Origin of the sequence: Gordonia sp. 852002-50816_SCH5313054-c (assembly GCF_001665925.1) — a bacterium.
Lineage (GTDB): Bacteria > Actinomycetota > Actinomycetes > Mycobacteriales > Mycobacteriaceae > Gordonia > Gordonia jacobaea.
In genome coordinates this window covers 1-115,343 of record NZ_LZTE01000029.1, presented here as the reverse complement: position 1 = coordinate 115,343, position 115,343 = coordinate 1, and the positions used below count along the sequence as shown (strand labels likewise).

General features: G+C 65.9%; 98 protein-coding genes and 1 pseudogene (1 of these 99 running past the window's edge). 51 read left to right on the top strand and 48 right to left on the bottom strand.

The window, feature by feature from the left end:
- On the top strand, positions 1 to 833 hold the 3' portion of the coding sequence (locus A5788_RS04895) for an MFS transporter (protein ID WP_064869950.1). The gene continues 580 nt to the left of window position 1, outside the view; only the last 833 of its 1,413 coding nucleotides appear in the window; its start codon lies off the left edge, out of view; the stop codon is at positions 831 to 833.
- Between the two features lie 102 nt (positions 834 to 935).
- Here A5788_RS04895 and A5788_RS04890 read toward each other — a convergent pair whose 3' ends face one another.
- The 8 genes from A5788_RS04890 to A5788_RS04860 form a co-directional block, all read right to left on the bottom strand.
- Complete coding sequence (locus tag A5788_RS04890; RefSeq protein ID WP_064869949.1) at positions 936 to 1,712, bottom strand: alpha/beta fold hydrolase; 777 nt, start codon at positions 1,710 to 1,712, stop codon at positions 936 to 938.
- An 18-nt stretch (positions 1,713 to 1,730) separates the two neighbouring features.
- On the bottom strand, positions 1,731 to 2,333 hold the full coding sequence (locus A5788_RS04885) for a hypothetical protein (RefSeq protein ID WP_231894190.1): 603 nt from the start codon (positions 2,331 to 2,333) through the stop codon (positions 1,731 to 1,733).
- The gene (locus A5788_RS24245; protein WP_231894189.1) at positions 2,334 to 2,528 is read right to left on the bottom strand and encodes a hypothetical protein; all 195 of its coding nucleotides are present in this window, start codon (positions 2,526 to 2,528) and stop codon (positions 2,334 to 2,336) included.
- Between the two features lie 44 nt (positions 2,529 to 2,572).
- Positions 2,573 to 3,715, bottom strand: coding sequence for an AI-2E family transporter (locus A5788_RS04880; RefSeq protein WP_064869948.1), 1,143 nt, complete (start codon positions 3,713 to 3,715; stop codon positions 2,573 to 2,575).
- A gap of 135 nt (positions 3,716 to 3,850) precedes the next feature.
- Positions 3,851 to 4,963 carry an NDMA-dependent alcohol dehydrogenase gene (locus tag A5788_RS04875; RefSeq protein WP_049698784.1) on the bottom strand — a complete coding sequence of 371 codons (1,113 nt, stop codon included), beginning with the start codon at positions 4,961 to 4,963 and terminating at the stop codon, positions 3,851 to 3,853.
- 43 nt (positions 4,964 to 5,006) lie between these two features.
- Positions 5,007 to 6,503 (bottom strand): aldehyde dehydrogenase family protein, encoded by a 1,497-nt coding sequence (locus tag A5788_RS04870; RefSeq protein WP_049698785.1) that lies wholly within the window; start codon positions 6,501 to 6,503, stop codon positions 5,007 to 5,009.
- A 175-nt stretch (positions 6,504 to 6,678) separates the two neighbouring features.
- Positions 6,679 to 7,326, bottom strand: a complete 648-nt coding sequence (locus A5788_RS04865) for a TetR/AcrR family transcriptional regulator (protein WP_049698786.1) — start codon at positions 7,324 to 7,326, stop codon at positions 6,679 to 6,681.
- Between the two features lie 55 nt (positions 7,327 to 7,381).
- Complete coding sequence (locus tag A5788_RS04860) at positions 7,382 to 9,055, bottom strand: sigma-54-dependent Fis family transcriptional regulator (RefSeq protein WP_064869947.1); 1,674 nt, start codon at positions 9,053 to 9,055, stop codon at positions 7,382 to 7,384.
- A gap of 103 nt (positions 9,056 to 9,158) precedes the next feature.
- Here A5788_RS04860 and A5788_RS04855 point away from each other — a divergent pair, with 103 nt between their 5' ends.
- The 7 genes from A5788_RS04855 (at position 9,159) to tuf (ending at position 17,325) form a co-directional block, all read left to right on the top strand.
- Positions 9,159 to 10,562 carry a carboxylesterase family protein gene (locus A5788_RS04855; RefSeq protein ID WP_064869946.1) on the top strand — a complete coding sequence of 468 codons (1,404 nt, stop codon included), beginning with the start codon at positions 9,159 to 9,161 and terminating at the stop codon, positions 10,560 to 10,562.
- A gap of 43 nt (positions 10,563 to 10,605) precedes the next feature.
- Positions 10,606 to 11,496 (top strand): exodeoxyribonuclease III, encoded by an 891-nt coding sequence (locus A5788_RS04850; protein ID WP_064869945.1) that lies wholly within the window; start codon positions 10,606 to 10,608, stop codon positions 11,494 to 11,496.
- 253 nt (positions 11,497 to 11,749) lie between these two features.
- A complete protein-coding gene (locus A5788_RS04845) occupies positions 11,750 to 12,388 on the top strand; it encodes a hypothetical protein (protein WP_064869944.1) in 639 nt (212 codons plus the stop codon).
- A 480-nt stretch (positions 12,389 to 12,868) separates the two neighbouring features.
- Positions 12,869 to 13,240 (top strand): 30S ribosomal protein S12, encoded by a 372-nt coding sequence (gene rpsL, locus A5788_RS04840; RefSeq protein ID WP_005170078.1) that lies wholly within the window; start codon positions 12,869 to 12,871, stop codon positions 13,238 to 13,240.
- Positions 13,241 to 13,246: 6 nt separating this feature from the next.
- The gene (rpsG, locus tag A5788_RS04835; RefSeq protein ID WP_005170081.1) at positions 13,247 to 13,717 is read left to right on the top strand and encodes a 30S ribosomal protein S7; all 471 of its coding nucleotides are present in this window, start codon (positions 13,247 to 13,249) and stop codon (positions 13,715 to 13,717) included.
- Between the two features lie 137 nt (positions 13,718 to 13,854).
- Positions 13,855 to 15,960 (top strand): elongation factor G, encoded by a 2,106-nt coding sequence (gene fusA, locus A5788_RS04830; RefSeq protein ID WP_064869943.1) that lies wholly within the window; start codon positions 13,855 to 13,857, stop codon positions 15,958 to 15,960.
- Positions 15,961 to 16,134: 174 nt separating this feature from the next.
- Complete coding sequence (gene tuf / locus A5788_RS04825; RefSeq protein ID WP_049698791.1) at positions 16,135 to 17,325, top strand: elongation factor Tu; 1,191 nt, start codon at positions 16,135 to 16,137, stop codon at positions 17,323 to 17,325.
- A gap of 73 nt (positions 17,326 to 17,398) precedes the next feature.
- On the opposite strand, the gene A5788_RS04820 is transcribed toward tuf, so the two are convergent.
- The 4 genes from A5788_RS04820 to A5788_RS04800 form a co-directional block, all read right to left on the bottom strand.
- Positions 17,399 to 17,782 (bottom strand): hypothetical protein, encoded by a 384-nt coding sequence (locus tag A5788_RS04820; protein WP_231894188.1) that lies wholly within the window; start codon positions 17,780 to 17,782, stop codon positions 17,399 to 17,401.
- A complete protein-coding gene (locus A5788_RS04815; protein ID WP_064869942.1) occupies positions 17,779 to 18,630 on the bottom strand; it encodes a DUF692 domain-containing protein in 852 nt (283 codons plus the stop codon). The genes A5788_RS04820 and A5788_RS04815 overlap by 4 nt, the downstream gene beginning before the upstream one ends.
- Before the next feature lie 49 nt (positions 18,631 to 18,679).
- A complete protein-coding gene (locus tag A5788_RS04810; protein ID WP_197494516.1) occupies positions 18,680 to 19,573 on the bottom strand; it encodes a TIGR04222 domain-containing membrane protein in 894 nt (297 codons plus the stop codon).
- A 449-nt stretch (positions 19,574 to 20,022) separates the two neighbouring features.
- Positions 20,023 to 20,901 (bottom strand): CDP-diacylglycerol diphosphatase, encoded by an 879-nt coding sequence (locus A5788_RS04800; RefSeq protein ID WP_064869939.1) that lies wholly within the window; start codon positions 20,899 to 20,901, stop codon positions 20,023 to 20,025.
- A 387-nt stretch (positions 20,902 to 21,288) separates the two neighbouring features.
- Here A5788_RS04800 and A5788_RS04795 point away from each other — a divergent pair, with 387 nt between their 5' ends.
- Entirely contained in the window at positions 21,289 to 22,227 is a 939-nt protein-coding gene (locus A5788_RS04795) for an alpha/beta hydrolase (RefSeq protein WP_064869938.1), read from the top strand.
- Positions 22,228 to 22,595: 368 nt separating this feature from the next.
- Here the strand turns inward: A5788_RS04795 and A5788_RS04790 are convergent, their stop codons facing one another.
- Positions 22,596 to 22,901 carry a LuxR C-terminal-related transcriptional regulator gene (locus A5788_RS04790; RefSeq protein WP_064862761.1) on the bottom strand — a complete coding sequence of 102 codons (306 nt, stop codon included), beginning with the start codon at positions 22,899 to 22,901 and terminating at the stop codon, positions 22,596 to 22,598.
- Positions 22,902 to 23,091: 190 nt separating this feature from the next.
- On the opposite strand from A5788_RS04790, the gene A5788_RS04785 reads away from it, so the two are divergent.
- From A5788_RS04785 to A5788_RS04735, 11 genes are all read left to right on the top strand, one after another.
- Positions 23,092 to 26,877 carry an nSTAND1 domain-containing NTPase gene (locus A5788_RS04785; RefSeq protein WP_064869937.1) on the top strand — a complete coding sequence of 1,262 codons (3,786 nt, stop codon included), beginning with the start codon at positions 23,092 to 23,094 and terminating at the stop codon, positions 26,875 to 26,877.
- Positions 26,878 to 26,950: 73 nt separating this feature from the next.
- A complete protein-coding gene (locus tag A5788_RS04780; RefSeq protein WP_197494517.1) occupies positions 26,951 to 27,730 on the top strand; it encodes an alpha/beta fold hydrolase in 780 nt (259 codons plus the stop codon).
- Between the two features lie 11 nt (positions 27,731 to 27,741).
- The gene (locus A5788_RS04775) at positions 27,742 to 28,770 is read left to right on the top strand and encodes an o-succinylbenzoate synthase (RefSeq protein ID WP_064869964.1); all 1,029 of its coding nucleotides are present in this window, start codon (positions 27,742 to 27,744) and stop codon (positions 28,768 to 28,770) included.
- Positions 28,771 to 28,900: 130 nt separating this feature from the next.
- On the top strand, positions 28,901 to 30,235 hold the full coding sequence (locus tag A5788_RS04770; RefSeq protein WP_064869935.1) for a cytochrome P450: 1,335 nt from the start codon (positions 28,901 to 28,903) through the stop codon (positions 30,233 to 30,235).
- Positions 30,232 to 30,891: a TetR/AcrR family transcriptional regulator gene (locus A5788_RS04765; RefSeq protein WP_064869963.1), complete on the top strand. Its 660-nt coding sequence runs from the start codon at positions 30,232 to 30,234 to the stop codon at positions 30,889 to 30,891. Before A5788_RS04770 ends, A5788_RS04765 begins: the two co-directional genes overlap by 4 nt.
- 118 nt (positions 30,892 to 31,009) lie before the next feature.
- Positions 31,010 to 31,642 (top strand): hypothetical protein, encoded by a 633-nt coding sequence (locus A5788_RS04760; RefSeq protein WP_082937959.1) that lies wholly within the window; start codon positions 31,010 to 31,012, stop codon positions 31,640 to 31,642.
- A 32-nt stretch (positions 31,643 to 31,674) separates the two neighbouring features.
- The gene (locus tag A5788_RS04755; RefSeq protein ID WP_231894187.1) at positions 31,675 to 32,199 is read left to right on the top strand and encodes a hypothetical protein; all 525 of its coding nucleotides are present in this window, start codon (positions 31,675 to 31,677) and stop codon (positions 32,197 to 32,199) included.
- A complete protein-coding gene (locus A5788_RS04750; RefSeq protein WP_064869934.1) occupies positions 32,196 to 32,846 on the top strand; it encodes a hypothetical protein in 651 nt (216 codons plus the stop codon). Before A5788_RS04755 ends, A5788_RS04750 begins: the two co-directional genes overlap by 4 nt.
- The gene (locus A5788_RS04745; protein ID WP_064869933.1) at positions 32,843 to 33,406 is read left to right on the top strand and encodes a hypothetical protein; all 564 of its coding nucleotides are present in this window, start codon (positions 32,843 to 32,845) and stop codon (positions 33,404 to 33,406) included. The genes A5788_RS04750 and A5788_RS04745 overlap by 4 nt, the downstream gene beginning before the upstream one ends.
- A gap of 84 nt (positions 33,407 to 33,490) precedes the next feature.
- Entirely contained in the window at positions 33,491 to 34,702 is a 1,212-nt protein-coding gene (locus A5788_RS04740; RefSeq protein WP_064869932.1) for an NAD(P)/FAD-dependent oxidoreductase, read from the top strand.
- A complete protein-coding gene (locus A5788_RS04735; RefSeq protein ID WP_064869931.1) occupies positions 34,699 to 35,439 on the top strand; it encodes a DNA alkylation repair protein in 741 nt (246 codons plus the stop codon). The genes A5788_RS04740 and A5788_RS04735 overlap by 4 nt, the downstream gene beginning before the upstream one ends.
- Before the next feature lie 34 nt (positions 35,440 to 35,473).
- On the opposite strand, the gene A5788_RS04730 is transcribed toward A5788_RS04735, so the two are convergent.
- The 5 genes from A5788_RS04730 to mftR form a co-directional block, all read right to left on the bottom strand.
- Entirely contained in the window at positions 35,474 to 36,829 is a 1,356-nt protein-coding gene (locus tag A5788_RS04730) for a chloride channel protein (protein ID WP_064869930.1), read from the bottom strand.
- Complete coding sequence (locus tag A5788_RS04725) at positions 36,826 to 37,218, bottom strand: DoxX family protein (RefSeq protein ID WP_064869929.1); 393 nt, start codon at positions 37,216 to 37,218, stop codon at positions 36,826 to 36,828. The genes A5788_RS04730 and A5788_RS04725 overlap by 4 nt, the downstream gene beginning before the upstream one ends.
- A 1-nt stretch (position 37,219) precedes the next feature.
- The gene (locus A5788_RS04720) at positions 37,220 to 38,275 is read right to left on the bottom strand and encodes a ferredoxin--NADP reductase (RefSeq protein WP_064869928.1); all 1,056 of its coding nucleotides are present in this window, start codon (positions 38,273 to 38,275) and stop codon (positions 37,220 to 37,222) included.
- A gap of 147 nt (positions 38,276 to 38,422) precedes the next feature.
- Positions 38,423 to 39,577: a lipase family protein gene (locus A5788_RS04715; protein WP_064869927.1), complete on the bottom strand. Its 1,155-nt coding sequence runs from the start codon at positions 39,575 to 39,577 to the stop codon at positions 38,423 to 38,425.
- 149 nt (positions 39,578 to 39,726) lie between these two features.
- On the bottom strand, positions 39,727 to 40,365 hold the full coding sequence (gene mftR / locus A5788_RS04710; protein ID WP_064869926.1) for a mycofactocin system transcriptional regulator: 639 nt from the start codon (positions 40,363 to 40,365) through the stop codon (positions 39,727 to 39,729).
- 170 nt (positions 40,366 to 40,535) lie between these two features.
- On the opposite strand from mftR, the pseudogene mftA reads away from it, so the two are divergent.
- The 4 genes and pseudogenes from mftA to mftD form a co-directional block, all read left to right on the top strand.
- Positions 40,536 to 40,610, top strand: a pseudogene (gene mftA / locus A5788_RS24240) (mycofactocin precursor MftA); the annotation flags it as partial.
- Positions 40,610 to 40,948 carry a mycofactocin biosynthesis chaperone MftB gene (gene mftB, locus A5788_RS04700; RefSeq protein WP_064869925.1) on the top strand — a complete coding sequence of 113 codons (339 nt, stop codon included), beginning with the start codon at positions 40,610 to 40,612 and terminating at the stop codon, positions 40,946 to 40,948. The pseudogene mftA and the gene mftB, both read left to right, overlap by 1 nt.
- Positions 40,949 to 41,047: 99 nt before the next feature.
- Positions 41,048 to 42,328 carry a mycofactocin radical SAM maturase gene (gene mftC, locus A5788_RS04695; RefSeq protein ID WP_049698809.1) on the top strand — a complete coding sequence of 427 codons (1,281 nt, stop codon included), beginning with the start codon at positions 41,048 to 41,050 and terminating at the stop codon, positions 42,326 to 42,328.
- Positions 42,329 to 42,418: 90 nt separating this feature from the next.
- Complete coding sequence (gene mftD, locus A5788_RS04690) at positions 42,419 to 43,621, top strand: pre-mycofactocin synthase MftD (protein ID WP_005203889.1); 1,203 nt, start codon at positions 42,419 to 42,421, stop codon at positions 43,619 to 43,621.
- 384 nt (positions 43,622 to 44,005) lie between these two features.
- Here the strand turns inward: mftD and A5788_RS04685 are convergent, their stop codons facing one another.
- Together A5788_RS04685 and A5788_RS04680 are read right to left on the bottom strand one after the other, a co-directional pair.
- Positions 44,006 to 44,821, bottom strand: a complete 816-nt coding sequence (locus tag A5788_RS04685; protein WP_064870174.1) for a mycofactocin-coupled SDR family oxidoreductase — start codon at positions 44,819 to 44,821, stop codon at positions 44,006 to 44,008.
- A gap of 52 nt (positions 44,822 to 44,873) precedes the next feature.
- A complete protein-coding gene (locus A5788_RS04680; protein WP_064870176.1) occupies positions 44,874 to 46,049 on the bottom strand; it encodes a CaiB/BaiF CoA transferase family protein in 1,176 nt (391 codons plus the stop codon).
- A gap of 219 nt (positions 46,050 to 46,268) precedes the next feature.
- On the opposite strand from A5788_RS04680, the gene mftE reads away from it, so the two are divergent.
- From mftE to A5788_RS04645, 7 genes are all read left to right on the top strand, one after another.
- On the top strand, positions 46,269 to 46,979 hold the full coding sequence (gene mftE / locus A5788_RS04675; protein ID WP_064870178.1) for a mycofactocin biosynthesis peptidyl-dipeptidase MftE: 711 nt from the start codon (positions 46,269 to 46,271) through the stop codon (positions 46,977 to 46,979).
- Entirely contained in the window at positions 46,976 to 48,424 is a 1,449-nt protein-coding gene (mftF, locus tag A5788_RS04670) for a mycofactocin biosynthesis glycosyltransferase MftF (RefSeq protein WP_064870184.1), read from the top strand. Before mftE ends, mftF begins: the two co-directional genes overlap by 4 nt.
- Positions 48,425 to 48,446: 22 nt before the next feature.
- Positions 48,447 to 49,754: a mycofactocin system GMC family oxidoreductase MftG gene (gene mftG / locus A5788_RS04665; protein ID WP_231894265.1), complete on the top strand. Its 1,308-nt coding sequence runs from the start codon at positions 48,447 to 48,449 to the stop codon at positions 49,752 to 49,754.
- Positions 49,755 to 49,784: 30 nt separating this feature from the next.
- Positions 49,785 to 50,462 (top strand): FadR/GntR family transcriptional regulator, encoded by a 678-nt coding sequence (locus A5788_RS04660; protein ID WP_064870190.1) that lies wholly within the window; start codon positions 49,785 to 49,787, stop codon positions 50,460 to 50,462.
- On the top strand, positions 50,459 to 51,706 hold the full coding sequence (locus A5788_RS04655; RefSeq protein ID WP_082938047.1) for a CynX/NimT family MFS transporter: 1,248 nt from the start codon (positions 50,459 to 50,461) through the stop codon (positions 51,704 to 51,706). Before A5788_RS04660 ends, A5788_RS04655 begins: the two co-directional genes overlap by 4 nt.
- 166 nt (positions 51,707 to 51,872) lie before the next feature.
- The gene (locus A5788_RS04650) at positions 51,873 to 53,933 is read left to right on the top strand and encodes a cytochrome c oxidase assembly protein (RefSeq protein ID WP_064870180.1); all 2,061 of its coding nucleotides are present in this window, start codon (positions 51,873 to 51,875) and stop codon (positions 53,931 to 53,933) included.
- Between the two features lie 66 nt (positions 53,934 to 53,999).
- Positions 54,000 to 54,572 (top strand): zf-HC2 domain-containing protein, encoded by a 573-nt coding sequence (locus A5788_RS04645; protein ID WP_064870182.1) that lies wholly within the window; start codon positions 54,000 to 54,002, stop codon positions 54,570 to 54,572.
- A gap of 22 nt (positions 54,573 to 54,594) precedes the next feature.
- On the opposite strand, the gene A5788_RS04640 is transcribed toward A5788_RS04645, so the two are convergent.
- From A5788_RS04640 to A5788_RS04595, 10 genes are all read right to left on the bottom strand, one after another.
- The gene (locus A5788_RS04640) at positions 54,595 to 56,850 is read right to left on the bottom strand and encodes a heavy metal translocating P-type ATPase (protein ID WP_442902895.1); all 2,256 of its coding nucleotides are present in this window, start codon (positions 56,848 to 56,850) and stop codon (positions 54,595 to 54,597) included.
- A 230-nt stretch (positions 56,851 to 57,080) separates the two neighbouring features.
- Positions 57,081 to 57,788, bottom strand: a complete 708-nt coding sequence (locus tag A5788_RS04635) for a vitamin K epoxide reductase family protein (RefSeq protein WP_049698814.1) — start codon at positions 57,786 to 57,788, stop codon at positions 57,081 to 57,083.
- Between the two features lie 40 nt (positions 57,789 to 57,828).
- Entirely contained in the window at positions 57,829 to 58,566 is a 738-nt protein-coding gene (locus A5788_RS04630; RefSeq protein WP_049698815.1) for a DsbA family protein, read from the bottom strand.
- A gap of 169 nt (positions 58,567 to 58,735) precedes the next feature.
- A complete protein-coding gene (gene sigC / locus A5788_RS04625; protein ID WP_049698816.1) occupies positions 58,736 to 59,320 on the bottom strand; it encodes an RNA polymerase sigma factor SigC in 585 nt (194 codons plus the stop codon).
- Positions 59,321 to 59,344: 24 nt separating this feature from the next.
- Positions 59,345 to 60,073: an aspartate/glutamate racemase family protein gene (locus tag A5788_RS04620; RefSeq protein ID WP_049698817.1), complete on the bottom strand. Its 729-nt coding sequence runs from the start codon at positions 60,071 to 60,073 to the stop codon at positions 59,345 to 59,347.
- 120 nt (positions 60,074 to 60,193) lie between these two features.
- Positions 60,194 to 61,852, bottom strand: coding sequence for an NCS1 family nucleobase:cation symporter-1 (locus tag A5788_RS04615; RefSeq protein ID WP_049698818.1), 1,659 nt, complete (start codon positions 61,850 to 61,852; stop codon positions 60,194 to 60,196).
- 127 nt (positions 61,853 to 61,979) lie between these two features.
- The gene (locus A5788_RS04610; RefSeq protein WP_049698819.1) at positions 61,980 to 62,708 is read right to left on the bottom strand and encodes a DUF1275 family protein; all 729 of its coding nucleotides are present in this window, start codon (positions 62,706 to 62,708) and stop codon (positions 61,980 to 61,982) included.
- Positions 62,702 to 64,165, bottom strand: coding sequence for an amidase family protein (locus tag A5788_RS04605; protein ID WP_049698820.1), 1,464 nt, complete (start codon positions 64,163 to 64,165; stop codon positions 62,702 to 62,704). The genes A5788_RS04610 and A5788_RS04605 overlap by 7 nt, the downstream gene beginning before the upstream one ends.
- Entirely contained in the window at positions 64,162 to 65,301 is a 1,140-nt protein-coding gene (locus tag A5788_RS04600; RefSeq protein WP_231894072.1) for an acetamidase/formamidase family protein, read from the bottom strand. Before A5788_RS04600 ends, A5788_RS04605 begins: the two co-directional genes overlap by 4 nt.
- Entirely contained in the window at positions 65,298 to 65,969 is a 672-nt protein-coding gene (locus A5788_RS04595) for a FadR/GntR family transcriptional regulator (protein WP_064868441.1), read from the bottom strand. The genes A5788_RS04600 and A5788_RS04595 overlap by 4 nt, the downstream gene beginning before the upstream one ends.
- Positions 65,970 to 66,124: 155 nt before the next feature.
- Here A5788_RS04595 and A5788_RS04590 point away from each other — a divergent pair, with 155 nt between their 5' ends.
- Together A5788_RS04590 and A5788_RS04585 are read left to right on the top strand one after the other, a co-directional pair.
- Positions 66,125 to 67,381: an amidohydrolase family protein gene (locus A5788_RS04590; RefSeq protein ID WP_049698822.1), complete on the top strand. Its 1,257-nt coding sequence runs from the start codon at positions 66,125 to 66,127 to the stop codon at positions 67,379 to 67,381.
- The gene (locus A5788_RS04585) at positions 67,374 to 68,006 is read left to right on the top strand and encodes a DUF1097 domain-containing protein (RefSeq protein WP_049698823.1); all 633 of its coding nucleotides are present in this window, start codon (positions 67,374 to 67,376) and stop codon (positions 68,004 to 68,006) included. Before A5788_RS04590 ends, A5788_RS04585 begins: the two co-directional genes overlap by 8 nt.
- Here the strand turns inward: A5788_RS04585 and A5788_RS04580 are convergent.
- From A5788_RS04580 to A5788_RS04565, 4 genes are all read right to left on the bottom strand, one after another.
- A complete protein-coding gene (locus A5788_RS04580) occupies positions 67,977 to 68,687 on the bottom strand; it encodes a GntR family transcriptional regulator (protein WP_197494452.1) in 711 nt (236 codons plus the stop codon). The genes A5788_RS04585 and A5788_RS04580 overlap by 30 nt on opposite strands.
- On the bottom strand, positions 68,680 to 70,728 hold the full coding sequence (locus A5788_RS04575; protein WP_152930050.1) for a S9 family peptidase: 2,049 nt from the start codon (positions 70,726 to 70,728) through the stop codon (positions 68,680 to 68,682). The genes A5788_RS04580 and A5788_RS04575 overlap by 8 nt, the downstream gene beginning before the upstream one ends.
- Complete coding sequence (locus A5788_RS04570) at positions 70,725 to 72,527, bottom strand: N-acetylglutaminylglutamine amidotransferase (protein ID WP_049698824.1); 1,803 nt, start codon at positions 72,525 to 72,527, stop codon at positions 70,725 to 70,727. The genes A5788_RS04575 and A5788_RS04570 overlap by 4 nt, the downstream gene beginning before the upstream one ends.
- A gap of 79 nt (positions 72,528 to 72,606) precedes the next feature.
- On the bottom strand, positions 72,607 to 73,128 hold the full coding sequence (locus tag A5788_RS04565; protein WP_049698825.1) for a hotdog fold domain-containing protein: 522 nt from the start codon (positions 73,126 to 73,128) through the stop codon (positions 72,607 to 72,609).
- A 36-nt stretch (positions 73,129 to 73,164) separates the two neighbouring features.
- On the opposite strand from A5788_RS04565, the gene A5788_RS04560 reads away from it, so the two are divergent.
- Positions 73,165 to 74,727 carry an anion permease gene (locus tag A5788_RS04560; protein WP_049698826.1) on the top strand — a complete coding sequence of 521 codons (1,563 nt, stop codon included), beginning with the start codon at positions 73,165 to 73,167 and terminating at the stop codon, positions 74,725 to 74,727.
- 3 nt (positions 74,728 to 74,730) lie between these two features.
- Here the strand turns inward: A5788_RS04560 and A5788_RS04555 are convergent, their stop codons facing one another.
- From A5788_RS04555 to A5788_RS04540, 4 genes are all read right to left on the bottom strand, one after another.
- Complete coding sequence (locus tag A5788_RS04555) at positions 74,731 to 75,480, bottom strand: succinate dehydrogenase/fumarate reductase iron-sulfur subunit (RefSeq protein WP_049698827.1); 750 nt, start codon at positions 75,478 to 75,480, stop codon at positions 74,731 to 74,733.
- A gap of 24 nt (positions 75,481 to 75,504) precedes the next feature.
- The gene (locus tag A5788_RS04550) at positions 75,505 to 77,490 is read right to left on the bottom strand and encodes a fumarate reductase/succinate dehydrogenase flavoprotein subunit (RefSeq protein ID WP_049698828.1); all 1,986 of its coding nucleotides are present in this window, start codon (positions 77,488 to 77,490) and stop codon (positions 75,505 to 75,507) included.
- 2 nt (positions 77,491 to 77,492) lie between these two features.
- A complete protein-coding gene (locus tag A5788_RS04545) occupies positions 77,493 to 78,272 on the bottom strand; it encodes a succinate dehydrogenase cytochrome b subunit (protein ID WP_049698829.1) in 780 nt (259 codons plus the stop codon).
- A gap of 161 nt (positions 78,273 to 78,433) precedes the next feature.
- Entirely contained in the window at positions 78,434 to 79,018 is a 585-nt protein-coding gene (locus A5788_RS04540; RefSeq protein WP_049699040.1) for a TetR/AcrR family transcriptional regulator, read from the bottom strand.
- Positions 79,019 to 79,139: 121 nt separating this feature from the next.
- Between A5788_RS04540 and A5788_RS04535 the strand changes: the two genes are divergently transcribed.
- The 3 genes from A5788_RS04535 to A5788_RS04525 are packed head-to-tail and all read left to right on the top strand — an operon-like array spanning position 79,140 to position 81,432.
- Positions 79,140 to 79,847, top strand: coding sequence for an alpha/beta fold hydrolase (locus A5788_RS04535; protein WP_049698830.1), 708 nt, complete (start codon positions 79,140 to 79,142; stop codon positions 79,845 to 79,847).
- 44 nt (positions 79,848 to 79,891) lie between these two features.
- Entirely contained in the window at positions 79,892 to 80,968 is a 1,077-nt protein-coding gene (locus A5788_RS04530; protein WP_197494451.1) for an aldo/keto reductase, read from the top strand.
- 35 nt (positions 80,969 to 81,003) lie between these two features.
- Positions 81,004 to 81,432 carry a tautomerase family protein gene (locus A5788_RS04525; RefSeq protein WP_049698831.1) on the top strand — a complete coding sequence of 143 codons (429 nt, stop codon included), beginning with the start codon at positions 81,004 to 81,006 and terminating at the stop codon, positions 81,430 to 81,432.
- 54 nt (positions 81,433 to 81,486) lie between these two features.
- On the opposite strand, the gene A5788_RS04520 is transcribed toward A5788_RS04525, so the two are convergent.
- On the bottom strand, positions 81,487 to 81,951 hold the full coding sequence (locus A5788_RS04520; RefSeq protein ID WP_049698832.1) for a GNAT family N-acetyltransferase: 465 nt from the start codon (positions 81,949 to 81,951) through the stop codon (positions 81,487 to 81,489).
- 425 nt (positions 81,952 to 82,376) lie between these two features.
- Here A5788_RS04520 and rpsJ point away from each other — a divergent pair, with 425 nt between their 5' ends.
- The 11 genes from rpsJ to rpsQ are packed head-to-tail and all read left to right on the top strand — an operon-like array spanning position 82,377 to position 87,683.
- Positions 82,377 to 82,682: a 30S ribosomal protein S10 gene (gene rpsJ, locus A5788_RS04515; protein ID WP_003938093.1), complete on the top strand. Its 306-nt coding sequence runs from the start codon at positions 82,377 to 82,379 to the stop codon at positions 82,680 to 82,682.
- Between the two features lie 20 nt (positions 82,683 to 82,702).
- Positions 82,703 to 83,359 carry a 50S ribosomal protein L3 gene (rplC, locus tag A5788_RS04510; protein WP_049698833.1) on the top strand — a complete coding sequence of 219 codons (657 nt, stop codon included), beginning with the start codon at positions 82,703 to 82,705 and terminating at the stop codon, positions 83,357 to 83,359.
- Positions 83,356 to 84,042 (top strand): 50S ribosomal protein L4, encoded by a 687-nt coding sequence (rplD, locus tag A5788_RS04505; protein WP_005203933.1) that lies wholly within the window; start codon positions 83,356 to 83,358, stop codon positions 84,040 to 84,042. The genes rplC and rplD overlap by 4 nt, the downstream gene beginning before the upstream one ends.
- Before the next feature lie 2 nt (positions 84,043 to 84,044).
- Positions 84,045 to 84,350 carry a 50S ribosomal protein L23 gene (gene rplW, locus A5788_RS04500; RefSeq protein ID WP_005203935.1) on the top strand — a complete coding sequence of 102 codons (306 nt, stop codon included), beginning with the start codon at positions 84,045 to 84,047 and terminating at the stop codon, positions 84,348 to 84,350.
- A 29-nt stretch (positions 84,351 to 84,379) separates the two neighbouring features.
- On the top strand, positions 84,380 to 85,216 hold the full coding sequence (gene rplB, locus A5788_RS04495; RefSeq protein ID WP_049698834.1) for a 50S ribosomal protein L2: 837 nt from the start codon (positions 84,380 to 84,382) through the stop codon (positions 85,214 to 85,216).
- Between the two features lie 20 nt (positions 85,217 to 85,236).
- Positions 85,237 to 85,518, top strand: coding sequence for a 30S ribosomal protein S19 (gene rpsS / locus A5788_RS04490; protein ID WP_005203946.1), 282 nt, complete (start codon positions 85,237 to 85,239; stop codon positions 85,516 to 85,518).
- Complete coding sequence (rplV, locus tag A5788_RS04485) at positions 85,518 to 85,928, top strand: 50S ribosomal protein L22 (RefSeq protein WP_005170314.1); 411 nt, start codon at positions 85,518 to 85,520, stop codon at positions 85,926 to 85,928. The genes rpsS and rplV overlap by 1 nt, the downstream gene beginning before the upstream one ends.
- Positions 85,929 to 85,930: 2 nt before the next feature.
- Positions 85,931 to 86,743, top strand: coding sequence for a 30S ribosomal protein S3 (rpsC, locus tag A5788_RS04480; protein ID WP_005203947.1), 813 nt, complete (start codon positions 85,931 to 85,933; stop codon positions 86,741 to 86,743).
- Between the two features lie 3 nt (positions 86,744 to 86,746).
- On the top strand, positions 86,747 to 87,163 hold the full coding sequence (gene rplP, locus A5788_RS04475) for a 50S ribosomal protein L16 (protein WP_005203950.1): 417 nt from the start codon (positions 86,747 to 86,749) through the stop codon (positions 87,161 to 87,163).
- Positions 87,163 to 87,396: a 50S ribosomal protein L29 gene (gene rpmC, locus A5788_RS04470; RefSeq protein ID WP_005203954.1), complete on the top strand. Its 234-nt coding sequence runs from the start codon at positions 87,163 to 87,165 to the stop codon at positions 87,394 to 87,396. Before rplP ends, rpmC begins: the two co-directional genes overlap by 1 nt.
- Positions 87,393 to 87,683 carry a 30S ribosomal protein S17 gene (gene rpsQ, locus A5788_RS04465; RefSeq protein ID WP_005203958.1) on the top strand — a complete coding sequence of 97 codons (291 nt, stop codon included), beginning with the start codon at positions 87,393 to 87,395 and terminating at the stop codon, positions 87,681 to 87,683. The genes rpmC and rpsQ overlap by 4 nt, the downstream gene beginning before the upstream one ends.
- A 131-nt stretch (positions 87,684 to 87,814) precedes the next feature.
- On the opposite strand, the gene A5788_RS24235 is transcribed toward rpsQ, so the two are convergent.
- From A5788_RS24235 to A5788_RS04440, 5 genes are read right to left on the bottom strand one after another with little or no spacing between them, the layout of a single operon-like run.
- Positions 87,815 to 89,365 (bottom strand): ABC transporter permease, encoded by a 1,551-nt coding sequence (locus tag A5788_RS24235; RefSeq protein ID WP_231894071.1) that lies wholly within the window; start codon positions 89,363 to 89,365, stop codon positions 87,815 to 87,817.
- A 50-nt stretch (positions 89,366 to 89,415) separates the two neighbouring features.
- Entirely contained in the window at positions 89,416 to 90,270 is an 855-nt protein-coding gene (locus tag A5788_RS04455) for an ABC transporter ATP-binding protein (RefSeq protein WP_064868435.1), read from the bottom strand.
- Positions 90,271 to 90,279: 9 nt separating this feature from the next.
- Entirely contained in the window at positions 90,280 to 91,356 is a 1,077-nt protein-coding gene (locus tag A5788_RS04450) for an ABC transporter substrate-binding protein (RefSeq protein ID WP_231894070.1), read from the bottom strand.
- Positions 91,353 to 92,813, bottom strand: coding sequence for an FAD-binding oxidoreductase (locus A5788_RS04445; RefSeq protein WP_064868431.1), 1,461 nt, complete (start codon positions 92,811 to 92,813; stop codon positions 91,353 to 91,355). Before A5788_RS04445 ends, A5788_RS04450 begins: the two co-directional genes overlap by 4 nt.
- Positions 92,814 to 92,826: 13 nt before the next feature.
- Positions 92,827 to 94,107 carry an amidohydrolase family protein gene (locus A5788_RS04440; RefSeq protein ID WP_064868429.1) on the bottom strand — a complete coding sequence of 427 codons (1,281 nt, stop codon included), beginning with the start codon at positions 94,105 to 94,107 and terminating at the stop codon, positions 92,827 to 92,829.
- 184 nt (positions 94,108 to 94,291) lie between these two features.
- Between A5788_RS04440 and A5788_RS04435 the strand changes: the two genes are divergently transcribed.
- Positions 94,292 to 95,284, top strand: coding sequence for a LacI family DNA-binding transcriptional regulator (locus A5788_RS04435; protein ID WP_082937825.1), 993 nt, complete (start codon positions 94,292 to 94,294; stop codon positions 95,282 to 95,284).
- Positions 95,285 to 95,478: 194 nt separating this feature from the next.
- On the opposite strand, the gene A5788_RS04430 is transcribed toward A5788_RS04435, so the two are convergent.
- From A5788_RS04430 to A5788_RS04415, 4 genes are all read right to left on the bottom strand, one after another.
- Positions 95,479 to 95,835 carry a GNAT family N-acetyltransferase gene (locus A5788_RS04430; protein WP_064868423.1) on the bottom strand — a complete coding sequence of 119 codons (357 nt, stop codon included), beginning with the start codon at positions 95,833 to 95,835 and terminating at the stop codon, positions 95,479 to 95,481.
- An 82-nt stretch (positions 95,836 to 95,917) separates the two neighbouring features.
- On the bottom strand, positions 95,918 to 96,733 hold the full coding sequence (locus tag A5788_RS04425) for an ABC transporter permease (protein ID WP_064868420.1): 816 nt from the start codon (positions 96,731 to 96,733) through the stop codon (positions 95,918 to 95,920).
- On the bottom strand, positions 96,730 to 97,557 hold the full coding sequence (locus tag A5788_RS04420) for an ABC transporter permease (RefSeq protein WP_064868417.1): 828 nt from the start codon (positions 97,555 to 97,557) through the stop codon (positions 96,730 to 96,732). The genes A5788_RS04425 and A5788_RS04420 overlap by 4 nt, the downstream gene beginning before the upstream one ends.
- Entirely contained in the window at positions 97,554 to 98,639 is a 1,086-nt protein-coding gene (locus A5788_RS04415) for a daunorubicin/doxorubicin resistance ABC transporter ATP-binding protein DrrA (protein WP_064868415.1), read from the bottom strand. The genes A5788_RS04420 and A5788_RS04415 overlap by 4 nt, the downstream gene beginning before the upstream one ends.
- 434 nt (positions 98,640 to 99,073) lie before the next feature.
- Here A5788_RS04415 and A5788_RS04410 point away from each other — a divergent pair, with 434 nt between their 5' ends.
- Positions 99,074 to 107,080, top strand: coding sequence for a non-ribosomal peptide synthetase (locus tag A5788_RS04410; protein WP_064868411.1), 8,007 nt, complete (start codon positions 99,074 to 99,076; stop codon positions 107,078 to 107,080).
- A 21-nt stretch (positions 107,081 to 107,101) separates the two neighbouring features.
- Positions 107,102 to 115,343: non-ribosomal peptide synthetase (locus tag A5788_RS04405; protein WP_156525446.1), on the top strand; the 8,242-nt coding region annotated here is incomplete at its 3' end.

Here is a 115,343-nt window from a genome sequence, read left to right as displayed (position 1 = left end):
GAATCTCGCGTCGCGACGTCGGACGTACTGCGCGGCTCGATGTTCCCGGCGCGGTCACCGTGACGCTCGGCGTTGCTGCCCTTGTCTATGCAGTGAGCGCTGGTGGCGATCGTGGGTGGGGATCGTGGCAGGCAGTCGGCGGATTCGTCGCGGCTGCAGTGCTATTGGCGATCTTCGTGGCGATCGAGCGATCGGCGTCGCATCCGTTGATGCCTCCGGGCCTGATGCGAGAACGAAGCGTGCTGGGCGCCAACCTGTTCGGATTCATGGTCGCCGCGGGGCAGCTCGCAGCCTTCTACTTCTGCTCGCTCTATATCCAAACCGTATGGGGTGTCGAGAGTGCGCTGACGGGAGTGCTCTTCCTACCGTTCTGCGTCTTCGTCGTCGTCGGAATCTCGGTGGCACAACGACTTTCCGCGCGCATCGGAGCGCGGATGGCGATCGTGGCTTTCGGAATTGTTGCCGCCATTGGCCTCGGGCTGTTCGCGACGATGCCTGCGCACTTCGACTTCTGGCTCGGAATCCTGCTGCCGTCCGCGGTGACGGCTGTCGGGATCGGCGGCTCGATGGTGCTGATCGGAGCGGTCGCAACCGAAGGGGTGTCACCCGACGACGTCGGCGTGGCCTCGGGTGTGGTGAACAGTTCGCGGCAACTCGGCGGCACCATCGGACTGGCGGTCCTGGTGGCCGTGGCCAGCGGGTACGCGGTGCCGCGCGAGGGTTTTCAGGCGGGCTTCCTGCTCGGCGCGGTCCTGCTGGTCGTCGGGAGCCTCGCGGCGTGGCTCATCCTGCCGCGGCGTCGGAGCGTCGAGGTAGCGGGAGCGTCGGCGTAGCGCACGGTCGGCGTTCTAGAGCGCCCAGTCGACGCTCTCGAGCGCACAGTCGACGGTTTGGAGCGCACGGTCGACGCTATAAGGCGCCCAGTCGATCCCGTGTCAGTTGTTCCGGGCAGCGATGACGCGGGCGGTGGCGGTGGGGTCGGGGCGGTGTCCCACGGACTCGGGGACGCGCACGAGTTCGGCGCCGCTGATCGCTTCGGCCAGGCGTGGCGCGGCCGCTTCGAGGAGCGGGAAGGTGTCGGAGCCGAGGAGGACCGTGACCGGCATCGCGACGGTGAGCATCTGCGGGGTCGGTTGCGAGAGGTCGCGCGCGAGCGTCGCGTCGTAGACCACCGACTGTGCGATCGCCAGCAGGCCGTCGAACATCGGACTGTCCCGGATCTGCTCGACGATCGCGGGTGGGAGGCCGACGCCTTCGAGCTGGAACGTCGTCACGGCGTCGGCGCGCCGGCCGTCGTCGACCATCTGTTGGAGTCTGTCGGGGAGGTCGGTTGCGGGGTCGTCCTCGCCGAAGCGGAACGGAGGTTCGGAGAGGAAGAGGTGGTCGATCGGTACGCCGCGCGACGCGGCGAACAGTGCGAGGATCGCGCCCGACGAGTGCCCGAGCACAGCGGCCGTGCCGCCGGTTGCGGAGATGACGGCAGCCAGATCCTCGGCCTCGCGATCCGGCGAGTATGGCCGGGTGTCGCCACTGTCTCCACGGGCGCGTCGATCGAAGACGCCGCCGGTGAAGCCCGCGTCGGCGAGTGCCTGCGCCAGCGGCGCGGCGTCGGACGCTTTCGACATCGCACCGTTGACCACGACGACCACAGGGCCGGTGCCAATCGTGTCGTACGCGATGGGTGTGCCGTCTTCAGATGTGACGTGGGCCATATCACCATTCAACCAAAATCAGCCCCGCTCGACGTCGAGGAGATACTCGCGGAGACGATCGCGGTGCTTGCTCACCCACCAGACACCGAACCGATGCGCGCCGTACCAGATCGCCGCGGTGACCAGGACAGCCAGCATCGCGCACAGCGCGAACTCGGTGTCGGTCTGTGCGGTGTCCCATCCCTGGCGGTTCGTGAGCTTCCAGATGGCGACCGGAGCGACGACGATCAGGGCGAACGCGAGCGGGAAGATCAGATTCGGCATGGCGATCAACAGCCCCCAGCGGACGATCACCTGACGGAAACGCCGCCTGTTCTGCCAGCGCCACCGGAGAGAGCGTTGATGGTAGGGAAACGTGACGCCGACGAGGCCGCTCACCGCGAGCGCACCGAAAGGCACCACCGCGACCGCGAGTATGACCTCGATGGCGAACCGCCAGTGCGTGTGTTGCGTCAGCGCGATTGCCACCGCGATGACGGTGCACAGTGGACCGATGATCAACCAGACGGCCAGAACCTTCGCGCGCAGCAGTGCGGTGAGCTCGGCGGGATCGTCGATCGCGGCGAGAGCTCGTTCCGGGTCGCTGGTCAGCACGTTGGTGACGAACGCGTCGGTGTACATTCATCCCGCGAGCGCGTATGGGAGTCCCTCAGGACCGGTGAAGGTGAAGAACCACGATCGGGGGACGACATACCAGAGGAACAGCACGATCGCTGCGCTCGACGCCACGGACAACAGGAGATCGCCGGGATGCCGCACGATATGCGTGACTTCGGCTCGGATCGCGGCACGCGTGGTGGGTGTGACCGCCTGCATGCGGTGAGGATAGTTGGTCGAGCTGCGAATTTCCGGCGGCCGTCTCAGGTTCCGTCGGCCGCGGGAATGCCCACATCACCGTCGGCGTCGGGTTCACCGGAATCGACGTCCCCAGCAGCGCTGCGATGAGTGCGGATGACTTCCACCGACTTGACCGTCGCTGCGAGAAGTGGGGCTCCGAGGACCATGCCGAGCAACCCGGCGGCGGTGCCTGCCACCATCGTCGCGAGCAACACGGCCATCGGGTGAAGCTGCAACGACGAGCCGAGTGCCCACGAACTGACGGCGCTCTGCACGGTGCCGTTGGAGATGACGAAGGTGATGGCGAGAATCAGTGCGGCAGTGGGGCCGTTGGAACCCAGCGCGATCAACACCACGAACGCCCCGGTGATCCAGGCGCCGACGAACGGGATGAAGGATAGGAAGAAGTACAGCACGAAGATCGGAATTGCCAGCGGCACACCAAGAATCACCAGCGGGACCATGAAGATCGGTGCCGTCAGCACAGCCGTGAGCGCTGTGCCCCTGAAGTAGCCGCGAACCGATTGCCGGGTCACGCTGACGACCCCGTTGATCTCGGCCGGATCCGCGCCGGTCATGCGTGCCAGGAATGCGGGAAAACGGTCGGCATCGCGCAGCGCGAAGAAGAGGAAGAAGAGTGCGAAGAAGATGCCGATCAGCAGCGTGATGGCGCCATAGAACGTACTGCTGAGCGAGGCGAGAGCACCGAGCCCAACCTCGCGGGTGTGACTCTCGAGCGCGGTGCGCGCGTCCTCGAGCCACCGCGGGTCGATGTCGAGTTCGCCTACCCAGTGTGTGAACGAGCGCCAGCCGAGCAGCGCTTGACCGTAGATGTCCGACCACTGGTCGACGACGCCCCAGATCACGATCGTGATCGTCCCGGCGCCGACGAGGATCGCGACGAGCAGCGCGAGGAAGACCGCGACTGTGGATGGCACGCCCATGCGGGTCAGTCGAGCGACGAGCGGTTCGAGTACCACGCTGATGATCACCGCGACGACGAGCGGGATCAGGATTCCACTCACCGCACCCAGCGCAAGCGCAGCGACGACTACTAGGGCAATGATGCCGAGTACGCACCAACTGGCCACCCCGATACGACGCAGATTCAGCGTCGCCTTCGGGCCGGGATTCGCAGTAGCTGACGTGGCAGATGGCTCTTTCACCCCAGCAGGCTATCGGCAGCGCGCCGAATCGGCGCCTCAAATGGAACGGCCCGGCCGCGTCGGGGTGTCCGTCGCGGCCGGGCCGGGTAGGGGGGTGGAGTCACGGCGGGGCGAGCCCGTGACGCCAGGGGGCGATCAGTCGTCGTGGATGATCACGCCGCGAATGTTCTTGCCGTCGCGCAGATCCTGGTAGCCCTCGTTGACCTGCTCGAGCGTGTAGGTCTGGGTGACCAGTTCGTCGAGCTTGAGCTGGCCGGCGTCGTAGAGGCGGAGCAGGCGGACGATGTCGTACTGCGGATTGGCCGAACCGAACAACGAGCCCTTGATGGTCTTCTCGTTGAGGGTGAGGTCGATGCCGGGCCAATGCACCGTGAACTTCGCGGGACTCGAGAGTCCGACGATCACGACCTGGCCGCCCTTGCCGATGGAGCCGATTGCCGCGGACACCACGTCTTCGTCGACGGTGCCGACGGTGACGATCGCGGCGTCTGCACCCTGACCCCAGGACAGTTCGGTGATCTTCTCCTGAGCCTCTGCCGCAGATGCGAAAGCGTGTGTGGCGCCGAACTTCACGGCGGTGTCACGTTTGAACGCGACAGGGTCGACGACGACGACGTACTTGGCTCCGGCGTGCACAGCGCCCTGCACCGCGTTGATACCGATGCCGCCGATGCCGTAGATGACCACGATGTCGCCCGCGCGGACGTTGCCCGCGTAGACCGCCGAACCCCACCCGGTCGGCACACCGCAGCCGACGAGGACGGCCTTGTCCAGCGGCAGCCAGTCGTCGACCTTGACCACGGAGTGCTCGCTGATCGTCGCGCGCTCGCTGAACGTGCCCAGCATGCACATGCCGCCGAAGTCCTGGCCGCCGCCGTGGAAGCGGAACGTGCCGTCGGGCAGCATGCCTTCGAGGATGGTGGCGCCCATGTCGCACAACGACTGTCGGCCCGTCGAGCAGTAGCGGCATGTGCCGCAACTCGGTACGAACGAGCAGACCACGTGATCGCCCGGCTTGACCTTGGTGACGCCCGGCCCGATCTCCTCGATGATGCCCGACCCCTCGTGGCCGCCGACCATCGGATAGCGCGGCGGCAGGTCGCCATCGGTGAGGTGTAGGTCGGAGTGGCACAGGCCCGCGGCGGTGTACTTGATCAGTACCTCGCCTTCCTTCGGACCGTCGAGGTCGAGTTCCATGATCTCGAACGGCTTGCCCGCGTCGAGCAGTACGGCGGCTTTGGTTTTCACGGCTATATCTCCTTGTGAATCAGTGGTGGATCAGGGTGCCGAATCAGAGCGCGACGTTGACGGCTTTGGTCTGGGTGTAGAGCTCGATGGCCGACTGGCCCAGCTCGCGTCCCCAGCCCGACTGCTTGTAGCCGCCGAAGGGCATTGCGGTATCGAAGCCGTTGTATTGGTTGACCCACACCGAACCCGCCTTGAGCTGACGAGCGGTCTTGTGCGCCTTCGACAGATCGGTGGTCCAGATGCCTGCGGCGAGCCCGTAGATCGAATCATTCGCTGCCGCAGCCACTCCCGTGTCGGCGTCGAACGGCAGTGCCGCGACGACGGGACCGAAGATCTCCTCACGGACGATGGAGAAATCGGGCTCGACGTCGACGAATACTGTGGGCTCGATGAAGAAACCCTCGTCGCCCCAACGCTTTCCGCCGGTCAGTGCGCGAGCGCCGTCGGCGAGGCCCGCCGCGAGGTAGCCCGAGACACGGTCGAATTGTTCCTGGCTGACGAGCGGTCCCAGTTCGGTCGTCGGATCGAGGCCCGGCCCGATCTTGGCCTTCGACGCCGCTTCTGCGACGGCGGCGGTGAAGTCGTCGAAGATGGGTCGTTCGACGAACAGTCGAGTTCCGGCGACGCAGCACTGGCCGTGGTTGAACATCCACGCTGCGACCGAACCGGCGACGGCCTGCTCGAAGTCGGCGTCGGCGAAGACGATGTTGGGGCTCTTGCCGCCGAGCTCGAGCGAGACCTTCTTGAGATTGCCCTTCGACGCGTCGACGATCTTCTTGCCCACCTCGGTGGAACCGGTGAAGGCGATCTTGTCGACGTCGTCGTGCGCGGCAAGCGCGGCGCCCGCGTCGCCGAAGCCGGTGACGATGTTGACGACGCCGGGCGGGAAGCCCGCTTCGGTAAACACTTCGCCGAGCAACAGCGCTGTCAGCGGTGTCTGTTCGGCCGGCTTGAGGATGACAGTGTTGCCCGCAGCGAGCGCCGGGGCCAGCTTGAACGACGCCATCAGGAGCGGGAAGTTCCACGGAACGATCAGGCCGCAGACGCCGACGGGCTCGCGCAGCGTGTAGGCGTGGAACTCGCCGCCCGGCACGAACGGCATCGAGACGTCGACGGTGCTGCCGGTGATCTTGGTTGCCAGACCGGCGTTGTAGCGGAAGATGTCTGCCGACCAGGCGGTGTCGACGGCGGTCGCGATGGTGGCGGCCTTGCCGTTGTCGAGGGCTTCGAGCTGGCCGAACTCCTCGGCGCGCTCGTTGAGGATGTCGCCGACGCGCCAGAGCAGACGCTCACGCTCGTTGGGCTTCATGCGCGACCACGGGCCGTCGTCGAATGCCTTGCGCGCGGCGCGCACAGCGCGGTCGATGTCGGTGGCGTCGCCGCGGGCGACCGATGTCAGCGTGCGTCCGTTGGCGGGATCGATGGTTTCGAAGGTCGCACCGGATGCGGCGGTGACCCACTCACCTCCGATCAGCATCGGTCGATCGGTCGAGATGAAATCCCGGACCTTGGTTGCCAGTTCGGGTGCGACAGCGGTCATGCGTCCTCCTGCTCGAGCGTGCAGATCGTGATCTGCGTCATAGACGCGGATCTCTCTATAGTTCTGCCACCGCTAACGCGAGACGAAGTGTCCAGAAACTGAACACTGCGATGAACACACGTCGGGACCGTGCCGACGGGTGACCCGCGAAGAGGGGGCCGGCGCGTCGAACCGTCTAATCGGAGTCGGCCCGCGGCAGGCTGCCCACCGTGTGGAGCGCGATGTCGACGTACTTCTCCGCCACCAACTGCGGGGTCAGCGGCCCGTCGTCGTGAAACCAGCGCGGGATCGATTGGCACATGGCGAGAACCGCTCTGGTGGTTTCGGCGACGTCGCTGACGTGCATGACGCCGGTGGCTGTTCCGGTCTGCACGATGTCGAGGACCAGATCTTCGATCCCCTTGCGAAACACGCGATACCGCAACCGGTTCTCGGAGCTCGCATATCGAATCTCGCCTTCGACAGCCGCCAGCCGGACTCGACCCGTCATGACCAGGACGATCGATTCGATGACGTTCGCCAACTCGGTGACCGGGTCTCCCGCTGCAGCAGCCCTGGCGGCGTGGGCGCGCGCGAGCACGTCGCCGGTCGAGTACTCCAGAAGGGCCAGCAGGATGCCCTCTTTGCTCTTGTGGTGGTAGTAGAGGGCAGGGACCGTGACACCGACCTTCGCGGCGATCTGCCGCACGGAGGTGCCATGAAATCCGTTGTCGTAGAACGCCTCGAGCGCTGCCTGCAGGATCGGTGACAGCTCCGGTGGGTCGACGCGACGCCAACCGGGCGGCGTCGTGTCAGCATCCGCTCCCGCGGTCGACGCCGTCATGAGGACCCTAACTATCGCTCGATAAGTTCGGGTTCATCGTAGCGCGAGGCGGCCCTCAGATCCCCAGTGCGCGGATGCGCGCGTACAGGGTGGTGCGGCTGATGCCCAGGTCGCGGGCCGCGTGCACCTTGTTGCCGGTGTGCCGGTCGAGTGCCTCGAGAATGGCTGCGCGCTCAGCCTGTTCGCGTCCGGAGAGGTGGGCGGCCCGGCTGGTCGTGCGATGGTCGGCGGGCAGATCGGCGGGTTCGATCGCCCGCGCGCCACGAGCCTCGCACGAACGCACGGCCCGCTGCAGCACCGAGGACAGTTCGACGAGGTTCCCGGGCCACTCCTGGCAGACGAGGGCGTCCAGCGTCGGCGCGCTGACCGAGTGCACTGCGTGTGCACCGGGTGCTGCGTGTGGATCGAGTGCTGTTCCCGGGGTGATGTCGGTGAGCATCTCGTCGACGATGTCGGCCAGTTCGGAGGTGCGGTTGCGCAGCGCGGGGACGTCGATACGCGTGGCGCACCTGGCCGTCAGCGCCGCGACGGTGGTTCGCGACTGATCCGGCGGCCCGGCGACGAGGACGAGCGGGGCTGTCTTGTCCGCCGTGCGGCACGCGGCCGCCAGGATGGTGAGCGACCTGTCGTCGAGCAGGTCGACGCCGTCGACGATCAGCGCGCGTGAGCGGCGTCGTGAATCGCCGATCAGGGCGCCGATATCCGGCTGATCGCCGGTGATCAACAGCTCGGCGACGTCGACGGTCATGGCGTCGGGTCCGGCCATCGAGCGAGCTCTGGTGCTGCGTCCGGTTCCGGGTTCGCCGGTGATCGCGGTGGTGGCCTGTCGCGTCGACGGCAGGTCGGTGCGGACCATCGGCCGTGCGGTCGACGCGTTGGGTCGCAGACCGAACAGCGCTGCCCCGCGGGCACCCACGACGGGTGTGGCGAGCACCTCGACGTCGACACCAGACGCAAGGACCAGTTGCAGGGTGGTCTCCCGTAGTGCGGGGTCAGCGGCGACCGCACGTAATGCCGCGATATCGGTCGGCGAGAGTAGTTCTGCTGCACGCGAATTGGTGAGCTGCAGGTCTTCGCTGATCGCTGCGACGGCGACGTCGCGACGGGGTGCCGCGCGCTGGAATGCGTCGAGAACCCGACGCTGCTGGGCGCGCGAGCGGTCGAGGAGTCGGTCGGCGATATCGCCGACGATGCCGGTCACGAGGGGTACGGCAAGAGGGTTCATGCGGTCGGCGATCTCCGTCATGCACAGGATGCCAGCGAGACGTCGGGTTGCCGGATGGATGATGGGCGCGCCAAAGCAGCTGAGCGACTTGAACTGCTCCAGATAGTGCTCGCGTCCGTTGACGGCCAATCCTCGACGTATCTCGGCGGGCGTGCCCAGCGCCGTGGTGCCGACGGTCTCCTCGCCGAGGTCGACGCCGGGTGTTGCGCCGACTCTGTCGAGTGCACGGTCGACGGTGGTGCCGAGGCAGACGCGGGAGACCATCCGGCACTCATGGTCGACGAGCAGTAGTGACGTGCCCGTGTCTGCGAGGCGTGCGGCGGCGTCGTCGAGAACCGGGCGAGCGGCGTCGAGAAGGACATCCGACCGCGAGGCGTCGTCGACGAGGTCGGGTAGCGGGCTGTCGGGTTGGACGCCGGACAGCGCGGAGCGGCGCCACGACTGCGCGATCACAGCGCGTTGCGGCGCACTCTCCGATGAGGCGAACGATGTGTCGATGGTCACAACATGACACAGAATCGTCGCGAATGAAAGGTTGCGTGCCAGGGTCGTCGCCGGATGCGCGCACCGACCCGTTCATGGCCGAACTGTTCACTACGGTGGGGGAATGGCAACTCCGGCACCTGACGGCGTCCAATCCACTGACGACGTCGAATCCACTGATGACGTCGAGTCCACCGATATCGCGAGCTTCGATGCGCCCTGCGGTCGGGTCGTCGGCACGGTCGACGGTCCAGTCATTCGTGCGCGGGCTATCCCGTACGCCCGTGCCGATCGGTTTGCGGCGCCGGAGCCGGTGGCGCCGTGGACGGTTCCGCACCGCAGCGAAGAACCCGCGGCCGCGTGCCCGCAGGTGTCCAGTCCGCTCGTGACGATGATGCTCGGCGGTCCCGCGACCAGTCTCGTCGCCGACGAGGACTGTCAGCGGTTGACCATCACGCGGCCCACTCGGGAGTTCGACGCCCCGCTACCGGTCCTGGTGTGGGTGCACGGCGGATCGTATGTGCTCGGCGCGGGCGACGAGCCGCACCACGACCCGAGCGCGCTGGTGTCTGAGCACAACGTGATCGTCGTGGCCGTCACCTACCGGCTCGGCGTGCTCGGGTTCCTCGGGGACGGCTCGCAGGAGCGTCCGGCGAACCTGGGACTACTCGACCTCATCGCGGCGCTGGACTGGGTGCACGAGAACATCGCGGCGTTCGGTGGCGACCCCGATCAGGTCACCTGCGCCGGGCAATCCGCAGGCGCCGACGCAGTGGCGCACCTGATGACCGTGCCGCGTGCTGCCCGGCGCTTTCGACGGGCGATCCTGCAGAGCGCACCCTTCGGTATCCGCTGGAACCGCAGTGACATGGCCCGCGAGGTATTCGCGCGCACAAGCCATTTCGACGCCGAGACGCCTATCGGCGAGATTCTCGCGACACAGCAGAAGCTGATCGTCGACGGACCGCGGTACGGGCTGACGGGAGCGATGCCGTTGGGCGTGCAGTACGGGATGGAGCCGCTCCCCGCGGAGCCCGACGTCGAGGATGCGTGGGCGGCGTCGGCTCCCGACATCGACCTGCTGGTCGGCTGCACCCGCGACGAGATCGAGTTCTTCGTCCCCGGCGTTCCGATCGCCGAGACGGCGTCGCACTTCCCGGTGTTGGGCAGACCGATTCGACGCTTCGCCACCTCACTGATCACCCGCAAGGTCTACACCGCACCGACCGCCGATTTCGCGCGTAAACACGCGGCGGCGGGCGGCAGCGTCGTCGACTATCGGTTGCACTGGCACGCACCGGGGAACGCGCTCGGCGCCGCGCACTGCGTCGATTTGCCACTGCTCTTCGGCGTCGAGGAACAGTGGGCGGGTGCGCAGTTGCTCGAGGGTGCGACGTGGTCGCAGGTCGACGAGGCCGGCCGGATACTGCGCGCCATCTGGGGTCGCTTCGTCCGTGGTGAGGATCTCGGCGAGCGCCAACCCGACGACGCGCGATCGGTGCTGCGGTATCGGCGGGTGTCGGCGTAGGTCGGCGGCGTCTGGGCACCACGACCTGACTAGCGTGGTGTGTATGCGCGTGGCGACCTGGAACGTGAACTCAGTCAAACAACGCATCCCGCGACTGCTGCCGTGGCTCGACGAACGCTCACCCGACGTGGTCTGCCTGCAGGAGACCAAACTTTCCGACGACGTGTTCGACACCGTCCTCGGCCCCGAATTCACCGAGCGCGGTTACCAATTCGCGCATGTGGGACAGGGGCAGTGGAACGGGGTCGCGATCCTGTCGAAGGTCGGACTCGACGACGTCGTCGCCAACTTCGACGGCGCGCCCGGCTTTCCCGACGCGGCGTCGGCGCCGGAGGCCCGCGCGGTCTCGGCGGTGTGCGGGGGAGTGCGCATCTATTCGCTGTACGTACCCAACGGCCGCGAACCCGACTCGGATCACTACCAGTACAAGCTGTCGTGGTTGGAGCGGTTGCGCGAGGTCGTCGCGGCCGGCACGGGCGTCGACGCGCCGTCGAACACGATGCTGTGCGGCGACGTGAACATCGCGCCCGCCAACGCCGACGTCTACGACCCGGCCGCGTTTGCCGGCCACACGCACGTGACCGTCGCCGAGAGGTCGGCGCTCGAGGACATCGAGGGACTCGGACTGCGCGACGTCGTGCGCGACCGCTGGCCCGACGAGCGGGTGTTCAGCTACTGGGATTACCGGGCGGGCATGTTCCACAAGGACCTCGGCATGCGGATCGACCTGATCCTCGCCGGCGCCGATGTGGCCGCCCGGGCGAAGGCCGCGTGGGTCGACCGCGCCGCACGCAAGGGCACCAAACCCAGCGACCACGCCCCGGTCGTCGTCGACCTCGACACCGCTCCCGACGGCGACATCGGGCCGATGGTGCCCCCGCCGTCGAACCCCGCCCGCAAGGGCGCCACCGCCCGTCTGCCGCAGGCGAAGTAGGCGCGGGGACCTGCCCATAACGCTAAATGTGTGTCGTATCGAAAGATGTGGGTGCTGCAGCACACAAATCCTTCGATACGACACACATCTAGCCCGGCCGGGATGGGGCTCGATCAGCGGGTGGGGCTCGACAAGCGGGAGGGCGCGGCGGTGTCTGGCCGTGCGGAAAGTAGGGGAAACAGCGTTGACGCCAGTTATGCCCCGCATCCGTCTACTCGCGCCCGCGTCCGTCGTGGCGTGACAGCATCGGGCGATGACCTCGCAGAGCCGGCCGACCCGACGCACCCCGCGCGCCGAGTGGCGCGGAATTCTCACCAGGCGTCGCGGAGACCCGCTTCCGCCCAGGCGCGCGGCGTCGAGATTGTCGGCGTACGTCTACGGCAACATCATGGTGCTGGCGGCGCTGGTGACGGCGTCGGCGCACGCGGTCGAGAACGGCGATGCGACCTGGCTGGTGCTCGGGACCGGCCTGACCACCTACGTCGCCCACGTCTTTGCCGACCTGGTTGCGGGCAGCAGCATCCCGGAGGCGCACGGTCAGGACACCCAGGCCGACGGTTCGCCGGCCCCCGACGCCCAGGCCCCCACGCATGAGCGACCGGGCGACGCCGCCCGTCGGCACGTGCGCCACGAGCTGCGTGATGCGACGCCGATCATCTCGTCGGCGATCCTCCCCGCGATCGCGCTGGCACTCGGCTGGGCGGATGTGTTGCCGACGGCGTGGGCGCACGGGATCGCGGGAGCGGTCGTGGTGCTGCGCATTGCGAGCGTGCCGATCGTCGTCGCGCGTGTGCGCGGAGAAGAGGTCAGCATGAAGGTGATCGTCGCGGGTCTCCTCACGGCTGCTCTTGCCGCCGTGGTCGTACTGCTCAAGGTTCTTCTCGCGCACTGACTCTGCGGCACCCTCGCGCGTATCGGGTCCCTACCAGCGACGATGCCGGGAACAAGAGGCCGTATACGGTCGTTGGAAGCCCGTATACGTCACCGTCTGTTCAGCTCCCGGAGAGCTGCAGGTCGGACTGTGGATCCGTTTTTTGACCTGTGGAAATCAGGTCGGTAGAGTGGATCGTCGGTGCCCGGCTGCCCGGGCAACGTCCGCATGCCCTCGCCGGGTTACCGGTGGCGATCGGATCGAGATCATTCTCTCTCAGAGAAGGCCTCGGCACACGCCAGGCGCGCCGGACTACACCAAGCCAGTCCGCTGTCGGGTGCTTGACACGCCCGACCTCGGGGTAGCAATAACTGTACTGACCAGCACAGAAGTGCCGGTGGGGCGAGTTGTGGAAGCAACCAGAATCGGATTTATCCGCTCTGAGCGCTTGCCCGGAGCACAAACCACGACACAACGACAACAGAGGAATGAAACTCACAAGTGCCAACGATTAACCAACTGGTCCGCAAGGGCCGTCACGACAAGACCGCCAAGAAGAAGACGGCGGCCCTCAAGGGAAGCCCGCAGCGTCGCGGCGTGTGCACCCGCGTCTACACCACCACCCCCAAGAAGCCGAACTCCGCGCTCCGTAAGGTCGCCCGCGTGCGCCTGACGAGCTCCGTCGAGGTCACCGCTTACATCCCGGGTGAAGGCCACAACCTCCAGGAGCACTCGATGGTGCTCGTGCGCGGCGGTCGTGTAAAGGACCTCCCCGGTGTTCGCTACCGCATCATCCGCGGCTCGCTCGACACCCAGGGTGTCAAGGACCGCAAGCAGGCTCGCAGCCGCTACGGCGCCAAGAAGGGAAGCTGATAAGCGATGCCACGTAAAGGACCCGCACCCAAGCGCCCCCTCGTCAACGACCCGGTCTACGGCTCGACGCTGGTCACCCAGCTCGTGAACAAGATCCTCCTCGACGGCAAGAAGTCGACTGCCGAGCGCATCGTCTACCAGGCCCTCGAGCAGGCTCGTGAGAAGACCGGCACCGATCCGGTCGTCACCCTCAAGCGCGCGCTCGACAACGTCAAGCCGACCCTCGAGGTCAAGAGCCGCCGCGTCGGCGGTGCCACCTACCAGGTGCCCGTCGAGGTCAAGCCGAACCGCGCCAACACCCTCGCACTGCGTTGGCTGGTGACCTTCAGCCGCCAGCGTCGTGAGAAGACCATGGTCGAGCGCCTGGCCAACGAGCTGCTCGACGCCTCCAACGGCCTCGGCGCTTCGGTCAAGCGTCGCGAGGACACCCACAAGATGGCAGAAGCCAACCGGGCGTTCGCGCACTACCGCTGGTGACGTAACCGCCCACGGGCACTGGCCGCTCGGAGCGGAGCGAAGAGCGGCCAGTCCACCCGAGCTTGCGAGGGTGGGCTGCGCAGCCGCGGCTAGAAACAAGACAGCCTTTAGTCCCAAGATTTCCCGAAGGGAACGGAATGGCACAGGAAGTGCTCAGCGACCTGAAAAAGGTTCGCAACATCGGCATCATGGCCCACATCGATGCCGGCAAGACCACCGCGACCGAGCGAATCCTCTTCTACACCGGTGTCAACTACAAGATCGGTGAAACCCACGACGGTGCTTCGACCACCGACTGGATGGAGCAGGAGAAGGAGCGGGGGATCACCATCACCTCCGCCGCCGTGACGTGCTTCTGGAACGGCAACCAGATCAACATCATCGACACCCCCGGCCACGTCGACTTCACTGTCGAGGTCGAGCGCAGCCTGCGCGTGCTCGACGGTGCCGTTGCCGTCTTCGACGGCAAGGAAGGCGTCGAGCCGCAGTCCGAGCAGGTCTGGCGGCAGGCCGAGAAGTACGACGTCCCGCGTATCTGCTTCGTCAACAAGATGGACAAGCTGGGCGCCGACTTCTTCTTCACCGTGCGCACCATCGAGGAGCGCCTCGGCGCGAAGCCGCTGGTTCTTCAGCTTCCGATCGGCGCCGAGGACAACTTCGACGGCGTCGTCGACCTGATCGAGCAGAAGGCGATCACCTGGCGCGGCACCGTCGAGATCGGTGCAGAGCCGACCATCGAGGAGATCTCCGCTGATCTCGTCGACCAGGCTGCGGAGTACCGCGAGAAGCTGCTCGAGATCGTCGCCGAGAGCGACGAGGCTCTGCTCGAGAAGTACTTCGGTGGTGAGGAGCTCTCGGTCGAGGAGATCAAGGGCGCCATCCGCAAGCTGACGATCGCGCGTGAGTACTACCCGGTCATCTGCGGCTCGGCCTTCAAGAACAAGGGCGTTCAGCCGATGCTCGACGCGATCATCGACTACCTGCCGTCCCCGCTGGACGTGCCGAGCGTCGAGGGTCACGCCGTTGGCAACGAAGAGGAGATCCTCTCTCGTAAGCCCAGCGCAGATGAGCCGTTCTCCGCACTGGCGTTCAAGATCGCCGCGCATCCGTTCTTCGGCAAGCTGACCTTCGTTCGTGTGTACTCCGGCCACATCACGGCGGGCACCCAGGTGCTCAACGCGACAAAGGGCAAGAAGGAGCGCATCGGCAAGCTCTTCCAGATGCATGCCAACAAGGAAATGCCGGTCGAGGACGCCACCGCGGGCCACATCTACGCGATGATCGGTCTCAAGGACACCACCACCGGCGACACCCTGTGCGACCCGAGCGCGCCCATCGTCCTCGAGTCGATGAGCTTCCCGGACCCGGTCATCAACGTCTCGATCGAGCCGAAGACCAAGTCCGACCAGGAGAAGCTCGGTACCGCGATCCAGAAGCTCGCCGAAGAGGACCCGACGTTCTCCGTGCAGCTCGACGACGAGACCGGCCAGACCGTCATCGGCGGTATGGGTGAGCTCCACCTCGACATCCTCGTCGACCGTATGAAGCGCGAGTTCAAGGTCGAGGCCAACGTGGGTAAGCCCCAGGTTGCCTACCGCGAGACGATCCGCAAGGCCGTCGACAAGCACGAGTACACGCACAAGAAGCAGACCGGCGGTTCGGGCCAGTTCGCGAAGGTCATCATCAAGCTCGAGCCCCTCGTGGATGCCGAGGATGGTGCGACCTACGAGTTCGTGAACGCCGTCACCGGTGGTCGCGTCCCGCGCGAGTACATTCCGTCGGTCGACGCCGGCGCGCAGGATGCCATGCAGTACGGTGTCCTCGCCGGCTACCCGCTGGTCAACTTGAAGGTCACGCTGCTCGACGGTCAGTACCACGACGTCGACTCGTCGGAAATGGCCTTCAAGATCGCCGGTTCGCAGGCCCTCAAGGAAGCTGCGAAGATGGCGAGCCCGGTCATCCTGGAGCCGATCATGGCCGTTGAGGTCACGACTCCTGAGGATTACATGGGCGACGTGATCGGCGACCTGAACTCCCGCCGTGGCCAGATCCAGGCCATGGAGGAGCGCAGTGGCGCACGTGTCGTCAAGGCACAGGTGCCGCTGTCGGAGATGTTCGGCTACATCGGCGACCTCCGGTCGCGGACCCAGGGCCGAGCTAACTACTCCATGGTGTTCGACTCGTACGCCGAGGTTCCGGCGAACGTGTCGAAGGAGATCATCGCCAAGGCCACCGGCGAGTAATTCGCCGGCCGGTCTCCGGCTTTGACCGCGCGCCAACGGCGCACGCGTCGTGCGGGCACGCAGTGTGTTCCGCGCGGGCACGCAATACGGGTGTTCGTACGACGCGGACAACGTAAGAGAAAACCCCTGCTGGGATCCGCCCAGTAGAGCAACACAGTCCAGGAGGACAAACAAGTGGCGAAGGCGAAGTTCGAGCGGACCAAGCCGCACGTGAACATCGGCACCATCGGTCACGTCGACCACGGCAAGACCACCCTGACCGCGGCCATCACCAAGGTCCTGCACGACAAGTATCCGGAGCTCAACAAGGCATCTGCCTTCGACGAGATCGACAAGGCTCCGGAGGAGAAGGCTCGTGGTATCACGATCAACATCTCCCACGTCGAGTACGAGACCGAGAAGCGCCACTACGCGCACGTTGATGCCCCGGGTCACGCCGACTACATCAAGAACATGATCACCGGTGCTGCTCAGATGGACGGCGCGATCCTCGTGGTCGCCGCCACTGACGGCCCGATGCCGCAGACCCGCGAGCACGTGCTGCTGGCCCGCCAGGTCGGTGTTCCTTACATCCTGGTCGCCCTGAACAAGGCCGACATGGTCGACGACGAAGAGATCATCGAGCTCGTCGAGATGGAGGTCCGCGAACTGCTGGCCGCCCAGGACTTCGACGAGGACGCTCCGGTCGTCAAGGTGTCGGCACTCAAGGCTCTCGAGGGCGACGCCGAGTGGGTCAAGTCCGTCGAGGACCTGATGGACGCTGTCGACGAGTCGATCCCGGATCCGGTTCGCGAGACCGACAAGCCGTTCCTGATGCCCGTCGAGGACGTCTTCACGATCACCGGCCGCGGCACCGTGGTCACCGGTCGTGTGGAGCGCGGCGAGGTCAACGTGAACGAGGAAGTCGAGATCGTCGGCATCCGCGAGAAGTCGACCAAGACCACGGTCACCGGTATCGAGATGTTCCACAAGCTGCTCGATTCGGCTCAGGCAGGCGACAACGCCGGTCTGCTGCTCCGCGGCCTCAAGCGTGAGGACGTCGAGCGTGGCCAGGTCATCGTGAAGCCGGGCACCACGACCCCGCACACCGAGTTCGAGGGCCAGGCATACATCCTGTCCAAGGACGAGGGCGGCCGTCACACCCCGTTCTTCAACAACTACCGTCCGCAGTTCTACTTCCGTACCACGGACGTGACCGGCGTCGTTACCCTCCCCGAGGGCACCGAGATGGTCATGCCGGGCGACAACACCGAGATGAGCGTCAAGCTCATCCAGCCTGTCGCCATGGACGAGGGCCTGCGCTTCGCCATCCGCGAGGGTGGCCGCACCGTTGGTGCGGGTCGAGTCACCAAGATCATCAAGTGATTTCGTTTCACCGATGATCTGACTCACTGAGTCAGACGAAAGGCGCCCGGTCACGAAAGTGGCCGGGCGCCTTTCATTTTGCTCGCCCCCGCCAGAGGATTCGACGACGCGCTCGGGGTGGCGACCACAGCCCGGTGTCGGTCAGGTGTGCGATGAAACCAGTTGCGTCGCGCGAGGATCCGGCCGGTGCCCGCCCGCGTGCCCAGGCGACGAACGCGTCGTCGAACTGTGTCCCGAGATGTGCACGAAGCTGCGGTAGCCGCCGCGCGACTTCGCCACATCGCTTGCCCAGCAACGCATTTTCCGCTGCCTTCAGACGATCGACGTCGAATCCCGGCGGAGGCGAGCCGCCCGAGACGAGCGCGCTCACCAGAGCGCTCTGGCGTTCGGCGAGCGTCGGCATACCGTCTAGGTGTGATCCGACGGGGTGCGATTCGATGGTTTTGCGCGCGTTCATGATGCGTTCTCCCAGGGGTGATTCCACATCGGCCGGTCGACGCCCGCGGCGTCGGCGATGGCGTTCAACTCGTCGACGAGTTCGGTTGCCGGCGGATAGTGCCCGTCGCGCTCGAGCAGGAACGCACTGGTACGACCTGTTGCCGCGAGTTGCGTGACCAAGGCGAGCACGTCGTCTGGCACCGGGGCCGTGTGGGTGTCGTGGTAGAGCCGGCCGTCGGGCTCGCCGCCTGCCACATGGCAGTACGCGACCCGCTCCAGCGGGAGTCGGGCCAGGTCTGAGGCGGGGTCGGAACCCCGATTGACAGCGCACGCATACACATTCGCGACGTCGATGAGGAGATACACGCCGGTGCGCTCGACGAGTTCGGCAAGGAACTCGCCGTCGGTGTACTCGTCGTCGGGCCACTCGAACAGCGATGCGATGTTCTCCACCGCCAGTGGCACGGGTAGGTAATCCTGGGTGCGTCGAATATTGTCGGTCAGCGCATCGAGGGCCTCGCGACTACGTGGGACCGGGAGGAGGTGTCCCGCCTCGACGCCGCCTGCTCGGACGAAGGCGATGTGTTCGCTGACCAATGGTGCGTTGAGAGTCTCGGCGCAGCGAGTCAGTACTGAGATCCGCTGTGCGGTAACGGGTTCTGCGCCGCCGAGGGAGAGTCCCACGCCGTGCGGGATGATCGGGACGTTCAGTGCCATGAGGTCGGGAAGCCAGGAGTGGGGATCGTCGAGTGCGGGTACCGACTCCGCGATGACCTCGCAGAATCCGAGGCCCGACAGTTGTGCGATCACCCCGGAGATCTCCGGACGCCACCCGATGCCGATTCCGGCAGGCAATTCAAGTGTCATGGGACTGCTCCTTTTCGTGTTGTGATCCGGGTAGGTGGGTGGGACTTGCTCACCCGCCGCAGCCTCCGCCACCGCCCCCGCAACTGCTTGACGAACCGCAACTGCTCGACGTACTGCAACCACTCGTCGAATCGAAACCGCCTCCGAAATAGCCGCCCGTGCCCCACGAGGCTGCGATGTGGCCCCTCGACACTGTCGCGTTCGCTGCAAAGAGGGGGTCGATGAGCTCGACGATGCGAATTCCGAAGAGCGCGACGCCGATCGCTGCGGCCGTCGGACCATACGTGCGTACGGCCGGCCGCAGTTCAGGTCGAAGGTGTCGGTTCCTCGATCTCGCGGCGTCCAGGGCTTTGTCGCCGCGGATCGTGCGTCGTTGCTGGAGCCCTGACACGAACATCAGGGACACCATGTCGACGACGAGGACGGCGACCAGCAGGCCGGTCGGCTTTGCGTTACTCAGCCCTGCGAACATCCTGATCACGCCGACGACCATGAAGAGCGCCAACGCAATTCGCACACCTCGGGCCGTGGGCTCGGTGAGGTAGCCGCGTACGCGCAGTTCGTTTCGTAGGTCGACGCGGGCGGACCGGGTTGTTCGCGCCACATCTTTGTGCCTTCCCGACTGGTTACGGAGCGCCTCGAGTGTCGTGCGGGACAATTGATCGAGTCGGGATTTCGTGCGTGACGGCGTCGGGTTCGGCTGGCCGTCGGAGTCGATGTAGCCCTGGGTGAGCAATTGGGTGAGCGCCGCGAGGTGAGCGTTGCGATCGGAGACCAGCATGCCGATCTCGGTGGGTGTCAGTCGGTCGATCGGATCGTCGAGGCGGATGCGTCGTGCGAGGTAGATGTCGCAGAGCGCCCAGACCAAGCATGCGACGGAGGCTGTGGCGAAAATGGTGAGGAAGACCGGGCCGGAGATTCCCCAGGTGTTGTGACTGTGCATGTGTTCCACCACCTTTCGTGAAGGGTCGACCATGTGTCGCCATCGGAGCGGTAACGCGTCATCGCGCACATCCGCGGCGCTGGCAGGTCGATATGTGGGGTGCCCGACAGGCCCCGTGGCGGGGTCGGGCAGATGGGAGTGCGGCGTACGGGGCGTGGCCATCAGCCGTGTCGGGAGTTGTTGCCGCGCTGGATGACCCGTGGACCAGAAAGGTCAGAGCTGGGTCGCATGGAGGTGATCGTGTACGTCATCTGTTGTCTCGGTGTCGTTGTTCATGACCACCTCCTTCTTCTTCGTATCGAAGAGCTGCGTGGCGTGGAATGTTCACCGCACCAGGTCATCTCAGTATCGGGGTGGCGTCGCAAATCGCCACTTCTCGGCGCACTTCGTCACCGATTCGTGACCGTCGACCAACTGTTTCGACGACACGCTGTCGAGCGCGTGAACGACTACACGCCCCAGCCGTAGACGTAGTCGGCGAGTCCGGTTCCGTGGGCTGGTGAGACGCCCGGCAGATTCGGTGTGCTGTTGAGGACGTAGTACGTGTTGGGCGTGCCGGCGTCGATGACGGCGATCGACTGCGTGTACATCGCCTCGCCCTTGGGAAGTTGCTTGTGCAGGACTCGGAACAGATTCGGCAGCGAGCCCGTGTACTTCACGACGCGGAACTGCGCGCTCACCTTCGTCTTATGCGGATCATTCACCGGGAGGTTCACGTTGGTCGTGGTCCACCTATCGAGGTTCCGCTGTGGGTTCTTGATCGCCTTGAGCGCCGACACGGTCGCGGGATTGGCCACCGCGAGATGGATGTGAAGCTGATCCTTGCCACGCGCCTCCGCTGAATTCACGCCAATGGCAAGGGGTTTCGCGGGTACCTTGGCGACCCACTTCTGGGCCTCCGCCCACGCGGAGTACCAGAGGTTCAACTGCGAACCGTCCCACAGATACGAGCATTCGATGCCCTTGATGCGATTGGTCGGAACCAGCAGGTAGTCGTCGCCGTGCCCGGGATGATCGCCGCCGAGGCGTATCGCATAACGCTTGGGGTGCTTTTTGTCGGGTTGGTACTTCGCCGCGGGCGTCACGACGTCGAGGTTGCCGGGCTTGAACGGCTTGACGCCCGTCTCACCCTTCACATCGTCCCAGAGCGTGAATCGGGGGTCCGTCTTTCCGGAGTCCGAGTCGAGTCCGCAGCCTGCCGGTGGCGGCGCGACCGTGGGTGCGGCGGTGGCGATGCCCCCTCCGAATGCCGTGCTGATGGCGATCGCCGCACCGATGGCGAGTGTGGCGAGTCGTCGACTCCCGCTCGTTCGTGGTCGTGGCGCCATCCGAAGCGACGTCTCCCGCAATCGAGACTTCATGTCTGGCCTCTCGCCAATTCAGGTCGCCTACTGCGCCGGTTCAGGTGGCCTACGGCGGCTCGTGCGGGAATCATCGTTCCACGTTCAGGCACGGTCCAGCGGTGGAAAAGGGCGAATCCGTGTCCTGCGTTCGGCGGACATCAGCGGAGTTCCGGCGTTGTCGACTCGACTGCAGAGGCGTCATCGAAACCAAGCAAACGAGTAACTCTAATTAACACAAGTCACATCCGCCACTTTGGTAACTGACCGGTCTCAATGTCGGAGACCTGTGGTCACGACGCCCGATTGGCCTGGCCCGGGTGTGGGCGGTCGCAATACGGTTCACCGGTGCGTAGGAGATCGTGGTGGTCCGTCATGTCCGTGCGACGTGTGATCGTTCTGGTGGTACTCGTGGCGACGGCACTGTGTGTCGGACTGGTCAATGCTGGATCGGCTAATGCCGCATCCTTCGGACGGTTCTACGTCGGCGGCTGCGGGATGCCTGCCACCCCCGTTGACATGTGGACGCGTGCGGGCAATTACAAGACGGTCATCGCGCTCGACGGACTGCGCGCCACGAGCGATATGAGTGGATGGCGCCACGAGACGCACATCCAGCGCATGGCGGATTCCGGAGTGAATGTCATCCAGCCGGTCGGCGGCCTCGCGAGCTTCTACTCCGACTGGGAGGCCAAGAGCCCGGGAAACAAGATCGCCTACCGGTACCGCTGGACCTGCCGCCTCGACAGCATCATCCGCGCACTCGACGCACGCGGTCTCGCGGTGGGTCCGAAGCAGAAGTACGCCATGATGGGGATCTCGATGGGCGGCAACGCCGCGATGATCTACGGCGCCTACCACCGCAACCGCATCTCCGACATCTTCTCGATGTCGGGCTACCTCAACCTCTCCGCGCCGACCATGCGCGAGGCGATTCGCGTCGCGCTCATCGACGCCGGTGTCGAGGCGGGCGTCGGACCGCTGAGCGCGGACGCAATGTGGGGTCCGCCGTGGAATCCGCGCTGGGAGCGCAACGACCCGCTCGTCCAGCTACCCAGGATGCGAGGGATGAAGATCCGCATCGCCTCGGGTTCGGCAACGTGGGGGCGCCACAACACCGATGCGGTGTCGTCGATCAAAGGAACCCCGCTAGAGGTCGCGGCGCTGGCACAGACGCGCGCCTTCGAGGTCGCCGCTGCCCTACAGAAGATCCCCGTCACAACCGACTTCCCGAGTACCGGCACCCATACGTGGGCGTACTGGGAAGACATGGTCTGGCGGGCCAAGAACAGCAGGTGGTTCCACGACAGGTGACCGATGCTTCCGCGCGTTTTCAGGGGATGCGACGCGCGGATCGGTCAGAGTCTCGTGGACGTCCTGTGCGACGCCGATGTCACGCCCGTGACCGAGGATGGGGAGCGGTTGCCCGTCACACCAACGCGGCCGCGGGCGTGACATCGACGATCTGCGATGAGGACGATCGGCAATGTGGACGATCGGCAAAGTGGACGATCGGCAATATGGACGATCGGCAATATGCACGATCCGTCATACCGACAATCCGCAACACCGACGATCCGTCATACCGACGATCCGTCATACCGACGATCCGTCATACCGACGATCCGTCATACCGACGATCCGTCATACCGACGATCGGCGATCCGACACCGAAGCCGGCGTCACCAATCGGCGAGGTCGACGTAGCCGTCCTGGATGGCCCGGACGAACAGCGCGGCCTTCGACGGGGCGGGCCTGCCGACGGCGGTGTACTTCGCCCGGATTCGGGAGATGTGGGTGTTGACGGTCGTCGCACCCAGATACAGCCGTCGAGCGGCCTCCTCTTTGGACTCCGAGTGCAGCCACGCCACGAGCACCTCGACCTCGCGCGCGGACAGGCGCGCGCGCAACGGCATCGGGGCGGCAGCATCGGCATCGATCTGACGGAGAGGTACTGGTCGATTCTGGACTGACGGTGTCTTGTGCATGGACTCCCTGCGTTCACGCCGAGTGCGAATGGGCGCCGTGAGGTCGACGGTGATTGTGCTAGCAAGGTGTCGTCTCAACGGTTGAATTATCTTCACCGCACTGCTTCCGACGCGGTGTCTGTGGCGCGTCCGTACGCCAAGTCGATACGACTGTCGATACGCTGACCTGCACAAAAGCGCAGGAGGTTTGATGAGGCCGGAGTCGGTGACGACGCGCGACGAACTCGGTCGCGCACTCACGGAACTGCGTGTTCGTGCGGGTCTGAGTGTGCGTGATGTCGCGGCTGATGCCGACGCATTACTGGGGACCGTCGCCGGTTGGTTCGCGGGACAGCACGCCCCGACCCGCGCGAGCCGTCAGATGTTCGAGAGAGTTCTCGGCGTCTGCGGTGTCACGGAGCCCGACGATGTTGCCGCCTGGTGGGAGGCCGTCGAGCGCAGCGCGCGGAGGACCGGCCGTCGACGCACACGGCCCGACTCCCCGTACCGCGGATTCGCGACGTTCGACGCTGCCGACGATCGCTACTTCTTCGGGCGCGACGTCCTCGTGGCCCGACTCGTCGATCTCATCGTCGCGACGCGCAGCGCCGATCGCGAAGCCAGCGATATGGCGCGCGGTGTGATGGTTGTCGGAATGTCGGGTGTCGGAAAGTCGTCGCTCGTCCGTGCGGGTCTGCTTGCACAGGTCGTCCACGAGGGGCCGCTCGCCGGTTGGCGGTGCACGGTGATGACGCCGGGCGACGACGCGTTGGCGGCCCTCGACGCCGCGATGGACGAGCTGGCCGCGCACGAGCACACCGACCGGCCCGCGCTGCTCGTGATCGACCAGTTCGAGGAGATGTGGACGCAGAACTCCGACGACGTGCGCAAGCAGGCGATCACGCGGATTCTCGACGCCGCGCAGTCGCCGGGCTCCGACATCGTCCCCGTCGGGGTGTTGCGTGCCGATTTCTACGGACGCGTCGTGCCGTGGGTGCCCAAGACGCTGGAGAACTCCCAGTTGGTGGTTCCGCCGATGCAGCGTGAGCAGTTGCGCGAGGTCATCGTCGGACCAGCGCGCGTCGCCGACGTCGAGGTCGAGCCCGACCTCGTCGAGATGCTCCTCGACGACGCCGTACCCGCGGCGGGGTCGACGGCAGCCGGTGATCTGCCCCTGCTCTCCTACGCGCTGCTCGCGACCTGGGACCAGTCCGACGGTCGGCGGATGACGGTGCGCGACTACCTCGCGACCGGGCGCATCGGTGGCGCGGTCGAGCAGGCGGCGGAGAAGGTATACGGAGAGCTGTCCGCGGACGAGCAACAGATCGCGCGACGCATGCTGCTCGCGATGGTCAACGTCGACGAGGATGGGGTGACCCGACGTCGGGTTCCGCTCGACGAACTGACCGCGGACGGGGATTCGCCCGCCGCGCACGTGCTGGAGAACTATGCGGCGTCTCGCCTCGTGACGGTGTCGTCGTCGCATGCGCAGGTCACCCACGAGGCGTTGCTGACCGCGTGGCCGCGGTTGCGCGAGTGGATCGACGACGACCGGGAACAACTCCTGTTGCGTCGGAGACTGCGTGCGTACTCCGAGCCGTGGGACGCCGACGGCAGGCCGGACGACATGCTGATCGGTGGGCCGCGATTGGAGGTCTTCGATCATCTGGCGCAGGAGTCCGACGACGATCCGATCGACCCGGTCAGCAGCGAGTTTCTGGCCGCCGCGACCGCTCGACGGTCCGCAGAGGCCGACCGCGAGAGGCGTCGATCCTCTCAGTTGCGGCGCGTGGCACTGTTTGCCGCGGTGTTCGGGGTCGTCGCGGTGATCGGTGCCGTCGCCGCCGTAGCAGCGGGTATGAATGCGGTCCATCAGCGTGAGGCTGCCGAGAATGCGAGAAACGAGGCACTGAGCCGCCAGTTGTCGGTGCAGTCGGCAGAACTCGGCGAGCGCGATCCGTTCATGGCGGCGCAACTGGCGATGATCGCCTACGAGGCATCACCGACGCTGGAGGCGCGATCGCGTCTGATCGACGCGACGGGCCGCGGCGTGCCGACCCGATATCTCGGCGACCCGGGCTCGGTGCTCATGTCGCGCGTCGGCTCACTGATCGCGGCCGCGGGCGCGGGCGGTCAGGTCCGCCTCTTCAGAGTCGACGACGACGGGGTGCAGTTGAAGGTCGCCGAGTTCCGTGCGCCCGGCGGTGGCGGGCGGTTGGCAGGTGTCGCACTGATGCCCGACGCCCGCACACTGCTACTCGGCGGACGCGGAACGATCACCGCCTGGGACATCGCTGATCCCGCACATCCGGTGCGGCGCTACGACTTTCCCGACGTCGGTGGAGACATCAACCGACTCACCGTCAGTCCGGACGGCCGGTTCGTCGTCGCGTCGGTTCCGGACAGGGGCGTCGAGGCGTGGGTGGCCCAGGGGCAGACGTGGCGGTCGCTTCCGTTGCCCCCGAAGGTCGCGGGAGTCGCGGGGGCGGCAGCGTTCAGCTCCGACGGGAAGTCGCTGGCGACCAGCAGCGCGAACCGTCGGGTGGACCTCTGGCGGGTCGACGGTGACGCGCTCGTACCGACGGGCGAGATCCCACTCGACGAATGGCGTGACAACGAACTCGCGCAGGGACTCGTCTACACCCGCGACGGAACGCGACTCCTCGCGGGGCTGCGGAGTCGGGTGATCCAGGAGTTCGACGTTGCGAATCCCGCAGCACCACGCTCGGTGGCGCGTTTCGGCGGCTTCAACAGCTACGTCAATGCGGTGGCGTTGAACGGTGACGATACGAAAGTCGTTGGCGCGGGTGCCGACAACACGATTCGGGTGTTCGACCGCACCAATCCGGCTGCGGCGCCTCGAGTGTTGACCGGGTCGTCGAACTCGGTGTCAGTGGTCTTCGCGGGCGATCACATCGTCTCGTCGAGCGAGGACGGGCGCGTCCAGGACTGGCCTCCGGTCCTCGGCATGACGTCGGTCGGTTCCAACAGCGTCTACCAGATACCGGCGAACCGCGACGCGACGACGATCGTCGCGGCGGACACGGGCACCGACGGTCGGATCACACAGTGGCGCGTCGAGCCATCCGCGATCGTGCGTGGTGGGCCGGATCTGATCCCCGCCGAGGGACTCGTGTACTCGGGAGCGGTGGTGATGTCTCCGTCGGGTCGCGTGGTCACCACCGGAACGGTCACCGGGACAGTACAGTTCGCCGACTACTCCGACCCCCGGCAGCCACGCGTCGTCGGCAGTGTCGCAGCACAACCGACGCTCAACGAGACCGTCGACTACAGCGAGAAGTCGGGCCTGGCGATCACCGGCGCCACCGATGGCAACAATCTGACGGTCATCGACGCCACGACGTTGTCGGCGCCGCGTGTCGTCTCCAGGTTCGATGCCGGAGGCGGGATCGCGTGGGCGTCTTTGAGTCCCGACGGGCGTACGGCTGCCGTGGCAACGGTGACGGGGCCGGTGCGACTCATCGATCTCTCCAATCCCGCTGCGCCGCAGGCATATCCCGATCCGATCAGGTTCAAGGCCTCGGCGCTCTCGGTACGGTTCGACGCCGCGGGCACCTCGATCGTCGCGACGTCGGAGGAGCGCAATGTCGAGGTGGCCGACATCTCCGACAAACGCCATCCGCGCAGGACGATCGAGCTTTCCGGACCTGCGGGACAGCTCTACAGTGCCGGATTCTCCGCGGACGGCAAGCGGGTGATCGCGGGCGGAAGCAACTCGGAGGTGTGGGTGTGGAACCTCGCCGACGGTCAGGCCGATGTGGTGCTTCGGTCGTATCCCGGACGCGTGTACGACGTCCGCTTCCTCCCCGGTGACCGCATCGTCGCGGCAGGGCAGGGAGGCTTCATGGAGACCTGGACGCTGGGCCCGGCGCAGATCATCGACGAACAGTGCGCTCACGGTGCCGACCCGATCACCCCGGAGGAGTGGCGGACCTATATCCGCGGGCTCGACTACACCTCGCCGTGTAGGCGGTGACCGGCCGCCCGCAGGTCTGTGGCACGCCCCGTGACTACTCTTGGTAGACGTGCGTACTTTCCGTCGGCCCCGCATCGACACCGATACGACGTCCGGAGCTACGACGTCCGGACACACGAGGTCCGGAGCGCAATCGCTCGCCGTCGAGGTGTCGGGGTCACTCGACGACGGCGTGCCGGTGGTCCTGGTGCATGGCATGGCCTCCGACCACACCACCTGGCGGACGTTCGCCAAGTCACTACGACGCCGCGGCCGCGCTGTGGTGTCGATGGATCTGCGTGGGCACGGCGTGAGCAGTCGCGAGCAGGCGTACGGGCTCAATGATTTTCGGTCCGACGTCGCGTTCGTCCTCGACGAGCTCGGCCTCGACACCGTCGACCTCGGCGGGCACTCCCTCGGTGCGCACACCGCGCTGCGTGTCGCGATGGACCAACCCGAGCGAGTCCGACGCCTCGTGCTCGAAGAGGTCCCGCCGATGCCCCGCGACGACGCCGACCTCGCCGAGGAGATCGCGGTCGACGCGACACTCGGCGAACGCATACGCGGCCTGGGGCAGTTGCTCGCCGATCCGCGGCCGTTCCTGCGGTACGACCGGTCGGTCACCGATCAGGTCAATGCCGAGTTCGCGGTCGCCGCGCCGCAGTGGTGGGCCGCACTCGACGACGTGAGTGCGCGCACGCTGGTGATCTCCGGTGGCGAACGGAGTTTCCTTCCGCCCCGGCATCTTCGGTCGCTGAGCGAGCGAATTCCCGACGGCTCGTTCGAGATCATCGACGCGGGTCATTCGGTGCACCGCGATCAGAGCTCGCGGTTCGTGAGTCTGGCAGGCGACTTCCTCTCGGCGGAAACATGAACGGCGGGGACATGACGGCCACAGATGCCACCACGAGCGGGCCGCGGCTGCCCCCCGTCGAGGAGATCCTCGAGACCGCACGGGTCGTCGCGTTGCCGATGCGGACACGGTTCCGAGGTATCACCCGCCGCGAGGCGCTGATCTTTCGTGGACCGGCGGGATGGGGCGAGTTCGGCCCGTTCGTCGAGTACGACGACGAGGAGTCGGCGGCATGGCTTGCGGCCGGTATCGAGGCCGCCTACCTCGGACCACCTGCAGCACAACGGGATTCCGTACCGGTGAACGCGACCGTGCCTGCCGTCGCGGCCGATCAGGTCGCCGACATCCTGGCGCGCTATCCGGGAGCGACGACGGCGAAGGTGAAGGTGGCCGAGCCCGGTCAGTCGCTGTCCGACGACGTCGACCGTGTTGCGGCTGCGCGTGCGGTGATACCCCGGGTCCGGATCGACGCCAACGGTAAGTGGACTGTGGCGCAAGCAATCTCGTCGATCCGTGCGATCGGCGATGTCGAGTACGCGGAACAGCCGTGTGCGACCGTCGACGAGTTGGCCCAGGTGCGTCGGGCGGTCGAGGTACCGATCGCCGCCGACGAGTCGATCCGCAAGGCCGCCGACCCGATGCGGGTCGTCGCCGCGGACGCTGCCGACGTCGCGGTACTCAAAGTGGCACCCCTCGGTGGCATGCGTGCGGTACTCCGGTTGGCCGACGAGATCGGTCTGCCCGTCGTGGTGTCGAGTGCACTCGATACCGCGGTGGGAATGGCTGCGGGCGTGGCTGCCGCGGCGGCGCTCGACCGTCTCGACCTCGCGTGTGGACTCGGCACCGGCTCGCTGTTCACCGTCGACGTGGCCGAGCCGTTCCTGCCCGAACACGGCGTCGTCGCCCCGCGGTGGTTCGGCCCCGACGTCGAACTCTTGTCCGGCGGAGACACGAACGCCGACGCCGATCCGGATCGGGTGACGTGGTGGCACGACCGCCTGCGCCGATGCCACGACGTGCTGCGTCGACGCGGAGTCGACGCAGACTTCGCGAAACCGTAGAGACATTTGCGCCGATCTGTTCCAATGAGGTGAGAGCTGGATCACATCGGCTGCGGGTTTTCCGTGTAAGTGCGGGTCGGTTGTATTGCTGGTCCACCTGCTCTGATTCACCTGGACGGAAGGCTGCGACATGACGATCATCGCTCCGGCGCCTGCGGGAAGTGGACTGCGTGCGGTGCCGTGTGCCGACCGCAACGGAATGCTCGAGGTGCTGTCGATGCGCCGTGACCCGTTCGGCTACTCGGCTGCGCGTCGCGCGACATACGGCCCCATCTACGGGATCAACGCACTCGGGCTGAGAGTGGTGGTCGCATCCGGAGCCGATGCCGCCGACGAGATCCTGCGCAATCGCGACCGTGCCTTCGCCAACGGGCCCGCGTGGAGTTACTTCATCGGTCCGTTCTTCAATCGCGGTCTGATGCTGCTCGACTTCGACGAGCACCGTCACCACCGGCTGCTCATGCAGCAGGTCTTCTCCAACACGGCACTCAAGGGTTACATGCAGGAGATGTCGCCCATGATCGGCGATCGCATGCAGCGGTTCCCCACGGGAAAGGTGCTGTTGGCCAACGAGTTCAAAGCACTGACGCTCGACGTCGCGCTCGAGGTGTTCCTCGGCGTCGAACTGCCTCGCGACGAGGCAGACCGTCTCAACAAGGCGTTCATCGAGACGGTGCGCGCGGGAGTTGCGTTGGTGCGCAAACCCGTTCCCGGTGGACGTTGGTGGAAGGGTCTGCGATCGCGTCGAGTTCTCGAAGAGTTCTTCTCGTCCGCGATCGCCGACAAACGGGCGCGGGAGACCCCTGACCTGTTCTCGGTGCTCTGCCACGCCGAAACCGAAGAGGGGCAACGCTTTACCGACGACGACGTGGTCAACCACATGATCTTTGTGCTGATGGCCGCACACGACACCTCGACGATCACCATGACCCAGATGGCGTACCACCTGGCCCGCCACCCCGAGTGGCAACAACGTGCACGCGACGAATCCGACGAGCTGCCAAACGAACTCGGTTATGACGACCTCGGCTCGCTGACCACTCTCGACCTCGTGATGAAGGAGTCTTTGCGGCTGTGTCCACCGGTACCCTCCCAGCCGCGGGCGGCGATCGCCGACACCCGCATCGGCGACTTCTTCATCCCTGAGGGCACGATGGTCTCGATCTCGCAACTGACCAATCATCGCGACCCTGAGATGTATTCGGAGCCAGACAGATTCGACCCCGAGCGGTTCGGGCCCGACCGTGCCGAGGACAAACAGCACCGCATGGCGTGGGCGCCCTTCGGCGGCGGCGTGCACAAGTGCATAGGCCTGTACTTCGGACAGATGGAGATCAAGACGATCATGCACCAACTGCTGCGCGGCTACGAATGGTCGGTGCCCGGCGACTATCGGATGCCGATGGATTACAGCGCATTACCGGTTCCCAAGGACCGGCTCCCCGTCACGCTGTGGCGGCGATGACCGCTCGACGGGCCGAACACACCGCGAACTCCGGACACGCTGGGGAGTCGGGGGAGCCGCCCCGCGACCTCCGACAGCGCAAGCGGCGCAACACCCGCAGTCCCGCGGATCAGGAGGAGGCGATCCTCTCCGCCGCGGCCGACGAGTTCACGGTCGCCGGGATCGCGCAGGCGAACGTCGATGCGGTGGCCGCGCGCGCCGGGGTCAGCAGAAGCACGCTGTATCGCCGGTTCCCGAACAAGGACGCTCTGCTGCACGCGGTCGCGGCCGACCGGTACGAGCGCGGGATGCGCACACTCGACGCCGCGGTGGCCGGACTCGGACCGTCCGACGCCGTCGTCGAGGCGTTCTATCGGGGCGCTCAGATGATCTCCGACGATCCGCTCCTGAACCGGTTGATTCTCGCCGATCATGGCGTGAAGCGTCTCACCGCCGAACTCGGTGCGCTCTTCGTCGAGGTCGCTACGGCGCGTATCGCTGCCGTGCTGCGTGACGCGGGCGCGCAGATGCCCGCCGACGATCTCGCTCAAGCTGTGGAAATTCATGTGCGACTGGTCATCTCGTATCTGGAGATGCCGTCGTCGGACGATTCGCGGCGCGAGCCGAGCAGTGTGCGTCACTTCGCGGCGACGTTCCTCGCTCCGATGATCTGGTGAGAGTGCATTCGCACGCCCTAGGGTGGATGCGACGTTGCATCGGCGGGTCCAGTGGACGAGGAACTGAGCCGGCAGCGCGGCTCTACACACGCAAAACGAGACAGGGAGGGCGTGCGTCATGACGCGGCGCGCAGGTTCGGGTTCGTCGACGGGAGGTGCGTCCGTCGACGGGTCCGTGGCGAGCGATCGGACGCTCCTCGAGAACGAGCGCGGTGCGCGCGCGGAATTGAGCAGCGCGCTCGACGACCTGCTCGACGCCGAGGTCGACGCGGGGCTACGGCCCGGTGTGCGTCGGATCTGGTGGGTGCTCGTCGGGCTGGTGGTGATCTGTGCCGTCGTCGCTGCGGGCGTCGGCGTGGCCGCGTGGGTGCGGGCGGCGCATGCGTACACCGACGACGACTACCGGGAGACCGCCACCGAGGTCACGTCGCTGTTGTTGTCGGCCGACCCTGCCGACCCCGCCCGCGCACGGCGCATCCTCGACCGCGCCACGGGCGGATTCCACGACGAATTCGCCCAATCCGCGAGCAGCTACACCGAGTACGTGCGACGCACCGGAACAGTCGGAGATGCGACGGTCGACGCGTCGGGGGTCTCGGCGCGCTCCGGCGACGACGCGACGGTCCTCGTGTCGGCCGCCGTCAGCTATCGCGGTCAGCAACGGACGCCGGTGCGGGAGTTCCGGTTGACGATGCTGGTCGTGCCCGACGACGGGGCGCTCAAGGTGAGCGCCGTCAAGTACCTGCCATGAGTGCTGGGAACACGAGCTCAGCGGATTCTCGGGTGCCAACGAGTGAGGCTCGCCGACAACGGTTTATCGGAACCCGGATCATCGGAACCCGACGTGCCGTCGTCCTCGTGCTGTGTGCCGCGCTTCTGCTCGTCGCCGTGGCGGCGGGCGTCGTGGTGGCGTCGCGCGCGGTGACACACAACAGGGCCGTCGAGCAGACGCGCACCGAGTTGCGTGCGCAGGCGGGGCCGACGGTGGCGGAGGTCTTCACCGTGCACTCGGCGACGTGGCAGGCCGACCGTGCCCGCGCCCGCAGTCTCGTCGCTGGCGACTTCGCGGAAGGCTTTGCCGCGCAACTCGGCCGCGCACCCGAGGGCGGCGTGACGGCCGTCGAATGGCGGCCCGGCGACGTCGCGGTGTCGAGTGCGCAGGCAGACAGCGGAACGGTGCTGATGACCGCAACGGTCACCACGACTCGTGCAGATGCCGCTCCGGTCACCGAGAAGCGAAAGGTCAGTGCATCATTCGTCGAGATCGACAGTCGCTGGCTCGTGACCGGAGCCGAGGTGCTCGCGTGAGCGACATCAAGAAATCCGAGAGCGGCGAGCCGGGATCGTCGGATAACGAGCGTGTTCGGGCGGCTGCCTCTCGGGTCGACGAGGCAACTCTGACGGCGCGACGCGCGCGGATCGCCGCGGCGGATGCGCTACGCGCGCGTGCCCGACGCCGGTCTCGCTCGCTGCGTATCGGATTGGCCTGTGCCGCAGTGCTCATCGTCTGCGGACTGGTGGCGATCGCCGTCCTCGCAGTGGTCGATCACCGGCAGGACGAGCGCGCAGCCGGGCAGCGTGACGCGCTGAACGCCGCACGCGGCGCGGTGACGGCGATGCTGACCGCAACGCCGAAGGACGCGACCGGATACGCAGACCGGATCATCGCGAACAGTACTGGTGCAGAGCATGATCGGCTCAGCAAGGCACGAGATGCGCTCGTCGCCGCGGTGTCCTCTACCGAAACCGGAATGTCGGGGCGCGTGATCGCGGCGGGCTTGATCAGCGACCCGACGTCGACGTCGGACGGGGCGCGGGCCGACGCGCTCGTCACCGCGCAGGCTTCCGATCCCGCTCTGCTCGGCGCCGACCCGGACACCGACGTGCTCACGGTGCGCCTGTCGCTGCAACGCGTCGGCGGGACGTGGAAGACCGCCGAGGTGGTGGTGAAATGAGCGCTGGCGCCGGCATGAGACCGCTCGTCGTCCACCACAGCCTGCCGCGTCGTGCGCGCAGAGTGCTTCTCGCGGCGTCGCTGATCGTCGTCGTGGCGTTGGTTGTCGCGGTGGTGTCGTGGACCCGCGCGTACACAGATAGGCCAGCACCGGACGACGCGGCGCGCTCGGCGCTGCTGACGGCCACCGAACGGATCGTCGAACAGACGTTGCGTGTGGCACCGAATGCGTCGGAGAAGCAACGAGACACGGTGGCCGCCGGGCTGACCGATCCACTCGCAACCCGGTACGCAGTCCGTGGTCCCGACGCCGTGCTGCCCGGCGCCGTCGCGGGCGGGCTGACCGTCGGAGCCGACGTCGTCGATGCGGGTGTTGCGTCGTACACCACGTCGGCCGCGCGTGTCCTGGTCTTCGTCGACGAGACGCTCGGGAACTCTGTCCGGTCGAGCGACGAGAATTCGCCGACCAGAACCCCTATTGCTCGGTGGGCGTACATGCGTAATGTCGACGGGAACTGGTTACTGGCCGACCTCACACCCGTCGGGGACGTTACTCGCTGATGCAGAGGCATCGCTTGGACGCGGGGCATCATTCGCCGACGGCCGTTTATCGGGGAGTGTGATCTTGCCGAACGAGAGGATCTCATGAGCGCAACATCGGGTGTCGTGATCGTCGGGGCGGGGCTCGGAGCGATTCGCGTGGCCGAAAACCTCCGCGCCGACGGGTACGACAAGCCGATCACGCTGATCGGTGCCGAACCGCATCCGCCGTATGATCGTCCGCCGCTGTCGAAGTCGGTGCTGCTGGGCAAGGACGACCGGGTCGACCTCAAACCGGCTGCCTTCTATACCGATTCGGCTATCACGCTGCGTCTCGGTACCACCGTCGGCTCCGTCGACACCGACGCGAAGACGGTGTCCGTGGTCGACGAGGCGGGTGAGCGCAGCGTCGTCGAATACGACACATTGGTGCTGGCGACGGGTCTGCGGCCCCGTGCGTTCCCGGGCACCGATGCGATGTCGGGTGTGCACACCCTGCGTACGTTTGCCGATGCGCTCGCGGTGCGATCGGCCATCGATGCGGCCCAGAACGCTGTGGTGATCGGCGCCGGATTCATCGGCTGCGAGGTGGCGGCGAGTCTCTCGTCGCAGGGCATCGACGTCACCATCGTCGAACCGGCACCCACACCGCTAGCACTCGCGCTGGGGCCGCGAATCGGAGCGCTCGTCACGCGGATGCACGAGGCCAACGGGGTCACGGTGCGCACGGGCGTCGGCGTCGCCGAGATCGTGGCGGGCGAGGGCGGCGCAGTCCGCGAAATCACGCTCGACGACGGGTCGGTCCTGCCCGCCGACCTCGTCGTCGCCGGGATCGGATCCACACCGGTGACCGATTACCTCGGCGGGTCGAACATCGAGCTCGCGCCCCGCGAGGTCGGCGGCGGAATTGCTTGCGACGCACAGGGACGCACGTCTGTGCCGGGCGTCTACGCGGTCGGCGACGTCGCCAACTGGCTCGACGACGCAGGCGATCCACGACGGGTCGAGCACTGGAACCACACGGTCGAGCAGGCTGCGGTCGTGGCCGCCGACATCACCGGCGGAGAAGGTGTGACTGCCGCCGTGCCGTACTTCTGGAGCGACCAGTTCGACGTCAAGATCCAGGTGCTCGGCGATCCGCGAGCAGACGACGACGTCCACGTCGTCTCCGACGACGGCAAGAAGTTCCTCGCCTACTACAGCAGGGGCGGCATGCTCACCGCGGTCGTCGGCGCGGGCAAGGTCGGCGCCGTGATGAAGACACGTCCGAAACTGCAGACACCGACGCCGATTTCGGAGCTTGTGCCCGACGCGTGAGTCCTCGTACAGCTGGCGCGGGAGGTTCCGCCGACAACGTGATCGCCGCGATCGACGAACTGGCCGATCCGGAGCGCGCCACGTCGATGGCGTCGTACTTTCAGGCGCATCCGGGTGGCTACGGCGGCGACGACGAGTTCCTCGGTGTCCGCGTGCCCCAACTGCGCGCAATCGCCAAGCGGTTCCGCGGGATCAGTCGCGGCGAGGTCCGTACTCTGCTCACCTCGCGCTTCCACGAAGTGCGACTGGCCGGATTATTCTGCGCGCGTGACGGATTCGACCGTGCAGATGCCGCGGAGGCCGACCTGTGGGTCGCGGACTACCTGGCGGCGGTGGCTGCGGGGGCGGTGAACAACTGGGACCTCGTCGACTCGTCTGCCGACCCGATACTCGGTGAATGGTCCTGGCAGCACGGCGATGTCGATGTGCTGGTGGACTTCGCTGCGCGAGATGATCTGTGGGAGAGGCGGATCGGCATCATCGGGACCTTCGCATGGATCAAACACGGCGACGCGCAGGCGCTTGCGGCGGTTGCGCCGCTGGTGATCGACGACCGCCGACCGCTGATCCAGAAGGCATTCGGGTGGATGCTGCGCGAGATGGGCAAGCGCGTCGACGCCGCGGCGCTCACGTCCTACCTCGACGACCACGCCGCCCACATGGGCCGTACCGCACTGGGATACGCCGTCGAACATCTCGATCCGGAGGCGCGGGCGCACTACCGGTCGCTGCGCTGAGCGCACGGTTGCTGCAGCGCTGGGCCCCCGGTTGTTACTGCGTTGAGGGTGGCTGCTTGGCCGCTTTGTCGGCTCGTAGCATGCGTTCGCGGAGGTCGTCGTAGATCGGTGGGCTGCGGACGAGCGAGGCGATCACGACGGCACCGGCACCGGCAGCGAGCATCGGCAGGGCGGCGCTGGTGACCGTCGTCATCTCGATCACCAGGATGATGCCGGTGAACGGGGCCCTGACCACGGAGGCGAACAGGCTCGACATGCCGACCAGTACGAGGGGCAGTGCGAGCTCGGTGGCGAGGGTGGACGAGAAGAGGTTGATCAACCAGGCGAAGAGAAGTCCGGACAGTGCGCCGAGCGCAAGCATCGGTGCGAAGAGTCCTCCCGGTGTGCCTGCCGAGTAGGAGAGCGGGCCTGCGACGAACCGTATGGCCAGAAAACCGAGAAGTGACAGGATCGCGATCCGGTGGCCGTCGAGGATGCGTTGGGTGAGTGAGTCGCCGCCACCGGCCAGGTCGGGTGAGATCAGCAGCAGTGCGCCGATGGTCGCCCCGATTGCCGCGGCCTTCACAACCGCCGGAATGCGGTGCAGCGCTTCGAACCACGACAGGCATGCTCTGATCAGCCAGTTGTAGCCGACACCGAGAAGTCCGACGAGGACGCCGAAGACGACGAAGAGCGGCAACGTAGCCAGCGCAGGAGCGGATACGTTCGAGACCTTGAAGTCGGGCATGTCACCGAGGACGACGCGCGAGCACGTGACCGCTGTCGCGACCGCTGCAAGCGTCCACACGACCTCGCGGATGCGGACCTTCTTGGCGACCTCCTCGAAGACGAACATCGCGCCGCCGATCGGTGCGTTGAACGCCACGGCCAGGCCGGCGCCGGACAGGACTGTCTGTAGGCCACGGATCTCGTCGGTCGTCGCGCGTGCGAAACGTCCTGCCGCAGCGCCGATTGCTGCGGCCATGTGCACCGTCGGGCCTTCGCGACCGAGTACGAGGCCACCGACGCCGATCGACAGCAGCCCTCCGACGAAGCGGGCAGGCACGACCATCAACGTGGGTGGCTCGGCTTGTCCACGTTCGACGGCTTCGACGTGTTGGATTCCGCTTCCCGCTGCGCGTGGCACCTTGATGGCGATCCACGTCGCGGCGGCCGCGGCCGCAGCCGAGATGGCCAGCGGGACAAGCCACCCCACAGGTCCGTGATGATCAGACCAGTCGACGACGTCGACCCGCCAGGCGTCGAGTCGGGTGAGCAGCCAGCGGAACGCGCCGCCCACGAAGCCGGCGACCACGCCCGCCGCGGCAGCGACAAGAGTCAGCAGTACCAGCGCCCGCGCGTCGAGGCGGTCGTCGTCGGTGCGGTGAAAGCTGTGGTCGTCGGTGGTCACTTCGAGTGGCGGAAGACTTTCACGGCTGCTGCGATGAGTGGAATCTGAAGGGGGAGTCGGCCTATCGCGATCGCCTTGTACACCGGAGGCCTGTGCCACCACATGCGGACCATGTTGATGTTGGCCGGGTAGACCGCGACGAACAGTGCGGCAGCCGATCCCGCCGCAAGTCGACGGGTCTGCGGTACAAGCAATCCGGCGCCGATGCCGACTTCGGCGACACCCGACGCGTAGGTCAGTGTGCGGGCGTCGGTGCCGAGTGCTCCGGCGATCTCGGGTGGCACGATCTCGTCGAAGGGTTTGGGTGCGGCGAAGTGCAACGCGCCCATTCCGAGCAGCATGCCGCCGAGCACGCGTGCCAGACGGTTGGAGGAGACGTCTGGCGCCATGTCAGAACTCGATTCGCAGTCGGTCGGATGTGGGGTGTGCCTGACAACCCAGGATGTAGCCGTCCTCGATGTCTTCGGGGTCGAGCGCGCCGTCGTTGTCCATCTCGACGCTACCCTCGGTCAATGTGCAGGCGCACGAACCACATTCGCCCTCCTGGCAGGAGTACGGGGCGTCGAGCCCGGCGTCGAGCATGATGTCGATGAGCGATCGGCTCCGCGGCCAGGTGAGTTCGTGTATCTCACCGTCGAGTTCGACCTCGACGGTGGCCGCTGCGGCCTGTTCGTCGGCGGAGACCTCGGCGAGCTCGTGGTCGGCGAAGGGATCGCCGGACAGTGAGTTGTACACCTCGGTGTGAACGTCGTGGTGTGCGAACCCGGCGGTGTCGAGAGCGCGGTGTACCGCGTCCATGAACGGGCCGGGACCACACATGTATGCGGTGTGCCCGACATAGGGAGAGAAGATCTCGGCGAGCGCGGCGTCGGTCGGGAGGCCCCTGTCGGTCTCGAGCCAGTGGACGACGGTCAGCCGATCCGCGTTGTCGCCGACGAGTTCGTCGAGTTCCGTCGAGAAGATGACGTCGTCGACGCTGCGGTTGGCGTAGAAGAAGACCACCGGGACGCTCGACGACGCGAGGGCGGTCTTGAGGATCGACATCACCGGAGTCACGCCACTGCCCGCCGCGATGAGGAGCAGCGGGTCGTCGAGAGTGCGCGGAGTGAACACCCCCGACGGTGGGAGCACCTCGATCTGCGTGCCCGCGGCGAGGTTGTCGCAGACCCAGTTCGAGCCGTAGCCGTCGACGGTCCGCTTCACCGTCACCTTGGGCAGCGCGTCGGTCGCGGGCGAGGAGGCCAGCGAATAGCAACGCGCGACCGAGCCGGTCTGCTCGCTGGGGATGCGAAGAGTGAGGAACTGGCCCGGCTTGTAGTCGGTGAACGCGTCTTTGTGTTCGTCGGGGATCTCGAACACGATCGAACGCGCATCGGCGGTCTCGTCGATCACGTCGGCCACGGTCAGGATCACACTGCGTGATCCGTGCGGGGTCAGTTCTGCCATCTCGCGGACTCTCCTGCGTGCTGTCGTTCTCGACTCATAACGAGAACACGTTCTAGTTCAGGCTAGCGTAGCCGATCGGCCCAGGGTATCGGCTGGACCGTGGGCTTGTCGGGGCAGGACCGCCGGGGAGCGAGAGTCTGGCGCGAACTAGGCGAGTGCCGTCCGCAGGAACTCGTCCCACGCCGCCCACTGGGCTGCGTTCATCTCGGTGTGGCTACCGGTCCCCAGGACGGTCCGATGATCGACGCCGTTGGCGACGAAGTCGGCTTCGAGCTTGGCGTGCAGCGGCGAGGGGACGGTGAGATCGAGTGCGTTGAACAGCAGCAGCGTCGGCTTGGTGTACCCCGACGTCGGCACCGACATGTACCTGTCCAGAGATGCACGCAGTTCCGGAGAACCGAGCGGCTTGGCGAGCAGGCTGCCGAACGCGGTTCCCGCTGGAACGGTCGGGGCCGGGCAGCCGTTGCCGACCTTGTCGACGAGGCTGCGTCCATACGGCGACAGGTAGCTGTTGACGTCGACGGCCGGGTCGGCGACGCGATTGCCCGCGAGGACGGCGAGCAGGTAGCCGTAGGCCTTCTCCAGTACGGCAGGCGCCGGCGGGACGTACGGCCCGAGGAAGGCCATCACCTTCTCGACGTCGGACTCGGGGTCGACGGCGATGGCGCCGCGGAAATCGGTTGGCGCGCCGTACCTGCTCTGCATGTGCGCGGTGGCCAGTGCGGCCTGCCCACCCTGCGACGGACCGGCTACCACCCACTTCTTGGCGAGACTCGGTTCGACGCTGCGTGCCGCGTGCAGGAGGTCGATGGTTGCCGCGCCCTCGGAGTCGTTGTTCAGGTAAGGGTGCACGCCGGTTTCGAAGCGCCCGAGGCCGACGTAATCGGGCGCGACGACCGCATAGCCGGATGCCAACAGGCGCGAGGTGAACCTGTCCGCCTTGGCGTCCGGGCCGCTCTGACCGCCGCAGCCCGGCCCGTAGCCGGACGTGCCGTGGGTGTAGGCGACGACGGGCCAGCCTCCGGCCGGCGCCTTGCCCGCGGGCAGTAGGAGTCCGCCACTGGCGGGCACAGGCTTGCCGTCTGCCCCGCGCGTCCAGTAGTCGATCGCGACGCCCTTGGCGGCACCGCGCCAACCGTCGGGCCGCGCCTGGGTGCCGATAATCGTTCCGGCGGAACCGGATTGGGATGCGGCCGGCGCTTGCGCGGGAGGAGCGGCGTCGGCGAGCGGCGCCGCCACCGCCAGGCTCAGTGCAGCGGCGGCCGCGGCGAGCGCCGCTCTGGTGGATACGGCGACTCTCACGACTGCGACCTCCGGAAGAACGATGTTGTTAGGCCAGCGCAGAATACGTGGGCGGTGACGCAGAAACACGTGTTTCTGACAGATGCGCAGGAAGCTTTGCTCGCGTTTGTCTGAAACACGTGTATTTGCACGCGGGGTGGGCGGGCTTATCAGCGCAGAGCGCTCACTCCGTCGGCCAGGGTCTCGCAGCCCGACACGATCAGTGCGGTGAGGTCGGAGTCGGGGTGTGCGAGCCACTGCTCGTAGGCGGCGAGGGTGGTGCCGAGGCACATCCAACCGATGGTTTGCGGAACGTGGTCGTCGACGTCGAGTCCCAGTCTGCGCGCACAGAATTCGGCAACCACACGACGCCACTCCGCGTACATCAGCATCGAATGTGCCTGCAGCGCGGGTACTCCCAGGAGAAGTGACATTCGACGACGATGGTGTTCGAGGTAGTCGTCGTCGACGGCGTTGAACGAGACCAGAGCGTCGGTCAACGCCGCAGCGATGGGGAGGTCCGCGGGGATCTCGGCGAGTAGGGTGCGCATCTCGTCGAGATGTGCGTCGAAGTCGCCCCAGCAGATCGCGTTCTTCGACGGGTAGTACCGGAACAGTGTGCGCCTGGCGATGCCGGCGGCGTCGGCGATGTCGTCGACGCTGGTGTTCTCGAAGCCCGACTCGGTGAACATGTCGATCGCGATCGTGCTGATCTCGTCGCGCGTCGTGATCGGCCTGCGACCCGGTGACCCTGCGGCTCTGCCGCCTGGAGCGACAGCGCGGGTCGGGGTGGGGTCCGAAGGGTTCATCCTCACCTGTCCATCCGGATAGTTTTCGCTTTCAGGTGTTTTCCTGCACCCGGTGCCATTATAGTGTGGCGTGATCCACTTCACTTCACCAACACAAGGAGGTCTGGATCATGGCAGATCAGTCAGCCAAGTCTGCACAGGATGTTGCGGCAACCACCGGCGTTCCGGCAGATGTCGACGCCGAACTCGTGGGCGAGTCGCTCGTCGAAGAGGTGTCGATCGACGGGATGTGCGGGGTCTACTGATGTCCGCACCGACATCCCTTCCGGTCACCGGGGGTCGCGACGCGGCCACCGGTGATCCGGTACCGACGTCCCACTCGTTCGACCCGACGCAGGCGTGGCAGCTCAACCCGAAGGTCGCGCTGCGGCCCGAGCCGTTCGGCGCGCTGCTCTATCACTTCGGAACCCGCAAGCTCTCGTTCCTCAAGAATCTCGCGGTGGTCGGCATAGTCGAGTCCCTGTGCGATCACGACAGCGCCGACGACGCGCTGCACGCCGCGGGCATCGACAGCGCTTCGCGACCGCTCTACCTCCAGGCCCTCGGCGCGCTCGCGTCGTCGGAGATGATCTGTCGGCGCTGATTTTTCCGACAGTGAATTTCTGGCGTGGCCTGAACTCCAGCCCGCAGAAGACCAGCCCTCTTCGTGCCTGCTCGTCCACGCAAGCTTCAAGGAGCCACCATGACCACACTCGAGTTGCCGCCCAGCGCAACTGAACTCGCTGCGACCACCGCGATCGCGACGTCGGCCCGCCCGCCGAAGGTCGGTCGGCTCGTCGACCAGTTCGAGAAGGGCCTCGACGCCCCGATCTGTCTCACCTGGGAACTCACCTACGCGTGCAACCTCGCGTGCGTGCACTGCCTCTCGTCGTCGGGTAAACGCGATCCCCGCGAGCTCTCCACCGAGCAGTGCAAAGCGATCATCGACGAGTTGCAGCGCATGCAGGTCTTCTACGTCAACATCGGCGGCGGCGAACCGACTGTGCGACCGGACTTCTGGGAGCTCGTCGACTACGCCACCAGTCATCAGGTGGGAGTCAAGTTCTCCACCAACGGTTTACGTATCGACAAGGCGGTCGCACAGCGCCTGGCCGCGTCGGACTACGTCGACGTGCAGATCTCGCTCGACGGCGCCACCGCAGAGGTCAACGACGCCGTGCGTGGACCGGGCTCGTTCGACATGGCGGTACGGGCGCTCGAGAATTTGTCCGACGCCGGCTTCCGCGACGCCAAGATCAGCGTCGTGATGACGCGGCAGAACGTCGCGCAACTCGACGAGTTCAAGGCGCTCGCAGATCGCTATGGCGCCACGCTGCGCATCACGCGGTTGCGTCCGTCGGGTCGCGGCGCCGACGTCTGGGATGACCTGCACCCGTTGCCGTCTCAGCAGCGCGAGCTCTACGAATGGCTTGTGGCACATGGTGAGAACGTGCTCACCGGCGACTCGTTCTTCCACCTCTCGGCATTCGGATCGGGTAGCGGCGGAGGTCTGCCCGGCCTGAATCTGTGCGGCGCCGGACGCGTGGTCTGCCTGATCGACCCGGTCGGCGACGTCTACGCGTGTCCCTTCGCGATTCACGAGAACTTCCTCGCGGGCAACATCGTCTCTGACGGTGGGTTCAAGGAGATCTGGCAGAACTCCGACCTCTTCACCGAACTACGCGAGCCGCAGAACGCCGGCGCCTGCACGAAATGTGCGCACTTCGACGCCTGCCGCGGCGGTTGCATGGCGGCCAAGTTCTTCACGGGTCTGCCGCTCGCGGGTCCCGACCCCGAATGCGTGCAGGGTTTCGGTGAAGAGCTGCTTGCCGGCGAGCGATCCAAACCCACTGCGAACAAGGATCATTCGCGTGGGACACCCCTGACCCTGATGACTCGCAGGCCCGACGGCGACCTGGCGCCGGTCGGCGGCCCGCCGTCGAAGAACTGCGACGAGAACCCGCTCGCGGGCTTCTCGCTGTAACAACCCAGCACGAGCACGCACCCCGCTCGGTCCGACGCCGGGCTTGTCCGAATGTGCCCGCGGCATGATGAAATAGGTAGGAACACAACCATGGTCAGCAATCCCTGGGCGCGCAACCCCTGGTTCGAGACGGTCCAAGAGGCGCAGCGTCGAGCAAAGAAGCGCTTGCCGAAGTCGGTCTACTCGTCGTTGATAGCGGGAACGCAGGGTGGACACACCACCCACGACAACGTCGCCGCGTTCGACGAGATCGAGTACACGCCACATGTTGTCGGTGCCCAACCCGATCGCGAGTTGGCGACCACCGTCATGGGCCAGGAACTCTCGTTCCCGGTGATGATCTCCCCGACGGGCGTGCAGGCCGTCGATCCCGACGGCGAGGTTGCGGTTGCTCGGGCAGCAGCGGCCCGTGGAACCGCAATGGGGTTGAGTAGCTTCGCATCTCACCCGATCGAAGAGGTCACGGCTGTCAACGACAAGATCTTCTTCCAGATCTACTGGCTCGGCAGTCGCGACGACATCCTCGCCCGCGCGATGCGCGCGAAGGAGGCTGGCGCCAAGGGGCTCATCGTCACCACCGACTGGGTGTTCAACATCGGTCGCGACTGGGGGAGCCCGGAGATCCCGGAGAAGGTCGACTTCAAGGCGCTGCTGCGGCTGGCACCGGAGATCGCGGTCAAGCCACGCTATGCACTCGACTGGATCCAGGACGGCAAGATCATCATCCCCGACCTGACCGCGCCGAACGTGTCGAAGGGCAAGGGACAGCCGGGACCGACGTTCTTCGGTGCCTACGGCGAGTGGATGAACACCCCGCCGCCCACCTGGGACGACCTGCAGTGGCTGCGCGAGCAGTGGGGCGGACCGTTCATGGTCAAGGGCGTCACGCGGCTCGACGACGCCAAGCGCGCCGTCGACATCGGCGCCACGGCGCTGTCGGTGTCCAACCACGGTGGCAACAACCTCGACGGCACTCCCGCCACGATCCGCCTTCTTCCGGGCATCGCCGACGCCGTCGGAGACCAGATCGAGGTGCTGCTCGACGGAGGTATCCGACGCGGCAGTGACGTCGCCAAGGCCGTTGCCCTCGGCGCTCGCGCGGTGATGGTCGGCCGCGCCTACCTGTGGGGCCTGGCCGCGAACGGCCAGGCGGGCGTCGAGAATGTGCTCGACCTGCTTCGCATGGGACTCGACGGCGTCGTGATGGGCCTGGGCCACAAGAGCGTTCACGAACTCTCGCGCGACGACCTGATCATCCAGCCGGGCTTCGAGCGGTCATTCGGCGACGCCTGACCCCGCACGCGGGCGCACGGTCGAGCGCGCACTTCTGCGCGTCGACTGTGCGCTCCGTCGTGCCGACTGTGCGCTTAATACTGCCGACTGGGCGCTGCATTTTGCCGAGCGTGCGCTGCGTCGTGTCGACTGTGCGCCTCTGACCGTCGAGTGGGCGCTTGATCCCGTCGAGTGTGCGCTGGATGTGACCTGCTTGCTGAATAACCAAGTGGGGGAGCGACGTTCGGCTGTGGCAAGCGCGTTTCGATGCTCTGCCCTGCGACGCACAGTCGACGCTCTCGAGCGCCCAGTCGACGGTATGGAGCGCCCAGTCGACGCTCTGCGACGCACAGTCGACGCTCCCGAGCGCCCAGTCGGCAGTGCGGAGCGCACGCCCGACGCGGCTCAGACCTTCGAGTTGCCCATGTCGATCTGGAACTGGGCGCCGGTGACGGCGCGGGCCAAGGGCGAGGTCAGGTACAGCACGGCGTCGCTGATGTCGTCGGTGGAGGCGACGGGGAAGTGGTCCATCATCGAGATGAAATACCTTGTGTACTCGCCCATCTCGAAGATCCGCATGGCGGAGGTGTCGGCGATGCCCATCGGGGTGTCGACCGCGTACGGATGCACGGAGTTGACGCGAACATTCTTGGGCGCCAACTCTTTCGCGGTGGTCTGGGCCAGGCCGGTGAGTGCATACTTCGACGCGCTGTAGGCGGCTTGCATCGGCATGGCCTTGAGTCCCGCGACCGACGAGACGACCACGATCGACCGGTTGTCGGCGTCGTTGTCGAGCAGTGCTGGGATGGTGGCGCGCAAGGTCTTCCACGTGCCGGTGACGTTGACGTCGAGAACGTCGGCGAACTGTTGCTCCGGTAGTTCCCACGTGAAGCCCCACGACAGGATGCCTGCGTTGGCGACGACATGGTCGAGTCGGCCGAACTGTTCGACGCCGTCGGCGACCAGTTGCTCCTGGAAGGCGAGGTCGCGCGTATCACCCTGGCGGGCAAGGATTTTGCCGCCGACTTCCTCGACGAGCCTTACGGTCTCGGCGAGGTCGGCCTCTGTCGACGGCGGGTAGGTGATGTAGTCGGCAACGGTGTCGGCGATGTCGAGACCGATGATCGATGCGCCCTCACGCGCAAAACGGATGGCGTGGTTACGACCCTGACCGCGCGCGATACCCGTGATGTAGACGACTGTGCCGTCGAACTGTCCCATGGGCAGAACTGTAACACGTTCTAGTTATCGCGCGCGGTCGGATCTGTCGAGCTCAGTCCGTCCAGACGGTTGCGGCGTCGACGGCCTCACGATCGGGGCCACGCGGGGTCGATGGTGCGGTCCGCGAGAACCGTGGAGCCACCTGTGCCTGGCGGACTCCGTCGATCTCCACGAGGTTGGCGCGGGCGGCCATATGCGGATCGTCGGGCGCCTCGGCAAACGTGAGCACCGGTGACACGCAGGCGTCCGTTCCGTCGAAGATCTTGGCCCACTCGTCGCGAGTACGCGACGCAAACGTCTCGGTGAAGATCTGCCTCAGCTTCGGCCAGTTGGCGACGTCGTTCTGCCCGGGAAGATCGGCATCGGTCAGGCCGAGGCCGCGGAGCATCTCCGCGTAGAACTGCGGCTCGATAGCCCCGGCGGCCATGTACTTGCCGTCCGACGTCTCGTAGACCTCGTAGTACGGTGCGCCGGTATCGAGCATGTTCGTGCCCTGCTCGTCGCTCCACAAGCCGGTGCCTCGAAACGCCCAGATCATCTGTCCCAGAACGGAAGCGCCGTCGACCATCGCGGCGTCGACAACCTGTCCGCGACCCGACGACGCGCGCTCGACGAGCGCCGCGAGGACACCCATCACCAAGAACATCGAACCGCCGCCGAAGTCGCCGACGAGGTTCATCGGCGGCACCGGACGCTCGCCTGCCCGACCGATTGCGTGCAGCATTCCGGTCAGCGAGATGTAGTTGATGTCGTGACCGGCCTGCGGCGCGCGCGGGCCCTCCTGGCCCCAACCGGTCATGCGTCCGTAGACGAGGCGCTCATTGACCGACTCCAGATCCGACGGACCAAAGCCCAGTCGTTCCATCACGCCGGGACGGAAACCCTCGAGCAGAACGTCAGCTTTACCGATGAGTCGCAGGATCTCCTCCCGGTCGGCCGGATCCTTGAGGTTGGCCTCGACGACGCGCCTGCCCCGCAGGAGTGCGTCGGCGTTGCGCGCCGGATCGGGTAGCTGACCTGGCCGCTGGATGCGGATCACGTCGGCTCCGAGGTCGGCCAACATCATCGCGGCGTGCGGACCGGGACCGATGCCCGCGAACTCGACGACCCGTACACCGTTCAGCGGACCACCTGTACCAACGCTTTTCGACGATGCGCCCGCGTTCTGCTCACCTGCCGCATCGGATGCCGGCCGGCCTGCCGCGTCGGGCGTCGACGGTGCGTTCATGGAATTCCTCCCACTCGAATTGGTGCGCCCACCTGTGTGGTGGGCGTCACGCCGTGGCCTCAGAATGCCATACCGAGCGATCGTTCGGCAGAGCCGGGGGCGATCGATCACCGTGGGCGCACGTCCGCAGAACGCCTCGATGCGCACTCAGGAGAAATAGGTCAACAAAGTTTTCGGCGGCGGTTACCTCGCGCGCTTCACATCGGTAAAGTCGACCCAATGACGCGTCCGGCGACTTTGAGTTCGTGCACTTGGCCGGAACTGGAGAATTCTGCGACGACGCTCCTGGTCGCGGTCGGATCGCTCGAACAACACGGGCCACATCTACCGCTCGACACCGACACCCGCATCGCCAGTGCGGTGGTGGCGCGTGTTCACGCGAACCTCGACGACCCGTCGACCCTCATCGCGCCGCCCCTGGGCTACGGCGCGAGCGGTGAGCATGAGGGCTTTCCCGGCACCATCTCTCTCGGCCACGACGCGCTGCGCAGCGTGCTCGTCGAGTACGGGCGTAGCGCCTGCCGGTGGGCGCAGCGCATCGTGTTCGTCAACGGCCACGGTGGTAACGCATCGACTCTGGTCGACGCGATCGGTCTGCTCCGCTACGAGGGCCGCGACGTCGCGTGGTATCCGTGCGCCTTCGACGGAGCCGACGCGCACGCGGGTACGACGGAAACATCGGTGCTGCTTCACCTTTCGCCGGATTCTGTGCGTCGGGACAGCGTCGTGGTCGGCAATCGTGCGCCCGTGGCGACGCTGCTACCGGCGATGCGTGACGGGGGTGTGGCCTCGGTGAGTGCGAACGGCGTTCTGGGCGATCCGACGACGGCGTCGGCGAACGAGGGTGCCGCGCTGGTCGATGGACTGGTGAGTCGACTCGGTGCCGCGATCCGAGAATGGGACGTCGCCGAGAACGGGCGCCTGCGATGAACGCACCCACCGATGCGCCCGCGGCGCCCGCACCGAGCCGCGACCTTCCGAACGGCTTCCAGGTCCAGATCGATCTGCGATGTGCCCGGCACGGCGATCTGCGCTACCTCGTCGGCGGCTCGCCGACTCGCTTGATGCGGCTGTCCGACGCCGCGCTGGGAATGACGTCGGTCGACGGTCGGATCGAGGTGTGCGACGGCCCGACCCGAACGCTGGCGCGACGCCTCCTCGACGCGGGAATGGCCAACCCCCGCCCCATGCACGGACCGTCGACCGACGATGTCACGATCGTTGTTCCGGTGCGCGACAACCAATCCGGCGTCGACCGGCTCCTGAACGCCGTCGGTGGCGTCAAGGTGATCGTCGTCGACGACGGTTCGCGGACTCCCATCGTCGCGCAGGGTCCGCAGGTGCGCGTGCTCCGTTTCGACGAGAACCACGGACCGGCGGCCGCACGAAATGCGGGCGCCGCAGCTGCCGACACCGAGTTCATCGCCTTCCTCGACTCCGACGTGGTCCCGCACAGCGACTGGCTGATGATGCTGCTCGGTCACTTCTCCGATCCGGCAGTGGCAATCGCCGCGCCGCGCATCGTCGGGCTCGACCGCGACGACGAGCGCGGCGACCACCACAAGCGATCACTCGCCGAGCGCTACGAGAACGGCCATTCTTCCCTCGACATGGGGCCCAGCGAGGCGGGCGTCGTCCCGGGAACTCCGATCGCGTACGTGCCGAGTGCGGCAATGTTGGTGCGTGCGAGTGCCTTTGACGGATTCGACGAATCGCTGCGCGTCGCCGAGGACGTCGACCTGTGCTGGCGGACGCATGAGAACGGCTGGCGTATTCGCTACGACCCGATCGCGACGGTCGCGCACGATCATCGCACCAGCATGCGCACCGTGCTCGGACGACGACGGTTTTACGGCACCGGCGCGGCGTTCCTCGCCGAGCGTCATGGCGAGTCGGTCGCTCCGGTCGTGATGTCGATGTCGATGGCCGCAGCGGTGGCGGCTTTGCTCACGCACACCAGGATCGGTCTCGCGGTGGCGGTGGTGATCCTGCTCCGCGTGGGGCATCGGCTCCGCACACGACTGGGCGAACTGCCCGAGGCCACACGTGTGTCCGCACAGATGACCTCGCGGGCAACCTTCTTCGGACTGCTGCAGGCGGCGGGCGCGGTGTGTCGTCACTATTGGCCCGTCGCGTTGCTGCTGGCGCTGATCTCACCGAGATTCCGACGGATCGTCATCGAGATCGCGATCGCCGAAGGCGTCGTGGAGTGGATTCGCTCCGTCGCCGCGGAACCGGCGGTGGCGCCGACCATGGGGCCGTTCGGCTATCTGCTGTGCCGACGTCTCGACGATCTCGCGTACGGCACCGGGCTCTGGCAAGGGGTGGTCACGCATCGTGACCTCGCGGCGTTGCGTCCAGTACTGACGCCGTAGCGGCGTCGAATTCGACTGTGCCGTGCCCACATCGACTGCGAACCGAGACAGCGTCGACGTCGTGATCGTCGGCGCGGGCAGCTCCGGATGCGTGCTCGCCGAGCGACTGTCACGTCACGAGAAGCGATCGGTGCTCGTGCTCGAGCAGGGACCGTCGGAGTGGCCGGATGCCAGTGTCCTCGACCTCCGTAGGTTGCCGATCTCCGACGGCGAGCGCTATGTCACCCAGCATCGTGAGTCGTCCGGATTGCCGGTGGTCCGTGGGCGTGGACTCGGCGGATCGTCGGCCGTCAACGGCGCCTACTGCATGCGCTTTCATCGTGACGACTTCGACGCCTGGCAGGGGCCGTGGACACCCGATGTCATCGACAAGGCGTACGCCGAAGTCGACGAGAAGATGGGGGTGCATCCCTTCCCCGACGCTGATCTCGCCCCCACCGCGCTCGCGTTCGAGAGATATTGGGGAGAAACATATTCGACCCGACAGCTCGACGACCCGTGGCCGCTGGTAGGGGTCAATCGAGTGCGCTCGAACAGCGTCGACGGGATTCGACGGACCGCCGCGGACGCCTACCTGCGTCCCCACCTGAACCGGCCGAATCTGCGGGTCCGTACGGGCGTGAAGGTCGACAGGGTGTTGCTCGCCGATGCGAAGGCTGTCGGTGTGGTGTGCGACGGTCGGGACATCCGCGCACGCGAGGTGATCCTGTGCGCCGGAACCCTCGGCAGCGCCGCGGTGTTGTTGAGGTCTGGCGTCGCGGGCGAGCACATGCGCGTACACGAGCACCGCGAGGTGCTCGTCGGATATCGCCTCCGCGAGCAACCCGAACCGGGCCCGTTGCTGCAGACGGTCGTGCACACCGGCGATGGGCTCGAGATCCGCTGTTACCGAGACGATTTCGCACGGTACGTCGGAGGTCTCACGCCATCCGGTCCGGCTGTCGGAGTGGCGGCGATGGCGCCGGGTGCGCCAGGCGAGGTGTATCTCGACGGCGTGGACGCCGGGGTTCGGCTCGACCGGCCGGACGATCGAGTACTGCGCGATATGGCGCGAACCGCGCACGAGGTGGTCGAGATGTTGAGGTCGTCGGAGTTCGGTGGGCTCGTCGTCGCCGACTCGATCGCCATCGACCCCGTGCTGCGCACCTCACAACATGCCTGGGGGTCGATGCCGATGGGCGGGCGCACCGACTGGCTCGGCGCAGTGCGAGGGGTCGGGCACCTTCGCGTTGTCGACGGTTCCATCCTCCCGGCCGCAGGCCGTAGCGGACCTCATGCCACCACGATGATGGTCGCGGCGGTGATCGGGGACGTGGTCGCCGCGGACTGAGCCGCAAACATGGGATGTTAGGATGTGCTCATGTCTGAGGTCATCGAGCGTCCCAAGCGCACCAGTGAACTGGTGGTGGAGCGGATGGAGCAGCTCATCCGCGACGGCGTCTGGCCCGTGGGAGCGTGTATCCCGGCAGAGCCCGAACTGGTCCGTGATTTCGGAGTGGGGCGCAACACGATTCGCGAGGCTGTGCGTGCGTTGGAGCACTCGGGCATGCTCGTGCCGCGCCGCGGCGATGGCACGTATGTCCGTAGCGCCAACACATTTGCCGCTGCGATGACTCGCACTGCCACGTCGGAGATGCTCGACCTGTTGCAGGTTCGTCGTGCACTGGAGTCGGAGGCTGCCGCGGGCGCCGCACGCGACGCAACCGCAGACGCCAAGCGCACACTACGCGAGGCGCTCGACACGGCGGAGGGCATCCTGGCGACGGGCGATATCGACGCGTACGCGCGCGCCGACATCGACTTCCACACCGAACTCGTTGCGGCGTCGGGCAATCCGCTGCTCATCGAGATCTACTCGGGTGTTCTCGAAGTGATGCACCGCTCCCACGCCGACATCGCCGGATTGTCGGTGGCGGCGAACGCCCATCCGGCAGGCCATCGTGACGTGGTCGCCGCGATAGATGCCGGCGACGAGCAGGCCGCACGTGCTGCAGTCGTTGATTACCTGGCCGAGGCAGAGGGCAGCGTGCGCCGATGAGCCGGACGTCCACATCGCCGACCCCGTCGACGTCCGAAACGCCCTCCGAACATTCGATCAGGCTCAACCCGGGTGAATTGCGAGGCGGCGCAGCAATTCTCGCGGCTGTGGCGATCATGTTGGTTGCGGCCAATCTGCGACCGCCCGTCGTGTCGGTCGCGCCGTTGATCGACGTGATCCGCGACGACCTCGGATTCTCCAGTGCCACAGCGGGTCTGCTCACCACTCTGCCGGTGCTGTTCTTCGGACTGACCGCGCCCATCGCGCCACGGATCGCAGCTCGATTCGGAATCGAACGCACCATCTTCGCGTCGCTCGCGTTGCTGATCGTCGGAATCCTGTTGCGTCTCATACCCTCTGTGGCGACGCTGTTCCTGGGATCGGCCGTTCTCGGCGCGGCAATAGGTGTGTGCAACGTGGTGTTGCCCGCCCTCATCAAGCGCGATTTCGCGCATCGATCCGGTCTGATGACCGGCCTGTACTCGATGACCCTGTCGGGTGGGGCGGCAGTGACCGCGGCGGTCATGGTGCCGATGGACACAGCCCTTGACGAGAACTGGCGGGCGTCGTTGGCGATGTGGGCGCTGTTGGCCGTCGTCGCGATGGCGGTGTGGGTACCGCAGCTGCGTCGGGTGCATACGGTCGCGGTGGGGCCCCGTGCGCCTGGCCTCTGGGCCAATCCGATCGCATGGGCGATCACGGTGTACATGGCGGCGCAGTCGTTCATCTTCTATACGTTCAGCGCATGGCTGCCGCAGTACCTGATCGACAACGGGAGCACGCCGTCGAGCGCGGGCAATGTGCTGGCGATCGGTCAGGTGGTCGCGCTCATCATGTCGCTGGTGGCTCCGATCGTCGCGGGGCGGTTCGCCGACCAACGTCTGGTGACCCTCGCATTTCTCGCGGTCTGTACGGCGGGGTTCGTCGGGCTGGTCTTCACCGATCATGCGACGGTGCTCTGGGTCTGCATGGTGATGGCGGGACCGGGCGCGGCCATCAGCCTCGCGCTGCTGTTCATGGTGCTGCGCAGTTCGTCTGCCACGCAGACCGGCCAGGTGTCGGGGATGTCGCAGTCCGTCGGCTACATCCTCGCGGCAGCCGGCCCGATCGCCATCGGATGGATTCACGATGTGACGGGATCGTGGTCGCTCGCCTTCGGAGTGCTCGCGCTCGCCGTGATCCCGCAGGCGCTCGCGACACTTCTGGCTGCCAAGAACGTACGAATGCCTTCTCATCTCGATTGATCGAACGGCCCGCCAGTGCCCGGAGTTCTCCGCTGACCTGCGTGTGACCCGGACCTCCCGCGCTCGCCCGGGCAGCGGGACCCACGACGCGGGGTCGTAGACTGGCCAAGACGTCAGGCCAGCGAAACGTCGTACTCGCTGGTTCTCGGCGGGCTAGGAGGAAGAGATGACCGCCGCCGACAGTGAAACGCAGGCCGAAGGTGCAACGCGGGCCGACAGCGCAACGCGCGTCGACGCGGCACGCATCCGGCCAACCGTGATTCTCGGCGCAGCGTTCGCCGTGGCCCTGGTGGGCGTCGTGATCTACGCGCTCATCAGTGGAAACGCCCGTCATCTCGAAAGCGGCGACCCGTTCCCGGGTACCTTCACCGCCACAGCCGACGTCGTCGGCTATTTCCTCGGCTTTCTCGCTGCCGCACTGACCCTCGGTGGCCTTGTCTTCATCATCACCGCGTCGAATCCGGATGAGCACGGCAGCATCGATGTGACGGGATACCGGGCGCATCTGATGCTCGGCAGGCTCTCCATCGGCTGGGCCGTGCTGTCGTGGCTCATGGTCAGCGTCGCCGCCGCCGACGCCTCCGGAACGACCCCGTGGCGATTGGTGGGTGAGGGGTTCCTCGGGCAGGGGATCGGGGTCAGCGAGGCCGCTGTCGCGTGGATCGTGATGGCGGTGTGCGCCACCGTGATCGCGGTGCTCATCAGGTTCTCGCTCGGGTGGATGATGCACGTCGTCCTCCTCATACCCGCGGTGATCGCGATGGTCGCCCTGCCGCTTGCGAGCAACGCGGGGCAGGGGCCGAATCACGACTACAACACCAGTCTCGGTATCGGGTTCGCGCTCGCCGTCGGGGTGTCACTCGGGTTCCGAGTGGCGTGGGCGAACGCGCCGCGCATCACCTCCGACGTCGCGCGGGCTGTGGTATCCCGGCGCAGCGCGCTCATCCTCGTCATCAGCGACGCCGTTGCGCTCGTGTACGGCTTGGCGCTGACTCTCTTCCTCCTGCCGGTGCGCTACGCATTCGACACCGCCTTCGGCTTGGCCGCGATCGTCATGATCGTGCTGGTGGCCGTGGCACTCGCGACGAGTGTCTCCGCCTACCGTGCATCCAAGCAGAACGACGTCTCGCCACAGGGCGACGCCGATACCGAGAGCAGCGCGGGGCGTCGGATCGTGAGCGCAGGCGCTGTGCTCATGCTGGCGGCGGTCGCGTGCTGGACCGTCATGGACACCCGCGTCGCGCCGGGGCTGCTGGCACACAAGTTCACCGGATGGGACGTGTTCCTCGGATACGAACTGCCCGGCCCGGCGACGACATGGACGTTGGCGACCTTCTGGCGCCCCGACCTCTTGATCGGTGTCGCCGCTCTTGCCGCAGCAGTTCTGTATCTGGCCGGTGTGCGCCGACTGCGGCGTCGTGGCGATGAGTGGCCGGTCGGCCGCACCATCTCGTGGGTGCTCGGCTGTCTGGTCGTCGTGGTGGTCACGGGGTCCGGGGTGCGTGCCTACGGCTCGGCGATGTTCAGCGTGCACATGGCAGAACACATGGCGCTCAACATGTTCGCGCCGGTACTCCTGGTGCTCGGCGCGCCCGCGACCCTTGCGTTGCGTGCGCTCCCGGCGGCTCACGGCGACGAGCCTCCCGGCCCGCGCGAATGGCTGTTGCGCGTGCTGCACTCGAAGGTGACGGCGGTGCTGTCGAATCCGATCGTGGCGCTGGTGGTGTTCGTACTGTCGCTCTACGTCGTCTACTTCACCGGAATCTTCGGCACCCTCACCCGGTATCACTGGGGCCACGTGCTGCTGACCGTGCACTTCATCATCGTCGGCTACCTCTTCTACTGGGTCATCATCGGTATCGACCCGGGGCCGCGTCGAATCCCGTTCCTCGCCCGTATCGGATTGTTGTTCGCGGTCATGCCATTTCACGCGTTCTTCGGCATCGCGTTGATGACGATGTCGACGGTGGTCGGCGACAAGTTCTACAGCGAACTGATGTTGCCGTGGGTGACCGACCGACTGCACGACCAGTGGCTCGGTGGCGCGATCGCATGGGGCGCGAGCGAGGTGCCCGTCGTGCTGGTCGTCGTGGCCATCGTGGCGCAGTGGGCCAAGGTCGATCGGCGCGAGGCCAACCGCGGCGATCGTCATGCCGATACCTACGAGGACACCGAACTCGACTCCTACAACGCGATGCTCGACGAGTTGTCGAAGTCGCGTCGATGAGCAGGCTCCATCTGGTCTGTCGGGTCGAGACGTTCGACGGCTTGACCGCGCGAGGAGAATGACACCATGCGATGTGAGGTGGCGCGGGAGTCGCTGTCGGCGCGAATCGACGGCGAGCGTGAGTCGGTGCCCGCTGCGCGCGTCGATGAGCACCTCGCTCAGTGCCCCGCATGCCAGCGCTGGTACAGCACCGCACAGGGCATGAACTTCGCGGCGGCCGACCTGGCGCCGGACCTCAGCACGACGATCCTCGAGGCGTCGCAGACATCCGAACCCGATGGCACACAGCGTCGTCGAAACGCCGACGGCATCACGCGTCGTCGCAACGCCGACGAGATGAGCCGGGTGGTCGTTGCCCTCCACGCCGCGTCCGTCGCATGTGCCGTCGCCGCAGTCGTCTTGAGCGTCGGCTATCTCAGTGGCTCCGCGCCGCTGTGGTATCCCGCGGTGCAGATCGCGCTCGCGGTCGTGGCAATCGTGCTCGCCGTTGCCGCGCGGGTCAGTTCACGACGTCGTGGCCGGGTGGCACGTCAGATACCCAGTGCCGCAACGAATGTCGACGACGCCGCTCGTGACGGCGACACGGCGTCGGACGTCACCGACCTTGCCGCGCTGCGCGCAAAGCGCAACGCGGGATAGCACCCGACACCGTGGACCGGCGCTACTTCCGTGCGCCGAAGTGCTGTAGTCGCAGGCTGTTGGAGACGACGAACAACGACGACAGGGCCATCGCCGCGCCCGCGATCAGCGGGTTGAGCACGCCGGCCGCGGCGATCGGGATGGCCGCGACGTTGTAGCCGAACGCCCAGATCAGGTTGGTTCGGATCGTGCGCTGGGTGGCACGCGCCAGGCTCAGCGCGGCGGGGGCGGCCCGCAGGTCGTCGCGCACCAGCACGACGTCGGCAGCCCCGATCGCGACGTCGGTGCCGCGACCGATCGCGACGCCGAGATCTGCGGTGGCCAGGGCTGGACCGTCGTTGATGCCGTCGCCGACCATCGCCACCGAGTGCCCAGCCTCCTGCAGTTCGCGGATCGCGTCGACCTTGGCGTCGGGAAGCACCTCGGCGACCACGTCGGTGATACCGACCTCGTCGGCGACCGCGTGTGCGGCGCCGGAGTTGTCGCCGGTCAGCAGCACGGTGCGCATGCCCGCGGCCTGCAGGGCGGCGATGGCGGGTGCGGCACTGGACTTCACGGTGTCGGCGACGGCGATCAGTCCGCTCAGTCGGTCGTCGACGGCCACGTAGATCGCGGTCTCGCCCTTGGCTTCTGCGTCTCGACGACGACGAGCGGTCGCCGCCGGAATCACGCCACCCGCGTCGTCGACCGACTGCGACACCCAGCGAGGTGACCCGACGGTGACCCGATGCCCGTCGACCGTTCCGACAACGCCGCGTCCGGGTTCGGCGCGGAAGTCGGTGACCTCGAGGCGGTCCGCCTCGTCGACCGCGGCGACGATCGCCGAACCGACGGCATGCTCGGACGCGGATTCGACGGCACCCGCCAGCGCAAGCAGGCGCTCATCGGAGAGCTGCGCCTCGTCGTCGCTGTACACCTGCGTCACCGACAGTGCGCCCTCGGTGACGGTTCCGGTCTTGTCGAAGACGACGGTGTCGATGTAGCGGGAGGTATCGAGCGCCTGATAGCCCTTGAGGAAGATGCCCAACTGGGCACCGCGGCCGGTCGCGACCATCACGGCGATCGGCGTGGCGAGACCCAGGGCGCACGGACATGCGATGACCAGCACTGCCAGTCCTGCGGCGACCGCACGCTCGACGGGACCGCCTGCGAGCAGCCACGCACCAACCGTCACCACGGCGATCGCGACGACGACCGGCACGAAGACACCGGCGACACGGTCGGCGAGGCGCTGGGCGTTGGCCTTACCGGTTTGAGCCTCCTCGACCAGACGCATCATGCCTGCGAACGCGGTATCGGGTCCGACGGCCGCGGCCTCGACGATCAGGCGCCCGTTGAGTGCGGTGGTTCCGCCGATCACAGGTTCACCCGGCTCGACGTCGACCGGCTTCGATTCGCCCGTCATCGCGCTCATGTCGACGGCGGCAGATCCCTCGATGACCAGGCCGTCGGTGCCGATCGTCTCGCCCGGACGGACGACAAAACGCTGGCCCTCCGACAGTTCACCCGCGGGGATGCGCATCTCGGTGCCGTCGCGCAGCAGGACCGAGACGTCCTTGGCGCCGAGCGCGGCCAATGCCCGCAGTGCGCCGCCCGCACGGGAGCGTGCTCGCGCCTCGAAGTAGCGGCCGGCAAGGACGAGCACGGTGACGCCGGTCGCGACCTCGAGATAGATCGAGTCGGCGCTCCAGATGGCAGCCCACACACCCTGCGACGCCGCCGATTCGGTGTCCGTGGCGAAGAACATCGAGTAGAGCGACCACCCGGCCGCGGCGAGAACACCCAGCGTGACAAGCGTTTCCATGGTCGCGTTGCCGGTGCGGAGGTTCTTTGCGGCGACGCGGTAGAAGGGCCACGCGCACCACGTCAGGATCGGTAGCGCCAGCGCCAGGAGCAGCCACTGCCATCCCGTGAACCTCGTCGACGGCACGACGGCGAACACGATCGACAGGTCTGCGAGAGGGATGAAGAGGATCAGCGCGACGGCGAGTCGACGGAACAGGCGTTTGGCCTCGTCGCCATCGGTGTCGGGAATGGGGGTGGGAGTGTCGCTGCGGACGCTTGCGCCGTAACCGCTCGCGTCGACGACCTCGCACAGCGTGTCGGCGTTCACGTCGTTGGCGGCGTCGATCGTCGCGACGCGCGTTGCGTAGTTCACCGACGCCTTGACGCCGTCGACCTTGTTGAGCTTGCGCTCGACCCTCGCTGCGCACGCGCCGCAGGTCATACCCGTCACGTCGAGCTGGATTCGTTGCAGTGCGTTCCCGGCGTCGGCGATTCCTGCGTGGGCCGACTCGGGTTCTCCGGTCGAGCTCGTGCGGGATTCCAGCGTGGTCACATCGTCCTCGATCTCTTCGTCCGTATACGCGCGCCGCGGCGTCGGGGATGACCCGACCGTTTGCGACCACCCGTCTACGACGATCCGCCGGCCGCGCACGTACTCCTACAAGTATGTCGTCTGCGGGTGCCGGACAGTTCCCGAGGATTTTCCCGAAGGCGTCTACCGCGTCAGATCAGGGTCTGCCAGTAGTCCCAGAATTCGACGAGGATGGCGACGATCACGATGGCGTACCAGACGGGCAGCGCGACCCACAGCCAACCGCGAATCTCGCGGCCGCGTGGGCTGTCGCCGATGACACGGTTGATGCTCAGCACGAGAATGATCGGCACGACGACCCACACGACCAGGCAGTACGGGCACAACGCGTGGATCTTGTACAGCGCGGAGTATGCGAGGAAGTTGACGAACACGAAGCCCGCGAGGCTTCCGAGTGTCATGCCGAGCCAGTACCAGCGGGGGAGGGCGATCCCGGCTACGGCGAGCACGCCTGTGACGATGACCACCGCGAACGCCGCGATGCCGATCAGCGGGTTGGGGAACCCGAACAGACCCGCCTGCCAACTCTCCATGACCGAGCCACACGAGATGACCGGGTTGAGCGAGCAACTCGGCACGTAGTCGGGGTTCTGCAGAAGGTGAATCTTCTCGATGGCGAGCGTCGACGCCGCGACGAATCCGAGGACCCCGAGGATGAGTAGCACCCACCCGGTGGGTCGGCTCACGTGCACGAGGCCGGTCAGACCTCGTGAACCCGACTGTTCGCCGGTGTCGGACCGGGCGACCTCCGAGTCGGCGTCGGCGCGCGTTGCGTCGATTGACTCCTTGTCGGTGTCGACGGGGACGTGCGCGTTGTCGTCGGCGTGTGTCGTGCTCATGGTTGGTGCCTCGCGTATCGGGTGCGATGGTGTCGGTCGGCTACTGCTTGTTCGCTGCCTCGTTGACCGCTGCAATGAGGGCATCCGGGGTGCTGAGCTGGACCGGCTGTCCGTTGATCTTGATGGTCGGCGTCGAGTTGACTCCCGAGTTGAGCGCCTTCTGGGTGGTGTCCTTCACGAAGCCGCTGAACTGCTCGTCGCCGATGCACTGCTTGAGGTTTGTCGCTCCGACCTGCTTGGCGATCGAGTTGAGCTCATCGTTGGTCAGGCCGGGACCACCCTCTTCGGGCTGCTGGGCGTAGAGCGCGTTGTGGAACTTGATCCAGGTGTCGAAGTTGCCGTCACCTGCGGTCGATTGCGCGACGCACGCCGAGGCATTGGCTGCGCGTGACGAGTAATTGGTGGTCGACATCCGGTCGAGGATGGCGATCGGCATGTAGTCGACGGCAACCTTCGGATTGCTGCGGATCTGCTCCATGGCACCGGCGAACTGGGTCTCGAAGGAGCGGCAGGCGGGGCACTGGAAGTCCTCGACAACCGTCACCGTGACGGGCGGGGTGGTGCCCTTGGGTGCTGTGGTGACGCGGTAGGCGTTGTCGGTGGCGACGGTGACATTGCTCGACGATCCGGTGGCCGACTCGTTCGAGACGAGCACCCAGACGCCGATTCCGACGGCCAGGGCGACCAGCACTACGGCTGCACCGATCTTCATCAGCAGGGAACGGCGCTTCTCTGCCGCTCGCGGGTCAACGATCGGCTTGCGACGCTTGTCGGCCACAGGTCCCTCACATCTCTTTCGCTCGTCATCTGGGGTGAGGACCGACCACATCGTCGCGACACGAATGCGCCGATACGGCTGGATAACGGTCCGTCGCCGTTCTCAAGGGTACGCAAACCTGCCTGAGAAAAGGCATAAGGCTTAGGTCCTGACCGGCGTCGCCTGCAGGTCAGCTGGTGCGTTCACCCCGATGAGGAGTGTTGGCCGCGCCGATCAGCGCTTCGCGTGCGCGGGCGACGCGCGAACGCACCGTACCGACCGGGCAGCCGGTGACCTCGGCAGCCTCCTGGTACGACAGCCCGAGGACCTGCGTCAACACGAGAGCTTCACGTCGTTCCGGAGGTAGATCGTCGAGCAGGAGATTGACGTCGACGACGTCTTCCCACCCCGTCGAGCGCGGCTGCCGGGTATCCGCGGCGTCGATCCAGTCCACGCCGCCCGCGATGCGCGGACGCGACATTGCGCGGCGTACGTCGTCGGCGCAGACGCGTCGCGCGATGGCGAGGAGCCAGGTGCGGGCCGTCGAATTGCCCGCGAAGCGTGGAAGCGAGCGGATCGCCCTGAGGTAGGTCTCCTGCGTCAGGTCGTCGGCGACGCGGGGGTCGGCGAGATGTGCGACGAATCGCCAGACGTCACGCTGTGTCTCCCGCACGAACTGCTCGAGCGCCCGACGGTCGCCACGAGCTGCCGCGAAGGCCAGTTCGGTGACTTCAGCGTCGTGGTCGGACGCCGATCGATCGGCGGGGACGGTCATGGGGATCAACCCTAACCTGCGGGGTCATCGCGGATCGAGCTCGGGCGGCAGACCGCGGTACTCCTTGACCGGTGGTGCGGCGAACTCGCCGGACGCGGTACCCGTGTGCAGGCCCATCGCGGCCATCGCCGAGAGCATCCCGACACCGGCGGCGACGCCGTCGATGACGGGGACTCCGAGGTCGGCGGAGAGTTCGGCCGCGAGGTCGGCCATGCCCGCGCATCCGAGCACGATGGCGTCGGAACCGTCCGTCGCGAGCGCTTCACGGCATGCCTTCGCGAGGATCTCGGCGGTGTCGGGGTTGGTCTCGAGGTCGAGCACGGCGATCTCACACGCATGGATGCCGCGACACTGCGTGCTGAATCCGTAGTGCGCCACGAGATCTGCGGCTCGTCCGATCGTCCGGTGCAATGTGGTGACCACCGAGAACCCTCGGCCGAGCGGCGCGGCGAGATGCATTGCGGCCTCGGCGATCCCGAGGACCGGTGCCACAGCCAGTTCACGAGCGGCGTCGAGGCCGGGGTCGCCGAAGCACGCAACCAGATATCCGTCGGCGTCGGGGTTGGCGCTGATGGCCCGAAGTAGTCCCGGGACAGCGAGTGCCTCGTCGACGTGGCTCTCGATCGACGAGGGGCCGGCTTCGGAGGTGATCGCGACGATTTCGGCGTCCGGCCGTGCCACCGACCGTGCTGCGGCGGCGATCACCGCGGTCATCTCCGCGGTCGTGTTGGGGTTGATGACGCACAACTTCATCGGTGTGGTTGTCTCCCTTGCCTTCTCATGTGGCGTCGTTCTGAGGTGTTGACCAGAGCCTCGTGGCGACATCGCGATCCGCGCAGTTGCGTCGGATGCGGTGTCGCCACGAGGCGGGTGTCAGGATGCAGGTTCGGCCTCGGCGCTCGACGTCGAATCCGCTGTGTCCTTTGCTTCGGCGGCAGGGCTTGCCGTCGGCGAACCGGGAAGCATGGTGCCGTCGGCGGCGACCTCCATGTCGGTCGTGATGGTCGCTGCCGGGACGTGCATGCCGTGGAGGAAGTACGGCGAGGCCAACTTCATTCCGGCGTAGTAGAAGATGAAACCTGCTGCGGCGCCCATGAACCAGGTGAAGCTGGCCTCGTACGAGGTGCCCCAGATGACGAAGCAGATCGGGATGATCGATGCGAGCACCACCGAGATGACCGCAACCGGGTTCCAACCACCGCGGTAGTGGTAGGCGCCCTCGGGGCTCATGGTGAACAGGTCGTCGACGATGATCTTCTGCTTCTTCACGAGGTAGAAGTCAGCGATGAGAATGCCGAACAGTGGTCCGATCACGGCCCCGAGGGTGTCCATCGTGTAGTGAATTGCGCTCGGGTTGTTGAACAGATTCCACGGCGTGATGATGACCGAGCCGATCGCCGCGATCATGCCGCCCATGCGCCAGGAGATCTTGGTGGGCGCGACATTCGAGAAGTCGAATGCTGGGGAGACGAAGTTGGCGACGATGTTGATGCCGATGGTGGCGATCGCGAAGGTCAGTACGCCGAGAACGGCGGCCGTGGTGTTGTCGATTTGGTCGACGATGTGCACGGGGTCGGTGACGATCTTGCCGTCGGCGTCGCGACCGATCACGGTGGCGCCCGCCGAGACGGTGCACACGACGAGGATCGAGAAGAAGAGGAAGTTGACCGGGAGACCCCAGAAGTTGCCCTTCTTGACCTCGCCGAAGGTCTTGCCGTAGCGAGAGAAGTCGCCGAAGTTGAGCATCGGGCCCGAGAAGTAGGAGACCACGAGGGCGAATGCGCTGATCATCATCGTGATGGTCGGCCACGTTCCGCTGATACCGGAGCCCTCCGACAGATCGAAGTGCACATTGCTCCAGCCCGCCTTGGCGATCAGGTACACCGCGAGCGCGATCATCACGACGTAGACGGCAGGTCCGCAGAAGTCGATGAACTTGCGGATGGTGTCCATGCCGTTCCAGAAGACGAGCGCCTGCAGCACCCACATCACGACGAAGCCGGCCCAGCCGAGTAGTGACAGGCCGAGGAACGCGTGCGAACCGTTCTCGCCGTAGGGCTCGAGTGCCGGCCAGAATTTCAGCGCCAGCAAACCGAATGCCGTCGATGCCAGATATGTCTGAATTCCGTACCAGACAACGGCAATGGAGCCGCGGATGATTGCCGGGATATTGGCGCCCTTGACGCCGAAGCAGATTCGCGTGGTGACCGGGTACGGCACGCCGGCCTGCTGGGACGGCTTGGCCACCAGGTTGCAGAGTATGTTGACGGCGACGATGCCCACCAACAGTGAAACGAGCACCTGCCACGACGAGATGCCCAGTGCGAAAAGGCTTCCGGCGAATACGTACCCGCCGACGCTGTGCACGTCCGACATCCAGAACGCGAAGATGTTGTACCAGGTCCAGCTCTGCTCTTTCAGCGGAGCCAGATCCTCATTCGTCAATTGCTGGTCGTAGCCGACCTTGATGATGCTTTCGCCCGCCGCACTATGGTGCTCGGTGGCGATCTGCGCGTCGGATGAAGCGCTCATGATTCTCCTCGGGGCATTGGTGACATCGGAGTGGTCTCCGAAGTGCCTGAGTCGAAACTAAGAACCCTTTGTTACCCGACAATTAACACACAAATATATTCCGCGTCACACCGAATATATTCGCACGTCAGTCCGCATTGGCGGCGGAGTGCGTCGCGGAGCGGTGCCTTCGGCCGGTGGGCGAATCGTGGACGGCACCGACGACGGCGACCACGGCGATCACCACACCCGCGACGAGTAGTGCTGTGCCCATGTGGACGCGCATCAACACCACGCCGAGTGCCGCGCCCGCGATCAGCGAGATGACCGCGGCGGTGCGTCGACCTGTTCCACCGCCTTTGCCGGACCCGAAGAAGGAGTCGGCGGCGAGGCCGGTGATGGTCGAGGTCACGACGACGGTCGTCACGTCCTTGACGGCGACGGCGCGCGCCGCGGCGGCTTGAATGCCCATCGCGGTGGCCGCGATTGTCGTCACCGTGATCATCACCGCATGTTCGGGCTGGTCGCCGGAGATGAACAGCGTGATGGCCAAGGCGACCATCGTCGCGGAGACCGTTGCGAACAGGACCGTGGTGCCAAGCGTCCATCGACGCTCGGCGTGTCGCAGTGTGCGCCCACCGATAGCTGCACCAATCATGAAGCCCGCAAGGGCCATTGCGGGTCCGAGGATGGGCAGGCCGGAACCACCCGCGAGCGCCATGCCGAGGATCACCACGTTGCCGGTCATGTTGCCGGTGAAGACCTTGTCGAGGCCGAGATAGCCGACGGCGTCGTTGATGCCGGTGGTGAACGTGAGCGCCAGCATCAATGACAGGTGCATGCGTTCGGTGGGGATCGCGTGAATGCGGGTCAGCAACGCGAGAATCCTCCTTGATCGGGGGTGGCGGCGGGACTGGCGGACGCGAGTTCGATCGCCCGAGCGATGAGCGCGGTGTCGCTGCCGCGCGGACCGACGAGGCTGCGTCCGATGGGGCCATCCGACGTCTCGCGATCCGGGAACGTCACCGCGGGTCGACCGGTTGCCGCCGCGATCGCGGTCAGTTGCAGTGTGGCCGTTCGGGTCTTCTCGACCTCTGCGTCGGATGCCCAACGGCGGGGTGCGGCCGTTGCCGCTGCGGGAATGTCGAGGACATCATCGCCGAGTTGCTCGTCGAACTGCGCTGCGAGGGCCGCTAGTTCGTCAAGGGCCCGGGCGTCGTCGTCGGCATCGATGGCCGCAGCCACGGCGAAACGTGCGGCCGCTGATCCCTCGAGTGCACCTGGATGCGCGGTGATCCAGTCGCCGTGGACAGACCATGCCTGGAATGCCTGGTGTACGCGGAATGCCTCGGCAAGGCGGGCGAGTTCACCGTCGTCGATGTCGAGATCGTCGAGTGTCGGCATGCCGGAACCGATGTCGGTCGTCGACCGGGCGTCGAGCAGTGTCGTGGTCGCCAGTGCGAGAAGGTCGGGGTCGCGACTCAGCAGGCCGATGGTGTCGAAATCCGGTGCCAGCGCCAACAACCCGCGCGTGGAGATGGACCCGTGCGTGGAACGCAGGCCCCACAGCCCCTGATACGACGCGGGAGTGCGGATCGACCCGGCGGTGTCGGTCGCGAGCCCGAGGTCGGCGTCGCCGTGGGCTACCGCGCTTGCCGGGCCACTCGACGAGCCCCCGGGAAGCGCTGCCGGGACCGCGGCGTTGGGAGGTGTTCCGTAATGCTGGTTGTCGCCCGCCATCGAGTAGGCGAACTGGTCGGTGCGGGCGATGCCGCGAATGTGTGCACCCGAGTTCAGCAGCCGCGCAACGGCCGCGGAGTGCTCGGTTGCGGCCGGGACCGACCGTTCGTATGCGGGTACCCCGCCGCCGGTGGGGAAACCGGCAACTGCGAAAACATCTTTCACAGCGACCGTCGTTCCGGTCAGCGGTCCCGGTGCTGCCGCCTCGATGAGTGGATCGCCGACGACTCGCCACACCGTCGAATCGAATCCGCGACGCGGCGTGCTCGTGTGGACCGTGACGAGGCGCCAGGTCGCGTCGTGACGTCGCCACACCTGCGACTGCACGGCCCTGCCTCCTTCGGGAACGTCGTAGACGACGAGTGCGCTACCGAGATCGATTCCGCAACTCCAGGTATGGACGTCGATCAGGCTGCCGATGGCGTGTGTGAGCGCGCCCGAACGCAGGGTGTCGGCGACACCGTGGAGTACCCCGGGGCCTGCGACGCAGGTGATGTCGGTGCACAGAAACCGGTGCATGGCGCTGTGGTCGTCTGCTGCTGCCGCTGCCCAGAATCGACGTACGACGGCGTCGAGGTCGTCGGGTGCGGTCACTGCGCGAAATCCGATCGTCGAATCCGCGCGTGCACGCCCTTCACCAGGTCGACGACCTGAGAGATGTTGAAATCCGTTGCGGCGCTGAGATAGGCGAGGGCCTGCGCGGGTTCCATGCCGTACCGCACGCCCAGCAGCGAGATCGCGGAGCGCACGCAATTCTGCACGGCGACGTCGAGGTCGGGGTCGAGGCCCGTCGGAATCAGGAAGTCTCGGGTTTCGGCGATCGGTGCCACGAGTTCGCCGAAGCGCGCGGTCACGTCGGAGGCAGGGATCACGTCGAATCGGATGGTCGCCCGTAGTGACGCCTCGAGCGCGGTCAGCGCGACCTCGCCGTCGCCCTGCGCGAAGTGCGGATCACCGACATACGCCAGCGCGCCGGGAACCTGCACCGGCAGATAGAGGGTCGCACCCTCGGTCAGGAGCGTGAGGTCGAGGTTGCCGCCGTGCGGACCGGGCTGAATCGAGTTGAGTCGCACGTCGCCCGCGGCTGCCACACCCATGATGCCCAGGAACGGCGCAAGCGGAAAGCGCGCGGCCAGTTGTGGATTCGACGTCGACAGGGGTAGAACTCCGCGGGCATCGTCGCCCTCGCCCTCGACCGACACGAATGCGCTGTACGTCGCACCGCCGAGCGGGTACTCGCCAGGCAGTGAACCGCGACCGTGGCGATTCGACACGACGCCGTAGGGGACTCGACGCCTGGTCTCCACGACGGTCATCGCCAGAAGATCGCCCGGCTGCGCTCCACGCACCTCGATTGGCCCGGTCACGACATGCGGTCCGTCGACGCCCTGGACATGCGTGCGGTCGGAGGCGCACAGGGCGACTGCCTCGTCGAGCACCATGTCGGGGTCGACGCCGTGCGTACCGAAGAAGGCGCGGGGATCACGACCCTGGTCGGAAAGGATGCCTTCGTGGCTGAGGGTGTCGATGGTGACGCTGGTGCCCGGGTCGATCGACATGATGGCGGTGTCGGCCGCGCAGGGCAGATCGCCCCAGAACACGTCGTCGGGTCGGCAGTCGAGGTAGTCATCGCCGATGATCGGGCCTGAACCCGCTGGGAGGATGACGTTCTCACTCGCGGCGTGCACGGTCCCGGTTTTCTGCATAGTCCCGGCTTTCTGAATCGTCACTGATTGCTCCGTTCGACGAGTCGGACGACCTCTTCGAGGTGTGCGGTCATGGCTGCGACCGCCTGGTGGTGGTCGTTGGCGCGTACGGCCTCGAGGATGTCGCGGTGGCCGTTGTAGGAGTTGCGTCGACCTTCGCGGGTGGCGTGCGAGCGCGCGCGGACCGTCTGGACCCACCCCGCACTGAGTTGGCAGAGCGACACCAGCAGCGGGTTGCGTGCTGCTCGAGCGAGTTGCATGTGGAAGGCGACATCCTGGGCGAGTGATTCGGTGGGGTTGAGGCCCGTGTGGGTCGACGCCAGGATTGATTCGAGCGCAACGAGATCCGACGCCGTGGCCCGGTCGGCGGCGAGTCCCGCGACCTGCGGTTCGATCAGCATCCGCAGTTCGGCGACGTGATCCTCTTCCGCGTCGTCGCTCATCGTCTCCAATAGCGCAGTGGCGTTGGCCGAGCGTGGCGCGACGACTGTTCCGCGACCGGGCGTCCTGGTGACGAGCCTGCGCTGCTCGAGGTCGCTGAGTGCTTCGCGGATCGTGGTACGGGAGACCTCGAGATTCTCGGCGAGTACGCGCTCGGGCGGCAACTTGTCGCCGGGAGAGAGGTCGTCGACCACCATTTTCTCCAGGTAGGCGGCAGTGCTGGCACTGAGTGTGTGTCCGCGACGCAGCATGCGCTCTCCTTGTTTCAGTCGAACTTGGTCTCTTGGTATGACCAACTTTAACCGATGCGTTACGACTCGTGCAGTGCGAGGAAACAACTCCGATCGAAGGTGGAGACAGATCTTGACGCCGATCGACGCGGCGTCGAACACCGAAGGAGCGACCAATGGACCTGGTTCTGCGCGACGTACGGTTGTCTGACGATGCCCCACTCGTCGACATCGAGATCGACGACGGGCACATCCGCGAGATCTGTTCGCAGAGCACGGCTGAGGCGGACGAGACAATCGAATGTGCGGGCCGCGTGGTGATTCCGGGCTTGATCGAGTCGCACATGCACCTCGACAAGGCGCTCCTCGACAAGGAGGAACCCAACCGCGACGGCACGCTCGCGGGCGCGATTGCAGTAACCGGCGCGCTCAAGAGTCGATTCACCCCGGACGCCGTCGCCGCCCGTGCGCGGCAGGTGATCGATCAGGCGATCATCAACGGCACCAGTCTGATTCGAGCGCATCCCGATGTCGACCCGATCATCGGGTTGCTCGGCGTCGAGGTACTGCTCGAACTGCGCGACGAGTATCGCGGGCGCATCGATCTGCAGATCGTCGCCTTCCCGCAAGAGGGAATTCTCAAGGCGCCGGGCACCATCGACCTGATGCGCGAGGCACTGCGGCGCGGTGCCGACGTGGTGGGTGGGTGTACGTACAACGAAGCCGACGTCGTCGACTGTCACCGCCACATCGATATGGTCTTCGACCTCGCCGAGGAGTTCGGGGTGAGAGTCGACATGCACGCCGACTTCGCCGACGACGCTTCCGATCCGCGTTTCGGTCTGGCCGCACGGATAGCCGAGGTCACCGCAGCACGCGGTATGGCGGGGCGAGTCGCGGTGGGGCACATGACATCGTTGGCTGGCCTACCCGCCGGTGAACGTCGCGCCGTGCTCGCCGACCTCGCGGCGGCGGGAGTCGCGGTGGTTCCCCTGCCCGCGACCGACATTCACCTCGGCGGGCGCACCGACACCCACAACATTCGACGAGGTGTGGTTCCGGTGCGCGATCTGTGGGACGCGGGTGTGCAATGCGCCTTCTCGTCGAACAACGTGCGTAACGCCTTCACGCCCTACGGAAATGCTGACCTACTCGACATCGGCCTGTTTCTCGCGCAGGTCTCGCATCTGTCCGGTCCCGACGACCTCGCCAGGGTGCTGACCATGGCCACCTACTCCGCCGCCGACATCGTCGGTATCGCGGATAGGTACGGAATCGCGCCGGGCCGAAGGGCGGATCTCGTTGTGCTGTCGACCCACAGCGTCGCCGACGCGCTGCTCGATCGGCCGGACCGCTGCTTCGTCATCAAAGACGGGCGCATCGTCGCCCGTACCACCCGTACCACCGAACTGCTGGAGGTTGTCCATGCGTGACCGCATTCCCCACGAGATCGTTGCATCCATCCTCGCGGGCCTGACCGCGTTCATCGGCGGGACCGCGCTCAACCTACCGCCGTGGGCGATCTTCATCGGTTGGGCCGGAACGTTTTTGCTCGGCGGTCCGTCCTGGGCGAACGCCAGGCGCTTGTGGCTGACCATGCCGGTTGGGTCGACGTTCGCACTCGTCATCGTGCTCATCGATACGCACATCGGCACGATCGCCGGGGAGGGGCGGTTTGCGCAGAACCTCGTGCTTGCGGTGATCATCTTCGTGGTCAACTCGGCGTTGATGTTCTCCGGGAGGATCGGGGCGCTCGCGTTGATCCCGGGCATGTTCCTCGGCTTCGCCTCGTACTTTGCGACCTTCTTCGGTGGATTCGGGTTCGACGCGGGAAATCCCTGGGCCGCATGGGTATCGGTCGTCGCGATGAACTTCTTGGGACCGGTGTTCGCGTATCTGTCGGTACGCCTTGCCTTTCCGCGCGAGGTCTCTTCCGGCCACGTCGCGTCGGCAACCTCCGACATCTCCGTCGCGGCATCCGGTCATGAGGCGGACACCGAAGCCGAGCCGACGTCCCGGAATGTTCCGTCAGGCGAGGTCCGGTCGCACGCCGAGTGATTCGCTTGTCTCGATGATCGCTTCCTCGAGCCTGGCGTGATGAACGCTCGCGGCGGCAAGGACGGCCGACGTGTCGCGGGCGGTGAAGGCGGCGAGCAGGTCGGCGTGGTCGGAGTTCAGCTTCGCCTGGGTCGGGGCGTCGACGGAGCGCATCACCTGGAACGGTTCGGTGAGGTTCCACGTCGCGTCGAACATGTTGAGCAGGCGCGGCATCTCGCAGGGGGCGGTCAGCGTGGTGTGGAACCGCCGTGACACGTCGTGAAATGCCTTGCCGTCGTTGAACTTCGTCGCAGTCAGCAGTTCCTGGTGAAACTCGGTGGCCGCTGCGATCTGCGCGTCGGTGATGTTCGAGACGGACCGGGCGAGAGCGGCCTGTTCGAGAACTCCGCGAACGAAGTAGATCTCCTTGAGTTCGGCAAGGGACAGTTGGCTGACGTGGTATCCAGAATTACGCTGGTGATCGACAAGCCCCTCGCCGACAAGGGTTTTCAGTGCTTCACGGACGGGGATCGCGCTGACTCCGAACGCGTCGGCGATGTCGGCGGGCATGATCTGAGTGCCGGGAGGCGCCCCTCCGGAAAGAATGAGTCGACGCATCTCCTCGAGCACGTTTGCGCGGTCGTTACCCGACCGGGTCTCAGCAAGCTGGACGAGTAGGCGGTTGGTCATCTTGCTACTCATGGTGCACGTGCCCCTGCTTGCGGTCACGAACTTCGTGATGTGCCGCCGCCGCAGACGGGTGACGCGTGATCCATTGCGCCACAGCCTCGGTGAGCCGCTGCTGATTATGGCGCTTGACGATCTCGTGGCCCTCGTCGTCGAACATCAGGAGCTCGGCGATCCCGCCACGGGCACGCAATTCGTCGACCATCTGCTGGGATTCGCTGACCGGCACGTTGGTGTCGTGTGCGCCGTGGACCACCAGCAGCGGCGCGGTGATGTCGTCGATGCGGTGGATCGGTGAGAGATCGCGGAGTAGTTCGCGATCGGATTCGGGGTGCCCGTACTTGGTGTACGCCGCGACGGCGATCCACGGTTCGGTGTTCCGGAAGAACGACTCGAGATCGCTCATGCCGCAGATTGCGATGCCCGCGGCGAACACCTCGGGATGAAAGGTCAACGCCGCCAACGTGAGGTAACCGCCATACGAGCGGCCGGAGACGTAGAGGCGGTCGGGGTCGGCAACGCCGGACGAACACATGTGTGCCGCGCAATCGGCTGCGTCGTCGATGCCCGCATAACGGCCGTACCGGTCGTCGGCGTGAGAGAAAAGGCGACCGTAACCCGACGACCCGCGCACGTTGGGTGCGAACACCGATATTCCGGCGTCGACCAGTGGCCCGAACAAGAACTGGTAGTCGGGGCGGGTTTCGGCCTCGGGACCTCCGTGAAAGTACAGCAGGCATGGAGGTGGGCCCGCATCGGTACTCTTCGCGCGATACAGCCATCCGGACAACGGCATTCCGTCACGCGCGGAGAACTCGCGGTATTCCGGACGCAACGCCGACGACGGGCCGGTGCCTGTGATCACGTCGTCGCGGATCGGCGTCACCGACGATGTCGGCGTGTGCACGAGGTGTACGAGCGGCGAGTGCTGTGGGCACGAAATCGTCAGCGCGACAATGGTTCCGGCAGCACTGATCGACAGATCCGACGCGACGTCGCCGGGTAGCGGGATCGGATCGTGCAAGGTCTGATCCGGCAGCGTGAGAATCTGCAGCTCGCTTCGGCCACCCACGTTCCAGAGCATCGCGACTGTCGACTGGTCGTTGCTGACCGCGAACTCGTCGAGTCCTGCGCCCGCGCGCTGGGCGAGGACGCGGAAACGTTTGCCGGTCTTGGAGACCTCGACGCCGAGCAGGCGGGGGAACTTGGCGTCGAAATCGCTCGTGACCAAAGCCTGCACGCTGTCGAGATCGCGACTGGAATCCTGTGGGGGACCGACGAAGACGAGTGAAGGGTGGTCGAATCCCTGGTCGAGGATATAACCCTGGTCGGTCACCGAGCCGGGATCGTTGGGCAGGATGGTCGACATCGACATCTCGTCCGAATCGGCCGCGTCCTCAGCCTCGTTACGGCGGAGCAGCAGCATGTCGCGGAATCCGCGAGGGCCGACACGCAGGAGCGCCGCGCCCTTCCACGAGTCGATCAGCGCGCCGCCGACGCGGACGTCGAGTATCTCGGTCGCGCCCGTACCGGGATGTGCGCGAACCGAATACGCCGTGCCGTCGGGGGTCGTCGCGGTGATCAACACCCAATCGGTGTCCCAACCCACGAGTGAGACCGTGCCGAACGAACGTCGTGAACCGAGCGTCGCCCTGTTCGACCAATCGGATTCGGTCTCCTGACGGTTGCTGCCGATGCGATGCGACCTGTTGTCGTCGGGATCGGTGGTGACAACCCAGACCTGGTGGTGCTCACCGCCACTCGGCGCCAACTCGACGGCGAGCCATTCGCCGTCCATCGAGTGCACGAGCTTGCGGACGGGACCGGTTGCGGGGACGCTCACCCAGCGCAGCTCGCCGACACCCTCGGGCGACAACACACGTTGTGCCGCACGCGGATAGCCCGCGCCGTCGTCGACGATATAGGCGAACGCCCTGCCGTCCGGCGAGACCGACGGCCCGTAGGTGTGCCACCCACGATCGTCGAAGTTGACGAGAGTCGTCGCGTCGGCCTGCTCGTCGACGATTCCGGTGTCGGTGATGTCGTCCGCGCTCACCGTGGCGTGATGTCTTCCATGGCCTGCAGCCACATTTCGAGTACGGCGAGCTGCCACAGCTCGTTGGAATCGAGCGTGGTGCGCGTGCCGTTGGGATCGGCAAACAACCGGTCGAGGGTCTCCGGTCGATACAGCGCGCGGTCCTTCGCCGACTGCGCGCGCAGGGTATCGGTGACCAGATCGAGCACTCCGCCCTCGAGGTGGCGAATGCCGGGGACGGGGAAGTATCCCTTGGTGCGGTCGATCACCGCTGCGGGCAACAACTTTCGAGATGCCTCCTTGAGGACACCCTTGCCGCTCGGATTCAGCTTGAGGTCGGGCGGGCATGTCGCGGCGAGCTCGACGAATTGGTGATCGAGGAACGGCACGCGCGCCTCGAGGCCCCACGCCATCGTCATGGTGTCGACTCGTTTCACCGGGTCGTCGACCAGCATCACCGTCGTGTCGAGACGCAACGCGGCGTCGACGGCCGAATCCGCACCGGGAGCGGACTGGTGTGCGAGGGCGAATTCCCAACTGGGGTCGTAGTTGCTGTCGCCGAGCAGGTACTGATCGTTGAGCAGCGCCAGGACGTCGGCATGCGAGCGGTCGAAGAAGACCTCGCGGTAGGCCTTGGTGGTCTCTTCGCGTGCGATCCCCTGCAGCGGGGGATACCACGAGTAACCGCCGAGGATCTCGTCGGCGCCCTGCCCCGACTGCACGACCTTGATCGACTTGCTGACCTCCTGCGAGAGGAGATAGAACGCGACGCAGTCGTGGCTGATCATGGGCTCGCTCATGGCCGCGATGGTGTCGGGGACGGCGGGCAGGAGGCGATCGGTGCCGATGTGGATCTTGTGGTGGTCGGTGCCGAACGTCTCGGCGACGAGGTCGGAGTAGGCGTACTCGTCGCCCGATTCGCCTCCCGCGGAATCGAATCCGATGCTGAACGTCGCGAGATCCTTCTGCCCCTGCTCGGCGAGAAGTGCCACGACCAACGACGAATCGATTCCGCCGGAGAGCAGCACGCCGACCGGAACGTCGGCGACCATGCGACGTCGAACCGAGGTGCGCAGCGAATCCATCAGTTCGTCCTGCCAGCGCACCGCGTCCCAGTCGGCACGGCTGGGATCGGGCGCGAAAACCGGTTCCCAATAACGACGTTCGGTGCTGCGTCCGTCGGGTTGAATGACGCGCACTGTGGCGGGCGGCAATTTGCGCACGCCATTGTAGATGGTGTGGGGTGCGGGAACCACCGCGTGGAAGCTGAAATAGTGATGCAGCGCAACGCGATCGAGCGACGTGTCGACATCACCGGCGCGCAGCAGTGCCTGCAGCGACGACGCGAAGCGTAGACGTCCAGGAGTCTCCGACAGATAGAGCGGTTTGATCCCCAGCCGGTCGCGCGCGAGGGTCACCACACCGGAATCGGTGTCGACGACGGCGAAGGCGAACATCCCGATGAGGTGATCGACGCAGTCGGTGCCCCAGGCGTGGAACGCCTTGATGATCACCTCACTGTCGGCGTGGGAGAAGAAGCGGTAGCCCTTGCCCTCGAGTTCTGCGCGCAGTTCCTTGTAGTTGTAGATGCAGCCGTTGAACACCATTGCGAGGCCGAGTTCGGAGTCGACCATCGGCTGCGCGCCGCGCTCCGACAGGTCGATGATCTTGAGTCGTCGATGCCCGAGAGCCACCGACCCTTTCACGAACAGTCCTGAACCGTCGGGACCGCGACGGGTCATCGAGCAGGTCATGGTGTCGACGGCAGAGGCGTCGGGCGCCGAGCCGTCGAACCGGATTTCACCGCAGATGCCACACATATAGTCAGTCCTCTCGGTTGCTTGACTTGTTCAGCCTAGGAGTTTCGTCATGGCCCGGCAGGGCAAGTGGAGCGCCAGGTCACGCGGTCGGCGTCACCCAGGTGGTGATCTCGCAGTGAACGACCTCGACGCCGTGCGTGTCGGTGATCGAGATGGACACCACCACATCGCGTCCGGAGTCGATGACAGCGAAGTCGACGGGTTCGGCGAGTGTGGCGACGGCTGACAGGCGGGTGGTCGCCTTCGTCAGGTAGTCGGCGGTCATCCCCTTCGGAATCCATCGATGCGTCGTCGGTGTCGTCGCCTCCATCAGCATGCCCATCGCGACCTCGGCGAGGTTACATGCCGCGATGGCATGGAAGGTGTGGATGTGGTTGTAGACGCCGAACCACTTGGGTGCTGTGACCCTGCAGTATCCGGGCCGCATCTCGTCGACGTAGGGGAGGATCGTGCCGAAGTACGGCACCCGCACCGACATCCCGAGGGAGAAGAGTGCCTTTCCGAGCCCGTTGTCGGGCAGTTTTCGGCGCAGCGCGTAGGTGGGCGAAAGAGAAGGGCGCGTCGCGGGCGTTGGCGTAGATGACGATTTGGCGTCGGACATTGCCCGGATGCTACTCGGGCGAGGAACCTTGATGAGGTGACGCCTCCTTCCGAGAAGGACCCACCGCCCTCAGACCACCCGGATTCGACCGACAAGCCCAGTTCGACCGACCAGTCCGATTCCCCAGACCAGCCCAGTACCAGCGACCAGCCCGATTCGACCGACCACGCCGAACACCCGCACCACTTCCATCTCAGCCCGACCTGGTGGCGCGGTGGCATTCCACTGATCGTCGGCGTGATCATCTACTTCATCCCGGCTCCGGCCGGCGTCGACGCCAACGGCATGCACATGCTCGGGATCTTCGTCGCGACGATCCTGGGACTGATCCTGCAGCCGCTGCCGACGGGTTCGGTGGCGATCATCGGGCTCGCGCTGGCGATGGTCACCAAGACGATGACGCCCAAAGAGGCGCTCGCGGGCTTCTCGAACACGACCATCTGGCTCATCGTCGCGTCGTTCTTCATCGCCGAGGCGTTCATCGTCACGGGTCTCGGGCGTCGGGTTGCGCTGATCTTCGTGCGCGCAATAGGCAAGTCGAGTCTCGGGTTGGCGTACGGGATGGGGATCGCCGATCTCATCCTTGCTCCCGCGACGCCGTCGAACACCGCACGCGCGGGCGGAGTGATCTACCCGATCGTGCGATCGCTCGCCGAACTCGTCGACTCGACGCCGAAGACCGACGCCTCGCGGCGCAAGCTCGGCGCCTACCTGATGCTGACGGCGCTGCAGGTCAACGTGGTCACCTCCGCCATGTTCCTCACCGCGATGGCGGGCAATCCGCTGGCCCAGGAGGCCGCGGAGAAGATGAAGATCGAGATCACCTGGGGCAACTGGGCACTCGCCGCGATCGTTCCCGGTCTCGTCAGCCTCATCGCGACGCCGTGGGTGATGTCGAAGATCTACGCGCCGACGCTCAAGAAGACACCGGAGGCCCCCGCCCTCGCGCGCGACGAACTGAAGAAGAGTGGCTCGATGTCGCGCAACGAGTGGATTCTCGCCGCCACGTTCGTGCTGCTGCTCATCCTGTGGTGTCTTGGCAAACAACTGAACGTCGACGCCACGACCACCGCCTTCGCGGGCATCGCGATTCTTCTCGTCACCGGCGTGCTGACGTGGAAGGACATCGTCACCGACACCGGAGCGTGGCAGACGCTGATCTTCTTCGGTGTGCTTGTCGCGATGGCCGACGAACTCCGCAAGCTCAAGGTGATCGACTGGGTCGGCGACAAGGTGGCCTCCAGCGTCGACGGCCTGCCGTGGCTGGTGGCGTTCGCCGTCCTCACGCTCGTCTACTTCTACGTGCACTATCTGTTCGCGTCGAACACCGCGCAGATCGTCGCGATGTATGCCGTGTTCCTCGGTGCGGCGGTCGCCACCGGAGCGCCGCCGCTGTTCAGTGCGCTGGTCTTCGGTTTCATCGGCAGCCTGTTCGGCGGATTGGCCCACTACTCGTCCGGTCCGGCCGGTGTCATGTACGGGTCGGGCTACATCAAGACCAGTGAGTGGTTCCGCGTCGGCTTCCTGATGTCGGTGGTCAACATCATCATCTGGACCGCGATCGGCGCGCCGTGGATGAAGCTCATCGGGATCTGGTGACGCTCAATTCGCCTTGCGGCGCAATCCGAATCGCAACGCCTCGCGGTTGACCCCGGCGACGGCGTCGAGCGGAATCCCGGCCGGGCAGACGTCTGCGCACTCCCCGTAGGTGGAGCACGGGCCGAAGTCCTGTTCCATCTGCCCGGTGATCGCGTGCGCCCGCCTGCCACGCTCCTGTTTGCTCTGGGTCAGCGCGGCCAGATGGAGTAGTTTGGCGCCCGCGAACAGGTGCGCGGCACCGTTGGGGCAGGCGGCAACACACGCGCCGCAGCCGATGCAGGCCGCGTAGTCGAGGGCCTTCTCGCTGGTGTTGTGGTCGACGAGTTCGGCGTCGGCGTCGGGGGCCTGACCCGCCGCAACCGCGACGTGCCCGCCGGCTTCGATCACCCTGTCGAGTGCGGACCGGTCGACGACGAGGTCGCGGATGACCGGAAAACTGCTCGCGCGCAAGGGTTCCAGGCGCAGGTGCGTCGCGCCGTCGAAGTGTCGGAGGTGTTGCCGACACGACGGCGTGTTGGGTGTCGGACCATGCGGGCGCCCGTTCACCATCATCCCGCAGGCGCCGCACACGCCTTCGCGACAGTCGGAGTCGAAGGCGATGGGTTGCTCGCCCGCGTCGACGAGATGATCGTTGAGGCGGTCGAGGACGTCGAGCAGTGACATCTCGGCTGTCGCGTCGTCGACCACGTAAGTCTCGAAACGCCCGTCGTCGTCGGCGTCGGCCTGCCGCCAGGCTTCGATGGTGATTCTCATGCCGGCATCCTCACTGATCAAGTCTCACTTGTAGTTTCGTGTCTGCAACGGCACCGCACTGAACTCGAGTGGTTCGCGGTGGCGGATCTGCTCCCCGGTCGGCGTGGTCTCCCACGCGGAGGCGAAGGTCCAATGCTCGTCGTCGCGCAGCGCCTCGCCCTGCGCGGTCTGGTGTTCGACGCGGAAGTGCGCGCCGCACGACTCGTCGCGATCGAGCGCGTCGAGGCACATCAGTTCTGCGAGTTCCATGAAATCGGCGACGCGGCCCGCCCGTTCGAGTTCCTGATTGAACTGCGCGCCGCTGCCGACAACCCGTACGTCGGACCAGAATTCGTCGCGCAGCTCGCGGATCTCGGCGATGGCCGTCGTCAACGAGTCGGCGCTGCGCATGACGCCGCAGCCGCGATAGAGGATCTCGCCGAGCCTGCGGTGGAAGCGGTCGGGGCCGGTGGTTCCGTCGACCGCGATCAGCCGGGATATCCGATCACGCACCGATGTGACCGCGTGCTGCACAGCCTCGTGATCGAGTGGCAGCGGTTCGTCTCCGAGCAGGGGCGCAAGGTAATTCGGCACCGAGTAGGGCAGGGTGAACCAGCCGTCGACGCATGCCGACAGCAGCGAGTTGGCGCCGAGGCGGTTGGCGCCGTGATAGCCCCACCCCACCTCTCCGCCGACGAAAAGACCTGGGATCGACGACATCTGGTCGAAGTCCGACCAGAGGCCGCCCATGGTGAAGTGAGCCGCAGGCGCGATACGCATCGGGACTTCGTAGGGGTCTTCGCCGGTGGCGTCGCGGTACATCGAGAAGAGATTGCCGTAGCGCTCGGAGATGGTCGATTTGCCAAGGCGCGCAAGGGCGTCGGCGAAGTCGAGGTAGACGCTGTTGTGCAGGGGCCCGACTCCGTGCCCGCCGTTGATCTCGGTCACGGCCGCCCGCGATGCGACGTCGCGCGGGGTGAGGTTGCCGTAGGCGGGGTAGCGGCGTTCGAGGTAGTAGTCGCGCTCTGCGTCGGGGATGTCGCCGGGCGGGCGGTCGTCGTGCTCCTTCTTCGGAACCCAGATGCGGCCGTCGTTGCGTAGCGACTCGCTCATCAACGTCGTCTTGGACTGCCACTCCGCGCTCACCGGCAGCGCGGTGGGGTGGAACTGGATGAACGACGGCGATGCCAGCAGCGCACCACGACGATGGGCACGCCACGACGCCGTCGCGTTGCAGTTGCGCGCGAGCGTCGACTGGAAGTAGACGGTGCCGTACCCGCCGGTCGCGAGCACGACGGCGTGCGCGGTCTGCGCGGTGATCTCGCCGGTCACCAGGTCGCGGACGACGATGCCCTGTGCGCGGCCGTCCGCCACGATCAGATCGAGCATCTCCTGGCGGGTGTGGAGGGTGACGGTGCCCGCCGCGACCTGTCGGAGCAACGCCTGCGACGCCGCGACCTGCAACTGCTGGCCGGTCTGGCCGCGCGTGTAGTAGGTGCGCGACACCTGCACCCCGCCGAAGCTGCGGGTGGCCAACGATCCGCCGTACTCGCGGGCAAAGGGCGCGCCGATGGCGTTGAGGTGATCGATGACCCGCACCGACTCCTCCGCGAGGCGGAAGGCGTCGGCCTCGCGGCCACGGAAATCGCCACCCTTGACGGTGTCGACGACAAATCGGTGCACCGAGTCGTTGTCGACCTTGCGTGCGCGGGCGGCATTGATGCCGCCCTGCGCGGCGACGCTGTGGGCTCGCCGCGGGGCGTCGTGGAAGGTGAACGACGACACGTTGTAGCCGAGTTCGCCCAGAGCTGCGGCACATCCGGCTCCGGCCAGGCCGGTACCCACCACGATCACGGTGAACTTGCGCCGATTGAGCGGGCCGACGAGCTTGTAGGCGTCGCGTCGACGCTGCCACGCGGTTGCCGGGTCGCCGTCGGGGACTCCGCCGGTCAGGTCGGTGCCGATGCGGCGGAGGTCGTCGAGGTCGGCCTCGAGATCAGACGTCGCGGCGTCGGGTGCGGTGTGCGTCATCGTCAGCTCACCAATCCCGCCAGAACGGCGATGGGAATCGAGATGTTGCCGATCATCACCGCGGCCGCGACGACGAGCGCGACGAGAGCGCCGAGGCGTCGAGTGCGGTGCCCGGTCGCGCCGAGGTCGTTGACGACGCTCCACAGCCCGTGCACGAGATGCGTGCCGAGGAGCACCATCACCAGGATGTAGAACGCGGCCACCGGCCAGCGCTGCAGACTCTCGACGAGGTTGTGATAAGCGTGCGAGCTGGTCTCGGTGGTCGACACGAAGTGGTCGCTGGCCGCGGGTCGGGTCCCGGTCGTCAGGTCGAGGATGTGGAAGACGATGAAGATCAGCAGGACCAGGCCCGTGTAGGGCATCAGCGTCGCGGGGAGTCGTTTGATGCTCATGCCCTTGCGCCGGAAGCGACCCTTGGCCTTGTGGGAGCGCCCGATCAAGATGAACGACGCTCCGACGTGCAGTACCAGGCAGAGCACGAGGACCGCGCGGAAGATCCACAACATGCCCTCGTAGGGCAGGAGGGGTTCGAGCAGGGTGCGCAGCCAGTGCGCGTAGTCGTCGAAGTGGCCGGGGCCGGTGTAGACCTTCAGGTTGCCGATCATGTGAACCAGCACGAACAGTGCGAACACCGTGCCGGTCAGCGCCATGGTCACCTTGAGTGTGACGTTGCTCGGACGTGGACGTTTCGACGTCGGCATCGGCGTGACGGCGCGTGGCGTCCCGACGGGTTTGTCAGCGTGTGGGGGTTTGTCGGCGCGCGGGGGGATGACCGTACTCATGTGCGGACCTGTCATCGACCCGAGGGCTGGGCGGGCCGGATGTGGATGTCCCTGCGTCCACGCTAATCACGTGTCGCGGATTCGGACCGCCCGTGGCGACATTCCGACTCGATTGGTTCGCAAATGTCACACATTTGGTGGCCGACGTCGCTCGATCGTGTTCAGTCCGGAACCGCGTCGGCAAGAGTTGCGCGCGTGGCGTCGAGGACCTCCTGCGAAAGCGCATCGTCGGACTTGGCCACCGCCCGCGCCACGGCGACCGCGCCGAGTTGTGCGGCGGCGGTCGCGGTCGCCAGGGTGTGGCGCGCGTCGTCGGACATGGTGTCCGGCAGTGACGATTCGATGAGCGAGACGAGGTCGGTGAATGCGGAGGCGAAGCTGTCGCCGACGGCTGGGGGCTGTCGGCCGATCTCGCTCGCCGACGCGATCATCGGGCATCCGTCGGCCATGTTGTCGCGCACCCGGGTGGAGATCAGGACGTCGAGGTAGTCCTCGTACGACGGATCGTGCACGTCTTTCCATTCGCGAATCCGCTGGTTGACATCGGTGGCTGCCTGCGTGAACGCGGCGGCCGCCAGTGCGTCCTTGTTGTCGAAGTGTTTGTACAGGGCGCCGTGGGTGAGCCCCGCTTCGGCCGCCACCTCGGCCACTCCGGTCGATGGAATCCCCTTCTCGCGAAACAGCTTTCCCGCTGCGTCGAGTAGGTCGCGTCGATTCTGCTCGGCCTTGGCCTTCGAGACCCGCACCGCCTTCACCTCACTTGTCGTCCGAACTATTGATTGCGAGCATAATCTTTCTGTGTTTAGATTGCGACCACAATCAAAACTCTGACGCTCACATCTGTGTCATCACGCGAAGGGGACTCTCATGGCAACGACATCCGCGGTACGCAACATCGTTCTGGTTCACGGCGCCTTTGCTGACGGATCGGGGTGGCAGCCGGTCTATCAACGGTTGGTGGACAAGGGTTTTCTCGTCACCGTGGTGCAGGAACCGGAAACCGGCCTCGCCGACGACGTCGCGGCCACGCTGCGTGCCATCGATACCGTCGACGGGCCGCTTGTTCTGGTCGGTCATAGCTGGGGTGGGCAGGTCATCACCGAGGCAGGTGCGCATCCGCGCGTCGCAGCACTGGTCTACGTGGCGGCTCTGGTTCCCGATGTGGGGGAGTCCACCAACTCGCTGCACGCCCGCATTCCGGCTGCGAGCACCGCGGTGATCGCCGGAGCCGAGGGGTTCTTGAGGATCGATCCCGAGCAGTTCGGCGCCGACTTCGCCGCCGACCTGCCAGCCCGCGACGCCGACTTCATGGCGCACGCGCAGGTGCCCATCCGTGCTGAGGCGCTCGACGCTCCGGCCGCGGCCGCAGCATGGCGGGACCGGCCGTCGTACGGGATCGTCGCGGGCGCCGACCGCACCATCAACCCCGACCTCGAACGGTGGATGTACGAGCGAGCGGGCGCCGAGGTCACCGAGGTTCCCGGATCGAGCCACGTCGTCATGATCTCGCACCCCGACGTCGTCGCCGACGTCATCGAGCGGGCGGCAACGGCAGCCGCATCTGCGGTTGCCTGACCCGATCACTTCGACACACAGATCTCGACAGGACGGGAAAAACAATGAGTGACAACGCTATTCGCGACCGATCCCTGTGCTACCGGGTCTTCGGTGAGCACACGGGGCTGCGCGTCTCCGAGGTCATCCTCGGTACCGGCAACTTCGGTACCCGCTGGGGTCATGGTTCGACGCCGGACGCGTCGTCGAAGATTCTCGATGCCTATGCCGACGCGGGCGGCAACTTCCTCGACACCGCCGACAGCTATCAGTTCGGCGAGTCCGAGGAGATCCTCGGCCGGCTGCTGCAGGGTCGACGCGACGAGTTCGTGCTCGCCACCAAGTTCACCCAGCGCGCCGACCCGTCGGCCGGAATCCTCGTGACCGGCAACAGTCGCAAGGCGATGGTGAGTTCGGTGGAGCAGAGTCTGCGACGACTGAATACCGACCACATCGACCTGTTGTGGGCTCACTACTCCGACGGCGTCACACCAGTGGAGGAACTGCTGCGCGGATTCGACGACCTCGCGCGCGCAGGCAAGATTCTGTACGCGGGGCTCTCGGATTTCCCGGCCTGGCGCGTGGCACGCGCTGCCACCATCGCCGAGATCCGCGGAACCCTGCCGATCGCGGCGCTGCAATTCGAGCACAGTCTCGTCGAACGCACCGCAGAGGCCGAGCTGGTGCAGGCGGGCAAGGCCCTTGGACTCGGGCTCGCGGCGTGGTCGCCGCTCGGCGGTGGCGTGCTGACCGGCAAATACCGCGACGGTGCCACCGGCCGCGCGCAAGGCTTCGGCGGCAAGGTCTTCCAGCCGGAGAACTCGACGCAGCGCACCGCGATCCTCGACGAGGTCATCGCCGTGGCGAAAGAGGTGGGCGCGACACCGGGGGAGGTCGCCATCGCGTGGGTCGCCGCACAGGGCGTCACGCCCATCATCGGGCCGCGGTCGGTGGAGCAACTGCAGAGCAATCTCGCGGCACTCGCCGTCGACCTCTCACCCGAGCAGCTTTCTCGACTCGACGCGGTCAGCGCGCCGGCGCAGGTGTTCCCGTACACGCTGCTCGACGACCCCGACAACCAGCAACGCATCACCGGCGGCCAACTCGCGCGCTTCGACCGGCCGACCGTACCCGTCGCGTGAGACAAGAACCCATCCGAGAGCACAGGAGCATTGCCATGCCCATGATCGATATCTACGCACCAGCAGGAACCTTCGCCGACACCGCGCAGCTGGCCGCCGACGCCGCGAAGACGGTGATGGCCGTCGAAGGAGTTCCGGACCTCTCGATGTTCCGCGACAACACCGCAGCCTTCGTGCACGAGTTGCCGCCGGGTTCCTTCTCCGACGTCAACGGAAATGCGCATCATGTCCGCGTCCAGGTGCTCACCAATGCGGGCGCGCTCACCCGCGAGCAGCAGGTGGCCGTCGTCGCCCAGCTCACAGATCTGGTGGTGCGGGCAGCGGGCGACGACTCGCTCGCAGACCGCACCTGGGTGCTTCTCACCGAGGCAGTGCCTGGCGGCTGGGGGCTATGGGGACACGCACACACCAATGAGGAGTTGGTGGCTGCGGCGCGCGCGGAGATCGCGAAGTCGGCGGGCTGAGCACGAACTGCCTGTGCCGGCAGCGTCATCAACCGGCTACAGCGTCATGAACGGCTACAGCGGCAGCGTCATGAACTGGTTGTGCGGGCTGGCCCGGTAGTCGGCGAACGGCGGGCACGACACGAACCCGGCACTGCGGTACAGCGAGATCGCCGGAACGTGCAGCTCCGCGGTGCCGGTTTCCAGGCTCACTCGCTGATATCCGCGTCGACGGGCCTCGTCGACGACGTGCGTCAGCAGCGCGCGGCCGACGCCGGTACCCCGAGCAGCGGGAGCGGCGCGCATCGATTTCACCTCGCCGTGCGTCGAGTCCAGCTCTTTGAGGGCGACGAACCCTGCGAGTTGTTGGTCGTCCGGTTCGACGGTCCACGCTGTCCAGAAGCTGACGCCGGGAGCTGACAGGCCGGAGGCGTCGAGGGCGAAGGCGTACTCCGACATCACCGACTGCAGCTCACGGAGATGGTGCTCGAGGAGGTCGGCGACGTAGGGGGCGGTCGGGTCGTCGAGCCTGATGTCCACGTTTCCCCAATCGGTCGGTGAGAAGTAGGGAAGTAGGTGGGTATCGTCGCATGCCCTTAGCGAGAGAATCCACTGGCTCCGACCTGGATTTGAATCGAGGCCCCGACCTGGTGCATACTTGTCGGGTTGCCTTGACCGGCGGACGTGGTTTTACTGCGGCCCCGATCGGGTGAATACCTCCCAAGGCCCCCGAGTTCGGGACCAAGGGCGTGTAACGCGTGCGCCGAATCCGGTTCACGGTCACGACACGCCCGACCGCGGGTGCCGGAGCAAACCGGCTCGTACCAGCGACGAGCCAACGTACAACGACAGATGAACAGCGTCGATCCCCGACTCACGCGGAGATCTATGTGCCCGCCGACCGGTGTCGGCCCCAGGTGCGCGGTGTTTGTCTGTCGAGAACAACTGACGGAAGAGGACACAGCGTGGCGGGACAGAAGATCCGCATCAGGCTCAAGGCCTACGACCACGAGGCGATCGACGCTTCGGCGCGCAAGATCGTGGAGACCGTGACCCGTACGGGTGCACGCGTCGTCGGCCCGGTGCCGTTGCCCACCGAAAAGAACGTGTACTGCGTCATCCGCTCGCCGCATAAGTACAAGGACAGCCGCGAGCACTTCGAGATGCGTACTCACAAGCGACTCATCGACATCCTCGACCCGACGCCGAAGACCGTCGACGCGCTCATGCGCATCGACCTTCCGGCCAGTGTCGACGTCAACATCCAGTAGGGCGGGGGCGAAGAGAAATCATGAGTAATCAGAGCGCGACCAAGGGAATTCTGGGCACCAAGCTCGGCATGACCCAGGTCTTCGACGAGAACAACCGTGTCGTTCCGGTCACTGTCATTCAGGCAGGCCCGAACGTCATCACCCAGCTCCGTAACCAGGACCGCGACGGCTACACCGCCGTGCAGCTTGCGTACGGCGCGATCGATCCCCGCAAGGTGACCAAGCCGGTCGCGGGCCAGTTCGCGAAGGCAGGCGTTACGCCGCGTCGCCACCTGGCCGAGATCCGCGTCGCCGACACCAGCGAGTTCGAGGTCGGTCAGGAACTGACCGCCGAGATCTTCGCCGACGGTGCGCTGGTCGACGTCACCGGCACCTCCAAGGGCAAGGGATTTGCCGGCGCGATGAAGCGCCACGGCTTCTCCGGCCTCGGTGCCAGCCACGGCGCGCACCGCGTGCACCGTGCCCCCGGCTCGATCGGTGGCTGCGCCACCCCGGGTCGTGTCTTCAAGGGCATGCGGATGGCCGGTCGCATGGGTAACGACACCGTGACCACGCAGAACCTCACCGTCCACAAGGTGGACGCCGAGGCCGGTCTGCTGTTGATCAAGGGCGCCATCCCCGGCCGTAAGGGCGGAATCGTGGTCGTCCGTGACGCTGTGAAGGGTGGTGCGAAGTGAGCACCGAAACCACAACGAAGCTGACGCTGGACGTCAAGACCGCCGACGGCAAGACCAACGGAACCGTTGATCTGCCCGCCGAGATCTTCGACGCACCCGCGAACATCGCACTGATGCACCAGGTCGTGGTGGCCCAGCAGGCCGCCGCTCGCCAGGGCACACACGCAACCAAGACCCGTGGACAGGTCAGCGGTGGCGGCGCCAAGCCGTACCGCCAGAAGGGCACCGGTCGCGCCCGCCAGGGTTCGACCCGCGCACCGCAGTTCACCGGTGGTGGCGTCGTCCACGGCCCGCAGCCGCGTGACTACAGCCAGCGCACCCCCAAGAAGATGAAGGCAGCCGCACTGCGCGGCGCGCTGAGTGATCGTGCTCGTAACGAGCGCATTCACGTCATCACCGAGCTCGTCGCAGGCCAGGCGCCGTCGACCAAGAGCGCTCGGCAGTTCCTGGAGGCACTGAGCACCCGACGTAAGTTCCTCGTCGTGCTCGGCCGCGAAGATCTGACCGCGTGGAAGAGCGTTGCGAACCTGAAGAACGTGCTGCCGATCGCTCCCGATCAGCTCAACACCTACGACGTCCTCGAGTCGGACGAACTGGTGTTCAGCGTCGAGACGCTCAACGCGTTCATCGCACAGAACACGTCGACGGCCAAGTCCGTCGCCAATGAGACAGAGGAGGCCTGAGCATGGCTACGCAGGCTGACCCGCGTGACATCATCCTGGCGCCGGTGATCTCGGAGAAGTCGTACGGACTCATCGAGGACAACGTCTACACCTTCCTGGTTCACCCGGACTCGAACAAGACGCAGATCAAGATCGCCGTCGAGCAGATCTTCGATGTGACCGTCACGAGCGTCAACACCGCGAACCGCCAGGGCAAGCGCAAGCGCACCCGCGCAGGCTACGGCCAGCGCAAGTCCACCAAGCGCGCGATCGTCACGTTGACCGCAGACAGCAAGCCCATCGAGATCTTCGGAGGACCGGTCGGCTGACCGGGACTTCAGAGAAGGACTGAGAACTCATGGCTATTCGTAAGTACAAGCCGACGACCCCGGGTCGTCGCGGATCCTCCGGCGCTGATTTCGCCGAGATCACCCGCGACTACCCCGAGAAGTCGCTGGTTCGTCCGCTGCACGGTCGCGGTGGACGTAACGCACACGGCCGGATCACCACCCGGCACAAGGGCGGCGGTCACAAGCGCGCATACCGCTTGATCGACTTCCGTCGCAACGACAAGGACGGCGTCAACGCCAAGGTCGCTCACATCGAGTACGACCCGAACCGCACCGCCCGCATCGCACTGCTCCACTACGTGGACGGCGAGAAGCGCTACATCATCGCGCCCAAGGGTCTGTCCCAGGGCGACGTGGTGGAGAGCGGTCCCGCCGCCGACATCAAGCCCGGCAACAACCTGCCGCTGCGCAACATCCCGACCGGTACCCAGGTGCACGCTGTAGAGCTGCGTCCGGGTGGCGGAGCGAAGATGGCTCGCAGCGCGGGCGCTTCGATCCAGCTCCTCGGTAAGGAAGGCGCGTACGCGACCCTCCGTATGCCGTCGGGCGAGATCCGTCGCGTCGACGTGCGCTGCCGCGCAACCGTCGGCGAGGTCGGCAACGCCGAGCAGTCGAACATCAACTGGGGCAAGGCCGGCCGTATGCGCTGGAAGGGCAAGCGCCCGACCGTCCGCGGTGTCGTGATGAACCCGGTCGACCACCCGCATGGTGGCGGCGAGGGCAAGACCTCCGGTGGTCGCCACCCGGTCAGCCCGTGGGGTCAGCCTGAGGGCCGTACCCGTAAGAACAAGGCCAGCGACAAGCTGATCGTCCGGCGCCGTCGCACCGGCAAGAACAAGCGATAAGCACAGGAGGGAGTTAGAGAATGCCACGCAGCCTCAAGAAGGGCCCGTTCGTCGACGACCACCTGCTTGCCAAGGTGGACACGCAGAACGAAAAAGGCACCAAGCAGGTCATCAAGACCTGGTCGCGTCGTTCGACCATCATCCCCGACTTCATCGGTCACACCTTCGCCGTCCACGACGGTCGCAAGCACGTCCCGGTGTTCGTCTCGGACAACATGGTCGGGCACAAGCTGGGCGAGTTCGCCCCCACCCGTACCTTCAAGGGTCACATCAAGGATGACCGGAAAGCGAAGCGCCGGTAATGACTACGCAGACCGATAATCCCACCGCGAAGGCCACGGCCAAGTTCGTTCGCGTGACGCCGATGAAGGCCCGTCGTGTACTCGACCTGGTCCGCGGCAAGAACGTCGACGAGGCGCTCGACATCCTGCGGTTCGCACCGCAGTCGGCGTCGGAGCCCGTCTACAAGGTTCTCGCAAGCGCTGTCGCGAACGCGGAGAACAACCTGGATCTGGATCGCCGGACCCTCGTTGTCGCCACCGCCTTTGCTGACGAGGGCCCCACGCTCAAGCGGTTCCAGCCGCGCGCACAGGGCCGCGCGTTCCGTATCCGCAAGCGCACCAGCCACATCACTGTTGTGGTCGAGAGTCTTCCTGAGAAGGCATCGTCCGCACGCGGCCGGTCGCGTCAGCCGAAGAAGAAGGGAGCCTGACAGTGGGCCAGAAAATCAACCCGCACGGCTTCCGTCTGGGCATCACCACCGACTGGAGTTCACGGTGGTACGCCGACAAGCAGTACGCGGAGTACGTGAAGGAAGATGTCGCCATCCGCAAGCTCCTCTCGCAGGGGCTCGAGCGTGCAGGCATCGCCAAGGTGGAGATCGAGCGCACGCGTGACCGCGTTCGCGTCGACATCCACACCGCTCGTCCCGGCATCGTCATCGGCCGCCGTGGCGCCGAGGCCGACCGCATCCGTGGCGACCTGGAGAAGCTGACCGGTAAGCAGGTCCAGCTGAACATCCTCGAGGTCAAGAACCCGGAGTCGGAGGCCCAGCTCGTGGCGCAGGGCGTCGCGGAGCAGCTGAGCAACCGCGTGGCGTTCCGTCGTGCGATGCGCAAGGCGATCCAGTCGGCGATGCGTCAGCCGAACGTGAAGGGCATCCGGGTCCAGTGCTCGGGTCGCCTCGGCGGTGCAGAAATGAGCCGCAGTGAGTTCTACCGCGAAGGTCGCGTGCCGCTTCACACGCTGCGCGCCGACATCGACTACGGACTCTACGAAGCCAAGACGACCTTCGGCCGCATCGGTGTGAAGGTCTGGATCTACAAGGGTGACATCGTCGGTGGCAAGCGCGAGCTGTCCGCAGCCGCGCCGGCAGCTGAAGATCGTCGTCCGCGTCGTCCCAGCCGTCCTCGCCGCAGCGGTGCCTCTGGCACCACGGCCACCAGCACCGACGCAGGTCGGGCAGCGGAGGCTCCTGCCGAGGCAACTGCTGGCGCCGGCGCCGGAGCAGAAAAGCAGGAGGGCTGAGGCATGTTGATCCCTCGTCGGGTCAAGCACCGCAAGCAGCATCACCCGAGCCTCAAGGGCCAGGCCAAGGGCGGCACCAAGGTGACGTTCGGTGACTTCGGCATCCAGGCTCTGGAGAGCGCCTACATCACCAACCGTCAGATCGAGTCCGCTCGTATCGCCATCAACCGGCACATCAAGCGTGGCGGCAAGGTGTGGATCAACATCTTCCCCGACCGCCCGCTGACCAAGAAGCCCGCCGAGACCCGCATGGGTTCCGGTAAGGGTTCGCCCGAGTGGTGGGTTGCCCCGGTCAAGCCGGGTCGCGTGCTGTTCGAAATGACCTACCCCGATGAGCAGACCGCTCGCGAGGCCCTGCGCCGCGCACAGCACAAGCTGCCCATCAAGACCCGGATCGTGACCAGAGAGGAGCAGTTCTGATGGCACTCGGAGTTGCAGCAGCTGAGCTTCGTGATCTCAGCGACACCGATCTGGTCGACCGGCTCAAAGAGTCGAAGGAAGAGCTCTTCAACCTTCGGTTCCAGATGGCCACCGGCCAGCTCGACAACAATCGTCGTCTGCGGACCGTGCGTCGCGAGATCGCACGCATCTACACCGTGATGCGCGAGCGTGAGCTTGGTTTGGCGTCGGGACCGGATGGTGATGACGCATGAGTGAGGACCAGAAGGTGACCGAAACCAACACCGCTGAGCGGAACCGTCGCAAGGAGCGCATCGGTTACGTCGTCAGCGACAAGATGCAGAAGACCATCGTGGTCGAGCTGGAAGATCGTAAGCGTCACGCGCTGTACGGCAAGATCATCCGGACCACGAGCAAGGTCAAGGCCCACGACGAGAAGGGCGATGCCGGCGTCGGCGACCGCGTGCGGATCATGGAGACCCGCCCGCTGTCCGCGACCAAGCACTGGCGTCTCGTCGAGGTGCTGGAGAAGGCCAAGTAAGAGCCGTCTCTATAGACAAGAGCAACGACTGTGGCCCGCCCCTTCATGGGGCGGGCCACAGTCGTTGGTCGTTATGTGGATGTGAGTCTCGAATAGAGTCTGGGTCGCGACGGTCGGGAAGTGATACTCGGTTACCCCGCCATGCGGCGTGCCACGGCGTGTTCGATTGTTCCCACGAGTCCGTACGCGAGCACGCTCACCCCGATGATCGCTGATATCGATGCCCAGAGTTGGTCGTAGTCGAACGCCGGGATCGCCTTGATCATCGATGAACCCAAACCCTCACCCGTGCCGAGCCATTCGGCGATCAAGGCGCCGACCAGCGCCGCGGGTACCGACATGCGTGCGGCGACGAGCACGGACGGCACCGCGCTGGGAAGGCTGACCATCCGGAGCTGCGTCCAGCGGCCGGCGCCGTAGGCGAAGGCGACGTCGAGTGCAGATCTCGGTGCCGCGGCGAGTCCGGTGGCGATGATCACGAGCGCTGGGAAGAAGACCACCATTCCGCCGAGTACGGCGACCGTGGTGACACCTCTGCCGAACACCAGCACGATGAGTGGTGCGAGGGCAACGAGCGGAATCGCGCGGAGCAATGTCGCCACTGGCATGATCGTGCCGCGCAATGCGGGCAGGACGATGAACGCACACGCAACGAGCAGCGCGGCGACCATCCCGGCGGTGAAGCCGATGACCGAGTCGAGGGCTGTGACCCGAAGATTTGCCATCACGACCGACCTGGCGGACGAGTCCGACAGATAGTGTGCGACGTCGGAGGGATTCCGCCCGACGCGACCACTGACCTGTGGGAATAACGACAAGAAGCCTATCCACGCCACCACGACGATCGCCGCAGCAGCGAAGATCTGTGTGAGAAACGTGAGTGCCGGCCGTCGGTGGCTCGTGTTTGTCGGGGATGAGGTCGACACTGTTGCCTTGCCGTCGGCGAACAGGTACCTGAGTACGAGCTTCTGGAGCGCGGCGAACAATGCGTAGCCGAGTCCGGCGAGCAGACCCGCCGCGACGGCCATGCCCCACGCGCGTGCAATTTCGAAGGAGCTCTGTGCAGCGGTGAGCGACACCCCTATACCAATGTCGACGCCGCCAAGGTACTCGCCGAGAATGGCGCCGAGAACGGCAGCGGGTGCGGCGATTTTCATTGCGGCGAACAGGTGCGGTAGCGAGGAGACCAGCCGGATGCGGCACAGCTGGGCGAACCTCCCGCCGCCGTAGACGCTCACCAACTCCAGCGACTGGGGGTCGGCAGACTTGAGTCCGTTGAGGCTGCTGATCATCGTGGTGAAGTACACCGAGATCGCTGCGAGGAAGACCGATGGAGTCGATCCGCCGAATACCACAAGGATCAGTGGTCCGAGTGCCAGCAACGGTGTGCAATAGCTGATGACCGACACACTTGTCGCGAGTGTCTCCAGTGCCGGGATGATCGTGACGATCAGCGCGGTGAGCACCGCGAAAATCGTTCCCCAGAGGAATCCCTGCAGTGCGGTCTCGGCGGTGATGGCTACGTTGGGGCCGTAGAGTGCCCACCCGTCGTCGAGCATCCCGGAGATCACCGCGCCGGGACTCGGTACGGTTCCCGCCGATGCGAAGATCGTCGCCGAGGCCAACCACCACACTCCGAGCACCGCAACGAGTCCGACAGCGCCGCTTACGTGCTCAGTCAAGCGAATACGTGGCAGCCGCGTGGTGCTGCGCTGAGCAAGAGTCGCTGCCGTCATGACGCGGCCGCGGTGGAAGTCAGCAGGGCCCCAGCGGCTCCCGTGTCATGGGCACCGCGGTCCGGGGTGAAGAGCAGTGCGGAGATGTGGTCGCAGTAGGCGTGGAATTCGCTGGTGCGCAACATCTCCACAGTTCGTGGGCGAGGCAGATCGATCTCGACGACCTCGACTATTCGGCCAGGTCGAGCGCTCATCACCATCACCGAGTCGGAAAGAAAAACTGCCTCCGAGATGCCGTGCGTGACCATGAGCGTTGTGGTCGGGCGCTGTGTCCAGATGCGTTGCAGCTCGATGTTGAGTCGCTGACGGGTCATATCGTCGAGCGCGCCGAACGGCTCATCGAGCAGAAGTACTTTCGGCTGATTGACCAGCGCTCGGGCGATCGATACACGCTGGCGCATACCGCCGGAGAGATGGGCGGGCTTCGCATCGGCGAAGTCGGAGAGTCCGACGAGCTCGATGAGTGCGTCGACGGTTGCTGCCGGCGTAGTTGCGCCCGTGATCTGCAGCGGCATACGGATATTCGCGGCAACGCTGCGCCAGGGAAGCAGTGCCGAGTCCTGGAACGCGATGCCGAGGTGGCCGGAGCTGCGGATTTCGTCGATGCCGCGACCGTGGACCGTCACAGTGCCGGTGGTCGGCGTCTGCAATCCGGCGAGGATTCGCAGGATCGTCGATTTGCCGCAACCAGATGGGCCGACCAGCGATGTGAACGAGGAAGCGGGCGTATGGATGTCGACGTGGTCGATTGCGGTCACGGCACCACGCCTGGCGCCGAATACCATTGACAGTCCGGTGATGTCGATTCCGTCAGCACGCCGTACGGGGTCGGGTGAGTCGATGCCTGTCATTGCAATACCTCAGATCAGGGTCTTGTCGCCGGAATAGAGCTCGGTGAGCACGGACATATCGAAGAGTTTGTGTGCTTCGACGTCGATATTCGCGCCACGCAGTGACGTGATGTTGCGGTTGATCTGCTCGTCGGTCAGCAGGAAGAGGCCATGGGTGGCGGTGTGGGGAGTGGAAATCAGCGGCACAGTCGCCTGCAGCAGCTTTGTCTGAGTGCTCTGATCGAGCTTCTGGCCGGCGCCGTAGGTGTTGACCGTCAGCGCTGCACCAGCCGCAGGATTGGCGATGGCGTCACGCCACCCCCTGACCTCGGCGGTGAGGAACGCTCTGACCATGTCGCGCTGTTCTCTGACAGCCGAGCTCGGAACAACAAATACCTGTGCTGCCATGTCGAGGCCATGGTCGCCGTACATGAAGTAATGCGTCTGAAACCCTTTGGCCGCCAGCGTGATCGGCTCGTTGGTGACGAATGCCGACATCGCATCGACTTCACCGTTCGCGAGCGGCGACGGGTCGTACTGCACCGGAACGATCGTCACGTCGTCGGCGCTCATTCCGTTCGCCTTCAGCAGTGCGGTGAACACGGGCACGTTGTGATCGGATACTCCGACCTTGAGCCCCTTGAGTTCTCGTGGAGAGGAGATGGGCTTGGCTGCGGGCGAGAGGATGCAATTGGGGCTCGTTTGCATGGTGGCGCCGACGATGGTGACGGGCACTCCCTTCGCGATGGCCGAGCCGACGTTCTGCGGCGTAGAGGTACCGACCCACACCTTGCCGGTGTCGATACCGGCTTCGACGCCGGTCGCCGCGGCTCCACCCGCGATGAGGTTCACGTTCATACCCGACTGCCTGTAGTAGCCCTTCGCGTCGGCGAAGTACTCGCCGGCGAACTGTGCGTTCTTGATCCAGCCGAGCTGCATCGGCACCGTGCCGTACTTGGTGTCTCCCTTGGTGACGCCGTAGTTCGACGAAGACTCCGATGATGTGCCGCAGGCGGTGAGCGCGGCACCTCCCGCGACGAGGAGTCCGGAAGCGCCGAGCGCTCGGAGGAAGCCGCGGCGGTTCATTGCGAAGGAGGTCGTAGTCACTGCTGTTCTCCTGAGGTGGTGAGGCGTGAGGTGTCGGTGAGGCGGTAGTGCCAACCGCTGCTGGGCAGCGCCGTCGAGTGGTGGACGTCGTCGTTACGCTCGTCGTCTGATTTGCCCTGTGCCAGAAGGCCATAGGGGTCTACTTCGCGCTTGAAACGAGACTCGTTGGCTGTCCAGGGCTTCATGCCAGACGACTTGAGTGTCGGGGTATGGGTGTTCGCGATGGCGAGCCCTGCCTCTTCAAGTCGACGCGTCATGGCAGCCATCTGCTCGTGGTCGGAGAATTCGAAGACCGGAGAGCCCTGTGCGGACAGACCGCCGTCGATTCGTTTCATCTCCAGGTGGATCGGACCGATTTCGGCGAAGTCGTCGGCGATACGCATGATGGACTCGTAGAGGTCGGTGTGTGGGTACAGGGCGAGCAAGCCGATGAGCTTCTTGTTGCGACGCTGGTAGTGCAACATCGAATGGCCCCAGGTGAATTCGTACAGTGGCGCTCCGTAACTGCCCTCGCCTTCGGCGCAGTCGTTGCGGATCTCCCCGTGACACTGTGCCGCAAGATCGGCGACGTTCGGCATGTTGTCCGGCGCCACCATCAGCAACACCATCGCGTGGCCGTGGGGAATGAGCGGCGCAAGCCGGGTGAAATAGGTGGGGAGGGGATCAGCATGCGGTGATACCACCTTCTTGAGCACGCCGTCGCTCTCGCAGATGTCGACGGAGAAGCGAACGGCATCTGCGAAGCGTGGGAACGACAAGACCACCTCGCGCCATTCCAACGCTGGGGCAGTGGGCATTTCGACCTCGGTGATGATTCCGTTGGCGCCGTAGGCGTGATGGACGGTGTTCACGTCTGCGCCGGTCAATTCGAGGAGTCGCGGTTCTTCCTCGACAGTCATGATCTCGAGCGCTTTGATGTTGCCCCGGTCGCGCAGGATTCCCCACTGGCAGCTACCGATCCCCGCGTGGCCGCCGGCGATGTAACCGCCGATTGTCGCCTGACGCGCCGTGGAGGGGTGATGGCGTAGTTCCCATCCGGTAGGGCGGATTTGGGCGTCGATATCGGCGACGACCGTGCCGGTCAACGCGCGCACTGTCCCCGGGCGGTGGGCTATCACGCCGGCGATCTTCGTGACGTCGATGATCGCGCCGCCGGTCAACGGCACCCCTTGCCCGAACTGCCCGCTACCTGCCCCGCGCACCGTGATCGGAACCCGATGGCGCGCACAAGCTGCGACCACAGTGCGCAGTTCGTCCTTGTCGGCAGGGGTGATGTAGATTTCGCCGGTCTTCCCGCGAAGCACGTCGCGAAGTACCGGACTCTGTGCATAACGATCACGACTCTTCATCGCGACCTTACGTGCGTCTGCCGTGTAGGCGATCGCTCCGAGGTCGGATGCCAAGGCGTTGATGGCGTCGTCGGGTTCGGTGTCTGCCTGAATTGATTCGGTGGACATACATTCTCTCTCTTTAGATTTCGGAGTACAGCCGTGTGACACGCGCGTGCGCGTCGTGTTCGAGTACAAGGTCGCGGTCGGTGGGTCCGGTGCTGACCCGCACACCGTCGACGAAGACACCGGCGATGTCGGAGGCCGACAGGGACAGGACCGCAAGGGCCCAGAGTGTTTCGGCGTCGGCTCCGACGGGGTGTGGCGGGTCGAGAACGACGAAGTCGGCCCGCTTTCCCGGCTCGATGCTGCCGACAGTGTCCTCGATCCCCAAGACCATTGCGGAGTCGATGGTGTGCATTCGCAGGATGCGCGCGGCAGTCATCACTGATGCCGACTGCGCCTGTGCGCGAAGCAGATACAGGCCCGTGCGCATGTTCTGAAAGGGATCGGAGACGTCGGCGCTTGCCTGACCATCGACCCCAAGTCCCACCCCGATCCCGTCATCGAGGTAGCCGGCGATGTCGGCGACGCCGGAACCGAGGCGTCCGTTGGACAGCGGGTTCCACACCATCGACACACCCGCGCGGGCGGCCTCGCGTCGGATCTGCGGGGTTGTGTGGATGAAGTGGGCGAAGACGGTGTCTGAATTGACCCGGCCGGCGTCGACAAGTGCGCCCCAACTGGCCCGCTGGTCCGCGGCGACGCTCGGGTCTTCGAGAAAGTGTGCATGGCCGCCGATGCCGAGGTCGCGCAGGTAGCTCGCCTCGGCACGCATGTCCTCGACATCGAGGACTCCGGTGGTGTTGACGGACACCCCGAGCATCTGTGATCGGGTACCGGAGATGTGTGTGAGAAACGCGTCGATGTCAGCGAGGCGCTCTGACGCCGACGCGTTACGAGGCGAGGAGAACGAGTACACCGTGTGCTGCGGCGAATCGAGTGCTGCTTGCCACTGCTCGGTAGGCCCGGAACCGAAGTCGTGGGTGTGATCGCACACGGTGGTGATGCCGTTGCGCAGGAGCTCATGGTGGCCCAGCGAGGCGAAGGTGTACATGTCGCCCGCGTCAAGCAATGGCCCAAAGCGCTTGTGTAGCTGTGAGATCCACGCGAATGTGCCGCAGCCGTCGGCGAGCCCACGAAATGCGCTCTGCCACAGGTGGCTGTGAGCTGACACGAAACCGGGCAGGACGAACTTCCCGCCGAGGTCGACGATGCGGTTGTCCTTGGCATACTCGGGCGTCGGATCGCCGAAGGCAACCTGATCGAAGACTCCGTCGTCGACGACGAAGTAGCCGCGCCCTGGTGAAACTTGATGATCGTGTACCGGGAACAGTAGTGCGTTGGTGTAGAGCGTCGGCACTGCTCGACTCCTGTCATGAGAGTTTCGAAGCGGGAACTTCGAGGGTGAGAACCCCGACCGGCGTGTGCAAAAACGTTTTCGCGGCTGGTGTCGAGGATGCAGTCTGCAGATTGCAGCGGTGTGAACTACGTTTACGGACAGGTTGCCAAATCGTTTTAAACGCGCCTGATGGCGTAAACATGGCATGGTTGTCGCTGAGAAGCTGGAAATGGAGGCTGGGTTGCGTCGACCGACGATCAAAGATGTTGCGTCTGTGGCCGGAGTATCGGTGACGACGGTGTCGCATGCCCTCAATGACAAGGGGCGGGTCGACGACGGTACGCGACAACGAATCAAGGACATCGCGATCGAACTCGGATATAGCGCGAACCCGAGGGCTCGCGCGCTGCGCACGGGCGGTGGCAGGACCATCGGCCTGATCACCGGGCTCGAGGCCGACCAATCGCCTGATCGAGATAGTCGCTTCGATTGGTACATGCGTACCGCATTCGCAGGTGCGGCGGAGGCGTTGCGGCTCGGCTACGCCTTGGTGTTGATGCCGCCGTCGGATCAGCAGGCCTGGGTTCGTGAGCTCACCGTCGACGGAGTCCTGGTGATCGATCCGGAACCAGAGGGTGAGCTCGTGCCACAGTTGCTCGGCCGAAACCTTCCCGTTGTGGTGATCGGCGGACAGATCGACCTGCCCGGTGTGGCGACGGTTGCTCTGGACCGTCGTAGCGCCGTGGCAGAAGTGCTCAAACACTTCGCTCGCAGGGGGCGGCGGAGGCCTGCCATCGTGATCGACGACAGCAGGCGGCAGATGACTGTGGGTACCGCGGAAGCCTACCGAGCGTCGTGCGCCGAGCCGCTGGTCGAGATCGCCGACACTGCTCAGGGCCGGTCGGCGGGAGGAGCGGCGGCGATGATGCGACTGCTGGAAGCCGACCCGCTGCTCGACGCCATCTACGCGCCACTGGATTCGATTGCGGTCGGATGCGTGTCGGCGATCGCTGACTCCGGACGTGACGTTGAGGTGGTGACCGCCGAGGGCTTGGTGGCGCAGGCTTACGGCCTGTGCGGAGTCGACACTCGTCGCGAGGACCAGGCAGCCGAGGCGGCCAAGATGCTGATCGACCAGATCGAGACGGGTGTGTCGCCGCGGTCACGAGTACTGACGGCAGGACTCGTCGAGCGTTGACGCCGACCGCAGAAACGACTCGACCCGCCTGACGACATGGTCAGGCGGGTCGGTGATCGGTGCGCCGCTACTCACCCGGAGAGGTGGCCGGTGAGCAACTCGACCGTCGCGGTGAGCGGTCGTCCACCCCCGCTCACACAATAAGAATAAGGACGACGATGCGCGCCGGGCCAGGGACTTTTGACCCGTTTGCGCTACGTGGTCACCGACTGAATCCAGTTGATGTCGTCGGGCGTGACCTTACGGGATTTCTCCGCGTAGTCGGCATGCTCGGACAGGAAGTGTCGAACCATCGGGCAGACGGGGACGATCAGCTTGCCCGCGGCGATCGAGTCGTCGAGGGCTTCCTGGATGACGATCGTGGCCAGGCCGCGTCCGCCGAAATCGGGGCCGACTTCGGTGTGGTAGAAAACGCGCTCGGCGCTGCCGTCATGATCGCGGTCCCGGTAGGCGGTCAGACCTGCGACCCTGCCGTCGACGCTGATCTGATAGCGGTTCTCGTCGGCGAGATGGGTGACGTTGGTTTCGGCTCCGGTTTTGTCGGTTGTCATGAATCCGACGGTAGCGCGAGGCAGCGTGCCGTGGGGTCGGGTGCGTGCTGCGTGGTCGAGTACGTGCGGTGGCCGGGTGCGTTCAGTGCGCGGTGGCCGCGCGCCGATAGCCGCGCAGCGCCGGAATCAGGCAGACGGCGATGATCGCGACCGACCAGATCGCGACCTTGACGAAGTTGTGCGCCACCGGTCCGCCATCTGCCAGCGATCGCATCACCTCGATCGTCGGTGTCATGGGTTGGTTCGCGACGATCGGCTGCAGCCATCCCGGGTAGGCGTCGATGGGGGAGAAGCCGGAGTTGAAGAACATCAATACGCTCGAGATCAACGACAGCAGGGGGACGAGCGGAGCGGCGGGTCCTGCGCTTACCGCGAGCGCGAGTACGAGGGTTGCGTAGGCGATGCCGAACATCAGCGTGACAGCGATGATCCCGATGACCGAGGCCGCACCGCCGGTGATTCGAAAGCCCGTGGCGGTGCCGATCGCGAGGAGGAGTGCGGTCACGACGACGATGCGCACCACCTCGCTGCCGAGCCGTGAGGTGAGGTCGGCGGCGCGATGGATCGGCAGGACGTACAACCTCGTCAACAATCCTGTGTCACGTTCGGAGTTCAGACGCACACCCGCGGCAACGGAACCGAACATGGCGCTCACGAGAATGACCAGCGGCACGGTCGAGTAGGAGCTGTCCTGTCCGGTTGCACCGCCGAGCGCGTCGCCGAGCACCACCTTGAACATGAGCAGCGTGAGCACGGGAACCACGACGAGTTGGACGAGCATCCCCTTGTCGCCGACCATCACCGACACCTGACGCCATGTCAGAGCGCCGCTCTGCGTTGCCCATGCGCGCAGCGACCGTTCGGGCCGCGGGGTTGCAACCGGCATCTCGGTGGTCATCGAGCGGCCTTCCTGGCTCCGAGGGCGCCGAGCACGACCGCTGCGACCGCCAGGCCGATGCACCACCACACCGTCGGCATGAGTATCTCCCGTGTGGCACTGCCGTCGCTGAGCGCGCGCATCGACGTGGCGAACTGCGAGATCGGTTGATTGCGCACGAAGGGGGCGATCCACTCGGGGAACTGGCTCTCGGGAACGAAGCCGGTGGACATCATGCCCAGAATCAGTATCGGGAGTGAGAGCGCCTGGCTCGTCGCTTCCGGACTGTCGGACAACAGTCCGATGGCGTCGGCGACAGCCGCGATGAGTATGCCGACCACGAGTGCAACGGCGAAGAGTCCGACCGTGTCGGCAACGGAGCCGTGGGGGCGCCATCCCATGACGAGACTGGTTGCGGTGGCGCACATGACCGAGAGGGTCAGCAGCAGTCCGTTGGTGCCCAGACGCGCGGTCACCGGAACCCACGAGCGCATGGGGAGGGTACGGAAGCGGGTGTGCACCCCTTTCGTCGCGTCGTTTGCAGCGCGCATGGCGGCGGCGGACGCGACGAAGCCCACCGACTGCAGCGCGATGATCGGCATCAGGAACTGCGCGTAGTCCATCCCCGGGTCGGCGTCCATGATCGAACGCAGTGGCAGATAGAAGCAGATCGCGAGCAGCACCGGGGCGACGAACGCGAAGATGAACTCGCCGTTGCGGACGATTCCGGCGACTCCTCGTCCGACGAGCACCCACAGTTGTGTCAGTGCACGAGCGCGCGGCTCGGCTCCCGACTGGGGCGCAGCGACGAGCGCGGTGAGATTCTTCGGGGCTGCCTGCGTCATGCGCTGGCGCTCCGGTCGGACGGGTGCTCCTCGTGTAGATCGTCATCGGATGCGGCGTCGGGACCGGTGAGCGCGAGGAAGACCTCGTCGAGACTCGGGCGTCGTAATGTTATGTCGGACAACCGAATTCCCGCGAGCGTCGTTCGGCGAACGATCTCGACCAAGGTGTCGGCACCTTCTGGCGCCGGCACGGACACGGAGAGCGTGTCGACGTCGTTTCCCGTCGTGTCGTCCGACTGTGCGCTCGCTCGCGTCGCGCCGAGATCGCCGAGGCAGGCGAGCAGGGGTTCGAGTTCCTCCGCAACGGTTGGTGTCACCTGATAGTGCGAGGCACCGGTCGCGGCCTTGAGCTCCGCCGCGGTTCCCGAAGCGATCACCCGGCCCTTGTCGATCACCACGATGTGGTCGGAGAGGGAGTCGGCTTCTTCGAGGTACTGGGTGGTCAACAAGATCGTGACGCCCTGATCCCGAAGTGCGGAGACGAGCCGCCAGACGTCCTGCCTGCTGCGCGGGTCGAGGCCCGTTGTCGGTTCGTCGAGGAAGACCACCTCAGGGCGGGTGACCAGGCCGCAAGCGATATCGATTCGACGTCGCATACCGCCCGAGTACTTTCCGACGCGGCGCTCGGCGGCGTCGGTCAGGCCGAAGTCGACGAGTAGTTCGTCGGCTCTCTCGCGCGCGGCCCGCTTCGTCAGCCCCATCAGCCTGCCGAAGAGGACAAGGTTGGCGCGTCCGCTGAGCGACTCGTCGAGTGCGGCGAACTGGCCGGTCAGCATGATGGATCGTCTGACCGCCGCGGCGTCGGCCACGACGTCGTGACCGGCGACGGTCGCCGAGCCGTCGTCCGGCTTGAGCAGGGTGCACAGCATGTTGACCGTGGTGGTCTTTCCTGCACCGTTCGGTCCGAGGAGCGCCAGGATCGACCCCTTCTCGACGTCGAAGGTGACATCTTCGACGGCGGTGTGGTCTCCGAAGCGTTTACGCAGGCCATTGGCGGTGATGGCGACCTCGGGGGCCGCACGATGCCGAGCGCCCGAGCCGGTGCTCGGCGAGGCAACGTGTCTGCGGAACGGGTGTGCCATTCGGCACTCCTCTCCCATGTGATGACCATCTGTACCGGTGGCGTGACCTGCGCACCACCGCATTCCGGATCGCCAAAATGATCCGGATTCCGCAATGAGCGCAGACTACATGTCGAATGTCTACCTGATCTACTTTTCCGCAGATCGATTTCGATGCGCGAGAAAGTTACCCCGTTCAGGGGACATGTGTAACGACGAGGTGGAGATGAGCGATCAAAGTCGGGAAAGCATTTTTGTCACCTAATCCGCCCTGGTAATCAATTCTGAACTACTTCCTTCGATTGAATTGTCTAGCGTTTCCTTCCGTAGAAATACACCTTGGGTGAGACTAGGTCGGGTAAATGGCGGGATCGGTTTCCAGGGCAGGCCGGCCGCAGCCAGCCGGCGTAGCCAGCGGGGATCGGGGCGAGTCGGTACAACCCGGGAGTGAGGATATGAGCCAACAGCACACGGCGGACGATCGTCGTGAAGCGGGCCTCGGTGGTCCGCTGCTCGAGTTGACGGCCGCGCAGCGCGGCATGTGGTTTGCGGAAAGTCTCTCTCCTGATTACTCGGTAACCGTCGCGCAGTACATCGACATCAGGGATGATGATCGGCCGCTCGATGAGGAACTTCTTCGCCAGTTGATCGTCGACGCAGGTCGTGAGACCGAGATGGCCTTCACGCGGATCGTCGAGGTCGACGGTGTGCCGATGCAGGTTGTTGACCAGTCGATCGACAACCATTTGCAGGTTGTCGACCTTCGCGGCGAAGCCGATCCGGTCGCTCGCGCCCGTGACTGGATGAATTCCGATTATCGCGGCAATATGGACCTGCTGTCGGACCCCCTCGTCGTCGGTGCACTTCTTCGCGTCGCCGATGATCGCATTTTTTGGTACGTGCGTGCGCATCACATAGCCCTCGACGGATACGCAGCGCTGACCGTGGTATACGAGATTCTCAACCGTTACAACGCGGCGGTCACGGGTGCGGAATACGTCTCCAAACCCGGCGCCAAGCTCGATGAATTGGTTGCCGACGATCAGAAGTATCTCAGTGGCACCCGCCGCCAGGCTGACCGCGAATACTGGGCAGATCGCGTCCATGATCTTCCTGAACGAGTCACCCTCGCTCAGCAATCCGCAGCGGCTCCACTCTCGCCCTGCAATGCCGTTGCCGCCACCGAGATGGATTCCGCGCGCCAGCAGACCATTGAGCGTCTTTCCGCGTCGCTCAACAGTTCGCCTGCGGTGCTACTGAGTGCCGGATTTTCGGCATTTCTCGCCCGGATGGCGGGAACCGACGATGTCGTTCTCAGCCTTCCGGTGACCGGCCGGGCCACGGCAAAGATCAAGCGTGCGGCCGGCATGGTCTCCAACATGTTGCCCGTGCGATTTCGCGACGTGAGGCGACTGTCGATGCGCGGCCTCGTGGACCAGGCGCAGCTCGAGTTCACCGGTGTGCTCCGGCACCAGCGCTACCGGTTCGAAGACATCCGCCTCGACGCGGGACTGCAGGACGCCAACACCGCGTCGTTCGGTCCGATCGTGAACATCATGTTCTTCGACAAGCCCGTCGAGATGGCGGGTGCGACCGTGGACTACCACATCCTGGCGTCGGGCATCCTCGAGGATCTGCGGCTCAACCTGTACCAAGCGAGTCCCACCGCACGGATCGGCGTCGACCTGCACGGCAACCCCAATCTCTACGACGAGGCCGAACTGCGCGGCCACCTCGAGCGCTTCCTCGCGTTCCTCGATCGCGTCCTGGCGCACCTGGACACTCCCATCGGCGACCTCGATCTGCTGCTCCCCGGCGAACGCGCGGATCTCCTCGACCTCGGCGTAGGCCCGCTCCGGCCGCTCCCGACGCCGTCTGCCCACCTGCTCGACGGTTTCGAGGCCGCGGTCGGTGAGACACCGACGGCCACCGCGGTCGAGTTCGGCGACCATCAGTGGACATACCGGGAGTTCGATGAACTGCGGTGGCGCTTCGCGGCCACGCTGCGTTCGGCGGGAGTCGACCAGGGCGATCACGTTGTCGTCTCGCTCGACCGTGGGCCCGCCCAGGTCGTCGCGATCTACGCGGTACTCACCCTGGGCGCGGCGTACGTCCCCGTCGACCCGACGCAGCCCGACCAGCGCCGTTCGCTCATCGCCGATGCCGTCGGCGCGCGAGTGGTGATCGACGACGAGTACCTCGTCAACGTCGGGTTCGGACCTGGTGGGTTCGGCGACGGCAGGATCTACGACGGCGCAAGGAGAACTGTGGGCGGCGGGGCAACTGCCGCCTACGTCATCTTCACCTCGGGCTCGACCGGCGTGCCCAAGGGCGTGCAGGTCAGCCACGAGGCGGTCATCAACAGACTCGCCTGGATGCAGGACAACTACGGCCTCGCGACCGATGACGTCGTGCTCTACAAGACTCCGTTCACCTTCGACGTTTCGGTGTGGGAGCTGCTCTGGGCGCTCGGGCGGGGTGCTCGGCTGGTGATCGCCAAGCCGGGTGGCCACCGCGATCCCGCGTATCTGCGTGACTTGATCATCTCGCGCGGGATCACCGTCCTGCACTTCGTTCCGTCGATGCTCGACGTGTACACCGAGGTGCTGGCGAACGAGGGGCACTCGACGCTTCTGCCGTCGACGGTCCGGTTCGTGTTCACCTCAGGTGAGGCTCTTCCGCGGAGTCTCGCCGAGCGGGTGATCGACGGATCGCACGCTGATCTGGTCAATCTCTACGGCCCCACCGAGGCGGCGGTCGATGTCACCGAGTGCACGGTGGGCAGCGACGACGGTCCGGTGCCCATCGGTACGCCGGTGGCCAACACTCGGGTTCATGTCCTCGACGGCGCCTTGGCTCAGGTGCCGGTCGGTGTCGCGGGTGAGCTCTACCTCGCCGGTATCCAACTGGCCGACGGTTATGTCGGTCGTGCCGGGCTGACCTCGGAACGATTCGTCGCCGACCCGTTCGGGCCCGAGGGCACTCGGATGTACCGAACCGGCGATCTGGTCAGGTGGGCAGACGATGGGAGTCTGCACTATCTCGGACGGACCGACTTCCAGATCAAGATCCGTGGACAACGCGTCGAGCCGGGTGAGATCGAGGCCGTCCTCGACGCCATGCCCGGAGTCGATGCGAGTGCGGTGGTGCCTCGTACCGACCTCGCCGCGGGACCCGTGCTCGTCGCGTACGTCCGTTCCGAGAGCACGGACGTCACCGAGAGTGCCGCACTGGCATGGTGCCGCGGGCATCTGCCATCGCACATGGTCCCGGTTGCTGCGATGCGACTCGACGAGTTCCCGTTGAACCCCTCGGGCAAGCTCGATCGGAAGCGGCTTCCCGTACCCGAACTGAACCGCTCCGTCGAGTACGTCGCGCCACGAACGCGAGTCGAGCTCGCGCTCTCCTCACTGATCACCGAGCTCCTCGGTGTTGAGCGGATCGGATTGCGCGACAACATCTTCGCGCTGGGTGGCGACTCGCTGATGGCCGCGCGTCTCGTCTCGCGCGCGCGTAGCGAACGAGATCTCCAGGTTGATCTGACCACCGTGTTCTCGGCTGTCGACATCGGTGGGATCGCAGATATGACCGAATTCGGTGGCGAGCCCGAACATGTGGTGTTACGCCGCTTCGAACGGGAAGCGGTCATTCCGTTGTCGCACGCGCAGACTCGGCTGTGGTTCGTCAATCGCATGGACCCGGGCGCCGCGACCTACAACATGCCCGGCGCCGTGCGACTCGGTCACGAAGTCGATGTCGACGCATTGCACGCGTCGATCGAGTTTCTCGTGGAGCGTCACGAGACGCTGCGCACACGTTTCGGCTCCCACCTCGGCGAGCCCGTGCAGGAGATCCTCACGACTGCCGAGGCGATGGAGTTCCTCGACACCGAGGTGTTCGACGCGGTGGATCGTCTCGACGAGTTGATCGCAGCCGAGGCGGCACGGGGCTTCGATCTCGTACGTGAGATCCCGTTCCGGATCCGCATCCTGCGTGATCGCGAGGGCTACGTCGTCGTCACCGTGTTGCACCACATCGCAGGCGACGGGTTCTCGCTACAGCCGTTGATCCGCGACCTGGTGGTCGGCTACACGCACCTTCGTGACGGCACGAAGCCCGACCTCGAACCCTTGGAGGTCCAGTACGCCGATTTCGCCATCTGGCAGCGCACACTCCTCGGCGAGTTGGAGTCGCCGACCGAACGTGCCGCCGAGGGCCTGTCGTTCTGGCAAACCGAGCTCGCGGACATGGCCGATTTGCTGATGCTTCCCACCGATCGCCCTCGGCCGCACCTGCCGACCGGGGCGGGCGGCTACATCGATGCAGTCATCGATGCCGAACTCGCGACGAGCATCAGGGGCCTCGCGCGAGATCGCGGCGTCACACCGTTCACTGTGGTGCACGCGGCGCTGGCGATCGTGCTGTCGCGGTGGGCGGAGGTCGATGAGGTCTCGATCGGCACGGCTGTGGCGGGCAGAGACGAGCCGGCGACAGCGGAACTGGTCGGAATGTTCGTCAACACGGTGGTGCTACGCACCGCGGTGTCGTCTGTGGACACCGTGGCCGACCTCCTCGAGCGCGCCCACGAGACCAAGACCCGCGCGGTTCGGCACGCCGACATCCCGTTCGAGTGGATCGTCGACGCGGTGAGTCCGGAACGCTCCGCCTCGCACACCCCGCTCTTCCAGGTCGCACTGACGATGCACCCGGGGCACGCGACCACGCTGCATCACTTCGACGAATCGGCCCGACTCATCGACGCGCGGGTGCCCGCCGCGAAGTTCGACCTGTCGATCACGGTGACCGATCAGGCTGACTCGGGTGGTTACGATCTCGAACTCTCCTACGCCGCTGACATTTTCGAGCGTCGCACCGCGGAACGCGTTGCCGCACAACTCGATTTGGTGTTGCGAACGATGGTCGCCGCGCCTGCGCGCTCGGTCGGGACCATCGACATCGTCGCCGACGAGGACCGGGCAGAGCTGATTTCCGGTGTCGAGGCACTCGCGGAGCCCGCACTGCTGCGAGACCTTTTCAGGGCGGGCGCCGAGCAGGCCGACCCGCACTCGCTGGCCATCGCCGGCACGTCGGAGATCACCTGGTCGATGCTCGTGGCCCGATCCAATCAGCTCGCCCGCGAACTCGTCTCGATGGGTGTCGGTCCCGGTGACATCGTCGCGATCTGCGTTCCGCGTTCGCATCAGTCGGTGCTCTCGATGATGGCGGTCGCCGCCTCGGGCGCGGCATTCGTCAGTATCGACCCGGCGCTGCCCGCTGCGCGCATCGCCGAGATCCTCGCCGACAGCGAAGCGGCGGTCGGGTTGAGCGTCGAGGAGAGCGCCTCGCGCCTCCCGGACGCAGTGGACTGGCTCGTCATCGGTCACGAGGACACCGAGTTCCGACTTGCCGGCCACAGCGGTGCGCCGCTGGGCGACGCGGAATTGGTCCGCACACCGCATCTCGACGACCTCGCGTATCTGATCTACACGTCCGGGTCGACCGGACGTCCCAAAGCTGCGGCGCTGAGCCACCGCGGACTGTCGAATGTCGTCGCCAACCAGCAGACGATATTGAGAGTGAGCAGCGAGTCGCGCGTATTGCACGTCGCGTCACCGAGTTTCGACGCGTCGATCTTCGAGATCCTGATGGCGCTCGGGCAGGGTGCCCGCCTGGTCATCAGTCCCGCGGGGGTGTTCGGGGGCGACGAACTCGCCACCCTGATGAGGGATCAGGGCGTGACCCACACGGTGATGACCCCATCGGCGCTGGGCACCATCGAGCCGGCGGCGGTGCCGAAGTTGCGTCGGGTGATCAGTGTCGGGGAGGCGTGCCCGCCAGACCTGATGCGACGCTGGGCGAGGGCGGGGCGCAGATTCCACAACCTCTACGGCCCAACGGAAGTCAGCATCTGGGCCACCGCGGCCGGACCGATGACCGAGCACGACGAGGTGTCGATCGGTTTGTCCATCCCTGGTGTCGGTGCGATCGTGCTCGACCGCGCGCTCCGGCCGGTCCCCACGGGCGTTCCCGGCGAGCTGTATCTGCGTGGCGTCCAACTCGCCCGGGGTTACCATCGCCGCAGCGACCTGACGGCGTCGAGGTTCGTCGCCGACCCATTCGCTCCCGGTGAGCGGATGTATCGCACGGGCGATCGCGTGATCCGCACAATGCGTGGCGATCTGCGCTACATCGGACGCACCGACTTCCAACTCAAGATCCGCGGACTGCGTATCGAACCGGGGGAGGTGGAGGCGGCAATCGTCGACCATCCTCTCGTCACCGACGCGGTGTGCCTCGGCGTGCCCGCGCCCAACGGTGACGATGTGTTGGTGGCTTACGCGACGCTGGCCGAAGGTGCGTCCGCAGATCCTGCGCACATCCTCGAGCATGCGGCCACGCGACTGGCCGGCTACATGGTGCCGCACACGCTCGTCGTCGTAGACGAGTTCCGGCTCACCACATCGGGGAAAATCGATCGAAAGTCGTTGCCGGCGGTCGACTTCGGGACCGCGGCCCCATATCGCCAGCCGGGGTCGCAGCTGGAGATGGTGGTCGCAGGTGTGTTCGGCCAGGTACTCGGGCTCGAACGCGTCTCCGCCGATGCCGACTTCTTCCATCTCGGCGGCAGTTCACTCTCGGCGACCAAGGTCACGGCACGCCTGGCGGCGCTTCTCGACCGCCAGGTGCCGGTGAAGCTGCTCTTCGAGCGTCCGACGGTCTCCGCGCTCGCCGCGGCATTGACGTCGGGGCCGACGGGGCAGGGCATGCCTGCGCTCCACGCGCGCAGCCGCACCGAACTCGTGCACGTGTCCGGCATGCAGCGGGGCCTCTGGCTGATCAATCGGGCCGAACCCGAGTCCGCCGCGTACAACGTCGCGATGGCTTTGCGGCTGTCCGGCGACCTCGACGTCCCGGCGCTCACCCGTGCCACGATCGACCTCGGGAGGCGTCACGAGGCTCTGCGCACCGTCTATCCGATGATCAACGGTGAACCGGTGCAGGTGATCATGCCCGCCGACGCGCTCGACAACGATGTGCTGCTCGAGGTACGCGACGTCGCGGGCTCCCTGAGCGCTGAGATCGCCGAGATCACCGGTGCCGGCTTCGACATCACCGTGCGGCCACCGGTCCGGGCGGTGCTGCTCAGGGTCTCCCCGGACGAGCACGTCCTCGTCTTCGTGGTCCATCACATCAGCGCCGACGGTGCATCGATGATGCCGCTCGCGCGTGATCTGATGGCGGCGTACGCCGCACGGCACGGTGGGGCAGAACCCGCGTGGAAGCCCCTGGCCGTGCAGTATGCCGACTTCAGCATGTGGCTCTCCGAACGACTTGCGGTGGTCGACGACGGGGTGTCCGAGCAGGAGCGCCAACTCTCCTACTGGCAGGAGCGGCTGTCGGGCCTGCCGGAAATCCTCGAGCTTCCTGCGAGTAAACCGCGCCCGAAGACACCGAGTTTCGAAGGCGCCGCAGTCGAATTCGAGATCCCGTCCGACGTGGTCGCCAAGCTCGAGGAGACCTCCCGCAAACACCACACCACCCAGTTCATGGTCACACACGCGGTGTTCGCGGTGCTGCTCGCGCGGCTCTCGGGCCGAGATGACATCGTGATCGGCACACCGTTCGCGGGTCGCGGTGAGCCGCTGCTCGAGGACGTCGTCGGAATGTTCGTCAACACCCTTGCGCTGCGTACCCGGGTCGACGGCGGCGAGCGGTTCCTCGAGTTGCTCGACCGTGTCCGCGGCGACGACCTCGCCGATATGTCGCATGCCGCAATCCCTTTCGACGAGATCGTCGCACGGATCATGTCGCGGCCGCCGACCGCGCACAACCCGATCTTCCAGGTGATGCTGGCGTTCCAGAACGTCGAATTCCCGGTGCTCCGTCTCGACGGACTCACCGTCGAGCCCGTGCGCGAGGAATTGACATCTGCGAAGGTCGACCTGGCGCTCACCTTCTTCCCGAACGATCCGGAGCGGGAGGCCCGCGGCGGGGCGCTGCGTGCCCAGTTCACCTACGCCACAGCTCTTTTCGACGAGGAGACGGTGAAGCGGATGGCCGCCCGATACGTCCGGCTGCTCGCCGAACTCGTCGACGACCCCGAGCGCGTCGTCGGCGACGCCAGCATGGTCATCGACTCCGATCAGGCCGATGATCCCGCCGAAGGTGATGAGCAGGCGTCGCTGTTCGATCTCATCGCAGATGCTGTGACCTGCGATCCGGATGCGGCGATCCTGCCCGACGTCTGTGCGGTCAGCTTCGGTGATCTGTCGACGCACGTGTCGGCGCTGAGCGCGGTTGTGCCCGATGCTGATTCGGCACTGACGATGGCACTCATGACGTTGGTTCCCGGACTGGCCACCGCTGGGCCCGCCGAGCTCGACGATGTACTGAGTTCGTTGCACGCCCGCGCACACAGGGTCGCGGCGCGCGACAAATCCACCCCTATAGATCCCATCTAGCCGGAAGGTCTCCACACAGCCGTGACGGGAATCGACGCGAACGCACTAGAAACATGCTCGGGGTGGGGTCGCCGTCCCGGTATACGTGATCTGATCGGGGTAACCGCACGGACCGAACCGCATGCCCTCGCACTGTCCACACCGGCGACGCTCACGTTCGGCGAGCTCGAAGCGCGCGTTGCGCCGATGGCCACGGTGTTCGCCGGACGCGGTATCGACCCCGATGCCGCCGTCGCAGCCACCATCGCACCATTGGTGACCACACCCGGCGCAGACCCGGCCGCTTCGGCCGCCCTCACGCAGCAGCATCTCGCGCAGATACGTGCGGCGGCCGTCGACACACTCGGTGGGGACGACTGGCAGTCGTTGCCCGGTCTCTTTCGACTCGCGGTGCGGCGCTTCGCCGGTCGGCTCGCCGTCACCGACACCACCGGTGCCGAGCTGACCTATCGGGAGCTCGACGAGCTCTCCGACGCCGTGGCCGTGGGACTGGTCGCCTCAGGTGTGGAACAGGGCTCGGTCGTCGGACTCGCGACCGCCCGCAGCGTCGACGTCATGGTGGCGATCCTCGGCATCCTGAAGGTCGGCGCGACCTACCTCCCACTCGACACCTCGCACCCGGCAGATCGCCTGCAGATGGTCGTCGACGACGCGGCCCCGGTCGTGGTGATCTCGGGCGAGGGCGGCCACGCGACGCTCGACCTCCTCGGTGTCGCCCTGACCACGACGGCCGAGCTCTCCGACCGTTCGCGTCACGCGTCGGGGGAATTGCCTGCCGCACTCGACCCGCGGCTGGCTGCCTACGCCATCTTCACCTCCGGTTCCACCGGTAGGCCGAAGGGCGTCGTCGTCGAACATCGGTCGGTGGTGGCGTTGTTGGCTGCAGCTCAACAGCATTACGGCTTCACCGAATACGACGTGTGGACGATGTTCCACTCGTACGCGTTCGACGTCTCGGTGTTCGAGATGTGGGGACCGCTGCTGTTCGGCGGACGTCTGCTCGTCGTGGATTACCTGACAACGCGCAGCCCGGCGGAGTTCGCGGCTCTGCTCGCGGCGCACTCGGTGACCGTGGTGTCGCAGACGCCGTCGGCGTTCTATCAGCTCGCCGCCGCCGTGCGGCCGCGTGGCGAGACGTCTGTCGCTTCCGACGAGTTGTCATCGTCGGTGCGGTACATGGTTTTCGCCGGTGAGGCGCTGGACTTCGCGCAGGTGACACGCTGGTACGCCGATCGCATGGCTGGCGCTGGACGCCCGGGGCCGGTGCTGGTGAACATGTACGGCATCACCGAGACGACGGTGCACTCGACGTTCCGTGCGCTCGATCCCGAATTCGTCTCGACAGCAAAGGGATCGGACGTCGGTGACGGGTTGCCGGGCCTCGAGATCCACGTGCTCGACGAGCGCCTGCGGCCGGTGCCGGACGGAACGCCCGGCGAGATCTACGTCAGTGGCACGCAGGTGACGCGGGGGTACCTCGGCCGCCCCGAACTGACGGGCGTGCGCTTCGTGGCGGACCCGTTCGCCGGTGACGGACGACGGATGTACCGCAGTGGCGACGTCGCGATCCGTCACGGTGACACCCTCGAATATCTCGGTCGATCCGATGCCCAGATCAAGTTGCGTGGCTTCAGGATTGAGCTCGGCGAGGTCGAAGCGGCGCTGCTCTCCACCCCGGGGGTGGATGCTGTCGCCGTTGCGGTGACGACGCGTGAGAACGGAATCGAACAACTCGTCGGTTACGCCGTTCTCGGCGAGGGCGCCGAGGTGTCTCCGACGGCGATCAGGTCCAATGCCGCGGCGCTGCTGCCGGACTACATGGTTCCCGACGTGGTGATGCTGCTCGACGGTCTGCCGCTCACGGTGAACGGCAAGTTGGATCGTCGTGCGCTTCCCGAACCCGAGATCGTGGTCGACTCGGAGTACGTCGCCCCCGGCACGGAGACCGAGAAGATGCTCGCCGAGATCGTCGCGAACGTACTCGATCTCGAACGGGTCAGCGTCGCCGACTCGCTGTTCGATCTCGGCGGCAATTCGCTTGCCGCTGCCCGCATCGTCGGCCGCGCTTCCGACGCCCTCGGGGTAGACCTCTCCGTGCGCGACGTGTTCGATGCCCCGACGGTCCGCGGTCTGGCCGAACTGTCGGCTCAGCGTGCCGCCGGTCTGCCCGCGGTGGTGGCACTGCCGCGCCCGCAGCGAATTCCGTTGTCGTTTGCGCAGAGTCGCATGTGGTTCATCAATCAGTTCGACACGTCGTTGCCGACGTACAACATTCCGGCGCTGCTGCGGCTGGAGGGCGATCTCGATGTGCAGGCCCTACGCGCAGCACTGAGCGACGTGATCGAGCGCCACGAGGTGCTGCGGACGACGTTCCCCGCAGTCGACGACGAACCGGTTCAGGTGATCGGCGGTGTCGACGAGATCGATGAGCGACTCGAGTGGCGCGACGTCGACTCGTGGTCGGAGCTGCAGACCGTCGCGATGACGGGTTTCGACGTGACCACGGGCTGGCCGGTGCGTGCCGCTCTGTGGGCGCAGGCGCCCGGACAGTGGGTGTTCGCATTGGTGATGCACCATATCGCCTCGGACGGCGAGTCGTTGCGTCCGCTCGTCACGGATCTCATCACGGCCTACATTGCCAGAACCGCCGGGGCCGCACCGGAATTCGCGCCTCTGGAAATCCAGTTCGCCGACTACGCCATCTGGCAGCACGACGTTCTCGGTTCCGCGGACGACACGGACTCGATCATCGGACGCCAACTCGGCTACTGGTCACGACAGTTGCGCGGACTGCCGGACGTGCTCGACCTGCCCGCAGACCGGCCGCGCCCGACCGTTGCGTCGATGCGTGGTGCGCGTGCGTCATTCGACGTCCCGGCAACCGTGGCCGAGAGTGTGGTCGAGTTGGCACGCGCGTCCGGGGTCACCCCGTTCATGGTCGTGCATGGGGCGTTGAGCGCGTTGCTCGCCCGACTGTCGGGGACGGATGACATCGCGATCTCGACCCCGATCGCGGGTCGCGGGCAGCCGGTGCTCGATCCGCTGGTCGGAATGTTCGTCAACACGCTCGTCCTGCGTGTGGGCGTCGACCCCACATTGACCTTCACCCAGTTCCTCGATCGCGTGCGCGGTGTGGACCTCGAAGGCTTCGCGCATGCCGACCTCCCCTTCGAGTCCGTCGTCGAGGCGCTCGACCCGCCACGTTCGGAATCCTTTGCGCCACTGAGCCAGGTCATGCTCACATTCGATCAGAACGCGATGCCCGAGCTCGCCGCACGCGGTATCGCCGCGGCACGACTTCCGGCCCTTGCCGTGGAGCCGGTCGACGTCGACGAGATTCCGGCCAAGGTCGATCTGACGTTCGGGTTGAGGGACACCGGTAACGGTTGGTCTGGCGAACTCGTCTACGCCACAGACATTTTCGATGCCGATACCGCAGAGTCGATTGCCCACCGTTTCGTTCGACTGCTCACCGAGCTGACCGAACAACCGGCGCTGCCGGTAGGCCGCTCACGACTGCTCGACGATCAAGAGTACGACGAGATGTCGTCGATCTTCGGCAGTGAGGCGGCAACACCGCGGTTGCTGGCGGATGTCCTGGCCGATGTGGCCACACGGTATGCCGACTGCGCCGCGGTCACCGACGGGTCGGGCGCCGTCGCGACCTACGCTGAACTCGACGCCCGGTCGGATGCCTGCGCGCGGTGGCTCATCTCGCAGGGTGTCGGCACCGAATCGCTGGTGGCACTGGCTATTCGACGCTCGGTGGACCTTCTCACCGTGTTGTGGGCGGTGACAAAGGTCGGTGCGGGGTACGTACCCATCGACCCCGACTACCCGGCCGACCGCATCACCTACATGCTGAGCGATTCGGGTGTCTCCCTCGGTCTGACGACATCGGAGTTGCGTGAGCAGTTGCCCTCCTCGGTGACGTGGTCGATCGTCTCCGACGTCGTCGCCGTTCGGCAGGGTCCGGCTGAGCCCGCCTCGGCGCCTCTGAGGTCGGACGAGCTGGTGCGTCCGCGTCACCTCGACGCCCTCGCCTACGTGATCTACACGTCCGGGTCGACCGGTCGGCCCAAAGGTGTCGCTGTCACCTACCGAGGTATCCACAACTACGCAGCAGACCTGAGCCGCTACGGGGCGGAAGCAGGGTCTGTGGTGATGGGCTATTCGTCTCCGAGCTTCGACGCGTCGATCCTCGAGTGGCTGATCGCCTCCACCGGGGGAGCGACGCTCGCCTATCGGCCCGAGGGCGCGATCGGCGGGGAATTGCTCGAAGAGTTCATGCGCGAGGCCGGGGTCACGCATGCGTTCATGACGCCGACCGTTGCCGCGACGATCAATCCCGCAGCCGTCCCGGGTTTGCAGCTCCTGGCATCGGGGGGTGAGGCGCTGCCGCAGCGACTCGTCGACCGGTGGGCCGACGAGGTCGCCTTCTTCAATGCCTATGGCCCGACCGAGACGTCGGTCGCCGTCGCCAACAGCCGACGCCGCGTCGGCGACCCGGTGCGCATCGGCGGACCCATCGGCGGTGTGGGATTGGTGGTCCTCGACGACGCGTTGCAGCCCGTTCCGGTGAATGTTCCCGGCGAGCTCTACGTCCGTGGTGTCGCGCTTGCCCGCGGCTACCTCGACCGGGCAGGACTGACTGCTGCGCGCTATGTAGCCGATCCCTTCGGCGGTGGCGGCGACCGCCTCTACCGCACCGGAGATGTGGTGCGATGGCGCCGCACCGAGGACGGCGACCTGGAGCTCGAGTATTCCGGGCGTAGCGATGACCAGGTGAAGCTGCGAGGTCTGCGCATCGAATTGGGCGAGGTCGAAGCCGTCTTGTCGTCGTATCCGGATGTCTCGGAGGCGGTCGTGATCGGCGTGGGTGGTGCCGTGGCCACGGCGCTCGCAGGCTACGTGGTGGCAGATGCCGGGCTCGATCTGTCCGCGGTGCGCGCACACCTTGAACAGCAATTGCCCGCGCATATGGTGCCCGCCACCATCACCGTCCTCGACGAGCTTCCGCTGACGCCCGTCGGCAAACTCGACAAACGCGCACTCCCGGCACCGGAGCTCCCCGACGGCGACGACTACGTCGAGCCGGCGTCGACCGCAGAACGTCAGTTGGCCGCAGTGGTCGCAGGGATGCTGGGGATCGACCGGGTCAGTGTCACCGACTCGTTCTTCGCGCTCGGCGGAGACTCGATCATGTCGATCCGACTGGCGTCGGCCGCCCGTGACGCGGGCTTGGCCCTGTCGCCGCGAGACATCTTCGAACACAAGACGATTCGAGCAATGGCTCGCGCAGGCAGCGACGACCGGGCGAGCGTGCCCCTCCTGCCCGAGCCGGACGGCGGTGGTTCCGGCGAGGTGCCGCTGAGTCCGGTGGCCGCGTGGTTGCTCGAGACCGCAGGGGAGCCCGCGCGGTTGCGCGACTTCTCGCAGTCCGTGGTGATGATCGCTCCTCCAGATCTGAGTCCGGCCATGCTCGCGGCCGTCCTCGACGCCGTCGTGGCGGTCCACCCGATGCTCGCACTGCAGCTCCGACACACCGACGACGGTTGGAGTCAGGTCGCTGGGTCACCCGACTCGCGCGCAGAGGTGCGGGCCGTACATGCCGACGTCAGTACTCGGTCAACGGAGTTCGAGGCGCTGATCCGTGCTGAGCACGCGGCGGCCCTCGGCAAGCTCGACCCCGTTGCGGGGCGGGTGATCGCGGCAGTCCTCGTGTCCGGAAACGACGGCGCGCGTGTCATTCTCGCCATCCACCATCTGTCGGTCGACGCCGTGTCGTGGCCGGTCGTCGTCGAAGACATCATCACCGCATGGGGTGCGATGAGCTCCGACGCACAGATGGCGTTGCGGCCAGAGGTGACCTCCGCCCGAGCCTGGCACAACGCGCTGGCAACCGCGGTGCGTGCCGACGACGAGCTCGACTACTGGATGCCTCGCGTCGGACTTCGCACACCGGGTTTCGACGTCCCGACTCCGCTCGGTCAGGCCGCGCCCGCACCGGTGACCGTCGAACTCGATCCGGAACTGACCGAGGCCGTACTCGCAGACCTGCCGACGGCCTTCGGCGCGACCACCGCCGACGTGTTGATCGCCGCGCTCGCGCGTGCTGTGCGCTCGTGGCAGGACGATCGTGGGCTTGCGGCAGACGGTCCCGTCGCGATGGTGACCGAGGGGCACGGACGCTACGAGGATGTGCTCCTCGACGCCGAGGAGCCACGCCGGGCCGATCTGTCGCGAACGGTCGGATGGTTCACGACCATCGCGCCATTCGCCGTCGATCCCGGTACCGACGGGATTCACGCCGTCAAGGCAGCGAAAGAGGAGCGGCTGACCCGACCCGGCAACGGTATCGGTTTCGGACTACTACGCGCGGATCAGCGAAGTCCGTTGTGGGGCTGCGAACTTCCGGCGATCGGCGTCAACTATCTCGGTGCGGTCGGCCAGGGCGTCACCGAGGTCGATACCGACGTTCCGTTCGCGGTCGACACCCGCGCACCAGCACTGGCATCGACCGTGTCCGGCATGATGCCTGCGACGAACGTACTCACGGTCAACATCGCGGTACGTCCAGGCGAGCACGGACGTGCTCTGTCCGCGGATTTCCTGTACGCGCAGAATGTGTTGACCCAGCACGATGTCGCAGCTCTCGCCGCCGCATGGCTCCGCGAACTCGAGGGAATCGTCACCGAGGTTGCCGTGCTCGGTGATCCGGGGCCGTCGCCCTCGGATCTGCCCGGCACAGGTATCACGCAGGCCGATATCGATACCGTGGTAGAGGCATATCCCGGTGCTGCGATATGGCCGCTGACGCCGCTGCAGCACGGCTTCTTCCTGCAGTCGGCGCTCGCCGACGCAGGCGGTGACGACGCCGTGGATGTGTATGTGGGACAGGCCGTTCTGCGCCTTGCTGCGCCCGTCGATGACACTCGGCTCCGCCGCGCCGTCGAAGGGCTGTTCTCCCACCACTCCGCCCTGCGGACGAGTTACCTGCAGACCGCGGGCGGTGCGGTGGTGGCCGTCGTGCACCCGTCGGTCGACGTTCCTTGGCGCACAATCGATCTGGGCGAGGTAGACGACACGCGGCGGCACGCGGCGGTCGACGAGGTGGTCGCCGCCGAGCGCGTCACACCATTCGACCTCGCAGCGCCTCCGCTGCTACGGGTCGTGGCGGTTCGTGACTCGGGTGGCGTCACGGTCGTGATCACCAACCATCACATCCTGTTCGACGGTTGGTCGGGTCCGCTCGTCCTCGCAGACCTGCTGTCGCTTTACGCCACCGGGGGAACGTACACCGGTGGACAGCGCACCGGGGCACGCGATTTCGGCGACTTCGCGCGGCGCATCGCGGGCGCCGACCATGCTGCAGGGCTCGCGGCCTGGGGTGACGTGCTCGCAGTGGTCGACGGGCCGACACTCGTCGCGCCCGGCGCGGTGGCCACCGCTCACTCATTGCCGCGCAACCACATGATGGTCGTCGACTCGCAACTTGTCTCCGGGCTCGAATCCGTTGCACGAGCGCAGGGTTCGACGCTGGCGACGGTTCTACAGTTCGCGTGGGCGGTGTTGTTGTCACGGGTGACGGGGGAACGCGTCGTCACTTTCGGCGAGACCGTGTCCGGCCGACCTGCCGACCTCGACGACGCCGCGTCGATGGTCGGCCTGTTCATCAACACGTTGCCCGCGGTCGTCGACGTCGACCCGTCGATGCCGATCGCCGACGTGGTGGCAGCACTACAGAAATCCAAGGTCGCGGTGCTCGATCACCAGCACCTCGGACTGCCGGAGCTGATCGCACTTGCCGGAGTCGACGGTGCTCTGTTCGATACGCTGACGGTCCACGAGTCCTATCCCGTTGACACCGAGTCGATTTCGACGACCGACCCGTCGACAACAGGTCTCAGCATCACCGAGGTCGTGGTCAGTGACTCCACGCATTTCCCGCTGAACATGGTCACGTCGCCGCTGAGTGGCGGCGGACTGTCGATCAACCTGAAGTTTCTGCCGAGTGCCTTCGACGACGAGCAGATCCGCGTCTTCGCCGAAGCGCTCGGTGTCATCCTGCACACCGTGGTCGAGCGACCGCGGTCGTTGGTCGCCGACATCTCGCTGGTCGACGCTGCCGAGCGGGCGACGATCGAACGGTGGTCTGTCGGACCCCAGGTCGAAGTACCCGCAGTCGAGACGGTTGCTGATGCTGTTGCGGCGCAGGTGGTTCGGTCGCCGGGTGCGCCTGCGTTGTGGTGTGGGGGTCGGG

Excerpts from the sequence above, each read along its gene's own strand:
- A5788_RS04890 (WP_064869949.1), bottom strand. The coding sequence starts at position 1,712 with ATGGCCCACGTCACATCTGAAGACGGCACACCCATCGCGTACGACACG.
- A5788_RS04885 (WP_231894190.1), bottom strand. The coding sequence starts at position 2,333 with ATGTACACCGACGCGTTCGTCACCAACGTGCTGACCAGCGACCCGGAA.
- A5788_RS24245 (WP_231894189.1), bottom strand. The coding sequence starts at position 2,528 with ATGCAGGCGGTCACACCCACCACGCGTGCCGCGATCCGAGCCGAAGTC.
- A5788_RS04870 (WP_049698785.1), bottom strand. The coding sequence starts at position 6,503 with ATGACCGCTGTCGCACCCGAACTGGCAACCAAGGTCCGGGATTTCATC.
- A5788_RS04865 (WP_049698786.1), bottom strand. The coding sequence starts at position 7,326 with ATGACGGCGTCGACCGCGGGAGCGGATGCTGACACGACGCCGCCCGGT.
- A5788_RS04855 (WP_064869946.1), top strand. The coding sequence starts at position 9,159 with ATGGCAACTCCGGCACCTGACGGCGTCCAATCCACTGACGACGTCGAA.
- A5788_RS04850 (WP_064869945.1), top strand. The coding sequence starts at position 10,606 with ATGCGCGTGGCGACCTGGAACGTGAACTCAGTCAAACAACGCATCCCG.
- A5788_RS04845 (WP_064869944.1), top strand. The coding sequence starts at position 11,750 with ATGACCTCGCAGAGCCGGCCGACCCGACGCACCCCGCGCGCCGAGTGG.
- rpsG (WP_005170081.1), top strand. The coding sequence starts at position 13,247 with ATGCCACGTAAAGGACCCGCACCCAAGCGCCCCCTCGTCAACGACCCG.
- fusA (WP_064869943.1), top strand. The coding sequence starts at position 13,855 with ATGGCACAGGAAGTGCTCAGCGACCTGAAAAAGGTTCGCAACATCGGC.
- A5788_RS04820 (WP_231894188.1), bottom strand. The coding sequence starts at position 17,782 with ATGAACGCGCGCAAAACCATCGAATCGCACCCCGTCGGATCACACCTA.
- A5788_RS04815 (WP_064869942.1), bottom strand. The coding sequence starts at position 18,630 with ATGACACTTGAATTGCCTGCCGGAATCGGCATCGGGTGGCGTCCGGAG.
- A5788_RS04810 (WP_197494516.1), bottom strand. The coding sequence starts at position 19,573 with ATGCACAGTCACAACACCTGGGGAATCTCCGGCCCGGTCTTCCTCACC.
- A5788_RS04800 (WP_064869939.1), bottom strand. The coding sequence starts at position 20,901 with ATGGCGCCACGACCACGAACGAGCGGGAGTCGACGACTCGCCACACTC.
- A5788_RS04795 (WP_064869938.1), top strand. The coding sequence starts at position 21,289 with ATGTCCGTGCGACGTGTGATCGTTCTGGTGGTACTCGTGGCGACGGCA.
- A5788_RS04790 (WP_064862761.1), bottom strand. The coding sequence starts at position 22,901 with ATGCACAAGACACCGTCAGTCCAGAATCGACCAGTACCTCTCCGTCAG.
- A5788_RS04785 (WP_064869937.1), top strand. The coding sequence starts at position 23,092 with ATGAGGCCGGAGTCGGTGACGACGCGCGACGAACTCGGTCGCGCACTC.
- A5788_RS04775 (WP_064869964.1), top strand. The coding sequence starts at position 27,742 with ATGACGGCCACAGATGCCACCACGAGCGGGCCGCGGCTGCCCCCCGTC.
- A5788_RS04770 (WP_064869935.1), top strand. The coding sequence starts at position 28,901 with ATGACGATCATCGCTCCGGCGCCTGCGGGAAGTGGACTGCGTGCGGTG.
- A5788_RS04765 (WP_064869963.1), top strand. The coding sequence starts at position 30,232 with ATGACCGCTCGACGGGCCGAACACACCGCGAACTCCGGACACGCTGGG.
- A5788_RS04760 (WP_082937959.1), top strand. The coding sequence starts at position 31,010 with ATGACGCGGCGCGCAGGTTCGGGTTCGTCGACGGGAGGTGCGTCCGTC.
- A5788_RS04745 (WP_064869933.1), top strand. The coding sequence starts at position 32,843 with ATGAGCGCTGGCGCCGGCATGAGACCGCTCGTCGTCCACCACAGCCTG.
- A5788_RS04740 (WP_064869932.1), top strand. The coding sequence starts at position 33,491 with ATGAGCGCAACATCGGGTGTCGTGATCGTCGGGGCGGGGCTCGGAGCG.
- A5788_RS04725 (WP_064869929.1), bottom strand. The coding sequence starts at position 37,218 with ATGGCGCCAGACGTCTCCTCCAACCGTCTGGCACGCGTGCTCGGCGGC.
- A5788_RS04720 (WP_064869928.1), bottom strand. The coding sequence starts at position 38,275 with ATGGCAGAACTGACCCCGCACGGATCACGCAGTGTGATCCTGACCGTG.
- mftR (WP_064869926.1), bottom strand. The coding sequence starts at position 40,365 with ATGAACCCTTCGGACCCCACCCCGACCCGCGCTGTCGCTCCAGGCGGC.
- mftB (WP_064869925.1), top strand. The coding sequence starts at position 40,610 with ATGTCCGCACCGACATCCCTTCCGGTCACCGGGGGTCGCGACGCGGCC.
- mftC (WP_049698809.1), top strand. The coding sequence starts at position 41,048 with ATGACCACACTCGAGTTGCCGCCCAGCGCAACTGAACTCGCTGCGACC.
- mftD (WP_005203889.1), top strand. The coding sequence starts at position 42,419 with ATGGTCAGCAATCCCTGGGCGCGCAACCCCTGGTTCGAGACGGTCCAA.
- A5788_RS04685 (WP_064870174.1), bottom strand. The coding sequence starts at position 44,821 with ATGGGACAGTTCGACGGCACAGTCGTCTACATCACGGGTATCGCGCGC.
- A5788_RS04680 (WP_064870176.1), bottom strand. The coding sequence starts at position 46,049 with ATGAACGCACCGTCGACGCCCGACGCGGCAGGCCGGCCGGCATCCGAT.
- mftE (WP_064870178.1), top strand. The coding sequence starts at position 46,269 with ATGACGCGTCCGGCGACTTTGAGTTCGTGCACTTGGCCGGAACTGGAG.
- mftF (WP_064870184.1), top strand. The coding sequence starts at position 46,976 with ATGAACGCACCCACCGATGCGCCCGCGGCGCCCGCACCGAGCCGCGAC.
- A5788_RS04660 (WP_064870190.1), top strand. The coding sequence starts at position 49,785 with ATGTCTGAGGTCATCGAGCGTCCCAAGCGCACCAGTGAACTGGTGGTG.
- A5788_RS04655 (WP_082938047.1), top strand. The coding sequence starts at position 50,459 with ATGAGCCGGACGTCCACATCGCCGACCCCGTCGACGTCCGAAACGCCC.
- A5788_RS04650 (WP_064870180.1), top strand. The coding sequence starts at position 51,873 with ATGACCGCCGCCGACAGTGAAACGCAGGCCGAAGGTGCAACGCGGGCC.
- A5788_RS04645 (WP_064870182.1), top strand. The coding sequence starts at position 54,000 with ATGCGATGTGAGGTGGCGCGGGAGTCGCTGTCGGCGCGAATCGACGGC.
- A5788_RS04635 (WP_049698814.1), bottom strand. The coding sequence starts at position 57,788 with ATGAGCACGACACACGCCGACGACAACGCGCACGTCCCCGTCGACACC.
- sigC (WP_049698816.1), bottom strand. The coding sequence starts at position 59,320 with ATGACCGTCCCCGCCGATCGATCGGCGTCCGACCACGACGCTGAAGTC.
- A5788_RS04620 (WP_049698817.1), bottom strand. The coding sequence starts at position 60,073 with ATGAAGTTGTGCGTCATCAACCCCAACACGACCGCGGAGATGACCGCG.
- A5788_RS04615 (WP_049698818.1), bottom strand. The coding sequence starts at position 61,852 with ATGAGCGCTTCATCCGACGCGCAGATCGCCACCGAGCACCATAGTGCG.
- A5788_RS04595 (WP_064868441.1), bottom strand. The coding sequence starts at position 65,969 with ATGCTGCGTCGCGGACACACACTCAGTGCCAGCACTGCCGCCTACCTG.
- A5788_RS04590 (WP_049698822.1), top strand. The coding sequence starts at position 66,125 with ATGGACCTGGTTCTGCGCGACGTACGGTTGTCTGACGATGCCCCACTC.
- A5788_RS04585 (WP_049698823.1), top strand. The coding sequence starts at position 67,374 with ATGCGTGACCGCATTCCCCACGAGATCGTTGCATCCATCCTCGCGGGC.
- A5788_RS04580 (WP_197494452.1), bottom strand. The coding sequence starts at position 68,687 with ATGAGTAGCAAGATGACCAACCGCCTACTCGTCCAGCTTGCTGAGACC.
- A5788_RS04570 (WP_049698824.1), bottom strand. The coding sequence starts at position 72,527 with ATGTGTGGCATCTGCGGTGAAATCCGGTTCGACGGCTCGGCGCCCGAC.
- A5788_RS04565 (WP_049698825.1), bottom strand. The coding sequence starts at position 73,128 with ATGTCCGACGCCAAATCGTCATCTACGCCAACGCCCGCGACGCGCCCT.
- A5788_RS04555 (WP_049698827.1), bottom strand. The coding sequence starts at position 75,480 with ATGAGAATCACCATCGAAGCCTGGCGGCAGGCCGACGCCGACGACGAC.
- A5788_RS04550 (WP_049698828.1), bottom strand. The coding sequence starts at position 77,490 with ATGACGCACACCGCACCCGACGCCGCGACGTCTGATCTCGAGGCCGAC.
- A5788_RS04545 (WP_049698829.1), bottom strand. The coding sequence starts at position 78,272 with ATGAGTACGGTCATCCCCCCGCGCGCCGACAAACCCCCACACGCTGAC.
- A5788_RS04535 (WP_049698830.1), top strand. The coding sequence starts at position 79,140 with ATGGCAACGACATCCGCGGTACGCAACATCGTTCTGGTTCACGGCGCC.
- A5788_RS04530 (WP_197494451.1), top strand. The coding sequence starts at position 79,892 with ATGAGTGACAACGCTATTCGCGACCGATCCCTGTGCTACCGGGTCTTC.
- A5788_RS04525 (WP_049698831.1), top strand. The coding sequence starts at position 81,004 with ATGCCCATGATCGATATCTACGCACCAGCAGGAACCTTCGCCGACACC.
- rplC (WP_049698833.1), top strand. The coding sequence starts at position 82,703 with ATGAGTAATCAGAGCGCGACCAAGGGAATTCTGGGCACCAAGCTCGGC.
- rplW (WP_005203935.1), top strand. The coding sequence starts at position 84,045 with ATGGCTACGCAGGCTGACCCGCGTGACATCATCCTGGCGCCGGTGATC.
- rplB (WP_049698834.1), top strand. The coding sequence starts at position 84,380 with ATGGCTATTCGTAAGTACAAGCCGACGACCCCGGGTCGTCGCGGATCC.
- rpsS (WP_005203946.1), top strand. The coding sequence starts at position 85,237 with ATGCCACGCAGCCTCAAGAAGGGCCCGTTCGTCGACGACCACCTGCTT.
- rplV (WP_005170314.1), top strand. The coding sequence starts at position 85,518 with ATGACTACGCAGACCGATAATCCCACCGCGAAGGCCACGGCCAAGTTC.
- rplP (WP_005203950.1), top strand. The coding sequence starts at position 86,747 with ATGTTGATCCCTCGTCGGGTCAAGCACCGCAAGCAGCATCACCCGAGC.
- rpmC (WP_005203954.1), top strand. The coding sequence starts at position 87,163 with ATGGCACTCGGAGTTGCAGCAGCTGAGCTTCGTGATCTCAGCGACACC.
- rpsQ (WP_005203958.1), top strand. The coding sequence starts at position 87,393 with ATGAGTGAGGACCAGAAGGTGACCGAAACCAACACCGCTGAGCGGAAC.
- A5788_RS04455 (WP_064868435.1), bottom strand. The coding sequence starts at position 90,270 with ATGACAGGCATCGACTCACCCGACCCCGTACGGCGTGCTGACGGAATC.
- A5788_RS04445 (WP_064868431.1), bottom strand. The coding sequence starts at position 92,813 with ATGTCCACCGAATCAATTCAGGCAGACACCGAACCCGACGACGCCATC.
- A5788_RS04435 (WP_082937825.1), top strand. The coding sequence starts at position 94,292 with ATGGTTGTCGCTGAGAAGCTGGAAATGGAGGCTGGGTTGCGTCGACCG.
- A5788_RS04430 (WP_064868423.1), bottom strand. The coding sequence starts at position 95,835 with ATGACAACCGACAAAACCGGAGCCGAAACCAACGTCACCCATCTCGCC.
- A5788_RS04425 (WP_064868420.1), bottom strand. The coding sequence starts at position 96,733 with ATGACCACCGAGATGCCGGTTGCAACCCCGCGGCCCGAACGGTCGCTG.
- A5788_RS04420 (WP_064868417.1), bottom strand. The coding sequence starts at position 97,557 with ATGACGCAGGCAGCCCCGAAGAATCTCACCGCGCTCGTCGCTGCGCCC.
- A5788_RS04415 (WP_064868415.1), bottom strand. The coding sequence starts at position 98,639 with ATGGCACACCCGTTCCGCAGACACGTTGCCTCGCCGAGCACCGGCTCG.
- A5788_RS04410 (WP_064868411.1), top strand. The coding sequence starts at position 99,074 with ATGAGCCAACAGCACACGGCGGACGATCGTCGTGAAGCGGGCCTCGGT.